Source organism: Caenimonas terrae, from assembly GCF_042655405.1.
In the GTDB taxonomy this organism is placed as follows: Bacteria; Pseudomonadota; Gammaproteobacteria; order Burkholderiales; family Burkholderiaceae_C; genus Ramlibacter; species Ramlibacter terrae_A.
Genome location: NZ_JBHSMF010000003.1, coordinates 55052 through 164501, shown reverse-complemented (window position 1 = coordinate 164501; position 109450 = coordinate 55052). Strand labels below are relative to the sequence as shown.

At 69.7% G+C, this 109450-nt stretch carries 110 protein-coding genes and 1 riboswitch (2 of these 111 cut by a window edge); of the genes, 59 read left to right on the top strand and 51 right to left on the bottom strand.

Annotated elements, in window-relative coordinates:
• Positions 1 to 1769 carry the 3' portion of an alpha/beta hydrolase family protein gene (locus tag ACFPOE_RS05240; protein WP_376848965.1) on the top strand. Its footprint begins 283 nt before the window's first position, so 1769 of the gene's 2052 nt are visible here — the last part of the coding sequence; its start codon lies off the left edge, out of view; the stop codon is at positions 1767 to 1769.
• Positions 1770 to 1827: 58 nt separating this feature from the next.
• On the opposite strand, the gene ACFPOE_RS05235 is transcribed toward ACFPOE_RS05240, so the two are convergent.
• From ACFPOE_RS05235 to ACFPOE_RS05225, 3 genes are all read right to left on the bottom strand, one after another.
• On the bottom strand, positions 1828 to 2856 hold the full coding sequence (locus ACFPOE_RS05235; protein WP_376848964.1) for a dienelactone hydrolase family protein: 1029 nt from the start codon (positions 2854 to 2856) through the stop codon (positions 1828 to 1830).
• A gap of 71 nt (positions 2857 to 2927) precedes the next feature.
• On the bottom strand, positions 2928 to 3554 hold the full coding sequence (locus ACFPOE_RS05230) for a phosphatase PAP2 family protein (protein WP_376848963.1): 627 nt from the start codon (positions 3552 to 3554) through the stop codon (positions 2928 to 2930).
• Positions 3555 to 3634: 80 nt separating this feature from the next.
• Entirely contained in the window at positions 3635 to 4210 is a 576-nt protein-coding gene (locus tag ACFPOE_RS05225; protein ID WP_376848962.1) for a TMEM165/GDT1 family protein, read from the bottom strand.
• A gap of 2 nt (positions 4211 to 4212) precedes the next feature.
• Positions 4213 to 4387: riboswitch (yybP-ykoY riboswitch) on the bottom strand.
• Between the two features lie 102 nt (positions 4388 to 4489).
• Here ACFPOE_RS05225 and amrS point away from each other — a divergent pair.
• Together amrS and ACFPOE_RS05215 are read left to right on the top strand one after the other, a co-directional pair.
• Positions 4490 to 5596: an AmmeMemoRadiSam system radical SAM enzyme gene (gene amrS, locus ACFPOE_RS05220; protein ID WP_376848961.1), complete on the top strand. Its 1107-nt coding sequence runs from the start codon at positions 4490 to 4492 to the stop codon at positions 5594 to 5596.
• A 403-nt stretch (positions 5597 to 5999) separates the two neighbouring features.
• Positions 6000 to 6206 carry a hypothetical protein gene (locus ACFPOE_RS05215; RefSeq protein ID WP_376848960.1) on the top strand — a complete coding sequence of 69 codons (207 nt, stop codon included), beginning with the start codon at positions 6000 to 6002 and terminating at the stop codon, positions 6204 to 6206.
• Positions 6207 to 6274: 68 nt separating this feature from the next.
• Here the strand turns inward: ACFPOE_RS05215 and ACFPOE_RS05210 are convergent, their stop codons facing one another.
• A complete protein-coding gene (locus tag ACFPOE_RS05210) occupies positions 6275 to 6820 on the bottom strand; it encodes an HPF/RaiA family ribosome-associated protein (RefSeq protein WP_376848959.1) in 546 nt (181 codons plus the stop codon).
• Positions 6821 to 7115: 295 nt separating this feature from the next.
• Here ACFPOE_RS05210 and ACFPOE_RS05205 point away from each other — a divergent pair, with 295 nt between their 5' ends.
• Positions 7116 to 7655, top strand: a complete 540-nt coding sequence (locus ACFPOE_RS05205) for a c-type cytochrome (RefSeq protein WP_376848958.1) — start codon at positions 7116 to 7118, stop codon at positions 7653 to 7655.
• Positions 7656 to 7770: 115 nt separating this feature from the next.
• On the opposite strand, the gene cuyB is transcribed toward ACFPOE_RS05205, so the two are convergent.
• The 14 genes from cuyB to ACFPOE_RS05135 form a co-directional block, all read right to left on the bottom strand.
• A complete protein-coding gene (cuyB, locus tag ACFPOE_RS05200; RefSeq protein ID WP_376848957.1) occupies positions 7771 to 8502 on the bottom strand; it encodes a cysteate racemase in 732 nt (243 codons plus the stop codon).
• Complete coding sequence (locus ACFPOE_RS05195) at positions 8499 to 9785, bottom strand: dicarboxylate/amino acid:cation symporter (RefSeq protein WP_376848956.1); 1287 nt, start codon at positions 9783 to 9785, stop codon at positions 8499 to 8501. The genes cuyB and ACFPOE_RS05195 overlap by 4 nt, the downstream gene beginning before the upstream one ends.
• The gene (locus tag ACFPOE_RS05190; RefSeq protein ID WP_376848955.1) at positions 9782 to 10621 is read right to left on the bottom strand and encodes a substrate-binding periplasmic protein; all 840 of its coding nucleotides are present in this window, start codon (positions 10619 to 10621) and stop codon (positions 9782 to 9784) included. Before ACFPOE_RS05190 ends, ACFPOE_RS05195 begins: the two co-directional genes overlap by 4 nt.
• A 230-nt stretch (positions 10622 to 10851) precedes the next feature.
• Positions 10852 to 11232, bottom strand: coding sequence for a hypothetical protein (locus tag ACFPOE_RS05185; protein ID WP_376848954.1), 381 nt, complete (start codon positions 11230 to 11232; stop codon positions 10852 to 10854).
• Between the two features lie 122 nt (positions 11233 to 11354).
• Positions 11355 to 11747: an NHLP leader peptide family RiPP precursor gene (locus ACFPOE_RS05180; protein WP_376848953.1), complete on the bottom strand. Its 393-nt coding sequence runs from the start codon at positions 11745 to 11747 to the stop codon at positions 11355 to 11357.
• 157 nt (positions 11748 to 11904) lie between these two features.
• On the bottom strand, positions 11905 to 12867 hold the full coding sequence (locus tag ACFPOE_RS05175; RefSeq protein ID WP_376848952.1) for a GNAT family N-acetyltransferase: 963 nt from the start codon (positions 12865 to 12867) through the stop codon (positions 11905 to 11907).
• Positions 12857 to 14389 (bottom strand): FAD-binding oxidoreductase, encoded by a 1533-nt coding sequence (locus ACFPOE_RS05170; protein WP_376848951.1) that lies wholly within the window; start codon positions 14387 to 14389, stop codon positions 12857 to 12859. The genes ACFPOE_RS05175 and ACFPOE_RS05170 overlap by 11 nt, the downstream gene beginning before the upstream one ends.
• A gap of 2 nt (positions 14390 to 14391) precedes the next feature.
• On the bottom strand, positions 14392 to 14922 hold the full coding sequence (locus tag ACFPOE_RS05165; RefSeq protein WP_376848950.1) for a hypothetical protein: 531 nt from the start codon (positions 14920 to 14922) through the stop codon (positions 14392 to 14394).
• A gap of 56 nt (positions 14923 to 14978) precedes the next feature.
• Positions 14979 to 15617 carry an RNA polymerase sigma factor gene (locus ACFPOE_RS05160; RefSeq protein WP_376848949.1) on the bottom strand — a complete coding sequence of 213 codons (639 nt, stop codon included), beginning with the start codon at positions 15615 to 15617 and terminating at the stop codon, positions 14979 to 14981.
• Entirely contained in the window at positions 15614 to 16828 is a 1215-nt protein-coding gene (locus tag ACFPOE_RS05155; RefSeq protein ID WP_376848948.1) for an ABC transporter substrate-binding protein, read from the bottom strand. The genes ACFPOE_RS05160 and ACFPOE_RS05155 overlap by 4 nt, the downstream gene beginning before the upstream one ends.
• A gap of 16 nt (positions 16829 to 16844) precedes the next feature.
• Positions 16845 to 19763, bottom strand: coding sequence for an NHLP bacteriocin export ABC transporter permease/ATPase subunit (locus tag ACFPOE_RS05150; RefSeq protein WP_376848947.1), 2919 nt, complete (start codon positions 19761 to 19763; stop codon positions 16845 to 16847).
• A 12-nt stretch (positions 19764 to 19775) separates the two neighbouring features.
• Positions 19776 to 21950, bottom strand: coding sequence for an NHLP family bacteriocin export ABC transporter peptidase/permease/ATPase subunit (locus ACFPOE_RS05145; RefSeq protein WP_376848946.1), 2175 nt, complete (start codon positions 21948 to 21950; stop codon positions 19776 to 19778).
• A gap of 11 nt (positions 21951 to 21961) precedes the next feature.
• Positions 21962 to 23227, bottom strand: coding sequence for an NHLP bacteriocin system secretion protein (locus ACFPOE_RS05140; protein ID WP_376848945.1), 1266 nt, complete (start codon positions 23225 to 23227; stop codon positions 21962 to 21964).
• A gap of 16 nt (positions 23228 to 23243) precedes the next feature.
• The gene (locus ACFPOE_RS05135) at positions 23244 to 24713 is read right to left on the bottom strand and encodes a TolC family protein (protein WP_376848944.1); all 1470 of its coding nucleotides are present in this window, start codon (positions 24711 to 24713) and stop codon (positions 23244 to 23246) included.
• Between the two features lie 390 nt (positions 24714 to 25103).
• On the opposite strand from ACFPOE_RS05135, the gene dusA reads away from it, so the two are divergent.
• On the top strand, positions 25104 to 26063 hold the full coding sequence (gene dusA / locus ACFPOE_RS05130) for a tRNA dihydrouridine(20/20a) synthase DusA (RefSeq protein ID WP_376848943.1): 960 nt from the start codon (positions 25104 to 25106) through the stop codon (positions 26061 to 26063).
• Positions 26064 to 26065: 2 nt separating this feature from the next.
• Here dusA and ACFPOE_RS05125 read toward each other — a convergent pair whose 3' ends face one another.
• Positions 26066 to 26974 (bottom strand): LysR family transcriptional regulator, encoded by a 909-nt coding sequence (locus ACFPOE_RS05125; RefSeq protein WP_376848942.1) that lies wholly within the window; start codon positions 26972 to 26974, stop codon positions 26066 to 26068.
• A gap of 97 nt (positions 26975 to 27071) precedes the next feature.
• On the opposite strand from ACFPOE_RS05125, the gene ACFPOE_RS05120 reads away from it, so the two are divergent.
• The 14 genes from ACFPOE_RS05120 to ACFPOE_RS05055 all read left to right on the top strand — a co-directional run bounded on the left by ACFPOE_RS05120 (position 27072) and on the right by ACFPOE_RS05055 (position 42111).
• Positions 27072 to 27740 (top strand): RraA family protein, encoded by a 669-nt coding sequence (locus tag ACFPOE_RS05120; RefSeq protein ID WP_376848941.1) that lies wholly within the window; start codon positions 27072 to 27074, stop codon positions 27738 to 27740.
• An 84-nt stretch (positions 27741 to 27824) separates the two neighbouring features.
• Complete coding sequence (locus ACFPOE_RS05115; protein WP_376848940.1) at positions 27825 to 28808, top strand: Bug family tripartite tricarboxylate transporter substrate binding protein; 984 nt, start codon at positions 27825 to 27827, stop codon at positions 28806 to 28808.
• A gap of 32 nt (positions 28809 to 28840) precedes the next feature.
• Positions 28841 to 29824: a Bug family tripartite tricarboxylate transporter substrate binding protein gene (locus tag ACFPOE_RS05110; RefSeq protein ID WP_376848939.1), complete on the top strand. Its 984-nt coding sequence runs from the start codon at positions 28841 to 28843 to the stop codon at positions 29822 to 29824.
• Positions 29825 to 29852: 28 nt separating this feature from the next.
• Complete coding sequence (locus ACFPOE_RS05105) at positions 29853 to 30674, top strand: metal-dependent hydrolase (RefSeq protein WP_376848938.1); 822 nt, start codon at positions 29853 to 29855, stop codon at positions 30672 to 30674.
• Positions 30674 to 31648, top strand: coding sequence for a tripartite tricarboxylate transporter substrate binding protein (locus tag ACFPOE_RS05100; RefSeq protein ID WP_376848937.1), 975 nt, complete (start codon positions 30674 to 30676; stop codon positions 31646 to 31648). Before ACFPOE_RS05105 ends, ACFPOE_RS05100 begins: the two co-directional genes overlap by 1 nt.
• Before the next feature lie 37 nt (positions 31649 to 31685).
• Complete coding sequence (locus ACFPOE_RS05095; RefSeq protein ID WP_376848936.1) at positions 31686 to 32759, top strand: porin; 1074 nt, start codon at positions 31686 to 31688, stop codon at positions 32757 to 32759.
• Between the two features lie 15 nt (positions 32760 to 32774).
• Positions 32775 to 33602 (top strand): transporter substrate-binding domain-containing protein, encoded by an 828-nt coding sequence (locus ACFPOE_RS05090; RefSeq protein ID WP_376848935.1) that lies wholly within the window; start codon positions 32775 to 32777, stop codon positions 33600 to 33602.
• A 73-nt stretch (positions 33603 to 33675) separates the two neighbouring features.
• Positions 33676 to 35016 carry an NfeD family protein gene (locus ACFPOE_RS05085; RefSeq protein ID WP_376848934.1) on the top strand — a complete coding sequence of 447 codons (1341 nt, stop codon included), beginning with the start codon at positions 33676 to 33678 and terminating at the stop codon, positions 35014 to 35016.
• Positions 35017 to 35039: 23 nt separating this feature from the next.
• Positions 35040 to 35804, top strand: coding sequence for a slipin family protein (locus ACFPOE_RS05080; protein WP_376848933.1), 765 nt, complete (start codon positions 35040 to 35042; stop codon positions 35802 to 35804).
• A 121-nt stretch (positions 35805 to 35925) separates the two neighbouring features.
• On the top strand, positions 35926 to 38334 hold the full coding sequence (locus ACFPOE_RS05075; protein ID WP_376848932.1) for a bifunctional salicylyl-CoA 5-hydroxylase/oxidoreductase: 2409 nt from the start codon (positions 35926 to 35928) through the stop codon (positions 38332 to 38334).
• Positions 38335 to 38416: 82 nt separating this feature from the next.
• Positions 38417 to 39274 (top strand): enoyl-CoA hydratase family protein, encoded by an 858-nt coding sequence (locus tag ACFPOE_RS05070; protein ID WP_376848931.1) that lies wholly within the window; start codon positions 38417 to 38419, stop codon positions 39272 to 39274.
• 12 nt (positions 39275 to 39286) lie between these two features.
• On the top strand, positions 39287 to 40507 hold the full coding sequence (locus tag ACFPOE_RS05065; protein ID WP_376848930.1) for an acyl-CoA dehydrogenase family protein: 1221 nt from the start codon (positions 39287 to 39289) through the stop codon (positions 40505 to 40507).
• 5 nt (positions 40508 to 40512) lie between these two features.
• Positions 40513 to 40905, top strand: a complete 393-nt coding sequence (locus ACFPOE_RS05060) for a RidA family protein (RefSeq protein WP_376848929.1) — start codon at positions 40513 to 40515, stop codon at positions 40903 to 40905.
• A 27-nt stretch (positions 40906 to 40932) separates the two neighbouring features.
• The gene (locus ACFPOE_RS05055; protein WP_376848928.1) at positions 40933 to 42111 is read left to right on the top strand and encodes an acyl-CoA dehydrogenase; all 1179 of its coding nucleotides are present in this window, start codon (positions 40933 to 40935) and stop codon (positions 42109 to 42111) included.
• Between the two features lie 19 nt (positions 42112 to 42130).
• On the opposite strand, the gene ACFPOE_RS05050 is transcribed toward ACFPOE_RS05055, so the two are convergent.
• From ACFPOE_RS05050 to ACFPOE_RS05025, 6 genes are all read right to left on the bottom strand, one after another.
• Positions 42131 to 42805: a hypothetical protein gene (locus ACFPOE_RS05050; RefSeq protein WP_376848927.1), complete on the bottom strand. Its 675-nt coding sequence runs from the start codon at positions 42803 to 42805 to the stop codon at positions 42131 to 42133.
• Between the two features lie 163 nt (positions 42806 to 42968).
• Positions 42969 to 44408 (bottom strand): hypothetical protein, encoded by a 1440-nt coding sequence (locus ACFPOE_RS05045; protein ID WP_376848926.1) that lies wholly within the window; start codon positions 44406 to 44408, stop codon positions 42969 to 42971.
• Positions 44409 to 44432: 24 nt separating this feature from the next.
• Positions 44433 to 45938 (bottom strand): carboxylesterase/lipase family protein, encoded by a 1506-nt coding sequence (locus ACFPOE_RS05040; RefSeq protein WP_376848925.1) that lies wholly within the window; start codon positions 45936 to 45938, stop codon positions 44433 to 44435.
• 4 nt (positions 45939 to 45942) lie between these two features.
• A complete protein-coding gene (locus tag ACFPOE_RS05035; protein ID WP_376848924.1) occupies positions 45943 to 46803 on the bottom strand; it encodes an IclR family transcriptional regulator in 861 nt (286 codons plus the stop codon).
• Positions 46804 to 47742: a PDR/VanB family oxidoreductase gene (locus ACFPOE_RS05030; RefSeq protein WP_376848923.1), complete on the bottom strand. Its 939-nt coding sequence runs from the start codon at positions 47740 to 47742 to the stop codon at positions 46804 to 46806.
• Between the two features lie 4 nt (positions 47743 to 47746).
• Positions 47747 to 48730, bottom strand: a complete 984-nt coding sequence (locus tag ACFPOE_RS05025) for a DODA-type extradiol aromatic ring-opening family dioxygenase (protein WP_376848922.1) — start codon at positions 48728 to 48730, stop codon at positions 47747 to 47749.
• A 103-nt stretch (positions 48731 to 48833) separates the two neighbouring features.
• On the opposite strand from ACFPOE_RS05025, the gene rfbC reads away from it, so the two are divergent.
• Genes rfbC through ACFPOE_RS04995 form a run of 6 tightly spaced genes read left to right on the top strand, consistent with a single transcriptional unit; the run spans position 48834 to position 54530 of the window.
• Complete coding sequence (gene rfbC / locus ACFPOE_RS05020; protein WP_376848921.1) at positions 48834 to 49385, top strand: dTDP-4-dehydrorhamnose 3,5-epimerase; 552 nt, start codon at positions 48834 to 48836, stop codon at positions 49383 to 49385.
• Between the two features lie 29 nt (positions 49386 to 49414).
• Entirely contained in the window at positions 49415 to 50392 is a 978-nt protein-coding gene (locus tag ACFPOE_RS05015) for a Bug family tripartite tricarboxylate transporter substrate binding protein (RefSeq protein WP_376848920.1), read from the top strand.
• Complete coding sequence (locus tag ACFPOE_RS05010) at positions 50389 to 51363, top strand: Bug family tripartite tricarboxylate transporter substrate binding protein (protein WP_376848919.1); 975 nt, start codon at positions 50389 to 50391, stop codon at positions 51361 to 51363. The genes ACFPOE_RS05015 and ACFPOE_RS05010 overlap by 4 nt, the downstream gene beginning before the upstream one ends.
• On the top strand, positions 51363 to 52175 hold the full coding sequence (locus tag ACFPOE_RS05005; RefSeq protein WP_376848918.1) for a pyridoxamine 5'-phosphate oxidase family protein: 813 nt from the start codon (positions 51363 to 51365) through the stop codon (positions 52173 to 52175). The genes ACFPOE_RS05010 and ACFPOE_RS05005 overlap by 1 nt, the downstream gene beginning before the upstream one ends.
• A gap of 34 nt (positions 52176 to 52209) precedes the next feature.
• Positions 52210 to 53550 carry a Rieske 2Fe-2S domain-containing protein gene (locus ACFPOE_RS05000; RefSeq protein ID WP_376848917.1) on the top strand — a complete coding sequence of 447 codons (1341 nt, stop codon included), beginning with the start codon at positions 52210 to 52212 and terminating at the stop codon, positions 53548 to 53550.
• Positions 53547 to 54530: a Bug family tripartite tricarboxylate transporter substrate binding protein gene (locus tag ACFPOE_RS04995; protein ID WP_376848916.1), complete on the top strand. Its 984-nt coding sequence runs from the start codon at positions 53547 to 53549 to the stop codon at positions 54528 to 54530. The genes ACFPOE_RS05000 and ACFPOE_RS04995 overlap by 4 nt, the downstream gene beginning before the upstream one ends.
• Here ACFPOE_RS04995 and ACFPOE_RS04990 read toward each other — a convergent pair.
• On the bottom strand, positions 54515 to 54796 hold the full coding sequence (locus tag ACFPOE_RS04990; RefSeq protein WP_376848915.1) for a hypothetical protein: 282 nt from the start codon (positions 54794 to 54796) through the stop codon (positions 54515 to 54517). The two genes, ACFPOE_RS04995 and ACFPOE_RS04990, sit on opposite strands and share 16 nt — an antisense overlap.
• 208 nt (positions 54797 to 55004) lie before the next feature.
• On the opposite strand from ACFPOE_RS04990, the gene ku reads away from it, so the two are divergent.
• From ku to ACFPOE_RS04965, 5 genes are all read left to right on the top strand, one after another.
• A complete protein-coding gene (gene ku, locus ACFPOE_RS04985) occupies positions 55005 to 55958 on the top strand; it encodes a non-homologous end joining protein Ku (RefSeq protein ID WP_376848914.1) in 954 nt (317 codons plus the stop codon).
• 80 nt (positions 55959 to 56038) lie between these two features.
• Positions 56039 to 56323 carry a DUF3892 domain-containing protein gene (locus tag ACFPOE_RS04980; RefSeq protein WP_376848913.1) on the top strand — a complete coding sequence of 95 codons (285 nt, stop codon included), beginning with the start codon at positions 56039 to 56041 and terminating at the stop codon, positions 56321 to 56323.
• 170 nt (positions 56324 to 56493) lie between these two features.
• Positions 56494 to 56703: a KGG domain-containing protein gene (locus tag ACFPOE_RS04975; protein ID WP_376848912.1), complete on the top strand. Its 210-nt coding sequence runs from the start codon at positions 56494 to 56496 to the stop codon at positions 56701 to 56703.
• A gap of 134 nt (positions 56704 to 56837) precedes the next feature.
• Positions 56838 to 57086, top strand: a complete 249-nt coding sequence (locus tag ACFPOE_RS04970; RefSeq protein WP_376848911.1) for a hypothetical protein — start codon at positions 56838 to 56840, stop codon at positions 57084 to 57086.
• Positions 57087 to 57238: 152 nt separating this feature from the next.
• Entirely contained in the window at positions 57239 to 57538 is a 300-nt protein-coding gene (locus tag ACFPOE_RS04965; RefSeq protein WP_376848910.1) for a DUF4148 domain-containing protein, read from the top strand.
• 70 nt (positions 57539 to 57608) lie between these two features.
• Here ACFPOE_RS04965 and ACFPOE_RS04960 read toward each other — a convergent pair whose 3' ends face one another.
• From ACFPOE_RS04960 to ACFPOE_RS04950, 3 genes are read right to left on the bottom strand one after another with little or no spacing between them, the layout of a single operon-like run.
• On the bottom strand, positions 57609 to 59315 hold the full coding sequence (locus ACFPOE_RS04960; RefSeq protein ID WP_376848909.1) for an ankyrin repeat domain-containing protein: 1707 nt from the start codon (positions 59313 to 59315) through the stop codon (positions 57609 to 57611).
• 22 nt (positions 59316 to 59337) lie between these two features.
• A complete protein-coding gene (locus ACFPOE_RS04955) occupies positions 59338 to 60141 on the bottom strand; it encodes a LytR/AlgR family response regulator transcription factor (protein WP_376848908.1) in 804 nt (267 codons plus the stop codon).
• A complete protein-coding gene (locus ACFPOE_RS04950) occupies positions 60138 to 61241 on the bottom strand; it encodes a sensor histidine kinase (protein ID WP_376848907.1) in 1104 nt (367 codons plus the stop codon). The genes ACFPOE_RS04955 and ACFPOE_RS04950 overlap by 4 nt, the downstream gene beginning before the upstream one ends.
• 225 nt (positions 61242 to 61466) lie before the next feature.
• On the opposite strand from ACFPOE_RS04950, the gene ACFPOE_RS04945 reads away from it, so the two are divergent.
• The 5 genes from ACFPOE_RS04945 to ACFPOE_RS04925 are packed head-to-tail and all read left to right on the top strand — an operon-like array spanning position 61467 to position 65745.
• Positions 61467 to 62696, top strand: coding sequence for an aromatic ring-hydroxylating oxygenase subunit alpha (locus ACFPOE_RS04945; RefSeq protein ID WP_376848906.1), 1230 nt, complete (start codon positions 61467 to 61469; stop codon positions 62694 to 62696).
• Positions 62693 to 63076 carry a hypothetical protein gene (locus ACFPOE_RS04940; RefSeq protein ID WP_376848905.1) on the top strand — a complete coding sequence of 128 codons (384 nt, stop codon included), beginning with the start codon at positions 62693 to 62695 and terminating at the stop codon, positions 63074 to 63076. The genes ACFPOE_RS04945 and ACFPOE_RS04940 overlap by 4 nt, the downstream gene beginning before the upstream one ends.
• A gap of 25 nt (positions 63077 to 63101) precedes the next feature.
• On the top strand, positions 63102 to 64145 hold the full coding sequence (locus ACFPOE_RS04935) for an ABC transporter substrate-binding protein (protein ID WP_376848904.1): 1044 nt from the start codon (positions 63102 to 63104) through the stop codon (positions 64143 to 64145).
• Positions 64145 to 64948, top strand: a complete 804-nt coding sequence (locus tag ACFPOE_RS04930) for an ABC transporter ATP-binding protein (protein WP_376848903.1) — start codon at positions 64145 to 64147, stop codon at positions 64946 to 64948. Before ACFPOE_RS04935 ends, ACFPOE_RS04930 begins: the two co-directional genes overlap by 1 nt.
• Positions 64945 to 65745, top strand: a complete 801-nt coding sequence (locus ACFPOE_RS04925; protein WP_376848902.1) for an ABC transporter permease — start codon at positions 64945 to 64947, stop codon at positions 65743 to 65745. The genes ACFPOE_RS04930 and ACFPOE_RS04925 overlap by 4 nt, the downstream gene beginning before the upstream one ends.
• 6 nt (positions 65746 to 65751) lie before the next feature.
• Here the strand turns inward: ACFPOE_RS04925 and ACFPOE_RS04920 are convergent, their stop codons facing one another.
• The gene (locus ACFPOE_RS04920; RefSeq protein ID WP_376848901.1) at positions 65752 to 66000 is read right to left on the bottom strand and encodes a hypothetical protein; all 249 of its coding nucleotides are present in this window, start codon (positions 65998 to 66000) and stop codon (positions 65752 to 65754) included.
• Positions 66001 to 66177: 177 nt separating this feature from the next.
• Here ACFPOE_RS04920 and ACFPOE_RS04915 point away from each other — a divergent pair, with 177 nt between their 5' ends.
• From ACFPOE_RS04915 to ACFPOE_RS04905, 3 genes are read left to right on the top strand one after another with little or no spacing between them, the layout of a single operon-like run.
• The gene (locus tag ACFPOE_RS04915) at positions 66178 to 69390 is read left to right on the top strand and encodes an efflux RND transporter permease subunit (protein WP_376848900.1); all 3213 of its coding nucleotides are present in this window, start codon (positions 66178 to 66180) and stop codon (positions 69388 to 69390) included.
• A 6-nt stretch (positions 69391 to 69396) separates the two neighbouring features.
• On the top strand, positions 69397 to 70617 hold the full coding sequence (locus ACFPOE_RS04910; protein WP_376848899.1) for an efflux RND transporter periplasmic adaptor subunit: 1221 nt from the start codon (positions 69397 to 69399) through the stop codon (positions 70615 to 70617).
• Positions 70614 to 72050: an efflux transporter outer membrane subunit gene (locus tag ACFPOE_RS04905; protein ID WP_376848898.1), complete on the top strand. Its 1437-nt coding sequence runs from the start codon at positions 70614 to 70616 to the stop codon at positions 72048 to 72050. Before ACFPOE_RS04910 ends, ACFPOE_RS04905 begins: the two co-directional genes overlap by 4 nt.
• Positions 72051 to 72056: 6 nt before the next feature.
• Here ACFPOE_RS04905 and ACFPOE_RS04900 read toward each other — a convergent pair whose 3' ends face one another.
• From ACFPOE_RS04900 to ACFPOE_RS04885, 4 genes are all read right to left on the bottom strand, one after another.
• The gene (locus ACFPOE_RS04900; RefSeq protein ID WP_376848897.1) at positions 72057 to 72371 is read right to left on the bottom strand and encodes a plasmid stabilization protein; all 315 of its coding nucleotides are present in this window, start codon (positions 72369 to 72371) and stop codon (positions 72057 to 72059) included.
• A 208-nt stretch (positions 72372 to 72579) separates the two neighbouring features.
• Positions 72580 to 73209, bottom strand: coding sequence for an alpha/beta hydrolase family protein (locus tag ACFPOE_RS04895; RefSeq protein WP_376848896.1), 630 nt, complete (start codon positions 73207 to 73209; stop codon positions 72580 to 72582).
• Positions 73206 to 74138 (bottom strand): dihydrodipicolinate synthase family protein, encoded by a 933-nt coding sequence (locus ACFPOE_RS04890; protein WP_376848895.1) that lies wholly within the window; start codon positions 74136 to 74138, stop codon positions 73206 to 73208. The genes ACFPOE_RS04895 and ACFPOE_RS04890 overlap by 4 nt, the downstream gene beginning before the upstream one ends.
• On the bottom strand, positions 74135 to 74986 hold the full coding sequence (locus tag ACFPOE_RS04885; protein ID WP_376848894.1) for a YecA/YgfB family protein: 852 nt from the start codon (positions 74984 to 74986) through the stop codon (positions 74135 to 74137). Before ACFPOE_RS04885 ends, ACFPOE_RS04890 begins: the two co-directional genes overlap by 4 nt.
• Here ACFPOE_RS04885 and ACFPOE_RS04880 point away from each other — a divergent pair.
• Entirely contained in the window at positions 74985 to 75425 is a 441-nt protein-coding gene (locus ACFPOE_RS04880) for a helix-turn-helix domain-containing protein (protein WP_376848893.1), read from the top strand. The genes ACFPOE_RS04885 and ACFPOE_RS04880 overlap by 2 nt on opposite strands.
• 131 nt (positions 75426 to 75556) lie before the next feature.
• Positions 75557 to 76504: a cation diffusion facilitator family transporter gene (locus ACFPOE_RS04875; RefSeq protein WP_376848892.1), complete on the top strand. Its 948-nt coding sequence runs from the start codon at positions 75557 to 75559 to the stop codon at positions 76502 to 76504.
• 26 nt (positions 76505 to 76530) lie between these two features.
• Here ACFPOE_RS04875 and ACFPOE_RS04870 read toward each other — a convergent pair whose 3' ends face one another.
• Positions 76531 to 77436: a Fe-Mn family superoxide dismutase gene (locus tag ACFPOE_RS04870; RefSeq protein WP_376848891.1), complete on the bottom strand. Its 906-nt coding sequence runs from the start codon at positions 77434 to 77436 to the stop codon at positions 76531 to 76533.
• A 225-nt stretch (positions 77437 to 77661) separates the two neighbouring features.
• Here ACFPOE_RS04870 and ACFPOE_RS04865 point away from each other — a divergent pair, with 225 nt between their 5' ends.
• Positions 77662 to 78051 carry a response regulator gene (locus tag ACFPOE_RS04865; RefSeq protein WP_376848890.1) on the top strand — a complete coding sequence of 130 codons (390 nt, stop codon included), beginning with the start codon at positions 77662 to 77664 and terminating at the stop codon, positions 78049 to 78051.
• Here the strand turns inward: ACFPOE_RS04865 and ACFPOE_RS04860 are convergent.
• Complete coding sequence (locus tag ACFPOE_RS04860) at positions 78009 to 79634, bottom strand: ArnT family glycosyltransferase (protein WP_376848889.1); 1626 nt, start codon at positions 79632 to 79634, stop codon at positions 78009 to 78011. The genes ACFPOE_RS04865 and ACFPOE_RS04860 overlap by 43 nt on opposite strands.
• Before the next feature lie 115 nt (positions 79635 to 79749).
• On the opposite strand from ACFPOE_RS04860, the gene ACFPOE_RS04855 reads away from it, so the two are divergent.
• The 4 genes from ACFPOE_RS04855 to ACFPOE_RS04840 are packed head-to-tail and all read left to right on the top strand — an operon-like array spanning position 79750 to position 82838.
• Entirely contained in the window at positions 79750 to 80010 is a 261-nt protein-coding gene (locus tag ACFPOE_RS04855; RefSeq protein WP_376848888.1) for a hypothetical protein, read from the top strand.
• A 58-nt stretch (positions 80011 to 80068) separates the two neighbouring features.
• Positions 80069 to 81268 (top strand): DUF3734 domain-containing protein, encoded by a 1200-nt coding sequence (locus tag ACFPOE_RS04850; RefSeq protein ID WP_376848887.1) that lies wholly within the window; start codon positions 80069 to 80071, stop codon positions 81266 to 81268.
• Complete coding sequence (locus ACFPOE_RS04845) at positions 81265 to 82014, top strand: acetoacetate decarboxylase (protein WP_376848886.1); 750 nt, start codon at positions 81265 to 81267, stop codon at positions 82012 to 82014. Before ACFPOE_RS04850 ends, ACFPOE_RS04845 begins: the two co-directional genes overlap by 4 nt.
• A gap of 41 nt (positions 82015 to 82055) precedes the next feature.
• On the top strand, positions 82056 to 82838 hold the full coding sequence (locus ACFPOE_RS04840) for a 3-hydroxybutyrate dehydrogenase (protein WP_376848885.1): 783 nt from the start codon (positions 82056 to 82058) through the stop codon (positions 82836 to 82838).
• A gap of 19 nt (positions 82839 to 82857) precedes the next feature.
• Here ACFPOE_RS04840 and ACFPOE_RS04835 read toward each other — a convergent pair whose 3' ends face one another.
• Positions 82858 to 84288: a DUF3943 domain-containing protein gene (locus ACFPOE_RS04835; RefSeq protein WP_376848884.1), complete on the bottom strand. Its 1431-nt coding sequence runs from the start codon at positions 84286 to 84288 to the stop codon at positions 82858 to 82860.
• 111 nt (positions 84289 to 84399) lie between these two features.
• Between ACFPOE_RS04835 and ACFPOE_RS04830 the strand changes: the two genes are divergently transcribed.
• Positions 84400 to 86760: a DUF3482 domain-containing protein gene (locus tag ACFPOE_RS04830; RefSeq protein ID WP_376848883.1), complete on the top strand. Its 2361-nt coding sequence runs from the start codon at positions 84400 to 84402 to the stop codon at positions 86758 to 86760.
• Positions 86761 to 86796: 36 nt separating this feature from the next.
• Here ACFPOE_RS04830 and ACFPOE_RS04825 read toward each other — a convergent pair whose 3' ends face one another.
• Positions 86797 to 88182 (bottom strand): MFS transporter, encoded by a 1386-nt coding sequence (locus ACFPOE_RS04825; protein ID WP_376848882.1) that lies wholly within the window; start codon positions 88180 to 88182, stop codon positions 86797 to 86799.
• Positions 88183 to 88253: 71 nt separating this feature from the next.
• Entirely contained in the window at positions 88254 to 89534 is a 1281-nt protein-coding gene (locus tag ACFPOE_RS04820) for an AsmA family protein (RefSeq protein WP_376848881.1), read from the bottom strand.
• A 420-nt stretch (positions 89535 to 89954) separates the two neighbouring features.
• Between ACFPOE_RS04820 and ACFPOE_RS04815 the strand changes: the two genes are divergently transcribed.
• The gene (locus ACFPOE_RS04815) at positions 89955 to 91595 is read left to right on the top strand and encodes a DUF2334 domain-containing protein (RefSeq protein WP_376848971.1); all 1641 of its coding nucleotides are present in this window, start codon (positions 89955 to 89957) and stop codon (positions 91593 to 91595) included.
• Between the two features lie 3 nt (positions 91596 to 91598).
• On the opposite strand, the gene ACFPOE_RS04810 is transcribed toward ACFPOE_RS04815, so the two are convergent.
• The 4 genes from ACFPOE_RS04810 to ACFPOE_RS04795 all read right to left on the bottom strand — a co-directional run bounded on the left by ACFPOE_RS04810 (position 91599) and on the right by ACFPOE_RS04795 (position 95021).
• Positions 91599 to 92357, bottom strand: a complete 759-nt coding sequence (locus ACFPOE_RS04810) for a metal ABC transporter permease (RefSeq protein WP_376848880.1) — start codon at positions 92355 to 92357, stop codon at positions 91599 to 91601.
• Positions 92354 to 93271, bottom strand: coding sequence for a metal ABC transporter substrate-binding protein (locus ACFPOE_RS04805; protein ID WP_376848879.1), 918 nt, complete (start codon positions 93269 to 93271; stop codon positions 92354 to 92356). The genes ACFPOE_RS04810 and ACFPOE_RS04805 overlap by 4 nt, the downstream gene beginning before the upstream one ends.
• Before the next feature lie 12 nt (positions 93272 to 93283).
• Positions 93284 to 94591, bottom strand: a complete 1308-nt coding sequence (locus tag ACFPOE_RS04800) for a hypothetical protein (RefSeq protein WP_376848878.1) — start codon at positions 94589 to 94591, stop codon at positions 93284 to 93286.
• A 73-nt stretch (positions 94592 to 94664) separates the two neighbouring features.
• Entirely contained in the window at positions 94665 to 95021 is a 357-nt protein-coding gene (locus ACFPOE_RS04795; RefSeq protein WP_376848877.1) for a hypothetical protein, read from the bottom strand.
• A gap of 46 nt (positions 95022 to 95067) precedes the next feature.
• Between ACFPOE_RS04795 and ACFPOE_RS04790 the strand changes: the two genes are divergently transcribed.
• A complete protein-coding gene (locus ACFPOE_RS04790; protein ID WP_376848876.1) occupies positions 95068 to 95427 on the top strand; it encodes a hypothetical protein in 360 nt (119 codons plus the stop codon).
• Here the strand turns inward: ACFPOE_RS04790 and ACFPOE_RS04785 are convergent.
• Positions 95424 to 96461, bottom strand: coding sequence for an aldo/keto reductase (locus ACFPOE_RS04785; protein WP_376848875.1), 1038 nt, complete (start codon positions 96459 to 96461; stop codon positions 95424 to 95426). The genes ACFPOE_RS04790 and ACFPOE_RS04785 overlap by 4 nt on opposite strands.
• Before the next feature lie 180 nt (positions 96462 to 96641).
• Here ACFPOE_RS04785 and ACFPOE_RS04780 point away from each other — a divergent pair, with 180 nt between their 5' ends.
• The gene (locus ACFPOE_RS04780) at positions 96642 to 97286 is read left to right on the top strand and encodes an RNA polymerase sigma factor (protein WP_376848874.1); all 645 of its coding nucleotides are present in this window, start codon (positions 96642 to 96644) and stop codon (positions 97284 to 97286) included.
• On the top strand, positions 97283 to 97708 hold the full coding sequence (locus ACFPOE_RS04775) for a cupin domain-containing protein (RefSeq protein WP_376848873.1): 426 nt from the start codon (positions 97283 to 97285) through the stop codon (positions 97706 to 97708). Before ACFPOE_RS04780 ends, ACFPOE_RS04775 begins: the two co-directional genes overlap by 4 nt.
• Before the next feature lie 296 nt (positions 97709 to 98004).
• Here ACFPOE_RS04775 and ACFPOE_RS04770 read toward each other — a convergent pair whose 3' ends face one another.
• Entirely contained in the window at positions 98005 to 98334 is a 330-nt protein-coding gene (locus ACFPOE_RS04770; RefSeq protein WP_376848872.1) for a hypothetical protein, read from the bottom strand.
• A 198-nt stretch (positions 98335 to 98532) separates the two neighbouring features.
• Between ACFPOE_RS04770 and ACFPOE_RS04765 the strand changes: the two genes are divergently transcribed.
• The 3 genes from ACFPOE_RS04765 to ACFPOE_RS04755 are packed head-to-tail and all read left to right on the top strand — an operon-like array spanning position 98533 to position 101176.
• Positions 98533 to 100050 carry a DUF4331 domain-containing protein gene (locus ACFPOE_RS04765; RefSeq protein ID WP_376848871.1) on the top strand — a complete coding sequence of 506 codons (1518 nt, stop codon included), beginning with the start codon at positions 98533 to 98535 and terminating at the stop codon, positions 100048 to 100050.
• A gap of 18 nt (positions 100051 to 100068) precedes the next feature.
• Complete coding sequence (locus ACFPOE_RS04760; protein WP_376848870.1) at positions 100069 to 100323, top strand: hypothetical protein; 255 nt, start codon at positions 100069 to 100071, stop codon at positions 100321 to 100323.
• A gap of 16 nt (positions 100324 to 100339) precedes the next feature.
• Entirely contained in the window at positions 100340 to 101176 is an 837-nt protein-coding gene (locus tag ACFPOE_RS04755) for a DUF4198 domain-containing protein (protein ID WP_376848869.1), read from the top strand.
• Here ACFPOE_RS04755 and ACFPOE_RS04750 read toward each other — a convergent pair.
• Positions 101173 to 101439 (bottom strand): GNAT family N-acetyltransferase, encoded by a 267-nt coding sequence (locus ACFPOE_RS04750; RefSeq protein WP_376848868.1) that lies wholly within the window; start codon positions 101437 to 101439, stop codon positions 101173 to 101175. The two genes, ACFPOE_RS04755 and ACFPOE_RS04750, sit on opposite strands and share 4 nt — an antisense overlap.
• Positions 101440 to 101530: 91 nt before the next feature.
• Here ACFPOE_RS04750 and ACFPOE_RS04745 point away from each other — a divergent pair, with 91 nt between their 5' ends.
• The 5 genes from ACFPOE_RS04745 (at position 101531) to ACFPOE_RS04725 (ending at position 104676) form a co-directional block, all read left to right on the top strand.
• Positions 101531 to 101689, top strand: a complete 159-nt coding sequence (locus tag ACFPOE_RS04745; protein ID WP_376848867.1) for a hypothetical protein — start codon at positions 101531 to 101533, stop codon at positions 101687 to 101689.
• Positions 101690 to 101787: 98 nt separating this feature from the next.
• The gene (locus ACFPOE_RS04740; RefSeq protein WP_376848866.1) at positions 101788 to 102945 is read left to right on the top strand and encodes an aminotransferase class V-fold PLP-dependent enzyme; all 1158 of its coding nucleotides are present in this window, start codon (positions 101788 to 101790) and stop codon (positions 102943 to 102945) included.
• Positions 102946 to 102969: 24 nt separating this feature from the next.
• The gene (locus ACFPOE_RS04735) at positions 102970 to 103308 is read left to right on the top strand and encodes a hypothetical protein (RefSeq protein ID WP_376848865.1); all 339 of its coding nucleotides are present in this window, start codon (positions 102970 to 102972) and stop codon (positions 103306 to 103308) included.
• Between the two features lie 30 nt (positions 103309 to 103338).
• Positions 103339 to 103806 carry a GNAT family N-acetyltransferase gene (locus ACFPOE_RS04730; RefSeq protein WP_376848864.1) on the top strand — a complete coding sequence of 156 codons (468 nt, stop codon included), beginning with the start codon at positions 103339 to 103341 and terminating at the stop codon, positions 103804 to 103806.
• Positions 103807 to 104082: 276 nt separating this feature from the next.
• Positions 104083 to 104676 carry a glutathione S-transferase family protein gene (locus ACFPOE_RS04725; protein WP_376848863.1) on the top strand — a complete coding sequence of 198 codons (594 nt, stop codon included), beginning with the start codon at positions 104083 to 104085 and terminating at the stop codon, positions 104674 to 104676.
• A 164-nt stretch (positions 104677 to 104840) separates the two neighbouring features.
• On the opposite strand, the gene ACFPOE_RS04720 is transcribed toward ACFPOE_RS04725, so the two are convergent.
• The 5 genes from ACFPOE_RS04720 to ACFPOE_RS04700 form a co-directional block, all read right to left on the bottom strand.
• Entirely contained in the window at positions 104841 to 105401 is a 561-nt protein-coding gene (locus ACFPOE_RS04720) for a GAF domain-containing protein (RefSeq protein WP_376848862.1), read from the bottom strand.
• A 39-nt stretch (positions 105402 to 105440) separates the two neighbouring features.
• A complete protein-coding gene (locus ACFPOE_RS04715) occupies positions 105441 to 106595 on the bottom strand; it encodes a serine hydrolase (RefSeq protein WP_376848861.1) in 1155 nt (384 codons plus the stop codon).
• 114 nt (positions 106596 to 106709) lie between these two features.
• The gene (rraA, locus tag ACFPOE_RS04710; RefSeq protein ID WP_376848860.1) at positions 106710 to 107306 is read right to left on the bottom strand and encodes a ribonuclease E activity regulator RraA; all 597 of its coding nucleotides are present in this window, start codon (positions 107304 to 107306) and stop codon (positions 106710 to 106712) included.
• 25 nt (positions 107307 to 107331) lie between these two features.
• Positions 107332 to 107994 carry a DNA oxidative demethylase AlkB gene (gene alkB / locus ACFPOE_RS04705; protein WP_376848859.1) on the bottom strand — a complete coding sequence of 221 codons (663 nt, stop codon included), beginning with the start codon at positions 107992 to 107994 and terminating at the stop codon, positions 107332 to 107334.
• Between the two features lie 8 nt (positions 107995 to 108002).
• Positions 108003 to 108914 (bottom strand): LysR family transcriptional regulator, encoded by a 912-nt coding sequence (locus ACFPOE_RS04700; RefSeq protein WP_376848858.1) that lies wholly within the window; start codon positions 108912 to 108914, stop codon positions 108003 to 108005.
• Between the two features lie 152 nt (positions 108915 to 109066).
• Between ACFPOE_RS04700 and ACFPOE_RS04695 the strand changes: the two genes are divergently transcribed.
• On the top strand, positions 109067 to 109450 hold the beginning of the coding sequence (locus ACFPOE_RS04695; protein WP_376848857.1) for a tripartite tricarboxylate transporter substrate-binding protein. 600 nt of this gene lie beyond the right edge of the window; the window shows 384 of its 984 coding nt (coding positions 1–384); it begins with the start codon at positions 109067 to 109069; the stop codon falls past the right edge of the window.

Here is a 109450-nt window from a genome sequence, read left to right as displayed (position 1 = left end):
ACATTCGCTCGGTTCGCTGGGTCGGCGACGACAGGCTGGTCTTCAATCTCTTGGACGGCGAAAGAGGGGGCGGCGACCAGGCCTTCGGGCCCGGGCTCTATTCGATCCATCGCGATGGCAGCGATCTGCGCCAGCTCATCAAGTCCAAGCGCGAATTCGTCCGTCAGGCGGGCACCATCCGCCGCGAGACGCTCGAATGGAATCACGAGCTTCTGGCCGTGCCCCGCGACGACAGCCCTGAAGTCATCATCGGCGAGTACGACCTGAACTACGCGTACGAGGTCCAGGCGGTCAAGGCGCTGCGCCTGGACATCGACACCGGCCGCACGCACTCGCTGGCCGTCGGCAGCCCGGCGTACAGCCGGGAATGGCTCTTCGATCCGAAAGGCGAACCGCGCGTCGTCGTCGCGGAGCATGAAGGCGTGGCAAGGACGTATTGGCGGGCGCCCGGCCAGGACGCCTGGGCCTTGATCGCCACCGACCCCGCGCAGCAGCGATCGTTCTCGCCGTATTTCGTCGACGGGGCCGGGAACCTCTTCGTGTCTGCGGGCCACGGCAAAGACCGCAGCGGGGCGTTGAAACGCTTCAACTTTGCCACGGGCAAGCCGGACGGCGATCCGCTGGTCGTCACACCGGGGTTCGACGTGAGCGGCCCGATGATCCTGGATGCGAGCGGGACGAATGTGGTGGGCCTTCGCATCGTCACGGATTCGGTCACCTCGGTCTGGTTCGACCCGGCGATGAGCGCGATCCAGAAAGCCGTCGATGCCAGGTTGCCGGGCCACGCCAACGTCATTGCGACGTGCAGCCGCTGTGCGCAGGTCCGGTCGGTGCTCGTCTTCTCGTCGTCGGACCAGGATCCGGGCTCCTACTGGATCTACCGGCCAGCCTCGGACGACTGGCGGTTGATCGGCAAGAAGCGCGCAGACATCGATGCGACGCGCATGGCGACACTGGATTTCTATCGCATCAAGGCGCGCGACGCCATGGACCTGCCGGTCTGGGTGACCACGCCGCCCAAGAGCGCGCCGGGAGGCGCTTCGGGACCGCGAGCGGCGGTCGTGCTGGTGCACGGTGGCCCGTGGATGCGCGGCACCTATTGGCGCTGGGACCCGGAGGCACAGTTTCTTGCTTCCCGCGGCTACGTCGTCATCGAACCGGAATTCCGGGGCAGCAGGGGCTTCGGGTTCGTCCATTTCCGCGCCGGCTGGAAGCAGTGGGAAGGAGCGATGCAGGACGACGTCGCCGACGCCGTGCGCTGGGCGGCGGGCAAGGGATTGATCGACGGCAAGCGCGTCTGTATCGCCGGAGGAAGCTACGGGGGCTATGCGACGCTCATGGGCCTGGCCCGCTACGCAGACCTGTACCGCTGCGGTGTCGCGTGGGTCGCCGTCACCGACCCACGCCTGCTGTTCCAGGATAGCTGGCAGTCCGACTTCGATGCCGAGAATCGCAATTTCGCCATTCCGACCCTGGTCGGCGACCCGGTCAAGGACGCCGAGCTGCTGCGGGCGGCCGCGCCAGTGGAACACGCGGCGCAGATCCGCGCGCCGCTGCTGCTTGCGTTCGGCACGCAGGATCGCCGCGTGCCTCTGGAGCACGGCACCCTCATGCGCGACGCCCTGCATGCGGCGGGCCGGGATCCCGAATGGGTCGTCTACGTCGACGAGGGACACGGCTGGCTGAAGGTGGAGAACCGGCTCGATTTCTGGGGCCGTGTCGAACGCTTCCTGGACCAGAATCTCAACGGGGTTGCGCCCGCGCACTGAGAAAACGCGGCGACTGCCGCGTCGCCGTATGCCTGACATCGGCCATGGTGGCCTGCTCTTATCGGCCGCCGGCCGGCAGGTGGAACACCTCGCGCACGAATGCCTGGGCGTCGCTGCGTGACTGGCGGAAGGCTGCTTCGTTGCGCCCGACATGGACGCCGCGCCGCACGCAACTCCTGAAGAGCTCGTCCAGCCGGGCCGGATCGACCCGGCTGCCGTCGCGTTCGGCCGTGATAACCCAGGGCTCGATGTCCCAGCGCAGCACGCCGCAGGGCGCGCCCGAGGTGGCGTTGGGCAGCAGGAAGACCTGGTACATCGCGTCCCACGAATGGTTGGCGTGCGGGTACTTGATCGTGCGGATCGGTGCGCCCGCTGCGGCGTAGCGGGCGGCCAGCTGCTCGCAGGGCGCGGCCGTGGTGTAGTCGTCGTCCGCGCCCACCAGGTTGAGCATCGGCGCCCTGGTGATCTCGGGCGACCAGTAGACCTGGTTGCATCCCGCATAGACGGGGATGTGCAACGCGAACTTCAGGTCGGACTGCAGGATGGCGCGTCGAAACGGCTCGATCGCGGTGCGAAACGCCACCTCTCCGCCCCGCGAAAATCCCATGACACCGATCCTGGCGCGGTCGATGCCGGGGTGGCCGGCCAGCAACTGCAGCGCCATGAACGCATCGACCAGGTTCGCCGCCGGCGGCACCAGCGTCTGATCTTCCGCAGTGCGGCGCACACCGCGCGGCTCGAAGCTGCTGACCACGAAGGTGGCGACGCCGATGTCGTTGAAGGCGTCCACCCACTGGCCCATGCTCTTCTCGATGCCGCCGCTGCCATGCATCAGGACGATCGCGGGGACCGGACCGCTCGTCCCCTTGGGCAGGCTCAAGTCGCCCCAGACCTGCTGGGCCGGCCATTTCTCGCGGGCGGTGCGCGCCACGTCATACATGGTCCTGGGCGTGTAGCTGGCAAAGCCGATGCGGCCGCCCGCGTCGGCGGCCAGCGCCTGTGCCGAGGCCGCGCAATGGAAGGCGAGCCCGTACAGAACCGCCACCACGACCAGGCGGCACAAGTCGATCGCGCGAGCCGCAATCATCTCCCGGCGGCGACCAGGACATCCGCTGGCGGATGCAGAGCGCGCGCAATTGCGCATCCCGCGACCGGGGCTCAAAAGCGCCTCCTGAAGCCGATGGTGAGGCCATGGGGCAAGACCGTCGCGCTCCAGGCGGATTGACGCGAGTACTCGTAGTAGCCGATGCCGGCACCGAGCGCGGCGCCGGCCAGCACGTCGGTCTGCCAGTGGGCCTGGCTCTTCATGCGGGCGATGCCGACATACATGGGCAGCGCAGCGAGTCCCCAGACCGCCGGATGGTCCGGCGCGTACTCGGCGATGAAGGGCGTGACGATGGCGCTGATGTGCGCCACCTCATTGCTCGGAAAGCTGCGATTGGATGCGGAACCCCACCAGTCGTTCGGGTCGTTGCCCTGCGAGGGCCTGGCGCGCCGTGTCACGGCCTTCAGCCCGGTGGCCGCGATGTCGGCGAGCGCCATCGATTCAGCGGACTTCCAGAAGGTCTTGCCCAGCCTGCTGTCGCTGCCCTCCCAGAGCGCGCCGCCGAGCACGGTCAGCGCGGACAGGTCGTAGACGGCGCGCTGGTTGCGGCGCGCCCAGATTCCGCTCTCGTCCAAGGCCAGCCGATGGTCGATGCCCAGCGGGCCGCCGGCCGCGCAGGCAGCCCCGGACAGCACGCAGGCGACCAGCGCCGCCGCGGTCGCCCGCAGATGTCGGGTCATCGGCATCTCCTTTCGGTCAGGGAAAGACGGCCATATTGTGGTCCACAAGGGCTTTGCGCGGTTGTCCTCCGGCCCGCCGGTCAGAACAGCTTGCCGACGTTGAGCAGGGTCAGCACGCCCAGCAGCGCAAAGATGGCTGCAGCCGTGCCGTGGACCAGCCGCATGGGCATCTTCTTGGCGAAGGTTCCGCCCAGAAAGACGGCGGGAACATCGGCCAGCATCATGCCCAGGGTGGTTCCGGCGACGACAGGGATGAGGTCGTGGTAGCGCGCGGCCAGGGCGACCGTGGCGATCTGCGTCTTGTCGCCCATCTCCGCCAGGAAGAACGTGACCAGCGTGGTGCCGAACACGCCGAACCGGTGGCGGTCGGCGCCGGCCGACTCTTCCTCGAGCTTGTCGGGGATCAGCATCCAGCCGGCCATGGCAATGAAGGACACCCCGATGACCCAGCGCAGGACGTCGGGGCCGAGCTGCGCGGCGATCCAGGCGCCAAGCGAGCCGGCCAGGGTGTGATTGACGAGCGTGGCCGCCAGGATGCCCAGGATGATGGGCAACGGCCGCTTGAACTTGGCGGCCAGCAGAAACGCCAGCAGCTGGGTCTTGTCGCCCATCTCTCCGAGGGCGACGACACCGGTCGAAACCAGGAATGCTTCCATGTGAACTCCAGGGGCCGGCAGCAAACCAGGGACCGCACGGCATCCCCGGCCCATCCGGATGCAGTGCAGTCAAAGGTCTTGCCAGGCTTGAAGCTGCATGCGCCATGGCCGTGGGGGCCAAGTGTGTTGACGCATGCCCCTGTTGGTGCAGGGCGGCTACTCCCCAATGACGGGTGCGGCTGCAGTATAGCCGCCGCCCCGATCCGACCGGCAGCAGGCACCCGGTTGATCGGCGCCGGCATGCCCCCACATCAGGGCGATGACCCTGCGAGACCTGGCGTGAGCGCACGCGACGACCATTCGACCCCGGCGACCGGATCCCCGGCGCGCTGGTGGCACCGGCTGGCCGACGGCCGGATCCAGTGCGACCTGTGTCCGCGCGACTGCAAGCTGCACGAGGGCCAGCGCGGGCTGTGCTTCGTGCGCCAGCGCGTGGGCGAGCAGATGGTGCTGGCGACCTATGGGCGCAGCTCGGGCTTGTGCATCGACCCGATCGAGAAGAAGCCGCTGAACCACTTCCTGCCCGGCTCCAGCGTGCTCTCGTTCGGCACGGCCGGCTGCAACCTGGCCTGCAAGTTCTGCCAGAACTGGGACATCTCCAAGAGCCGCCAGATGGACACCCTGATGGACGCCGCCTCGCCGCAGGGCATCGCCCAGGCGGCCCGGGACAGCGGCGCGGCCAGCGTGGCCTTCACCTACAACGACCCGGTGATCTTCGCCGAATACGCGATGGACACGGCCGATGCCTGCCACGCGCTCGGCATCAGGACGGTGGCGGTGACGGCCGGCTACATCAACCCCGAGCCCCGGCGTGCCTTCTTCGCCAAGATGGACGCCGCCAACGTCGACCTGAAGGCCTTCACCGACGAGTTCTACCGGCAGCAGACCGGATCGCACCTGGCCCCCGTGCTCGACACCCTGCAGCACATCGTGCACGAGACGGACTGCTGGCTGGAGATCACGACGCTGCTGATCCCCGGGCTCAACGACAGCACGGCGGAACTGGAGGCGATGACGCGCTGGATCGCCGGCAACCTCGGCGCCGACGTGCCGCTGCACTTCAGCGCCTTCCATCCCGACTACAAGATGGGCGACGTGCCCGCCACCCCGCAGTCCACCCTGACGCGCGCGCGCCGGATCGCGCTGGACCAGGGCCTGCGCCACGTCTACACGGGCAACGTGCACGACGCCGAAGGCGGCACCACCTTCTGCCCCGGCTGCGCCGCGCCGCTGATCGAACGCGACTGGCACGCGGTGCTGCATTACGCGCTGGACGCCGGCGGCGGGTGCCCGCATTGCGGCACCCGCATTCCCGGCCGCTTCGCGCCGCAGTTCCGGCGCGGCCTCGGCCGGCGCCGCATCCCGGTGCGGATCGCGCCGGCGTAGCCGGGCGGCTGCGCCGGGCGGCCGGCGCTACCATTGCCGTCCGGCGCTGGTCGACCAGTCGGCCGGCCGGGGAACAGTGAGGTTGCGATGGAGAAGGCTCCCCGGCAATGCTGCCGGGCAGGCTCAAGCCCTTTCCCTCCGTGGGCCATGTGCGCGACCTGCAGCGCGTCGACGTGGCGCGGGAACTGCTGCAGGCCCGCATCCCGATCGTCGAATGCGCCACGATCGAGGCGGGCGCGCAGGTCGCCCACTACGCCGCGCTGGACGGCGCGGCGAGGCTCCATCGCTGCGCCGCCGTCGTCGGCGCCGGCTGGGATCCGGGGCTGCTGCCCCTGTTCAACCGCGGCTTGGAGATGCTGATTCCGCGCGGCAATACCAGCTTGCACCGGCAGCCCGCGCCGACGTGGCAGAGGTGCGCGGCGCCATCGAGGCCGATCCGATGTTTGCCGGCGAGACGACGCAGGTGTTCCATGTCGGCAGCCCGGCCGACGTGGAGGCCGAGGCCGGTGACGGCGTGGTGCTCGATCGCCAGCAGACCGCCGCCGCCGGCGTCCATGCCAGCCTGATGCTGGCGGCGCGCTTCGATGTGAACGCTTCGCCGCCCGGGTGATGATCGATGCCGCCCATCGCGTTGGCGGGTTGGGCCATGGAGCCCACCGCTATGGGCCGGCAATGTGATCAGTGCAGGTGAACCGTGGTCGCCTGCGGCCCTTCCTCGCCCATTTCCTCGTCGAACCGGACATTGGCGCCGATGGCCAGCGTGCTGATGTCGCTTTCCACCAGGCTGTTGCGGTGGAAGTAGACCAGCCGGCCGTCGCCGGTTTCGATCCAGCCGAAGTCGCGCTGCGGATGGATCTCCACGACCCGGCCATGGGCCGGTCCGTCGTGCGTCTTGACCTTGCGCTGCTGCAGGCGTGCGTAATCCTCCAGCTGGCGCCGCAGTGAATCGAAGACGTCCCGGATCGCGACATACACGTCTTCGTAGGCATGGTGCTCGTCCGGCTCGCGGCTGGCGACCAGCTCGCGGTCGGGCACCTTGATGTCGGCCCGGATGTGGTAATGATTGCCCTGGTGGTGGTGCTTGTGGCTTTCTTCCACCGTGACACGGCAGCTCATGATGTAGCGGTGGAAGCGATCCAGCTTCTCGGCGCGTTCGCGCACCTTCGCTTCGATGGCGTCCGAATGGTCGATGTTGCGGAACGTGATCTGCAGGGGCAGTTTCATGGCGGGTCTCCGTGCGGCGCGCAAGTCAGACCACAGTCTTGCCAAACCGGCGCCAGTCGTGTTGACCAAGATCAAGGGGGAGGTTTCATCGTGATGCCGATCCAGGACCTGCTCCATCGGATCCAGTGGGATCCGCAGTCCGCTGCATCGGGTGCGCGAGGTGTGGCGCGACGGCGAACTGATCTGGCAACGCACCGGCGCGCCTTAGCCGCCGCACGCCCAGCGACATGTGCCCGGGCGAGAAAGGCGCGCTGGCCCTAAGATCGGCTTCCCCACCTTGAATCGAGAACCCCGAATGCTCAAGTCCGCTCTTGCCGGTGTTGCTTTGACCGTCGCCCTGCTTGCCGCAGCGGCGTTCGCCCTGGTGGAAAGCGGCTACATCCCCGCCAACGCCGACGCTGCACCTGGCCGTCTCGAAACCTGGATCGCCAGCACGTCGCTGGACGCGACCCTGAACCGCGAGGCGCCGAAGGAGCCGAACCCGGTTGCGCTGACCGACGAGAACCTGCTGGCGGGAGTGAATCTGTTCGCGCAGAACTGCGCTGTCTGCCATGGCGACTCGCGGGGCCTTCCCGCGGCGTCGCCGATCGCCAGGGGCCTGTACCAGAAGCCTCCGCAGATGGCGACCGACGGGGTCGAGGACGATCCGGAGGGCACGTCGTTCTGGAAGATCAAGCATGGCCTGCGGCTGACGGGCATGCCGTCGTTCGGATCGACCCTCAGCGACAAGGAGATCTGGACCCTTGCGCTGTTCCTCAAGCACATGGACAAGCTCCCGCCGGCGCCCGCGCAGGCCTGGGAGAAGGTTCGCAACTGGCCGCCGGTTCCGCGCTGACGGTCGCCAGCGGGGCCGACACGGCCGTCGCCATTGCTTCGCAGAACGGCGCGATCTCGGCGGCCAGCAGCAGCGCGGCAATCTGCCGTCGGCCACCGCCGCCAAGTTCAGGCCATCAGTCCGGTGGCGCGATCCAGGGTGCCGTGTTCCAGCGCCGTTCCAGGCCATAAGCCACAGCCGCGCGCGCAAGTTCCAGCGAGCTGTCGATCAGCGTCAGCTGCGGGGCCGGGACGTACTGGCTGGCAAGCGGCAGTTCGGTGCACCCCAGGATCACGGTGTCCGCGCCGGCGCTTTGCGCGCCACGCAAGGCGAGTTCCAGGGACCGGCCACCTTCCTCCAGCCGGCCGGCTTTGACCAGGCGAATGCAGCTGTCGATATGCTCCTGCTCTTGCGTCGGCCCGGGGACCCAGAAACCGATGTCGCGCCGCGCCAGCGCCTGCTGGTAGAAGCCTGAGCTGATGACCCCGCGGGTCGCGAAGATCGCGACCTTCGAGGCCGGCGTGGCGGCAATGGCGCTCACGCTGGCGCTTGCGATGTGGAGCACGGGAGCTTCGCTGCACGCGCTCATCCGGTCGAACCAGTGGTGGGAACTGTTGCAGGGAATGACCAGGACGCCCACCCCGATCCGGTTCATCAGTTCGATGCCCGCTTCCAGCTGCGGCCAGGGATCCTCACCCTGGCCCAGGATCGCGCGGGAGCGGTCGTGGATGTGGGGAAGATTGGCGATCATCACTGGCAGGTGTTCCTGGTCGCAGCTCGCCGGCGTGAGCAGGACCAGCTTGTGCATGAAATCAGCCGTGGCCGCAGGGCCCATGCCGCCCAGCACACCGATGCGTCTGTGGCTCATGGTTGCTCGACCACCGCGCCGCCGCGCTCGGCGACGACGGAAACAACGGCGACGTTGCCGATGACCAGGATCAGGGTCCGGAGCATGTCGCACACCGGATCGACCGCCACGAACAGGACGAAGGCTGCCTCGTAAGGCAGGCCGAGGTAGGCGCAGGTCATGCTCGTCATCGAGATCGTCACCAGGCCAGTCATTCCTGAGCTGGCGAAACCGGCGAGGACTGAAGCGGCCGCAACCACCGCGATTTCCGCGGCACCGAGCTCGCGTCCGTACAAATGGGCGATGAACAGGGTGGCGCAGACGTAATAGACCATCGGCCCGGTGCGCAGCAGGGACACGCTCAGCGGCACCAGCAGCTCCGCCTTCGCTCGCTCGAAACCCAGCCGGTCCACCAGCGATTCGATCATCGAGGGCATGCAGGCGGCGCTGCTGCGAGTCGCCAGGGCCAGCGCGAACGGAGCGCGCAGTGCATGCAGCGTCCGGGTCAAGCCCAGGCCGGATCGCTTGTAGAGCACCAGGACCGCCAGCAGCAGGCAGAGCATCGATGCCAGCAGGAAGGACGTCACGAACTGCGCCATCGCCTGCAAGGGCGCGGTCCCGGTCTTGGCCATCTGGGCCGCGCTCATGCACAACAGCACCAGGGGCACCGGAAAGTTGAACCAGTGCATCAGCGTCTGGCAGGCGCGGTAGATGGTCTCCAGCGTCTGGGCCAGGCCGCCTGCGATGCCTTGCGGCACGTTGCCGACGGCGAGGCCGAACAGCATCGAGAAGACCAGCGCCTTCAGCGCATCGCCGCTGGCCAGGGCGGCAAAGATGTTCGAGGGAACCAGCCCCGCCATCACCGCGCCCAGTGCGCTCTCCTTTGCCGCTGGCGCCTGGTCATGGAGCGTCATGATGGTTTCGCTCGACGTCAGATCGCTGCCGACGATCTGCCCGAAGGCGTGCATCGTGGCCGGTGGCAGGTCCTCGCCCGCCCGCGTCAGCAGGGACACCGCGGCGCCGATGGCGACAACCGCGAAGGCGCTCGCGACGAAGACCGCCGCGACCTTGATCAGCAGGCGGCCGGCGCCGCCGTCACGCAGCAGGCGCTGCAGGCTGAAGATGACAGCGGACACCATGAAGGGCAGGATGATCATCTTCATGAGCCCGATGTAGATGTCGCCGACGAACGCCAGGCTGGAAGAAACGGCGGGAGCGACCGCTCCCAGCACGAGGCCGAGCGCAAGGCTCGCGATCACGACCCATGGGTTGAGCGCCAGCGCGTAGAGCCTGGAGTAGCTCATGGCGCCGACAGCCCCGGACGCGGCTCTTGCAGCCGCACCGCATCGAGTACTTTCTTCACGTCGAGCTTCTCCGCATGCTGGTCGAGGAACTGGTTGACGAATGCAAGCAGGGTCGGGCTTGAAATATTGACGGCGATGCCGAGGCTGTCCTCCATATCGCTGAAGGTCACGGTGCGCAGAAGCAGGGGGGCCGCGGGGTCGGTCTGCAGCAGGCGCTTGATTTCGAATTCGTCCCGATAGGCGCCGACGATCTCGCCCCGGGTGACGGCCTTCAGGAGCCCATCCCAGGTGGGGAACTCGACGATCCTGGCGTTGGGGAAATTGCGCCGCGCATAGTCCGCGAACGAGGAATTGGAGATCACGCCGATGGACCCGCGGAAATCGCGGATCACGACCGGCAGTTCCTGTTTCTTGGCGAGTTCGGCGAACTTCACCCGGTTCAGCAACAACGCGTGTTTGAGCGTCAGGTACGGATTGCTGAAGCTGACCACCTGTGCCCGCGCCAGGGTCCGGGAAAGCTTGCTGATTCCCAGGTCGGCTTCACCGCGCGCGACGATGTCCACGACCTCATTGAAGCTGCGCGCCTGGCGGTCGAAGCGGGCCGTGACCTTCAGCTCGCTGGCAACGGCCTTGGCGAGGTCGACCTCGACGCCCGCCAATTTCCCGTTGACCTCGTAGAAGAAGGGCGGGTTGTCGACGCCCAGCATGGCGACCACCAGCTCGCCCCGGGCGACGATGCGAGCGATCTCGGGCGCCAGCAGCCGCCCGTTGGCCTGCCGTGGCACTACGCCGGTCCCCCGCTCGACGGCGGCTGCCGGTGTCCAGGCGAGCGACAAGGCAACGAAAGACAGGGCGCAGCCCAGGCTCGCGATGCCGGTGCGAAGCCGCAGGCACGGCCGTGGTCGTGCCGCGGGGGTGGCCCGCGTGGGAGTCGGCACAGGACGGACGTCCCTGGTTCGCGCTGGTGACAGCGCCGGCAAGGACGTCCGATGCGCGGGCGACCGCGCATCCAGCGGGCGCAGGGCCCAGGCTAACGCGCGAATCACGGCAGGGTGTCAGCCTCGGCTTACCAGGAAGTCATCCAGGGGCCGACGGTGCCGCCAAGTGGGCCAAGTTCTGGCCAGGGCTTGCCCCCGGAGGCGCCGCCCAGAACCCCAGGACCGCTGCTCAGCACGCCACCCATTGACGGCAGGCCGGGAACTCCGCCCTTTCCACCCGCGACGGCTTCCAGCTGCACGTCCGAGAGTTCGCCGTTCTTGCGCGCCGCGATCTGCGAGTCGATCCATGCGCTGGCTTCGGCGCGCTGGATGGTGATGCCCTGTTCGCCGGCAACCTTCACCGCCTGGTCGATGAACTGATCGGGCGTTTGTGCGCCCGCAGCGATCTTCTGGAGCAGCGCCGGATTCTGGGCCACCGACTTGTAGAACTTTTCGATATCCGCTTGCATAGATGTTCCTTGAAAATGTCTGCTATCGCTCAAGAGTCCCGACCGGGATCTCTCTGTATGAGTCACATTCGCGCGCAATTGGTTGCGCGGTTCGCGGCGGCCGGTCGACCGCCGTCCTGCGCCTACCAGCCCTGGAAGGGGTTGAAGGAGACCGGCTTGAACGTTCCGGGCTGGATGCGGTTGCCGCCGTCGGCGATGAGCCCGGTGTTGAGGGTTGCCACGCCCGCGATGGACTCGAAGAGGCCACCGGTGATCTGCCCGGCACTGCCTTTGCCGCCCGCCACCGCCTCCAGCTCCAGATCCGACAACTCTCCGTTGGGGTTGGGAGGGATCACGAAGTTGAGGACCGTGTTGGTGTTTTCCATCACGTTGATCGTGTAGCCGGCGGGAATCTCGATTCCCTCCGCCTTCAGCGTGGCCGCCGTATCGCTCAGCAGCTTCTGCTTGAAGCTCTTGTCGGACCAGCACTTGGCGAGGAGGGCGCCGATCTTGTTGCTTTGCTCTTCTTGGTTCATGTTCGTTTTCTATTCGGTTGAAGAAGCAGCTCTTTCTCGGGACGCTTCCTTACCCGAGCTGCGACAAGGTAAAGAGCAGTGTGCTCGGCTGAGGAAACCGCACGCGACCGACACCACGGTCGTCAGAGCGGCTTCCGCGGCCTCCGAGCATGGGTAACTATCCGGTCGGGTTGGTTGCAGTGTTTCCCCCGTTGCGGTGCGCATGGTTGTCTGGAGGCTGCGCCAGGCGCAACCGGACGCCGCGTGTCTCTTCGAAGCGGGTTGCGTAGGGCGCCATCCACCGGCGTGCGAAGGCGGCCATGGCCGGATGCCAGACCGGCACCGTCCACATTCCGACTTGCAGCCCCGCCAGGGGCATGCGTGCCACCGACTCGTTGTACAGCAGCAGGATGCGCCCCATCCGCTGCAGTCGCCGGTGCACGAAGCTGCAGGTAAAGCGCAGTACGCCTTCGACCCGGTGGTTGATCACCCAGCCGACGACGCGTCCTTCCAGCTTCAGGGCCAGGCTGGTGACCGGCTCGCAGTTCGCTTCGTGGTCGAAGGGGTAGAGGTCTGCCGGCACCCAGGCCTGTTCGCGCTGCGAATCGCGAATGCCGCTGCGGTCTTGCTCCGTCAGGTCCAGCCAGCGCACGACCTCCATCCGGTCCGGCAACGCAAAGGTCTTCATCCACGGCGCCGCCTTGATCGATTCGAGCGTGGCCTGAATGACCAGCATGCGCCCTTCCGGAGCGCTCCAGCCGGAGCTGGCCAGGAACCGTTCCAGCGTCGCGGTGGAGGACTGCCCCGTCATGTAGGTGGCGCGGATTTCCGGCAGGCCACGCTCCAGGCAGAGCGCGCCGAACGCGGACAGCAGCCCGCTGCCGACGCCGGCACCTCGGGACTCCGGTTGCACGTAAAGCGACAGCAGTTGAGCCCATTGGCCGTCGTCCGCCGCGATGCTGGGGTGGCCGAGCGCAAGTCCGACCGGTCTGTTGCTGCCGTCGACCGCGCCGACGGCCAGGATCCGGGCGTCACCCGCGTTGTCGAGCAGGTGCCGCAGCGCCGGGAAGGTGTGGATGCGGTAGGCCGATTGGTCGCCGGCGCCAAGGCTGTGGCAGCGGAAGGGCGGTTCAGTCGACATAACGGCCTGGCGCGAGGATGCCTTGCGGGTCGAGGTGGGAGCGCAGGCCACGCAGCAGGCGCTCGAACGGTCCGTCGCGCGTTCCAAGCACGCGCATGGAATGGATGCCGAGGCGGTAGGGGGGCAGGCCCTGCTCCATCAGCCATTCCAGCATGGCATCGTGGCAGGCCATCGCGCGCTCGTCCTCTCCGGCCACGGTGCGGTCGTACATGAGGCTGACGTAGGCATGGGTCAGGCGAGGCGACATGGCCGACAGACCGACGTGCGCCTCCAGCTTGTGGGCAAAGCCGATCTCGGCGAGCTTCTGCATGGCTGCGGCGACCACCGCGCCGTCGAAGGGGAAGGCCGGGCAGAGCCACACGATGCCGCAGCGATCGCGCTCGGGGTCGGGTCCGGCGGCCACGTCGCGCATCCGCCAGTACGCGGTCCGCAGATTGACCGGGTTCGGAAAGGCGCAGTCCAGGCTCGGGTCGGCAACCCGCATGGCGGCGTCGATGACCTCGAATTTCAGGTCGTCGCAGTGCGGCGCAAGTGCCAGCTCGAGTGCCTCGCGGCTGGCAGCGCCGATCGCCTCCGAGCCGGCATGCAAGTGGCCGCCGCAGAAGGAGGGCTCCGGCTCGCCGCGCGCCACCAGTCGAAACGGCGTCGCGCCACCGGTGCGCGCCCAGGGATAGCGGCCCTGCAACGCGAGGTATTTGTAGAGATTCCACACGGTGAACCCGCAGTCCGTGAGGACACGCTGGTGGTGCAACTCGCGCAGGGCGTCGAGGCCCTTTGCCAGCGCCGCAGGCGAAGCGAAACGGCACCTGAAGCGGGTCTGGTGGACGGGCTGCTTGCCCAGCCACACGGACATCCGTGTCACGACCCCCAGGTTGCTCTGGGCGAACAAGCCATCCAGCGACGGCCCGACGCCGTTGCGGCTGAGCGCCGCCGTCCTGGCGCCATCGAAGCGCGAGAAGCCCGTCCGGATGATCTCGCCGTCCGCGGTCACGACCTCCAGCCCCGCGACGTGATTGCTGCGTTCGCCCAGCGGCCCGATGCCTTCGCCCCGCTCCAGCGCGTTCCCCATGACGCTGCTGTAGTCGCTGCCGCCGATCGGCGCCAGCCAGAACGGCGAAGATTGCCGCGTCAGGAACTCGTAGACCTGCCGGAATGTCACTCCGGGCTCGAGCGTGAGCGTGCCCAGGGTGGCGTCGTAGTCGAGGATGCCGTCCATGCGCGAGAGGTCGAGGAGGGCGGCGGGCCCCCCGCTTGGCACACGGCCGCCGAGTCCCCAGTTCTTGCCCCGGCTGATCGGGTACAGCGGGACCCCGAAGCGCGCCGCCACCTTCACGCAAGCGGACACGCCGGCCGTGTCCGCGGGAGAAATGATGGCCAGCGGCGGATTGTCGGTGGCGAACGTCGTGGCTGCGGCGGTCTCCAGAAGCTCCGCTTCGTCACGGACATGGGCCGCGCCGATGGCCGTTCGCCATGCAGCCATCGCGCCCCCAAGGCCTGCAGTGCGCAGCGGCTGCTCGAGCATGGTCAAGGCTTCAGCGGCCGGAAGCTGAAGGACCATGAAAGGCTGCCATGAGCGCCGAAGGCGCCCGGGTTGTCGCCCGTCGGGACGTGGACGAACTGGAACGGGACCGGGATCGCCGCGGCGGAGACGCCGTCCAGGTCCTCGTCACTGAGGGCCCCGTCGTTTGCGGCCGTGTAGCGCCCCAGCAGGGCGTAGATCTCGCCCCTTTGCAGCGCAAAGCCATGTTCCGCCGCAAAGCGCTGTATCTGGCCGACGAACTCGGACGGCGTGCCGGTGCCGTTCAGGCTGCTTTGCAGCCGCGGGCTGCCAGCCACGAGCTGGAGGAAATTGCGCATCTGCGGCGTCAGCACGCCGCGGTGCGCCTGCCGCATTGCCTGAACCTGGTGCATGACGATGTCGGTCAGAGCGGGTGAAGGTTCCGCGTTGTCGAAATGTGCCGAAAAACTCTTGAGCGCTGCATCCAGCAGGAGCTCGGGAGCCGAAGCCCCTTCGCTCGGGGCCCCAGGGGTGGGGGGAAGATCGCTTTTGTCCATATCACATGAGTAACATGGCACGCCCGATGGTTGCATTCGGTGCAGCCATGCGTGCTTCAGAGGCGCCCGGCCAGCACGTCGAAGTGGGCCGCGGGCAGGCTCTCCCGCAACTGCTTGCGCGAGCGGCTGACCCGGCTCTTGATGCTGCCGACGGGCTCCCCGAGCACGGCCGCGGCTTCGTCGTAGGAAAGACCCTCGAGGCCGACCAGCATGAGGCTCTCGCGGGCATCGGCCGGGAGTTCGCCGAGACAGCTGGCCAGGGCGGCAAGCGCCGCGCTGAAGGCCGCGGCGAATTCCGGGTTCCCCCCGTGGATGGAGTCGCTCGAGCCCGCGGTATCGCTGCCGACCGGCAGGACGTCCATCCCCAGCTCCATCAGGCGCCACGGCGAGCGGGTGGTGCAGTTGCGCACCAGATTGAGCGCAATGCCGGTGAGCCACGAAAGAAGGCGCGACCTCCCATCGAAACTGCGCAGTCCCAGGTAAGCCTGCAGGAACACATCCTGCGTCAGCTCCTCCGCCTCGGCCGAAGTGATTGCGTGCTTGAGCAGGAACCGGTAGATGCGGCCCCGGTGCCGCTCGACCAGCCGACGGAAGGCGTCGTCGTCACCGTCGCGCGCCTCGGCAAACAGCACCAGATCAGCCTCGTGCGGATCAAGTCCGCCGGCGTTTGCCACGGTGACGCCAATGACGGTCATGGCGCCTTCCCGGCCGGCCGCGCGTCCGGCACCGCCGCTGCGTCCGCGTCGCACCGCATGTCGGGCCCGCAGGACAGGTCGACGAACCGGCCGTGGTCGACCTTCTTCACGCCGATCTTCTTGTCCGGAATGTCGCCGGTGGCGTCAAACGTGAAGCTGCCGGCCGCTCCTTGCCAGCCTTTCGTTGCATGCAGGGCCGCTGCGACCTTGTCCGGGACCGTGCTGTTTGCCGTGCGCATGGAATTGGCCAGCAGGTACAGCGCGTCGTAACCGACGACCGGGTAGGTGCCCGGCAGCTTGTGGTACGCGCCTTCGTACAAGCCGACGAAATGCTTGTAGGGAGCGCCGGCCTTTCCGGCGGCCGAGATCTCCTCCGGAACCACCACGCCTTGCGCGTCCTTGTTGGTGAGAATCGCGGGGCTGTCCAGTCCTTCGCCGCTCACGACCGGCTGGCTCAGCCCCAGCCTGCGGGCCTGGCTGATGAAGCTGCTTCCCTCCTGCAGCCGGGCGGCGAGGAAGATGGCGTCGATGGCGTAGAGGTCCTTCCAGGAACTGATCTGCCCTGTGAAATCCTCCGAGCCCTGCAGGTAGCGGCGGCGGTCCACGATGGTGATGCCCAGATCCCGGGCGTGCTGCTCGAAGTAGTTCGCAAGGCTCTGGGTATTGGTCGTCTTTTCGTAGAGCATGGCGACCCGCCGATAGCCCTTGCCGTACATGTAGTCCGCAAGCTGGATGCCGAGGTTGCGGTTGCTCGCAATGCTGCGGAACACGAGGTCGAAGCCTTGCGAATTGATCTTGTAGGCCGTTGCGCCCGGAGTGATGTACACAAGCCCGCCGGCCTGGTAGATCGCGGACGCCGGCAGCGAGATGAAGGAATAGAGGTGCCCGATGACGGCGACCATGTCGTGGTTGTCCGCGAACTCCTGCGCGACCAGCCGGCCCTTCGCCAGCGATCCCGCGTCATCCGCCTTCACGATGCGCAGTTTGCGCCCCAGCACGCCGCCGGCAGCGTTGATTTCGCGGGTGGCCAGGTCGATCCCTTGCCAGAGATCGGCCTTTGGCCCGTCCGTCGGCCAGACGACGCCAACCACGATGTCGCCGGTAGCGGATTCGGCGCGCTGGGCGCGCGCCTTGCGGGGCTGGCCCTCCCAGTCCGAGCAGGAAGAAAGCAGTACGGAAGTGACCAGCAGCGCGATAGACCAGGTTTTCAAGGCGATTCCCTTTGCGTCAGGTGATTTGTCGACGCGCCAGTTCGGCGAAGATGCCGGGCTGCTCCATGAGTGCCGCGTAGGTGCCCGACTGGACCAGATTGCCGTTGTCCAGCACCAGGATCCGGTCCGCATTGACGATCGTGCTCAGGCGGTGCGCGATCACGATGCGCGTCGCCTGCAGCTTTTCCAGGCTGTCGCTCACCATCGCCTGCGCACGGTTGTCCAGTGCGCTCGTGGCTTCGTCGAAGATCACGATCCGGGGCCGGTTGACGATGGCCCTGGCGATGAGCACACGTTGCCGCTGGCCCCCCGACAGCGTTCCGCCGCCGTCGCTCACGACGGTGTGCATGCCCATGGGCATGTCGCGGATGTCGTCTGCGATGCCGGCCTGGGTCGCCGCATCCCATGCATCGTCGAGCGTGAGCGCCGCGGCCGAGCCGATGATGTTGGTGAAGACGTCGCCCGCCAGCAGCTGGCCGTTCTGCAGGACCACGCCGAGCTGCCGTCGCAACGCCCCGAGGTCGAGGCCGGCCATGTCCTGCCGGTCGTAGAAGATGCTGCCCAGGGTGGGCGTCTCGAACCCCAGGAGCAGCCGCAGCAGGGTCGACTTGCCGGAGCCGGATGCACCCACCAGCGCCACGAATTCGCCGGGTTTGATCTGCAGCGAGACGTCCTTGAGGATCTGGGGCCCGTCCGGCGCATAGCTGAAGGACAGATGGTTGATTTCGATTTCACCGGTCAGCTGGCCCGGGTGCGCCTTGCTCGACGTGATTTCAGGCTCGCCCCGCAGGATCGGCTTGGCGCGTTCGTAGATCGGGATGATGTTCAGGATCGACGTCAGCGCGCCCGTCGCCGCCAGCATGGCGCCCATCAAGCCGCCGAATGCGGCATTGAAGGCGAGGAACTGGCCGGTGGAGAAATCCTTGGCGTCCTGCAGGTAGATCGCGATCATCCCGAACAGCGCGATATTCGCCAGCACCGGGAAGACCGCACCGAAGGTGGCCATCGCGTTCTGGGCCATCTGCGCCCTGAACTGGTAGCGCTGCTGCGCTGCAAACTGCACTGCCCACTGATGGAAGGCCCGGGTCTCGGAGCCGGTGGTGCGCAGCTTGGAAATGCCGCCCAGGAACTGGAAGACCATGCCGGACAGCAGCCCCGAGAGCTCGGCCAGCCGGCGTTGCTGGCGCAGTGCCACCAGGTTGACGCCGACCATGAACAGCACGGCCACGAGCACCAGTGCGAGCGCCACCAGCGCCAGCTTGGCGTTGTAATAGAACAGCAGCAGCAGGTTGAAGACGGAGAAGACCGCGCTGAAGATGGCGCTCAGGGTGGTCCCGGAAAGGGCCTGGCGGATGGCGTTGATGCCGTTGGCGCGCACCGCCAGGTCGCCGGCTGAAAAGTCGCGGAAGAAGGGCGCCGGCAGGCGCAGCAGCCGATCCCACACGCCGGCCTGGATCGAGGCATCCATCCTGCTCTCGGCGCGCAGCATGGCGAAACCCTTGGTCAGCTCGAACATGGCGGCACCGAAGGCGCCGGCCAGCAGGGCCAGCGTGACCTGGCTCAGCTGGCCCCGGTCTGCGCCTGGAATCACGGTGTCGAACAGCAGCCCGGTCAGGATCGGCGTGAGCATGCCCAGCACGCCGACGGTGAGGCCCATCAGGCCGACCAGCAGATAGTCGCGGACGAGCCCGTGGCTGCCGAATTTCATCAGGTCCAGCAGCTTCATCTTTCCGTGGGGAAACGAGCGGTAGAAGCTGAATGCGAACGGGCTCAGCGTGTTGGCCAGTTCGGCGCCGACCGGCGAGCGCTCGCCGGTCGCCGGATCGTGCAGCATGTAGCCGCCACGCGTGGGCAGAAGTGCCACCGGCTGGCCGCCTTCTTCGCGGAACCCCAGCAGCGGCCCTGCGCCGGTTGTCCACCATTGCCCCTTCAGGGCGACGGCGCGGCGCCTGATCAGCGAGGCCTCGGCGATTTCGGCGACTTCATCGCGGCGACCCGTTGCCTGGCTTGCGGCCGGCGCGGGCGGCACCGTCACGGTGAAGCCCGCAGCGCCGCCGACCAGGCGAAGGGCGCTCGCGATCGAGGCAGAGGCGCTCTCCGGCGGACCGGCCGCTGCGCGCCGGTCCAGGACCGCTGCGAGAGCGTGCATCGCCCGGTCCAGGTATTCCCCCTCGTGCCCCATCTTCCTCGCCAGCCGCTCGGCTTCCAGCCGCTCCCGCGCAAGCGTGCGCGCAATCAGGCAGGACTGGACCATGCCGTGGAAAGTGTCCAGGCCGGGCCAGAGCGCCGCCTCCCCGAGCAGTGCCGCCGTGCCGGCGGTCGACATGGTTCCAGCCGTTGCCGCTGCCACCCAGCCTGATGGCGGGACCGGGAACAGCGTCCCGGCGGCGGGTTCGATCGGGGCGGACTCCAGGTTCAGGAACCTCAGGTGGGTCTCGCGCGCGCCCAACCACACGGAGCCGGCAGCCAGCAGCAGCTGGTTGGCTGCGACCGTGTACTGCTGGCCCGCCTCGATGGCGGTGGCGCCCTGCGGCGGACTGTCGATGAGCGGCGTGACGAGCCGCGCCATCCACAGGTCCAGGGCCGCTGCGGCCGCGGCGATGCATTCCGGGTGGGCCTGGACGTCGCCGGCCCAGCCGGCGCGATCCAGACGCAGCAGTTTGTGGCCCGGAGCCCCCACCGCGACCAGCCCCCAGCCCAGCGGACTGGCCGGCGGGAGACCGAACAGCAACTCGCCGGCGTCGACCCGAAACAGAGGATGGAATGCATCGTCCGAGCGGTTGTCCCGCAGCCGCACCAGGAAGACGTCGACGCGGCCTTCCGCCACCAGCCAGACGTTCTCTCGCCCTTGCAGCAGCAATGGGTCACCGGTTCGTCCCTGCGCCTGCGTCCCTTGCGAATGGAACAGGTCGAACCCCGGCGGGATTGAGCTCATGGCGGCGGCCTGTCAGTTCTCGTGCATCAGCGTGGCGTAGAGGCCAGCCTGCTGCATCAGTTGATGGTGGGTCCCGCGCTCCTGCACCTTGCCGCGATCCAGGACGATGATCTCGTCGCAATCCCGGATGGTGCTCAGCCGGTGCGCGACGATCAGGCAGGTGCATCCGCGGCGGCGCAGGTTGTCGTCGACCCGCATCTCGGTCACGGGGTCCAGCGCGCTGGTGGCCTCGTCGAGCACGAGGATGCGCGGGTTGATGGCCAGTGCGCGGGCGATCTCCACCCGCTGCCGCTGGCCGCCACTGAAGTTGCCGCCACCTTCCTGGACCTTGCTGTCGTAGCCGCCCTGGCGCGACGCGATGACGTCGTGGATGCAGGCGTCCTTTGCCGCCTGCACCATCTGCGTTTCCGGCAAGGTTTCGTCCCACATGCTCAGGTTGTCGCGGATGGTCCCGCTGAACAGGGCGATCTCCTGGCTGACCATCGACACCGACGCGATGAGGCTGTGGCGCGAATGCGCGCTGCGGGGCTTTCCGTCGAAGAGGATCTCCCCCTTCCAGGGCTCGTACAGGCCCATCACCAGCTTCGAGATGGTCGACTTGCCGCAGCCGGACATCCCCACCAGCGCGACCCGCATCCCGGGCCGCAGCGTCAGGTTGAAGCCTTCCACCAGCGGCGCCTCGAGCGGGCTGTAGCCGAAGGTCACGTTGCGCAGTTCCACATGGCCCGTCAGGCGCACCACTGTCTCCCCGGGGCCCTGGCTGCCGATGCGTTCGGTCTGCGGCTCGCACTGGTATTTGAGGACGTCGTCGAGCCGGTTCATGTCGCCTTCCATCTCCTGCACCTTGGCGCCCATCGACACGAGGTGGTTGATGGGTTCGATGAAGCTGGCCATCAGGCTCTGGAAGGCCACGAGCATGCCCATGGTCATGTAGCCGTCCATCACACGCAGGCCGCCCAGGGAAAGGATCAGCACCGTATTGATCGCGCTGAGCAGGGGCGGGACGCCCATGAGAACGACGTCCATCGTGCCCATGGCCTGGTGCCCGTTCATCACCTTGGTCTGGTTTCCGGCCCACTTGGTGAAGAAATCCGACTCCATTCCGGATGCCTTCAGGGTCTCCATCATCTGGAGCCCGTTCATCGACGTCGCCATCAGCTTGCCGCCGTCGTTGGCGAGCTTCTGCGTCGCGTCACGGCGCTTGCGGGACACCGACCGCAGGAAGATGACGTTGAGCACCGCGATGCAGATGCCGACCCCGGTCAGCAAGGGGTCGTAGGAAAGCATCAGTGCGGCGTAGAACACCACCATCAATGCGTTCAGCACCGTGGTGGCGAGATCGCCGGTCATGAGTTCCGCCACCCTGTTGTTGATGGCCACGCGCGTGCTGATGTCGCCGGCGGACCGCTGCGCGTAGAAAACCACCGGCAGGCGCAACACGTGCCAGAAGAATTTTCCGGTCATCGCCAGCGCGAGCTTGGCGCGGAAGCGCGTCAGGTAATACTGCTGCAGCCATGTCAGGCTGCCGCGAACGATCGCCGTGAACAGGAGGCCGACCAGCAGCGGCTTGACCCAGCTGTCCATGCGGCTCACGAGGTAGTTGTCGATGAACTCCTTGGTGAAGACGGGAAGGACCAGCCCCGGCACGACCAGTGCCAGGCCCGCGAGGATCAGGTACAGCAGGGCCGGCTCGCGCAGCGGAAGCCGCGACCGCAGCCCGCGCCACAAGCTGGGCTTTTCTCCGCTGGGCTGGAACTCCGCGCCGGGCTCGATCGCCAGCACGACGCCGGTGAACGACTGGTCGAACTCGTCGTCGCTGACGGTTCGCGGACCCGACGCCGGGTCGTTGAGGAACACGGTCTCCTTGCCGAAGCCTTCAACGACCAGGAAGTGGTTGAAGTTCCAGAACACGATCAGCGGAAGCTTCATCTCCCGCAGTTCGGCGGGTTCGCGGCGGAAGCCCTTGGCCTCGAATCCGTAGGTCCGTGCCGCCCGCACGACGTTGCTGGCCTTGCTGCCGTCGCGCGAAACGCCGCACGATTGCCGCAACTCCTCCAGCGGCACCCTCTTGCCGTAGGAGCTCATGAGGATGCAGAGCGCGGCAGCGCCGCACTCCACGGCCTCCATCTGCAGCACCGTCGGGGTCTTGACGCGCGGGTGCCGGCGCGCCGGGTTGGTTGTCGCCATGGCCAGCCCGCTCAGAGGTCCACGAACTTGCGCAGCAAGGGGATGACCAGGGTGATCGGGCGGTCGTTCTTCAGGGTCACCGTGGCATTGCACAGGGTTCCGCTCTCGACCCGCAGCGGCGGTCCTTCGGGGGAGGACCAGCGGTACTTGCTGACGGTGTCGTTGCTGGGGGTGAGGTCGGCCTGCGCGGTGATCGGGGAGGTCTGGGAGGAGAGCTGGTGCACCAGTTGCTCGTTCTTGAGCACGCGCATCATCCCCTGGAAGGTGGACGGGAACTCGGCCACGGCACGGACCTTGCCGAGCATGAAGCCGAATTCCTCCCGCTTGACCGTGGAAGGTGAGACCTGCACGTTCATGTGCGGCTTCACCTTCTTGCCATCCTGGGGCGACAGGTAGATGACGACCTCCAGGTCGTCCACGCTCGCTCCCGTCTGTTCGATGGTCAGGATGGGTGTGCCGGCGGCTGCGATTTCGCCGTCTCCGACCCGGATCTCGATGACTCGGCCGCGGTAGGGGCTGTACACCAGGGTGGCCTGGTCCGAGCTTCGCACCAGTCCTGCCAGCCCGCGTTGGGCTTCATTGATCTGGATCGCCAGGCTGCCGAGCTCGCCCTCGACCTGCTTGCGGCTGTCGGTCTGCCGCATGGCGAGTTGCGTGATGTCGTTTTGCCGCTCCAGGATCTCCTGCTTGGCGCTGGCGGCCTCCATCCGGGTCGCCAGCAGCGTCTGGCGCGTGATCAGGCCCTGTTCAAGCAGCTTTTCCTGGACCTGGGCGCGGTTCTCGATCGCGGCGGCGCGCTCCTGCGTCGACTTGATCCGCGATTGCAGGTTGCTTGCCGACTCACGCAGATACTGCTGCTGTTCCCGTTCACTGCGGCCGGTGATGGCCTTGAGCCTGGCCTCCTGCGCCCGCAGTTCGCTCAACTTCGCCTCGACGCTGCGGATCTGCCCGCTGGCATCGTTGCGGTCCATGCGAGCGATGATTTGGCCCTCCTGGACGACGTCGCCGGCCTCCACCGAAATGTCGATGACGCGGCCGTTGCTCGGGGCGACCACCTCCAGGGTGCCGCCCGGCCGGATCAGGATGCAGGAGCCGCTGACCTTGGTCGGAACGTTGCCGAAGATGCCCCAAAGCACCGAGGTCAGGACCAGCCCGCACAGCGCGGCAAGTGCAATCCAGGCCCTGGCGGACGTGACCTTCATCAGAAGATCGAGCTGCTCGGGCGAGGACAGCCGTTCCAGCGAGACTTTGCGGAAAAGTTGCGTGTGCAGGGACATGGGCGGTTGCTTTCCTCTATTCCTTTGGGACGGTCGGCACGCTCAGGAGCTGATCGAGCCGGATCGTCTGCCCATTGCCGGACGGCTCCAGCAGAGTGGCGGTCTCGAACCTCAGCCTTGCGACGGACGTCAGGTAGTTCGCCTGATAGGCAATGTCGGCCGCCAGCGCGGCGAGCAGCAGGTCGTTGACGCTGAGGACCTCGATGAGGGTGGACTGACCGAGCCGGTTCTTCATCTTCTCGTTCTCGACCGCCCGCCTGTACAACGCGAGCGAATCGACCGACTGCAACAGCTGCCGTGCACTGGAACTCGCTCCCGCCAGGGCCGTTTCCACTCCGGCCCCGACGGCGTTGCGCAGGTCCGCGATCCGCAGGTCGCTCTGTTCCACCAGTGCCAGTTGCTGCACGAGGGCGCCCTGGGCGCTGCGGTTTCCGAACGACCACTGGTAGATCAGCGTCGCTCCGCCGCTGGGCCCTGCGACCTGGCCGCCGAACGGCCAGGCGGCCGCCACCGTGTTGCCTTCGTGCAGGCCTGCGTAGCCGACATGCAGCTTCAGGTCGATCTGCGGCTTCAGGTTCTGTCGTGCCGCATCCGCAAGGGTCTGCGACGCAGCGCGGCGCAGGTCTGCGGCAACCACGTCCGGGCGCCTGCGCAGCGCGTATTCGGTCAGGCGCGAGGTCTCCGACGGCAGCAGCGAGAGGTCGCGCGGGCGGTTGGGAAAGCCGTCCACCGGCTCCAGTGCCGAGTAGCGGGAATAGGGAAGTCCCATCGACCTGCCGAGCGCTTGCTGCGCATCGAGCACCACGCGCTCCGCGGACAGGCGTTGCGCAACCTTGTCGGCCACGTTGGCCGAGAGCAGCGTGAGGTCGGCGGCCGGTCGCTCGTCGGCGGCGACCAGCTTCTGGAGTTCCTGCCGCAACCGCCCCACGCCGGTCTCACCCTGCCTGGCGATTTCCAGGTTCTGCCTGGCGGCGACCAGGCCCCAGTACGCGGTGATTGTCGTCAGGACGTTCTGGGCCAGCGAGTGGGTCAGGTCTGCCCGGGTGGCTTCCAGCTCCTTCGAGCTGGCGGCTTCCACGGCCGATGCCGCCGATCCCGACCCTTTGCCCAGTGGCAGCAGCAAGCTCAGGTCGATGCGTCCCAGGTTCTGCGCCGGCACCCCCGACAGCCTGCTGACGTTGTCGAGGCTGCGCGTGCCGGACACGCTTGCGCCAATGACAGCCCCGTTGCGCAGCTGCTGGCTGAGCTGCATCGAATAGGTCGCGACATCGCTATCCAGCGTGGTAAGCGGGCCCTGAGCCTGCTGGGCTGCGGTGAGGGGCGTCCTGGCTCTGCTGAGGTCGATGCTGGAACCGAGCGCCGGATCGAACTGGCCGCTTGCCCCCTCGAGTGCGCCTTGCGCAAACTGGACCTGCCGCTCCTGGACCTTCACGTTGACGTTGTTTTCCAGGGTGCTGCGTACCGCCTCCAGCAGCGTGGTGCGCAAGGGAGCAAGGTCCTGCGCGATCGAGCCTGCTGGCGCCAGGACGCTCGCGCCAGCGCATGACACGAAAAGGAGGCGGGCAACGGCTTGGCGCATTGGCGGCAGGAGCGGTCATGTCAGCCGCTGGTGGTTTTTGTTGATGAGCCGGTTGCCAGCGCCACCCCCCGTGCTGCCGAGCAGATTTAGTATGTCACAAATCGTATCGAATCTATACATTTGTATCGTGTGGCGCCCCGCCGCAGGGGAGACCCGGCATTCCAGGCCAGGCGCCGACGGGTTGTTTAGACTCGGAGCGCACTCCTCCGCCCGGCTTCCGGCCCTCCGGCTCATCCCTTGAACAATGCCGATTGCGATATGAATCAACACCTTGGCGAAGGCAAAGGGAGATGGCGGATGTCGGTCGCCCCGATGATGGACTGGACCGACCGCCATTGCCGCTACTTCCACCGGCTGCTCAGCCGGCACGCGCTGCTGTACACCGAGATGGTCACGACCGGCGCGCTGGTCCACGGCAACGTGCCGCGCCACCTGGACTTCAACCCCGAGGAGCATCCGGTCGCCCTGCAGCTCGGCGGCAGCGATGCCGCAGAACTTGCCCATTGCGCGAAGCTGGGCGAGCAGTGGGGCTACGACGAGATCAACCTCAACTGCGGCTGCCCGAGCGAGCGGGTGCAGCGCGGCTCCTTCGGCGCCTGCCTGATGGCGGAGCCGCAGCTGGTGGCCGACTGCGTCAAGGCGATGGTGGACGCGGTGGCGGTGCCGGTGACGGTGAAGCACCGCATCGGCATCGACCGCACCGAGAGCTACGAGTTCGTGCGCGATTTCGTCGGCGTCGTGAGCCAGGCCGGCTGCTCGGTGTTCCTGGTCCATGCCCGCAATGCCTGGCTCAAGGGCGTGTCGCCCAAGGAGAACCGGGAGCTGCCGCCGCTGCGCTACGAGATGGTCCACCGGCTCAAGCGCGACTTCCCGCAGCTCACCTTCGCCACCAACGGCGGCATCACCACCAGCGGCCAGGTGGTGCAGGAACTGGCGCAGGTGGACGGCGTGATGGTCGGCCGCGAGGCGTACCACAATCCCTGGTGGCTGGCGCAATGGGACAGCGAGTTCTTCGGCGAGCCGCCGTCTGAAATGACGCGCGAGTGGGTCGAGGAATTGATGACCGAGTACATGGTGCGCGAGGCCGCCGCCCACGGCACGCCCTGGAGTTCCATCGCCCGCCACATGCTGGGCCTGCGCAACGGCCTGCCCGGCGCCCGCCGCTGGCGCCAGGTCTGGAGCGACCACAAGCTCAAGGAGTCGCATCCCCGCGACGTGATGGCGCTGGCGCACGACGCGGTGGCCAGGGTCGCCTAGGATCAGCCGGCGGCGGGGCGCAGCCTCCCGACCAGGTCCGCCCGCAGCTGGTCGACCAGCACGTTCGGCCGGTCCTTGTTCCAGGCCATGGCGGTGGTCACCACCTTGATGTTCTCCTGCAGCGGCCGCACCACGACGTTGTCCGGCGCCAGCTTGCGGAACGCCGCCGGCACCAGCGCGATGCCCTGGCCGCAGCCGACGAAGGCCACCTGCGACATCACCGAGCGCACCTCGTGCAGGATGTGCGGCGCGAAGCCCGCCGTGCGGCAGGCGGCTGTCAGGCCGTCGAAGTAGTCGGGGCTGACGTGGCGGTAGAACATGACGAAGCTCTCCTGCGCGAGCAGCGCCAGCCGCACGCTGCGCTTGGTGGCGAAGCGGTGCTCGCGAGGCAGGGCGACGGCCAGCCGGTCTTCCACCAGCGGCAGCGTCTCGATGCCGTCCTCGCTGGCGGCGGCCAGCCGCGCGAAGGCCAGGTCGATGTCGCCGGAGCGCAGCATCGGAACGGCCTCCACGCTGTCGATCTCCCGGACGGCGACGGTCACCTCCGGGTGGCGCTGGCGCATCCGCTCCAGCATCGGCGGCAGCAGGTCCACCATCGCGGAGTTGATGGCGCCGATGGTCAGCACGCCGGTCTGCCCGGCGGCCGCCTCGTGCACCGCCAGTTCCAGCTGCTGCATCTGCTCCACGAACTTGCGCACCGCCGGCAGAATCGCCGCCCCGGCCGCCGTCAGGTGGGCCCCGCGCCGGGAGCGGTCGAACAGCTTGACCCGCAGCGCGCTCTCCAGCGTCTTGATCTGTTCGGTCAGGGGCGGCTGCGACATGCCCAGGCGCTTGGCGGCGCGGCCGAAATTCTGTTCCTCTGCCACCGCCAGGAACAGCCACAGATGACGCACAAGGCGAAAATTGATCATCGAACGATAGCTTTGGCGTATGGATGGATGCTCTTCTTTGGAATATACAGGCGGCGTCCGGGAGCCGATAGTGGCCGCCTGCGAACTGATAGCACCGATGGCCACTGCCGACTTCCTCACCCGCCTGTTCGCCCTGGACACCAGCACCGTGTCCGACGCGCTCGATTTCCTCGGCCTGCCGGGCGCCACCTGCGGGCTGCGGCCGCTGTGGGACTGTCCCAAGCTGGCCGGCCGCGCCAGCACCATCCAGCTCGGGCCCAAGCGCGACGCGCAGCCGTCCGAACACCTGATCACGCCGGTGCTCGCTGCCATCACCGGCGACGACCGGGTGCTGGTGATCGCCGGCGGCCTGGAGGGCGTGTCCTGCTGGGGCGACATCCTGGCCAATGCGGCCGTCGTCAAGGGCGTGCGCGGCTCGGTGATCGACGGCCTGAGCCGGGACGTCGACGGCAGCCAGGCCGTGGGCTACCCGTTGTACGGCCGCGGCCTGACCATGATCAGCGCCCGCAACCGGGTGGTGCAGGTGGCCTCCGGCACGCCGGTCGCCGTCGCCGGCGTCACCGTGCGCGAGGATGATTACGTGATCGCCGACCGCTGCGGCGTGGTGTTCGTGCCGCAGGAGAGCATCGCGGCGGTGCTGGACCTGGGCGAGCGCATCGCGCTGCGGCAGCAGCAGATGGTGCAGGCCGTGCGGCGTGGCCGCGCGGTGGTGGACGTGATGCACGACACGCAGTTCGATGCGATCGGTGCCGAGGCGGCGCGATGAACGTCCAGGGCAATGCACTGGTTTGCCTGGGCTCGCGGCGCCGGCGCGCGCCTCGTTAAGCTACCGCCAACTCCAGCGCCAACCATGAAGCAACCCATCCGCCTTCGCCTGGCCGCGCCGCTCCTGCTGGCCGGCTTCGCGTTGCTGGCCGCCGGCAGCGGCTGGTGCCAGGACGCCTGGCCATCACGGCCGGTCACGCTGGTCTCCCCGTATCCGCCCGGCGGCACCACCGACGTGCTGGCGCGGCTGCTGGCGCAGCGCCTGTCGCCGCGCCTGGGCCAGCCGGTGATCGTGGAGAACCGCGCCGGCGCCGCCGGCAACCTCGGCACCGACTACGTCGCCAAGGCCAGGCCGGACGGCTACACCTTCCTGGTCGGCTCCAGCGGCCCGGTCGTCATCGCCGGCGCGCTCTACCCCAAGCTGCCCTACAAGCCGGGCACTGATTTCACGCCGGTGTCGCCGCTGGCCCGCGCGCCCTTCGTGCTGGTGGTCAACGCCAGGTCCGGGCTCAACACGGTGGCCGACGTGGTGGCCCGCGGCCGGGAAGGCAAGCTCGATTTCGGCTCGGCGGGCTCCGGCTCGCCCCAGCACATCATCGGCGAGATGTTCAACATGGCGGCCGGCACCAAGATCCAGCACATCCCCTACAAGGGCTCGGCACCGCTGGTCAACGACCTGGTCGGCGGCCAGATCCCGATGGCCTTCGACAACCCGGTTCCGCTGATGCCGCACATCAAGGCCGGGACGGTCAGGGTGCTGGCCGTGACCAGCGCCCGCCGCTCGCCGGCCTTCCCCGACATCCCGACGCTGTCGGAGGCGGGGGTCCGGGGCATCGACGCCGAGCCGTGGTACGGGATGCTGGGCCCGGCCGGCCTGCCGCCGGCCATCGTCGCGCGCATGCATTCCGAAGTGCAGGCGATCCTGCAGTCGCCGGAGGTCAGGGAGCGGCTGTCCATGCTGGCCGCCGAACCGATGGCCATGAGCCCGGCGGAATTCAGGCAGCTGATCGACGCCGAGATCGTCAAGTGGACCGCCGCCGTCAAGGCGTCCGGTGCCACGGTGGACTGAACGCTTTCATCTTTTTTCAACAAGGCAGTCTCATGCTCAATCGCAGAACGGTCCTCGCGGGCCTCGCAACCGGACCGCTGGCGCTCGCCGGCGTGTCCGCCCAGGGCACCTTTCCCTCGCGGCCGCTGCGCATCATCGTCCCCTTCACGCCGGGCGGCTCCAGCGACGTGCTGGCGCGCGCGATCGGGGTCGAACTGGGCAAGGCACTGGGCCAGCCGGTGCTGATCGACAACGTGCCGGGCGCGGGCGGGTCGGTGGGGGCGGAGAAGGCCTCCAAGGCGCCGGCCGACGGCTACACGCTGCTGATGGGACACATCGGCACGCTGGCGATCAACCCGTCGCTCTATCCGAAGCTGGGATACGACCCGGTGCGCAGCTTCACGCCGGTGGCCTGGGTCGCCCGCGTTCCCAACGTGCTGGTGGTGAACACGTCGGTGCCGGCGCATACGCTCAAGGAACTGATTGCGCTGGCCAAGGCAAAGCCCGGCTCGCTGGCCTACGGCTCCGGCGGCAACGGCAGCGCGGCGCACACCACGATGGAATACCTGAAGATGCAGACGGGCACCTCCTTCCTGCACATCCCGTACCGCGGCACGGCGCCGGCGGTGACCGACCTGCTGGGCGGCCAGGTGCAGGTGCTCTTCACCGGTATCCCGGCGCTGCTGCCCCACGTCAAGGCGGGCAAGCTGCGCGCGCTCGCGGTCTCCAGTCCCAGGCGCCTGGCTCTGTTGCCCGACGTGCCGACCGTGGCCGAGAGCGGCATCGCCGGCACCAAGGGCTTCGAAGCGGACCAGTGGTACGGGCTGGTCGCTCCGGCCGGCACGCCGGCCGACGTTGTCGCGCTGCTGAACCAGCAGGTGAACAAGGCGCTGGGCTCCGAGGAGGTCCGCGCCCGGCTGGCAGCCGAGGGCGCCGAGGCCACGCCGGCCACGCCGCAGGTGTTCGGCCGGCTGATCGCCAGCGAGATCCCGCGCTGGGAGCGGGTGGTCAAGAACGCACGCATCAAGCTCGATTGAAGACAAGCGCCCAACAGGAGCCCCCACAATGAAAACCATCGTCCGCCTGCTCGCCGCCGCCGTGGTTGCCCTGGCCTCGGCCGCCTCGTGGGGCCAGACGCCCGCCGGCAAGACCGAGGTGCTCTGGCTTGGCCAGTCGGCCTTCCGCATCACCTCGCCGGGCGGCAAGGTGATCGTCACCGACCCGTGGCTCAAGCTCAATCCGCTCACGCCGCCCGAGTACAAGAACCTGGAGGCGCTGGGCAAGGTGGACGTGCTGCTCGTGAGCCATGGCCACTTCGACCACTTCGCCGATGCGCCGGCGCTGGCGCTGCTCAACCAGGTGCCGATGTACGGGCCGGGCGACATGAACCAGACCGTGGGCCTGCTGGGCATCCTGCCGCCCAACCTGGTGCCGCGCTTCAACAAGGGCGGCACCATCACGCCGGCGCCGGGGATCAAGGTCACCGCGGTCCGCGCCGAGCACTCGTCGGTGATCGTCTGGAAGAACCCGGCGACCGGCAAGGACGAATCGCATTACGGCGGCGAGCCGGTCGGCTTCATCATCGAGCTGGAGAACGGCTTCCGGATCTGGCACATGGGCGACACCGGCCTGTTCGGGGACATGAAGTTCATCGCCGAGTACTACAAGCCGGACCTGGTGCTGATGCCGATCGGCGGCCACTTCACGATGGACCCCGCCGATGCGGCGTTCGCGACCCGCGAGTGGATCAAGCCGCGCTATGTCATTCCGATGCACTACGGCGCCAATCCGCTGGGCAAGGGCACGCCGGCGCAATTCAGCCAGGCGCTGGGCACCAGCAGCACCCGCGTGCTGGCGCTCAAGCCGGGCGAGAAGGCGACCTTCTGATGGCCGCCGCATTCGGACGACGCACCGTCATGGCCGGTGCGGCTGCCGCGCTGTTGCCCGGCTGGGGCCGGGCGCAGGCCTTCCCGTCCAAGCCGATCCGCATCGTGGTGCCCTTCGGTCCCGGCGGCATCGCCGACCTGACGGCCCGCGTCATCGCGCAAAAGCTCGGCGAGAACCTGCACCAGGCGGTGGTGGTGGAGAACAGGCCCGGCGCCGGCGGCGTCGTGGCCGGCGACCTGGTCGCCAAGGCCGACCCGGACGGCCACGTGCTGCTCCTCATGAGCAACGGCACCGCCGTCAGCGCGGGCCTGTTCCAGTCGCTGCCCTTCGATGCGCAGAAGGACTTCGCGCCGGTGGTGACGCTGGGCTTCTTCGACATCGCGGTGCTGACGGCCACGGGCAGCCGCTTCGCCAGCATGAAGGACCTGCTGGCGCAGGCCAGGGCCCATCCCGGCAAGCTCAACGTCGCCACCATCAGCGTCGGCAGCACGCAGCACCTGGCCGCGGAGCTGCTCAAGACCAGCGCCGGCGTCGACTTCCAGATCGTTCCCTTCAACGGCTCGCCGGCCGTGATCAGCGCGCTGCGCGGCGGCCAGGTCGATGCGGCGGTCGAGATCCTCGGGCCGATGCTCGGGCAGGTCGCCGCCAAGGCGGTGCAGCCGCTGGCGGTGATGGGCAAGCGGCGCGCGTCGGCCTTGCCCGAGGTGCCGACCATGGCGCAGAGCGGCGTGCCCGGTTTCGACGTCGCGTCCTGGAATGCCCTGGCCGTGCCGGCGCGCACGCCGGCGCCGGTGGTCGCCACGCTCAACCGGGAAGTGAACAAGGTGCTCGCGGACCCCGGGGTGCGCCGGCAACTCGCCGAGCTGAACGTCAGCCCGGGCGGCGGGACGCCGCAGGAGCTGCATGACCTGCTGGCGTCGGAGATCCGCCGCTGGACCGAGGTCATCGTGCGCGCCAAGGTGCCGCGCCAGTAACAGGTTTCCTGTCATTCCAACAACGAGGAGAAGAGCAATGAAGACGAAGATGAAGACGCTGGCCGTCGCGGCCGGACTGTGTGCGGCCTCGGCGGCGATGGCGCAATCGAGCGTGCAGCTGTACGGCATCGTCGATGTGTCGGTGCGCAGCGGGACCGGGTTCACCAGCGGCTATGCGCGCTCGCCTGCCAACGCCACCAGCGTGGCCAGCGGCGTCGGCCCGACCAGCCGCTGGGGCGTGCGCGGGACGGAGGATCTGGGCGGCGGGCTGCGGGCCCTGTTCAACCTGGAATCCGGCATCAACGTGGACACCGGCATGCCGGCCAATGCCGCCACGTACTTCGACCGCGCCTCGATCGTCGGCCTGGCCGGCGGCTGGGGGACCGTGACGATGGGCCGGCAGAACACGCTGCTGGCGGACTCGGCCGGCGTGGCCGACCCGATCGGCCTGCGCTTCGCCGGCCTGAACCCGAACATCCAGGTGACCAGCCTGACCGGCCACCTGCTCGGCGTCGAGTTCGGCGCCACCGGCTCCAGCGGCTCGTCCAACCGCGTCAACAACTCGGTCAAGTACTCGGTGCCGGTGGGTCCGGTCATGGCGCGCGCCATGTACAGCTTCGGCGAGGTGGCCGGTTCGTCCTCCAAGCTGCGCTCCGCCGGACTGGGCCTGGACTACCTCACCCCCCGCCTGTCGCTCACCAGCGCCGTCACCCAGTTCCGCGACGCCAACGACCGCGAACTCAAGGCCGGCAACATCGGCGCGAGCTGGCAGGCGCTGCCGGCGCTGCGCGTGATGGCCAACGCCGGCTACAACCGGGGCGAGACCTCGGCGACCGCGGTGACGCGCAACCGGCTGCTCGCCGTCGGCGTCAACTATGCGGTGTCGCCGCTGGTGGACGTGCTGGCGGGCTACTACAAGGTCGACCGCAGCCGCACCGGCCAGGCCGACGACGGCTTCGGGCGGCTGCTGGCCTTCGTCGAATACAAGCTGTCCAAGCGCAGCAAGGTGTACGTCGAGCTGGACACCACCAAGTGGAAGGGCGACTACGGTGTCGCCGGCGGCAAGTCCACGTCCAATGGCCTGAGCCTTGGCATGACGCACGTGTTCTGACGCAGGGGCCATCCGATGTCGATGTTCCCTGCCGCGGATCTTCCACGCCGCCGCACGCTGGCGGCGCTGCTGGGCGGCGCAGCGCTGCTTGCCGCCTGCGCCATTGCGCCATCGACCGTTGCGCCGGCAGCGGCGCGGGCGGCGCTCGCGCCCACCGGCACGCTGCGGGTGGCGGTCTATCCCGGCAGCCCGACGTCGCTGGTGGAACCGGCGCCGCCGGCCGCCATGCGCGGCGTCAGCGTCGACCTGGGACGCTCGCTGGCCGCCCGCCTGGGCGTGCCGGCCCAGGTGGTGGTCTATCCCCGGCTGGCGGAAGCGCTGGCGGCCGTGCAACGGGGAGACGCCGATTTCACGATCACCAACGCCACCGAGCAACGGGCGAAGCTGGTCGACTTCGCGCCGACCCTGGTGGACCTGGAACTCGGCGTGCTGGTGCACTCGTCGTCGCGCGTGACCGCGGCCGACAAGATGGACGAGCCCGGCGTGACCATCGGGGTCAGCCAGGGGAGTTCCTCCGAACGCGTGCTGGGCGGGCGGTTCCGGCAGGCCAAGCTGCGCAGCTTCCCGACGCTTGATGCGGCGCGGGCGGCGCTGCGCCTCGGGGAGATCGACGGCTTCGCAACCAACAAGGCGATCCTGTTCGAGCAGGCGCAACGGCTGCCGGGCTCGCGCGTGCTGGACGGTCGCTGGGGCAGCGAGCACCTGGCACCCGCCGTTCCCAAGGGAAGGGATGCGGGCATGCCATTCCTGCGCGCCTTTGCCGACGACGTGCGTCGCAACGGCGAGCTGGTGCGCGCCAGCGAGCGCGCCGGGCTGCGCGGAACCGCGGCGCCCGCCCAGTAGCAAGGTCTTCAAGGCCGGGCAGGGCGGCCGGCGCCCCGTTGCGCTCCGTCGCCGCAGTTCCTAGACTGGGTGCATGGGCCGCGTCCTGCATTGGCTGCTGGGATTGCTCCTGCTGGCGCAGGCGGCCCCCGGCTTGGCCGCTGCGCCGCCGGTGATCGTGCTGCAGGTGGAAGGCGCCATCGGCCCGGCCACCGCCGACTACCTGCACCGCGGCCTGGCGCAGGCGCGCAAGCACGAGGCGCAACTGGTCGTGCTGCAGATCGACACGCCGGGCGGGCTGGACCTGGCGATGCGCAGCATCATCAAGGACATCCTGGCTTCGCCGGTGCCGGTCGCTACATTCGTCGCGCCCGGCGGCGCGCGGGCCGCCAGCGCCGGAACCTACATCCTCTATGCCAGCCACGTCGCGGCGATGGCCCCGGCCAGCAACCTGGGCGCGGCCACGCCGGTGTCGATCGGCTTGCCCGGCACCGAGCCGGCCAATCCGCTGGCGCCCGCCAAGGGCGCGTCGGGCGCCGCTGCGCCGGCCACCGGTGACGCGATGGCGGCCAAGCGCATCGGCGACGCCGCCGCCTACATCCGCAGCCTGGCGCAATTGCGCGGCCGCAATGCCGAGTGGGCCGAGAAGGCGGTGCGGGAGGCGGTGAGCCTGCCCGCTGCCGATGCGCTGGAGCTCAAGGTGGTGGACCTGGTGGCGCGCGACCTGCCCGACCTGCTGCGCCAGCTCGATGGCCGCGAGCTCAAGACGCAGGGCGGCGTCGTCAGGCTGGCCACGCGCGACGCGCCGACCATCGCCTTCGCCGCGGACTGGCGCAGCCGGCTGCTGTCGGTGATCGCCGATCCGAGCCTGGCGCTGGTGCTGCTGATGGTCGGCATCTACGGGCTGGTGTTCGAGTTCGCCAATCCCGGCATGGTGGCGCCGGGCGTGGTCGGCGGCATCAGCCTGCTGCTGGCGCTGTTCGCGCTGCAGATGCTGCCGGTCAACTACGCCGGACTGGCATTGATCCTGCTGGGCCTGGGCTTCCTGGTGGCCGAAGCCTTCGTGCCCAGCTTCGGCGCGCTGGGCCTGGGCGGCGCGGTGGCGTTCGTGTTCGGCGCGCTGCTGCTGATCGACACCGATTCGCCCGGTTACGGCATTCCGCTGCCCTTGATCGGCCTGCTGGCCCTGCTGTCGGTGGCCTTCGTTGCACTGGTAGGGACGATGGCGGCGCGCACCCGGCGCCGCCCGGTGGTCAGCGGCGTGCAGACGGTGCTGGGCTGCCCCGGTGAGCTGCTGGAATATGCGGGCGGCGAGGGCTGGGCGCTGGTGCAGGGCGAGCCCTGGAAGGTGCAGGGCCCGCCGCAGCTGCGCCCGGGCGACCGGGTGCGGGTGACGGGGCTGCGCGGCGCCACCCTGGAGATCGCGCCCGCCTGAGGGCGTCCAACAAGGAGAACGACATGCTGGCAGGCGGATTCGGCTTGGGTTTCGTGCTGATCGTGGCGATCGTCGTCGCGATGTCGGCGCTGCGCATCCTGCGCGAATACGAGCGCGGCGTGGTGTTCCAGCTCGGGCGCTTCTGGAAGGTGAAGGGGCCGGGGCTGGTGGTGCTGATCCCGGGCATCCAGCAGATGGTGCGGGTGGACCTGCGGGTGGTGGTGATGGACATCCCCAGCCAGGACGTGATCACCCGCGACAACGTCTCGGTCAAGGTCAGCGCGGTGCTGTACTTTCGCGTGATCGACCCGGCCAAGGCCATCATCCAGGTGGAGCGCTTCCTGGAGGCGACCAGCCAGCTGGCCCAGACCACCATGCGCGCGGTGCTGGGCAAGCACGAGCTGGACGACCTGCTGGCCGAGCGCGAGCGGCTGAACCTGGACGTGCAGAAGATCCTGGACGCGCAGACCGACACCTGGGGCATCAAGGTGACCAACGTCGAGATCAAGCACGTGGACCTGAACGACACCATGGTGCGCGCCATCGCCCGCCAGGCCGAGGCCGAGCGCGAGCGCCGCGCCAAGGTGATCCACGCCGAGGGCGAGCTGCAGGCCTCCCACAAGCTGGCCGAAGCGGCCGCCGTGCTGGCGCGCGAGCCGCAGGCGCTGCAGCTGCGCTACCTGGAGACGCTGACGGTGATCGCCGCCGACAAGAATTCGACCATCGTCTTTCCGCTGCCGCTGGACATCATCGGGCCGCTGATGCAGCGCTTCGTCGCGTCCAAATAGCTGGATGCCGCGACCTGTCAGGCCGGACCTGACCCGGCACCCGGGCGGGTCCGGCCAGGATGACAACGCCGCCGAGATGCTTTAGACTTAAACTATATAGGTCCCCAGTATTGGAGCGCACATGAACATCGTCTGCATCGGCGGCGGGCCGTCCGGGCTGTACTTCGCGCTCCTGATGAAGAAGCAGGACCCGGCGCACGAGATCACCGTGGTCGAGCGCAACAAGCCCTACGACACCTTCGGCTGGGGCGTCGTGTTCTCCGACCAGACGCTGGGCAACCTGCAGGCGGCCGATCCGCAGACCGCCGCCGAGATCCTGGGCGCCTTCAACCACTGGGACGACATCGAGGTCAACTTCCGCGGCCGCAAGGTTAGCTCCGGCGGCCACGGCTTCTGCGGCATCGGCCGCAAGCGCCTGCTCAACATCCTGCAGCAGCGCTGCGAGGAGCTGGGCGTGAAGCTGGTGTTCGAGACCGATGCGAAGAGCGACGCCGACTATCCGGACGCCGACCTGATCATCGCCAGCGACGGCCTGAACAGCCGCATCCGCGCCCAGCACGCGGACACGTTCCAGCCCGACATCGACGTGCGCAAGTGCCGCTTCGTCTGGCTGGGCACCCACAAGAAGTTCGACGCCTTCACCTTCGCCTTCGAGGAGACGCGCTGGGGCTGGTTGCAGGCCCATGCGTACCAGTTCGACGCCGACACCTCCACCTTCATCGTCGAAGCGCCGGAGCAGGTCTGGCTGGACGCCGGGCTGGACAAGATGGAGAAGGAGGAATCGATCGCCTTCTGCGAGGAGCTGTTTGCCGGCACGCTGGACGGCCACAAGCTGATGTCCAACGCCTCGCACCTGCGCGGCTCGGCGCAGTGGATCAGGTTCCCGCGCGTGGTCTGCAAGACCTGGGTGCACCGGGGCGGCGCCGGGGGCAACACCCCGGTGGTGCTGATGGGCGATGCGGCGCACACGGCCCATTTCTCGATCGGTTCGGGGACCAAGCTGGCGCTGGAAGACGCGATCGAGCTGGCGCGCTGCCTGAATGCCGTTCGCCCTGCGCTTGCCGAAGGGCCCTTCGGCGAAGCTCAGGATAGGCTTCGACAGGCTCAGCCCGAACGGTTGATGGAGGCGCTCCAACAATACGAAGCCGTGCGCAGCATCGAGGTGCTCAAGATCCAGAACGCCGCCCGCAACTCCACCGAGTGGTTCGAGAACGTGGCTCGCTACGCCCACCTGCCGCCCGAACAGTTCGCCTATTCGCTGCTCACCCGCAGCCAGCGCATCAGCCACGAGAACCTGCGGCTGCGCGACAAGGGCTATGTCGAGCATTACGAAGACTGGATCGCGGAGCGCTCGGGCGTGGAGCGTGCCCCGGCGCAGCATTCGATCCCGCCGATGTTCACGCCCTTCACGCTGCGCGCCGTGACGCTGAAGAACCGCGTGGTGGTCTCGCCGATGGCGCAATATTCCTGCGTCGACGGCCTGCCGGCCGACTACCACCTGGTGCACCTGGGCGCGCGCGCCACCGGCGGCGCCGGCATGGTCATGGCGGAGATGACCTGTCCCTCGCCCGACGCCCGCATCACGCCCGGCTGCCCGGGGCTGTGGAACGAGCAGCAGGCGGGCGGCTGGAGGCGCATCGTCGATTTCGTCCATGGCAACAGCGACGCGAAGATCGCGCTGCAGCTCGGGCACGCCGGCGCCAAGGGCTCCACCCGCGTGCCCTGGGACCAGGGCGAGGACCTGCCGCTGGACGAGGGGCAGAACTGGCCCCTGATCTCCGCCTCGCCGCAGCAATACCTCGATGGCGTCAGCCAGTGGTCTCGTGCCATGACGCGCCAGGATATGGACCGCGTCACCGCCGATTTCGTGCGTGCCACCCGCTGGGCCGCCCAGGCCGGCTTCGACTGGCTGGAGCTGCATTGCGCGCACGGCTACCTGCTGTCCAGCTTCATCTCGCCGCTGACCAACCAGCGCACCGACGATTACGGCGGCTCGCTGGCCAATCGCCTGCGCTATCCGCTGGAGGTGTTCGCGGCGATGCGCGCGGCCTGGCCGGAACTGCTGCCGATGTCGGTGCGGATCTCCGCCCACGACTGGGTGGAGGGCGGCATCACGGCCGATGACGCGGTGGAGATCGCGCGGGCCTTCAAGGACGCTGGCGCCGACATGATCGATTGCTCGTCCGGGCAGGTCAGCAAGAAGCAGAAGCCGGTGTATGGCCGCATGTACCAGACGCCTTTCGCCGACCGCATCCGCAACGAGGTGCGGATCCCGACCATCGCGGTGGGCGCGATCTCCGAAGCCGACCACGTGAACAGCATCATCGCGGCCGGCCGCGCCGACCTGTGCGCCATCGCCCGGCCGCACCTGGCGACGCCATCGTGGACGCTGCTGGAGGCGGCGAAGATCGGCTACACCGACGTGCAGTGGCCCAAGCAATACCGTTCCGGCAAGACCCAGCTGGAACGCAACCTGGAGCGCGAGAAGCAGTTGGCGGCGCAGCCAGTCACCAAGGACGAAACCCAATGAACGCAGCGCAGAACCGCTTCAAGCAATTTCACGCCCCCTCGGGGGGCAGTGCAGCCGCCTTGGCGGCAAACGTGGGGGCCATATGAGCAACACCGATCGCGTCGATCCCGCGCTGCTGGCCGGCAACCGCAAGCCGCTGGCCGGCTACCAGGCGCAGCACTTCCAGTGGCAGGTCGAGGGCAAGGTGGCCACCGTCACGCTGAATCGCCCCGAGCGCAAGAACCCGCTCACCTTCGCGTCGTACGCGGAGCTGCGCGACCTGTTCGGCCAGCTGCGCTACGCCACCGACGTCCACGCCGTGGTGGTGACCGGCGCCGGCGGCAACTTCTGCTCCGGCGGCGACGTGCACGAGATCATCGGCCCGCTGGTCAGGCTGGAGGCGCCGGAGCTGCTGATGTTCACCCGCATGACCGGCGACCTGGTCAAGGCGATGCGGGCCTGCCCGCAGCCGATCGTCGCGGCCATCGACGGCATCTGCGCCGGCGCCGGCGCGATCGTCGCGATGGCGTCGGATCTTCGTTTCGGCACCGCGCGCAGCAAGACCGCCTTCCTGTTCAACCGCGTCGGCCTGGCCGGCTGCGACATGGGCGCTTGCGCCATGCTGCCGCGCATTGTCGGCCAGGGCCGCGCCAGCGAGCTGCTGTTCACCGGCCGGTCCTTGGGCGGCGAGGAGGCCGAGCGCTGGGGCTTCTTCAACCGGCTGTGCGCGCCGGAGGATGTGCTGGCGCAGGCGCAGGCGCTGGCGCGCGAGCTGGCCGAGGGCCCGACCTTCGCCAACGGCATCACCAAGACCATGCTGCACCAGGAGTGGGCCATGACCATCGAGCAGGCGATCGAGTCGGAGGCGCAGGCCCAGGCGATCTGCATGCTGACCGAGGACTTCACCCGCGCCTACGAGGCCTTCGTCGCCAGGAGCAAACCGGTCTTCCAGGGCAACTGAAGGGACATGCAGATGGGCGACACCACTTTCCTCGACTGGCCGTTCTTCGAGCAGCGGCACCGCGACCTGGCCCGCGGGCTGGACGCCTGGGCCGCGCAGAACATCCCGCAAAAGCACGGGCCGGATGTGGACGCGGAATGCCGCGCGCTGGTGAAGTCGCTCGGCGCCGCCGGCTGGCTGAACCATGCGGTGGGAACACCAGTCACCGTTCGCCCTGAGCTTGTCGAAGGGCCCGCGCGGGGGCTTCGACAGACTCAGCCCGAACGGAGTGAAATTGACACGCGCTCGATCTGCCTCATCCGCGAAACGCTGGCCCGCCACAGCGGGCTGGCGGATTTCGCCTTCGCGATGCAGGGCCTGGGCTCCGGCGCGATCAGCCTGCAGGGCACGCCGGCGCAGAAGGAGCGCTACCTGGGCAATGTGGCGCGCGGCGAGGCGATCGCCGCCTTCGCGCTGTCGGAGCCGGAAGCCGGCTCCGACGTGGCCGCCATGCAGTGCAGCGCCCGGATCGAGGGCGAGCACGCGGTGCTCGATGGCGAGAAGACCTGGATCTCCAATGGCGGCATCGCGGATTTCTACGTGGTGTTCGCGCGCAGCGGCGAGGCGCCCGGCGCCCGCGGCATCTCCGCCTTCATCGTGGACGCCGGCACGCCGGGCTTCGAGATCGCCGAGCGCATCGAGGTGATCGCGCCGCATCCGCTGGCGAAGCTGCGCTTCACCGGCTGCAGGGTGCCGCTGTCGCAGCGGATCGGCGCCGCCGGCGAGGGCTTCAAGGTGGCGATGCGCACGCTGGACGTGTTCCGCACCTCGGTGGCCGCGGCGGCGCTGGGCTTTGCCCGCCATGCGATGGACGAGGCGCTGCGGCGCGCCACCACCCGCAGGATGTTCAACCAGCGGCTGGGCGACTTCCAGCTGACGCAGGCCAGCCTGGCGCAGATGGCCACCACCATCGACAGCTCCGCGCTGCTGGTCTACCGCGCCGCCTGGCAGCGCGACCAGGGCCGCAACGTGACCAAGGAGGCAGCGATGGCCAAGCTGGCCGCGACCGAGGGCGCGCAGCGCGTGATCGACGCCGCGGTGCAGATCTTCGGTGGCCAGGGCGTGGTCAGCGGCGAGCCGGTGGAAATGCTGTACCGCGAGATCCGGGCGCTGCGCATCTACGAGGGCGCCACCGAGGTGCAGCAGCTGATCATCGGCAGGGAGCTTCTCAAATCCGCCGGGGAGGCGACATGAGCGACATGGAAGTGATCCTGCCCCCCGGCTGGCCGCGCCCCCGGGGCTATGCCAACGGCGTGGCCGCCAGCGGGCGCATGCTGTTCATCGCCGGCATGATCGGCTGGGACGCCCAGGGCGTGTTCCACAGCGACGATTTCGCCGCCCAGGTGCGCCAGGCCCTGCAAAATGTCGCCGAGGTGCTGCGGGAGGCCGGCGGAAAGCCCGAGAATATCGTCAGGATGACCTGGTACGTGACCGACAAGCGCGAGTATCTCGCCGCGGGCAAGGAGATCGGCCGGGCCTTCCGTGAAATCATCGGCAGCTACAACGCGGCGATGACGGCGGTGGAAGTGAAGGCGCTGATCGAGGATCGGGCCAAGGTCGAAATCGAAGCCACCGCGGTCATCCCCGCCTGATCCAACCTACAGACCCCGGAGTTCCCAATGGCCATCAAAGCATCCTTTCACTGGGCCGACCCCCTGCTGCTGGACCTGCAACTCACCGACGTCGAACGCCAGGTGCGCGACGCCGCCGCGTCCTATTGCCAGGAGCGGCTGGCGCCGCGCGTGGTGGAGGCGTTCCGCGGCGAGACCACCGACGTGTCGATCTTCCGCGAGATGGGCGAGCTGGGCCTGCTGGGCGCCACCATCCCCGAGACCTACGGCGGCGCCGGCCTGAACTACGTCTGCTACGGCCTGGTCGCGCGCGAGGTGGAGCGGGTCGATTCCGGCTACCGCTCGATGATGAGCGTGCAGTCGTCGCTGGTGATGGTGCCGATCAACGCCTTCGGCAACGAAGCGACCAAGCGCAAGTACCTGCCCAAGCTGGCCACCGGCGAGTGGATCGGCTGCTTCGGCCTGACCGAGCCGGACCACGGCTCCGACCCCGGCAGCATGGTCACCCGGGCCAAGAAGGTGGACGGCGGCTACAGCCTCACCGGCTCCAAGATGTGGATCACCAACAGCCCGATCGCCGACGTGTTCGTGGTCTGGGCCAAGGACGACGAAGGCGCGATCCGCGGCTTCGTGCTGGACAAGGGCGCCAAGGGCCTGTCGGCGCCGGCCATCAAGGGCAAGGTCGGCCTGCGCGCCTCGGTCACCGGCGAGATCGTGATGGACGGCGTGTTCTGCCCGGAAGAAAACGCCTTCCCCGAGGTGCGCGGGCTCAAGGGCCCGTTCACCTGCCTGGACAGCGCCCGCTACGGCATCAGCTGGGGCGCGCTGGGAGCGGCTGAAGACTGCTGGTTCCGTGCCAGGCAGTACGTGCTCGATCGCAAGCAGTTCGGCAAGCCGCTGGCAGCCAACCAGTTGATCCAGAAGAAGCTCGCCGACATGCAGACCGAGATCACGCTGGGCCTGCAGGGCTGCCTGCGCCTGGGGCGGATGAAGGACGAAGGCACGGCCAGCGTGGAGATCACCTCCATCATGAAGCGCAACTCCTGCGGCAAGAGCCTGGACATCGCGCGGGTGGCCCGCGACATGATGGGCGGCAACGGCATCAGCGACGAATTCGGCGTGGCGCGCCACCTGGTGAACCTCGAGGTGGTCAACACCTACGAGGGCACCCACGACATCCACGCGCTGATCCTGGGACGGGCGCAGACCGGGATTTCAGCCTTCTAGCGCCTCGCGCCGCCGCGCGCTAGCGCCAGAAATGCAGCGCGACGCCCGGCCGCTCGATAGAGATCGTGCCGCCGGAGATGTTGCCCGCACCGTCGATCCTGAAGCAGTCCCTTTCCGTGGACACCCAGTTCGCGGGCCCGGAGACCGAGGTCAGGCAGGCCAGGGCAGTGGTGGCGCCGTCCGCCTCGATCGACCAGGACAGGGTCTCGGTCCCGGTCGGCGCTGTCAGGGCCGTGCCGGCATACACCGTTCCCTGGGCAAGCGGTCCGGACTGGCCGACGGTGCCGGCCGCCGGCAGGCGCGTGGCCTGGGCGAAGACCGTGGTCGTTCCGGCGTCGGTGACGGTGGCAAGGATGCGGGCCGGCTCGGTCTCGTAGAACACCGTGAGGGTGGTGACGGCGGGCGGCTCGCCGGCCCGGCCGACCGTGGTGGTCTGCAGGCTGCGCCTGGCCGGCGCGCCGGCGAAGCTGCCGTCCGGCAGGGCGCTGTAGGTCAGGCTGGCCGTGTAGCGGCCGCCGGCCGGGTCAACGGCGGCAAGGTCGGTCAGCGAGGCGCCGCCCAGGGCGTTGACAAATGCCGCATCGGTGTTGAAACGCAGCCCCTGTGCCGGTTGCTGGCCGTCGCCGCCGCCGCCGCAAGCAAGCAGGGCCGCGCTGGCGCCGGCGATGACCGCGCCGCGTATTCCCAATCCCATCCTTCTTCTTCCTTGACATGCCGATCCAGGCATTTTGCCTGTTCGGTCTCCGCCCGCCCGGCGTAACGCGCTGGTGGACGCCGCGCTGCGCGATGCGAAGCACGCGCCGCAGGCGACAAAGGCCGCAAGGCGAAGCCGCGGGCTGGCGGGCAGCCCGGATCGGCTAGCCCGGGAACGCCTCGAAGCGCCCGACGTAGCTGAAGCCGCCGACGTCCACCGCGCCGCCCGGGCCCAGCGCCAGCGCCAGCAGGCTGTAGGAATCCGGCGACGTGACCTGCGCCACGGTGGTGACGTTTCCATCCGGAGTGACGCGCCGGATCAGGTTGGCATCGGCGACCAGCACGTTGCCGGCCGGATCCATGGCGATCGAGTTGATGGAGCTGAAGCTCGCCGCCGTGCCCGGGCCGTCGCGCGCACCGGCCACCGCGGGATTGCCCGCCACCGTGCTCACCACGCCATCGCGAGACAGCTTGCGCACCCGCTTGCCGTCGGCGATGTACAGGTTGCCCGCGGCGTCGGCGGCGATCCCCGCGATGCGCGAGAACAGGGCCGAGGCCGCGCTGCCGTCCTTGTAGCCCCGCACATCCGGGTTGCCGGCCACGAGCACGACGGCGCCGGGCCCGGCAATCCGGTAGACGGCGGTGGGCGCGCGCGGGTAGAAATTCAGGGCGGGGGCTTCGGTGTCGTAGGCGTTGCCGCCGGCGGTGCAGAAGCCTGCACCGGGTGCGCTCACCAGCCCGGCAAGGGCAGCGGGTCCGGAGAGCGGCAGCGTGGTCGTGACCGTGCCCGAGAGCGTGAGCTCGCGGACGTACGCGGTGGCGGTGGGACAGAACAGCGCAAAGGCCGGGTCGCAGGTGGCGTCGCTGGTGCCGGCGCTCGCGTCCAGCAACACCAGCACGTTGCGGGCGGAATCGAAGAGCAGTCCCGACGGGCCCGCGATGCGGGCTGCCGATCCGCTGCCATCGCGCCGGCCCGGCTGGCCGTACTGGCCCACGAATGCCGTGACGGCGCCGGCCGGCGTCACCTTGCGGATTGCCCCGTAGGTGACGACATAGATGTTTCCTTCGTTGTCCACCGCCATCGGCGAGGTCGAGGTGAAGCGGGCGCTGCTTGCGAAGCCGTCGACGTCGCCCAGCGCGGCGCCGGCCTGGCCGCCGGTGCCGGCAAGCAGGGTGAAGGCGGTGGAGGCGACGCTCAGGCGGGCGCCCTGGCTGGTGGCGCTGCCGGCCGCATTGGCGACCCGCACCGAGAAGGTTGCGCCGGAGTCGAGCAGCGAGACCGGGGCGATGCGCAGGCTTGCCTGGGTCGCGCCGGCGATCTCGACTCCGTTGCGCAGCCACTGGTAGCTGGCGCCGCTGTCATTGCCCAAGGCCACGCTGAACACCACCGGGGCGCCGGCGGTCGCGCTGGTGTCGGCCGGCTGCGTGCTGATCGATGGCGGGGCGGGCGCCGGCGGCGGCGCTGCCGGGGGCGGCGGTGCCGGCGCGGGTGCCGGATCGGACGAGCCGCCGCCACCGCAGCCGCTGAGGATCAACGGCGCCAGCGCGTACGCGATGGCCTTGCGCCGGGTCGCTGCCGGCAGGTCAGCTGCTTCTTCTTCCATCGCACCCCCTGAGTCGCGCCCATTCTAGCCAGCTGCCGCGTCGTAGAACCGGTCCAGGAAGTCCAGCTGCGGCTGGCGCCAGCCGCGGCCCGGCTCGACGGTGTCGCCGAAGGCCATGTAGTTGTCGGCGGCCGGGTCGTAGGGCGCCCAGCGCGGCAGGGTGGGTGCGTTGGGGTTGCCGGTCGCTGCAAACGCGGTCCATGCCTGCATCATGGCGGTGGAGATTTCGCGGTCGGTGGTGTCGTAATCCACGGTCTCGCCTGCCGGCGCATCGGCGATGGTGCCGAACACATAAGCCACTTCCTCGCCGTGGTGCGGGCCGTCGGCCTGGTGCGGCCGGCGCCGCAGGAACAGGTAGCGCCAGGTCTTTCGCTCCAGCGTCGACATGGCCTGGGCCAGCAGCCGGGTGCCGTAGTTGAACTGCGTGTCGGCGAACATCTCGGCTACGCGCGCGCGGACCTGCTTGTCCGACGCCGCCGGATAAAGCCGCATGGCCTTGGCCGCGGCGTCGCCGAAATTGGCCTGCACGACCTCCTTGTAGCCGGCCACGCTGTCCACCGGCCAGGCCTTCGTCAGCAGCGTGCCCTCGTCGGCATTGCTGCCCACCAGCAGCGGCATCGCATGCAGCCGGTGCGACTTGAACACCGGGCGCTCGTCTTGCGGCAGCAGCCAGCCGTCGCGGATCGGGCGCAGCACCCGCGGCGTCGTCAGCCCGCGCACCTTGGGCGAGAGCAGCGCGGTCTTGGCCAACAGTTCGTCGGCCGGCAGCGCGCGCAGGGCATCGATGTCGTCGCCCAGCGCGGTGCCAGCCTGTTGCGCCTCGGCCAGCGTGGACAGCGGGCGCGCCGCGCCCGGGCTGTGCAGGATGGCCTGCTGGAACAGGCCCTTGCCCATCGGCGAGGCCAGCAGCAGCGAGATCGAGGCCGAACCGGCCGAGACGCCGAAGGCAGTGACGCGCGCCGGATCGCCGCCGAAGGCCGCGATGTTGCGCTTGACCCATTGCAGCGCGGCGATCTGGTCCAGCAGGCCGTAGTTGCCCGAGACGCCATGCTCCGACTCGCGGCTGAGCGCGGGATGGGCCAGGAAGCCGAACAGGCCGGCGCGGTAGTTGAAGCTCACCACCACCACGCCCCGGCGCGCCATGGCCTCGCCGTCGCTGCGCAGGTCCGAGCCGCTGCCGCCGGCAAAGCCGCCGCCGTGGATCCACACCATCACCGGCAGCGAAGCGGGAGCGGCGCCGGCCGGTGCCCAGACGTTCAGGAACAGGCAGTCCTCGCTTTGCGACGGCGCGCGCAGCCGCGGGTTCGGCGCCTGCGGCAGGTCGGCGCCGAACGCAAGCGCGGGCCGCACCTCGGTCCAGGGTTTCACCGGCTGCGGCGGCCGCCAGCGCAGCGGCCCCACCGGCGGCGCCGCATAGGGGATGCCCTTGAAGGCGTTGACCACCTTGCCGCGGCGCAGCGGCAGGGCGATGCCTGCCACCGGGCCCTCGACGGTGGGCACCACGACCTGCGGATTGGTTTGGTCGGACATTTGCTTAGCGGCGGCCGAGTGAAGGAGTTGGTGGTGCGGCGGCCATGCGCCTGCGGATCTCGGCGGCCATCTCCACCAGCTTGCGGCCGTTGCGTTCCATCACGGCCTGTGTCTGCGCCTGCGCCGAGCCCTGGGAGTTGAGCGCCATCAGCGTGCGGCCGTCGGCGTGCACGTAGGGCACGGCGACCGAGTTGGTGCTGCGCTGGAAGGTGCCGGCGGCGATGCAGTAGCCCTTGTGCTCCACCTGCGCCACCGCGTCGTCCAGTTCCTGCTGCAACGCCGGCCACTCGCGCCGGTAATAGCCGGACAGCTCGCCGTACAGCCGCTCGCGCTCGTCGGCGCGCATCGCGCCGATGCAGGCGCGGCCCATCGCCGTGCGCACCAGCGGCACCCGGAAGCCCACGCGCTGGCGCCGGTTCGGGTTGGCTTCCCCCAGCGCGTATTCCAGGTACAGGATGCTCATGCCCTCGTGCACGCCCAGGCCGACGTTGGTCTTGCTCCTGGCCGCCAGCTCCTCCATCAGCGGCCGCGCGATCGCCGGCAGCGCCATGTTGGCCAGGTACGGATAGGCCAGGCCCACCACGCCGGCGGCCAGCTCGTACTTGCCGAACTCCTCGCGGTAGTGCAGGTAGCCCAGCTGCGTGAGGGTGTAGGTCAGGCGCGAGATCGTGGACTTGGGCAGGCCGGTGACCTGCGCCAGTTCGATGTTGCCCAGCAGGGTCTGATCGAGCTGGAAGGCGCGCAGGATCGCAAGGCCCCGCGCCAGTGCGTTGTTGAACCGCGGATCCTCGTCTTCGGTCTTGATCTGGATGCCTTCCCCGTAATCGGGCAGCATCGGCTTGTCCTTGCGCGTCGGTCGTCCCACTCAGAGATCCAATATCAAAATGTCTTCCTTGCTGCCGGAGCAGCAGACCATCATCACGTTGTTGGCGGCCTTCTCCTCGTCCGACAGCAGCGAGTCGCGGTGGTCCGGCGTGCCGGCCAGCACCCGGGTCTCGCAGGTGCCGCAGATCCCCTGCTCGCAGGACGCCGGCACGTCGATGCCACCCGCGCGAAGTGTATCGAGGATGCTGTGGCCGGGCGCAACGTAGACGCTGCCGCCGGTCCTGGCCAGCTTCACCGTGAAGCCGCCGGCCACGGCGGCGGGCTGCACCGGGCTGAAGCGCTCCACGTGCACCAGCGCCGGCGGCCGGCCGGCGGCGGCGGCCTCGAAGGCATCGAGCATCGGCCCGGGACCGCAGCAATACAGGTGCGCATCGGCCGGCGCGGCGGCCAAGACGGCGGCGATGTCCAGCGGCACGCCGCCGTGCTCGGCATCGACGTGCAGGTGGCAGCCCGTGCCGGCCAGCACGTCCAGGAAGGCCGCTTCCTCGCGCTGGCGCACGCCGTAATGCAGCTCGAAGGAGCGGCCCAGCACCTGCAGCCGCTGCACCATGCAGGCGATCGGCGTGACGCCGATGCCGCCGGCGATCAGCACCGTGTGCAGCGCGTCTTCGTTCAGCTCGAAGTTGTTGCGCGGGCCGCCGACCTGCAGCACCGAGCCGGCCCGCAGCTCGTCGTGCACGCAGCGCGAGCCGCCGCGGCTGTTGATGTCGCGCTTGACGCCGACCACGAAGCGGTGGTGCTCGTGCGACGGATTGCACAGCGAATACTGGCGCACCAGCCCGTTGGGCAGGTGCAGGTCGATGTGGGCGCCGGCGCCAAAGGCGGGCAGGGCGGCGCCGTCCAGCGGCGTGAATTCGTACAGGTTGATGCCGGCGGCCGCGTAGCGGATCGCGCTCAGCCGCATCGCGAGCAGGTCCATCGGCCTAGCTCCAGTCGGCGAAGCACAGGCCGGTGCCGGTGCCGGCCGGCGTGCGGTACGCCGGGATGTACTGCATGTCGCCGAGCTCGAGGTGCTCGGAGGCGCCGGCCATGCAGATCCAGTTGCGGATCTCGGAGTTGCCGGAATTGAGCTGGGCGCGCGCGATGCCGGTGAGCGAGGCCACGTCTCGCTTGCGCAGCGCCTGCATCACGCGGGTGTCGAGCTCCTCGTCCACCGTGAAGTGGCTCAGGCCGCCCGAGGCCAGCACGCCCACCCGGGCGTCGCCGGGAAAGCTCGCCACCGCCCGCGCGATCGCCTGGCCCAGCTTGTAGCAGCGGGCCGGGCTCGGCTGGTTGGGCGGGTAGTAGGTGTTCAGGAACACCGGCACCACCGGAATGATGCTGCCCTTGAGCAGCCGGTTGTGGACGAAGCCGAAGGCGTGGCCCTCGCCGTAGCCCTCGGCGATGCGGTCGGCGCAGGCCAGGTCGAATTCGTCCTCCATCAGCCGGTCGATCAGGTGCGAGGCCAGCTTGTCGTCCACCGGGTAGTCGCGCGGCTGGTCCGGCTCGAAGTAGCGGGCCGAAGCGGCGCGCGCCCAGTCCGGCCCGGGGTGGTCCGCCAGCGGCACGTTGCGGATGGTGGCGCCGCGGTACAGCAGCATCGCGGGCATGTTGTCGTCGCCGTACAGCTCCTTCTGGTCGTCGCCGACCACGATCAGCGTGTCCAGCCGGGCGCTGCGCACGATGTCGCCCAGCCGCTCCACCTGCGCCAGCGCCGCCTGGTGCCGCGCCGCGAACACCTCGGGGGTGAGCTGCGCGCCCATCTGCGGATCGGCCTGTGCCAGCAGCTGCTCGTAGGTCATCGGCCGACCGGCCTTGTCCAGGTGGGGCCGCAGCCGGTCGCGCTCGATGAAGCGCGACCAGTCGCCCAGCGGCGCGTTGAGCATGGGGGTGTGGGAGGTGCCGATTCCGAGGACGATTCTGGACATGGGTGTGATGGAGGGCTAGGGAAACTACGGAGAAAAATCTGCAGCGAGTTTGCGCTATCTCAAAAATGGAATTATATTCCGATCCAGTTTTTCAGAAAGCCACATGGAGACGACTTCGCTGGGCCTGGCCGGCCTGTTCTTGATCGAGCCGGACCGCAGCGCCGACGCCAACGGGCGCTACAGCTACTACTACAGCGAGCGGGAATTCGAGCGGGCCGGCATGGCCTCGCACTACGTGCAGGAGCACGCGTCGTTCTATCCGCAGCGGCACACCGTCCGCGGGCTGCACTTCCAGCGCCCGCCGCACGCGCAGCACAAGGTGGTGCGGGTGGCGCGCGGCCGCATCCTCGACGTCTGCGTCGACATCCGGCGCGGATCCCTCACCTACGGCCTGCATGCCTCGGTGGAACTGGCCGGCGGCGACTGGCGCCAGCTGCACGTGCCGCCGGGCTTCGCCCACGGCTTCTGCACGCTGGAGGACGACACCGAGGTGACGTTCCGGCTCACCGACTACAACGACAAGGCGCTGGCCGCCGGCCTGCGCTGGAACGATCCGGCGCTGGCCATCCGCTGGCCGTGCGGCGACGCGCCCGCCTTCGTCTTTCCGGCGGACCGCGAGTGGCCGCTGCTGGCGCAGCTGCAGTCGCCGTTCTGACGCCGCACCCGAATCCACAGGAGACAAGCATGACCACCCGACGTTCCACTCTGCAGGGCCTGGCCGCGGGCGCGCTCGCGCTGGCGGCCGGCCGCAGCTTCGCGCAGGACGACAAGCAGCCGATCACCATCCTGGTGGGGGCGGCGTCGTCGATGGATTTCACCGCCCGCCTGATCGCCGACCAGATGCGCGAGGCGCTGGGCCGGCCGACCATCGTGGTGCCCAAGCTGGGCGCCGGCCAGCGGCTGGCGCTGGGCGAATGCAAGCGGGCCGCGCCCGACGGCCGCACGCTGGTGTTCGCCACCAGCGGCCCGTTCGCGATCTATCCGCACATCTACAACAAGCTGGACTACGACCCGGTAGCGGACTTCACGCCGATCGCCGGCGTCTCGGCCTTCGACGTGGCCGTCGCCACCGGCCCGATGGTCGGGGCCAGCACGCTGGCCCAGATGGTGGAGTGGGCGCGCGCGCGCAAGCCCGGCGACGCCGTGTTCGGCTCGGCGCCAGGCAACGGCTCGCTGTCGCATTTCGTCGGGCTGTCGATCGCGCTGGCCACCAGCACGCCGATGACGCACGTCGCCTACAAGGACAGCGGGGTCGGCATCATCGACCTGGCCGGCGGCCGGCTGCCGATCATGATCACCGGCCTGAGCCCGCTGGTGGAGATGCACAAGGCCGGCCGGATCCGCATCCTGGCGGTCTCGGGCGACACCCGCTCGCCGCTGGTGCCCGAGGTGCCGACGCTGCGCGAGGCCGGGGTCAACGTCAGCAGCACCACCTCCACCGGCGTGTTCGGGCCGCGCGGCATGCCGCCGGACATGGTGCGGCGCTACCACGCCGCCATCGTGCCGATGCTGGCCAACCCGGCGATCAAGGACAGGCTGGCCGCGCAGGGCATGACGCCGTGGCCCGCCACCGGCGCGCAGCTGGCCGCTTCGCTGGCCGAGGAGCGCAAGCGCTTCGAGGTGCTGGTCAAGGCCAGCGGCTACGTGAAGGAAGACGCATGAGCACCCGCCGCTCCACCCTGCAGGGCCTGGCGGCCGGCGCGCTGTCGCTGGCAGCCGGCGGCACCTGGTCGCAGGACGACAAGTCGCCCGTCACCATCCTGGTCGGCGCCGCGTCCTCGATGGACTTCACCGCCCGCCTGGTCGCCGAGCAGCTGCGCGAGACGCTGGGCCGGCCGGTGATCGTGGTCAGCAAGCTGGGCGCCGGTGGCCGGGTGGCGCTGGGCGAGCTCAAGCGCTCGGCGCCCGACGGCCGCACGCTGATGTTCTCCACCAGCAGCGCGTTCGCGATCTATCCCAACATCTACAACAAGCTCGATTACGACCCGGTCGCCGACTTCACGCCGATCGCCGGCATCTGCTGGTTCGACGTCGGCGTCGCCACCGGCCCGATGACCGGCGCCACCGACATGAAGCAGCTGATCGCCTGGTCGAAGGCCCAGACGGCCGGCGCGGTGTACGGCGATGCGCCGGGTGCCGGCTCCTCGTCGCACTTCGTCGGCATCGCGATGGCGCTGGCCACCGGCGTGCCGATGGCGCCGGTGCACTACAAGGACAGCGGGGTCGGCATCATCGACCTGGCATCGGGCCGGCTGCCGGTGCTGATCACCGGCACCAGCCCGCTGGTGGAGCAGCACAAGAGCGGCCGCATCCGCTTGCTGGCGGTTTCCGGCCAACAGCGCTCGCCGCTGGTGCCCGACGTGCCGACGCTGCGCGAAGCCGGGGTGAACGTCGCGATCCAGAACTCGGCCGGCCTGTACGGCCCGGCCAAGATGCCGCGCGAGCTGGTGGAGAAGATCTACAACGCCGTGATGCCGATGCTGGCCAAGCCGGACGTGCGCGACCGGATGGCCGGCCAGGGCATGGCGCCGTCGCCGATGACAGGCCCGCAGCTGGCGGCGTCGCTGGCCGACGAACGCAAGCGCTTCGAAGCGCTGGTGAAAGCCAGCGGCTACGTGCGGGAGGACGCGTGATGGCGGCTGCGCGGATCGACGCCGCCCGGGCCTTCCTCGCCGCACTCACCGCGCCGGCGGAGCGGGCGCAGCCCCGCTTGCAGTCGCTGTTGCATCCCCAGGCGAAGTTCATGACGCTGGGCAAGGGCGCGCAGGGCGCCCAGGCAGTCGCCGAGTTGCTGGCCAGCGCGCCCAACGGCGAGCTGGCGCGCAAGCTGCAATGGCAGGAGCCGCTGGCCGTCGACGACAAGGTGCGGCTGACCGGCGAGCGCCGGCCGGGGACGATGGACCGCGGCCTGGTGGTCACGCTGGGCTTCGAGGGCGATGCGATCGCGCTGGTGCAGCAGCAGCGCACGCCGCCGCCCCAGGCCACGCCCATCGTGCTGCCCGAGACGCTGAAGGCGATGGTGGACCACGCGCTGGTGGAGCGCCATCCGATGCTGGTGGCCTATTGCGATCCGCAGGGCCAGCCGGTGCTGAGTTTCCGCGGCTCGGTGCAGGCCTGGAGCGACGACCAGCTGGCGCTGTGGATCCGCAGCGCCGACGGCGCATTCATCCAGGCGATCCGCAAGAACCCGAAGCTGGCGCTGGTCTACCGCAACGAGGAGAGCAAGGCCACCTACAACTTCCAGGGCCGGGCCCGGGTCACGGCGTTGGCCGCGGACCGCCAGCGGGTGTTCGACGCTGCCCCGCAGGCGGAGCGGGAGCACGACTTCGCGATGCTGGGCGTGGCGGTGATCGTGGACCTGGACCGGGTGGAAGGCTACTCGGGCCTGGGGCCCGGCGGCCAGGTCGGCCAGATACGGATGCTGCGCGACGCCGCGGCGCAATGAATTTTCCTTTTCCTTGATCGATGTGGAGCGAACCATGAAGCAGAGCAAAGACAGCGAAGACCTCACCCGCGTCGGACCCGGCAGCGTGATGGGCAATTTCATGCGGCAGTACTGGATCCCGGCTGCGAAGTCCAGCGAACTGGAGGCCGACGGCACGCCGATGCGGCTGCTGCTGCTGGGCGAGAAGCTGGTCGCCTTCCGCGACAGCGACGGCAGGCCCGGCGTGATGGACCACATGTGCCCGCACCGCAATGCCTCGCTGGTGCTGGGCCGCAACGAGGAGGGCGGCATCCGCTGCATCTACCACGGCTGGAAGTTCGACGTGCAGGGCAACTGCGTCGACATGCCCAGCGTGCCGCCCAGCCAGGACTTCAAGGACAAGGTCAAGGCCAAGGCCTACCCGGCGGTGGACCGCAACGGCATGCTGTGGGTCTACATGGGCGAGCGCAAGGTGCCGCCGCCGCTGCCGATGGTGGAAGCCACGCTGCTGGGTGAGGGCGAGGTGGACATCTCCTTCATGATGCGCAGCTGCAACTGGATGCAGTCGCTGGAGGGCGACATCGACACCTCGCACTTCGGCTTCCTGCATGTGGGCCACCTCGACCCGGGCAACGTGCCAGAGGGCCATCCGCTGGAGCACACGGCCACCGAGCGGGCGCCCGAATACCACGTGCGCGACACGCCCTGGGGCACCAACTACGGCGCCTACCGGACCGTCAAGCCAGAGACGACCTACTGGCGCTTCGCCAACTACATGTTCCCGTTCTGGACCCAGACGCCGCAGGGCGAATTCCCGCACAACATCCAGGCCCGCGCCTGGGTGCCGCTGGACGACGAGCACACCATGATGATTTTCTGGCGCCGCCGCAGCAAGAAGCTGGGCAACACCGGCGCGCCGCTCAAGGACGGCAAGCCGCTGGGCGGCGCCCGCCCGCAGCCGGAGTTCGCGCCGCGGGACACCGGCTGGCTGGGCCGCTACAAGGTGGTCGCCGACGAATCCAACGACTGGACCATGGACCGCGAAGCGCAGCGCACCAACCGCATCTATTCCGGCATCGACCACATCGGCCTGCAGGACCAGGCCGTGACCGAGAGCATGGGCGCCATCACCGACCATTCGCACGAACACCTCGGCCCGGGCGACCTGATGATCGCCAGGACCCGTCGGCGTGCGCTGCAGGCGGCGCGGGCCTTCGCCAGCGGCACGCCGGCGCCGGGCATCGACCAGCCGGAAGTGATGATGGGCGCGCGCAGCGGCTACTTCGAGGAGCACCAGTCGGTCGAATGGCAGCAGGCCTACGACGAGCACATGAAGCAGGCGGACCGTGTGCTCAAGCCAGCAGCAGCCGGCGCCGAAGCGGCGATGGCCAAGTGAGGCTGCAGACGACGTCGCGGCGCCGCGCGCTGGGCACGCTGGCGGCCGGCGCGCTGGCGCTGGCCGGCGGCCGGGCCGGCGCCCAGGACGACAAGTCGCCGATCCGCATGCTGTGCGGCATCTCGGCCGGCTCGGGCAACGACTTCACCGCCCGCCTGGTGGCCGAGAAGATGCGCGAGGTGCTGGGCCGGCCGGTGATCGTGGAGAACCGGCCGGGCGCCGGCCAGCGCATTGCGCTCAACGAATTGCGGCGCTCGCCGCCGGACGGCCGCACGCTGATGCTGTGCACCACCGGCCCGTTCACCATCTATCCGCACATCTACGCCAGGCTGGATTACGACCCGGTGCGGGACTTCACGCCGATCGCATCGGTGGCCTCGTTCGACGTCGGCATCGCCACCGGCCCGCAGATGAAGGCGCGGACCATGCAGGAGCTGATCGCGCTGGCCAGGGCCGACAAGTCCTTCGCGGCCTTCGGCTCGCCGGGCAACGGCTCGCTCTCCCACTTCGTCGGCATCTCGATGGGGCTGGCCACCGGCATCGAGCTGACCCACGTGCCGTACAAGGACAGCGGCGTGTCGGCGCTGGACCTGGCCAGCGGCCGGCTGCCGATGCTGGTCACCGGCGTCAGCCAGATGGTGGAACTGCACCGCGCCGGCAAGATCCGCATCCTGGCGGTCTCCGGCGGCAAGCGCTCCTCGCAGCTGCCCGATGTGCCGACGCTGCGCGAATGCGGCATCAACGTGAGCAACACCACCACCTGCGGCGTCTACGGGCCGGCCGGCATGGCGCCCGAGCTGGTGCGCCGGTTCTCGGCGGCGGCCCAGCTGGCGGTGCAGGGGCCGGGGCCGCGCGAGCGGCTGGCGCGCTACCTGTTCGAGCCGGCGCCGGCCGGGGCGCAGGAGCTGGCGGCGCTGATGGCCGACGAGAGCCGGGACTTCGCGCGGCTGGTCAAGGCCAGCGGCTACTCACCGGAATAGCCGCTGCTGGGCAGGCTGCCCGGCTCGATGGCGTGTTCGCGGCGCCAGCGGCCGTCGGACTTCTTTTCCACCGAGATGTTGAGCGTCGACGGCTCGCCGTCGAGCAGCGCCGAGAAAGTGGCATAGATCGTCTCGTGGCCGCGGTCCGGCAGCACGTAGGCGTAGTCGAACCGGAACTCGCTCAAGGCGAGGGCATCGCGGTAGGAAAAGACTTCCTGGGCGCCGTGGTACAGCCACAGCTCGTCTTCGTGCTTGATGAGGTTCATGGTTCACCACCTATCCCTGATGCAACGAATCTAGTCGCCGCACCGGCTTCATTCTGGTGACGAATTCACAGGATTCCAGCGCCTTTTTTGCGCCGTTGCGCCGGCCTTGCGCGGCGGGCGCACGCGGGATTGCTGGCTGTCCTACAGCTGCCGAGCCATGCCTGGCCTAAGCTGGTGGACCAACTCCTCGACCCAAGGCAGGCACATCATGGCGACCGCGAGCACCCGCACCGTCTGGAAAGGCGCAATCAGCTTCGGGCTGGTCCACATCCCCGTGGCCCTGTACAGCGCCACCGCCGAAACCCGGCCCAGGTTCAACCTGATCGACAAGGCGTCGATGAGCCCGGTGGGCAACAAGCAGGTGAGCAAGACCACCGGCGAGGCGGTCCAGCGCGAGGAGCTGGTCAAGGGCATCGAGGTGGAGGACGGGCAGTACGTGGTGCTGTCGAAGGAAGAAATCCGCTCGGCGCTGCCCAAATCGACCCAGACCATCGAGATCGAGGCCTTCGTGCAGGCCGGCGACATCCCACCGGTGTATTTCCAGAAGCCGTATTACGTGGCGCCGGACCGCAAGGGCCAGAAGGCCTACCTGTTGCTGCGCGACACGTTGCGCAGGACGGGCAAGGCCGGCCTGGCGCGGGTGGTGATCTCCACCAAGCAGCACCTGGCCACGCTGGCTCCCTACCAGGACGGCCTGGCGCTCTACCTGCTGCGATGGGCCGACGAGGTGCGCGATTTTCCGGCGTCGGCGATGCCTGACGCGGGCACGGCCGCGCCGACCGAACGCGAGATGAAGATGGCCGAGCAGCTGGTCAACGACATGGCCGACGCCTGGAGCCCGAGCCTGTTCCATGACGAATTCAAGCAAAAGCTCAACGAGCTGGTGCAGGCCAAGGCCAAAGCCGGCGATGTCGCTACGCTGCAGCCGCTGCCCGGCGAGGAAGTGGCCGCCCCCAGCGCCGAGATCATCGACCTGACCGAGCTGCTCAAGCGCAGCCTGAAGTCGCCCGCGACGGCAACGGCGCCGGCCACCAGGGCCAGCCGCGCCCGCGCAGCCGCAGCCAACGACGAGGCGGCGCCGCTCAAGCGCGCCGCCGCCAGCAAGACGGCTGCCAAGTCGCGCGCCAGCGTCAAGCCGGCGCCGCGCCGCAAGTCGGCGTAGTGCCGCAGGGTCGAAAAGGGGGCGGCGGCATCTGTTCAAATGTGGGCCGCCAGCTTCCTGGCGTCGTTGAACAACAAGAAATGCCGTCCCTCAAGATCCTCTGCACCCGCAAGACCTCCAGCCAGCAGCAGCCGCTTCGCATCAGCCACATCGGCGGCACCAACAATTCGAAATTGCCGTGGACGCTCACGGTCGACGAAGCCATCCGCACCATCGAACTGCGGCAGTACACCTTCCTCGTGGTCCGCGACGGCCGCCGCACCGAGGTGCAGGTGGCTCAGACCGGCGAGGGGCAGAAGTACCTGCGCTGCGCGGCCGATGCAGCGGGCACCGATACGCTGGGATCGCTGCCGGATTGCCCCTGACGAGCCCGGTTTAGCGTAGAGCTCTTGCCGCAATTATTGCCGGTCCGGAACGACTTACCGATGAGCTGTAGGACGGCTGCCCGACTGTTTCCTCAGCTATACGAAATGAGGTTATCGCTCTGCAAACTAGCTTCTCCAGCAATCGGCTGGAATGTCTCAAGGAGAGTGAAATGACTGAGAAGTATGAGGGGTCGGTCCCTCGGGCGAAGCGCGGTTTTGCTGCCATGTCACCCGAGCGCCAGCGCCAGATCGCCAGCCTCGGCGGACGTGCCGCTCACCAGAGCGGCCATGCCCACGAGTTCACTTCCGCCGAAGCGCGGATCGCCGGCAAGAAGCGCCACGAGCGCCGCGTCGAGCCGGGCACGGTGGTGGCGCTCTGAGCGGCCGCTCCGGTGCCGACAGGCCCCGCCGCGGCGGGGCTTTTTTTCGCCTGCGTTTCCCACTATCCGAACGTTCAATTGCCGCTGCCTCAGCCGCGGGGCAGGATCGTTGCACAACATTCAGGGGAACGGACATGCAGGATCAGGGACAGATTCAGATCGCGCGCGCCTTCGGCGCCTGGCAGCGCGCCCACCAGAAATGCTGTGAGGCCGAGGAGCGGCTGGCTGCCGCCGTCCTGGCCTGGAAGCAGGGGCTGCAGCCCCGGCCCGACGCCTTGCAGGCGGAGGTGCTGAGCCTGAAGGCGGAGCAGGAGCGGCATTACGACGTCGCGGCGCAGGCCCTGCGCAGCCGCAACAGCGGTCCCGCGCCGTTGGCGGCCTGAGCCGGTCCGGTTGCCGCTGGCTCCGCTGCGCCGACGCGTCGCGGCCATGATCCGGCGGTTCGTCGCAGGCGGCTGGAAAGCCGCTGCGGGTTCGCCCACAGTCCACCGGGTCGAAGGCACGGGCCTTCGGCACAACCCGGAAGGACATCATCATGAAGCACCTTGCACTGCTCTCCCTGGCAATCGTCGCCGCGGCCGCCGCTCATGCGGAAGGTTCCACCGGCGCCGACGACTACAACCTGCAGAACCGCAACCAGCCGACGACCAGCGCGCTGACACGCGCCGAAGTCCAGGCCGAGTACCAGCGCGCCGCTGCCGCCGGAGAAATCCAGTACGGCGAAGGCGGCGAAACCTCCGTGATCAACCAGCAGGCCGGCTCGTCGCGCGACGTCGGCGCCGTCAAGGAAGAAGCCGTCCAGGCTGCCCGCAATCACCCGCAGGACGTCGCCTGACGCGGGCCGCGCAACGCGCGGACCTTGCATCCCGTGCCGGGCAGCCGGCACGGGCATTTTTTTGCCCGCATCAATCGCGCGCGCCGGCGTCGAGCAGGAGCCGCGCGACTTCGGCGTGCCCGCGTTCTCTGGCTGCGCGCAGCGCCGTGTAGCCGCCGACCAGGGGTTGCCGCGACGGCGGATGGCCGCTGAAGTAGTGAGTGATGCCGCGCTCGAGCAGCGGCGGCCAGTCGCGGTCGCTGCGTGCGTTGACCCGGGCGCCGGCCGCCAGCAGCGCGCCGACGGCGGTGGCATTGCCCGCACTGGCGGCGAACATCAGCGGGGTGACGCCGGCGCGGTCGGCGGCATTGACTTCCCGCGTCCACCGCAGCAGCCTCGGCACCGCGTCGCCCTGCCCCAGGGCAGCGGCGAAATACAGCAGGTGGCGGTCGGCGGGCCCCGCCTTCTCGCCGCGCGCCAGCAGGCGCAGTGCCACGTCGGCCCGACCGTGCAGCACCGCCCAGGTGAGCGGCCCGATCCGGATGCCGGTGAGCACGCCCTGGTCGTTCAGCACGGGAATGCTGGTGGCCCCGGCCGGGTTGCCCGGCAACGTAGCGGCATAGGGTTCGCCCGGCGGCGGGATGCCGCGCTCGAACTCGATCCGGCCGCCGTGCTCCAGCAGCAGGTCGACGAAGCCGGCGCGGCCCGCAATGGCGATGGCGAGCATCAGCGGCGTCGCGCCCCGGTCCTGGATGTTCGGATCGGCGCCGCGCCGCAGCAGCGCGCCGGCCCGCGCCACGTTGTCGGGTGGCGCGATGGCGCCGGCCGCCGCCTGTGGGTCGCTGCCGGCGGCGCGCACGGTGAAGGTCTGCTCGGTGATGAGCGACGACAGCGCGGTGTGGCCGGCCGCGTCGACCGTATTGAGATCGAGGCCGCGCGCGACCAGGGTGGCGAGCAGCGGCGGGTTGAAGCTTGCCAGCCTGGCGAGCTGGATGGAGACGCAGCCGAAGCCCGCGCCCCTGGCGCAATCGGGCGCGTCGGCCAGCTTCAGGTTCGCACCGGCCTCGACCAGGGCCTGCGCCAGCGCGTAGCGTTGGCGGAACAGCGCACGCACCAGCAGCGGCTCGCCGTAGTTGCCGCGCGCGTTCGGATCGGCGCCGCGCTGAACCAGCAGCACCGCCGTGTCTTCGTCGCCGCCCTCGAGCAGCTTCCAGATGGCCCGCGAGCGCGTGGCGCGCACGTCGAAGCCGCGCTCGAGCAGCGGACGCACCAGCTGCGGCTGCCTGGCGTCGATCGCGATGGCCAGCAGGTCCGTGTCCTTGAGCGGAGTGTCGAGCCTGGCGCCCACGGCCAGGAGGGCATCGACGGCCGCCAGGTCGCCGCGCTCGACCGCCAGGGCGACTGCGCTGCGCCCGCGCGCGTCGAGCGCGTTGGGATCGGCACCGGCCTGCACCAGCAGGCGCGCCATCGCGGCGGAGCGGGCCTGGTGGATCGGCGCCCGGCCGGCCGCGTCGCGGCGGTTGGGATCGGCGCCGCCACCGAGCAGCAGGCCCGCGATGTCGGGGAAATCGCGGTTCACCGCCATGGTCAGCGGCGATTCGTGCGTCCGCCCGCTGTGGCTGTCGCTGAAGTTGAAATCGAGCGGCCGGCGCGCGCGCACCAGGGCCGCGATGCGCTGGCCGTCGCGCCTGGCGATCGCGAACTGGATGTCGTCGTCGGGCGCGGAAAGCGGTGCCTGCGCCAGTGCGCTCAGCGCCGCCGCCAGCGCCAGGCCCGCAATCAGCAACCGGGGATGCAAGGCGTTGCTCCCGGCGGCCCGCTCACATCGCGCGGAACAGGTGGGCGAACGCGCGGCTCACCTTGACCGGCCGCTGCAGGCCGCGCAGCGCCAGGCTGTAATGGCCGTTCTCGTCGCGCACCGCGCTCAGGATGCAGGCGGTATTGACCAGCGCGCTTCGATGGACCTGGATGAACTCCGTGCCGTCGATGCGCGCCGCCAGCTCGCGCAGGCTCATGCGCACCAGCGATTCGCCGGCGGCGGTGACCACGTTCACGTATTTCTCGGTGGCTTCCAGGCAGATCACGTCGCCCACGGGGATCATGCGCACCGTGTTGCCGACCCCGGCCCGGATCACCTTGATCCGTTCCTGCTCGGCGGGCGGCGCTTCGATGGCCTGCAGCTGCTGCATCAGTTCGGCCCGGCCTTCCGCGCGCGCCGCCTGCGGCCGCTGCGCCAGCCGCTCCTTCAGCCGCTGCACCGTCAGCGCCAGCCGCTGCGCCGTCACCGGCTTGAGCACATAGTCGGCGGCGGCGCGCTCGAAGGCCGCCAGCGCGAATTCGTCGTGTGCCGTGACGAACACGATCAGCGGCGGCGCCTGGCCGTCGGGCCAGTCGTCGGCCACCGCCTGCGCCACGTCCAGCCCGCTGCGGCCTGGCATCCGGATGTCCAGGAACAGGACCTGCGGCAGGTGCTGCAGCGCCAGTTCCACCGCCTGCGGCCCGTCGCTCGCGACCGCGGCGACCCGCAGCTGCGGCCAGGCGTCGCCGAGCAGCCGCACCAGCGTGCGGGCCAGTACCGGCTCGTCTTCGGCCACGACGGCGCAGGGCAGGGCGGGCTGGCTCACGGCGCCGGATCCATCCGGGGAAAGCGCACCACGGCGCGGGTGCCAGTCGGCTGGGCCGGCTGCAGAACGAGCGAGCCGGCGGCCCCGTACAGCGCCTGCAGGCGTTCGCGCACATGCTGCAGGCCGTAGCCGGCGGGGCCGGGGCGGCCGGGCGCCGGGGCCGGGTGCGGCTGCGGGGCCAGGCCCGGGCCGCTGTCGCAGACCGAGATCTCGATGCCGTCCCCGGTCTCGCGTGCGCAGACCTCGATCCGGCCCACGCCCACCTGCGGCTCCACTCCGTGCTTCATCGCGTTTTCCACCAGCGGCTGCAGCAGCATCGGCGCGATCGCCGCGCTTTCCAGGGCGGCAGGCAGGTCCAGGCGCCACTGCAGGCGCGGCCCCATGCGCGTGGCCATGATGTCCAGGTAGGCGCGCAGCTGCGCGAACTCCGCGCCCAGCGTGGTCCAGGGCACCCGCGAGGCCGCCAGCGAAGCGCGCAGGTAGGTGATCAGCTGGTCGATCATCCGCTCGGCCGCGTCGGGATCGTCGCGCACCAGCGAGCGCAGGTTGGCCAGGGTGTTGAACAGCATGTGCGGCTCCAGCTGCGAGTGCAGCAGCCGCAGGTGCGATTCGCTGGCCAGCCGCTGCGCCTCGGAGCGGGCTGCCGCTTCGCTGGACAGCTGCTCGCGGGTGGCGAAGTAGTGCAGGCCGAGGCCGGCGACCAGCGTTGCCACCACGATCGGCACCAGGCCCTCGGGCCCCTGGCCGAACAGGCGCATCGGCTCGCCCAGCAGCAGGATGGCGATCGCGTGGCCGGCGATGTAGCCGCCGGCCAGCGCCACCAGCGCCAGCAGCACGCCGCGCACCACCGGCTCCAGCCGCCAGAACGGCGAGGAGCTTTTCATCAGCAGGATGGCCAGCGTCATGGTCAGGCCCACGCATTCGGTGAAGACCAGCAGCCGCGGGAAGGTTTCGCCCGAGGGCGCCGCCTGGTGCAGCAGCGCCGCGGCCAGCGCCCAGAACGCCGCCGAGCCGGCCAGCAGGCGGACGGCCCCGCCCCAGGTGCTGGGGTTCAGGATCGGGTCGTGGCCGTGGTCGTGATCGGGGGCACCGGTGTGCATGGCGTCATCACTCTAGGAGCCCGCGCGGGCCAGGTCCAGTGGCTGTGGCGCCGCAGCACCGGGTTTTGTCCTCCAGCCGTCGAATCCGGGTGCCGAACGGGAGGCCTGCGGTAATCTCGCAACGATCGAGTCAAGAGTGGAATTCCGCGGTGGCCGCCGAGGCATTGCGGGTTACCATTGGTTACCTACGGGACGAGGCAGCCTCGGGCTGCACAAGGAGTTGAGGTGCAGTCATCGCAGACGGAGACGGTCGCACAGAGGCAGGAACGGCTCGCCGGGGTGGGCTATCCGCCCGACAAACTCAAGACCAAGGTGGACCTCGCCGCCATGCTCAAACCAGAGCATTTCGCGCTGGAGCGCGAGAAGATTTTCCGCCGCTCCTGGCTGATGGTCGGCCACACCGACGACGTGCCCGAGCGCGGCAGCTACATCGTGTTCGAGATTCCGACCTTCAAGGCCTCGCTGCTGGTGGTGCGCGGCCAGGACGACCAGGTGCGGGTGTTCCACAACGCCTGCCGGCACCGCGGCAACAAGCTGGTGCGCGAGGGCGAGGGCTGCCGCAAGAGCTTCATGTGCAACTTCCACGGCTGGATCTTCTCCAGCGAGGGCAAGCTGGACGTGATCACCGACCCCCACATGTTCGAGGCGGTGGACAAGGAGGATTACGGCCTGATCCCGGTGACCTCCCAGGTATGGGAGAACCTGATCTTCGTGAACTTCGACGAGCAGCCGCGCGAGACGCTGGAGGAGTTCCTCGGCCCCGAGTTCTTCGGCCGCTACCAGGGCTACTGGGACCTGCACCGGAAGGTGGCCAGCTACAGCTTCGAGATCAAGGCCAACTGGCACCTGGGGGTGAATTCGTTCACCGAGGGCTACCACACGCTGTACCTGCACAAGAACACGGCGCGCGACTACCAGGGCGGCCGCATCAACCCGCAGCGGCACCGCCCCCACATGGAGCTGATGAAGCGCCACCACCGCTACTCGGCGCCGGGCAACCCGGACCACCGCATCCTGCCGGTGGAGGAACTGGCGATCAGGTACGGCCGCAAGATCCTGCCGGCCTTCGACTTCGACTTCTCGATGCTGCCCGACGGCGTCAACCCGACGCGCTATGAGTATTGGGCCTTCGACGTGCTGGAGTTCTTTCCCAACCTGGTGGTGGTGGCCGGCAACCACTTCCGCGCCGAGATGAGCTTCTGGCCGATCGACCACGAGCGCACGCTGGTGACCAACCGCACCTACAACTACAAGCCGAAGAACCTGGGCGAGCGCCTCAGTCAAGACTACTTCCGCGCCCGCGGCCGCGACGTGGTGCGCGAGGACCTCAACACGCTGGAGGCGCAGCAGCAGATGCTGGCCTCGGGCTCGATGCCGCACGTGCTGCTGTCCAAGCAGGAGATGGCGCTGCAGCACCATTTCGCCGTCACCCGCGACATGCTGGAGGCGCCATGACGTCCGTCGTCACCTTCCACCCGCAGGCAAAGGCGGACCCGGGGCCGGTGCTGCCCGAGGCCTTCGCCGACCTGGCGCCCTGGGTGGCGCACTGGTCGATCCGCACCGAGAAGGGCCGTGCCGAGAAGCGCGTCTCCACGCCGATCGAGCTGCTGCGCGAGTTCCACGCCGCCGTGTCGCCGCGGCTGGAGGCGATGTTCCAGTACTTCAACACGCTGCCCAATGATCCCGACGCGCTGGCGCCGCCGGACGCCCGGCTCTACGGGCTGGCGCAGATGGTGCTCGAGGCATCGGCGCCGATCGACCTGCAGTGGGACACGCCCGACATCGAGGACGTGTTCCCGCTGCAGCGGATGAAATTCCATCCACCCAGCATCTGACAAGAACCCCCTTCCAGGAGACTCCATGCCCGTCAATCCCCTCCGCCGCCTTGTGGTCGCCATCGCTTGCGGCCTGCTGGCCGCCGGCAGCGCACTGGCGCAGGCGCCGGCCGCCGCGCCGACCAAGGTCACGGTCTCGATCCTGTTCATCACCGCCGACGTCGGCGTGTTCTGGGGCATCGAGCAGGGCTACTACAAGGAGCAGGGGCTGGAGCTGGACCTGCAGCGCATGACCAGTGCCGCCGACGCCATCGCGCTGCTGGCCACCGACAAGCTCGACGTCGGCAGCGGCAGCGCCACGCCCGGCCTGTTCAACGCGCTCAAGCGCGGGCTGCCGATCCAGATCGTGGCCGAGAAGTCCGCGGTGCGCCCGATCGGCCCGGACACCAACACCGCCGGCTCGGGCAGCATCCTGGTGCGCGCCGACCTGAAGGACCAGGTCCGGACCGTCGCCGACCTCAAGGGCAAGCGGATCGGCGTCAACAGCCTGCAGTCCACCACGCTGAATTACGTGATGCGCGGCATCTCCAAGGGCGGCCTGGGCAAGGACGACGTGGTGTTCGTCGAGATGCCGTTCAGCCAGTTCGTGCCGGCGCTGCAGAAGAAGGCAGTGGACGCCGTGATGGTCTACCCGCCGCTGGTGCAGACCATCGAGAGCAAGATGAGGCTGGCGTACTCGATGCCGGAATCGGACCTGCACCGCACCTCGGCCAACGACGCCACCAACATCATGATGTTCTCGCCCGGCTTTGCCAGGACCGACGCCGCCCGCCGCTTCATGGTGGCGCACCTGCGGGCCCAGCGCGACTACATGCGGCTGGTGCAGGCCGGCCAGCAGAACGAGGTCTGCAAGGTGATCAACAAGTACACCCCGGCGATGCCGGCCGATTGCACCGGCATGAGCTTCACCGGCGTCGACCCCAACGGCGCCATCAACGTCGAATCGCTGGAGCGCTACCAGAAGGAGTGGATGGACTGGGGCGTGATGAAGGAGCCGGCGGACATCCGCAAGAGCGTCAACACCGAGTTCGTCCGCAACGCGGTGACGGTGCTCGGGCCGGCCCGCTGATGGCGGACGCGCCGCCGGCCCTGAAGATCGCGGTCCGCGGCCTGCGCAAGAGCTTCCGGCTGCGCGGCGGCCAGCCGGTGGAAGCGCTGCGCGACATCGACCTGGAGATCGCCGACGGCGAGTTCGTCTCCATCATCGGCGCCAGCGGCTGCGGCAAGACCACGCTGCTGCGCATCGTCGGCGGCTTCGAGCAGGCCGACGCCGGCCAGGTGGAGATCGCCTCGGCGCCGACCGAAAGCGGGCTGGTCACTTCCACCGTGTTCCAGGAGGAGTCGGTGTTTCCCTGGCTCACCGCGCAGGACAACGTCGGCTACGGCCTGAAGATCCGCGGGCTGCCGGCGGCGCGCCGGCAGCAAGTGGTCGACCATTTCATCGAGAAGGTCGGACTCGCTGCCTTCCGCAACGCCTACCCCTCGCAGCTCTCGGGCGGCATGCGCCAGCGCGTCAGCGTGGCCCGGGCCTTCGCCAACGAGCCCGAGGTGCTGCTGATGGACGAGCCCTTCGGCGCGCTCGACGAGCAGACCCGGCTGGTGCTGCAGGACGAGATCCTGCGGCTGTGGAGCCAGCACCGCTGCACCGTGCTGTTCGTGACGCACAACCTGGACGAAGCGATCACGCTGTCGGACCGCATCGTGGTGCTCAGCGCCCGGCCGGGCCGGGTGCGGGCGGTGATTCCGGTGGAGCTGCCGCGGCCACGCAACGTGATCGCCCTGCGCAGCAACCCGAGATACGGCCAGCTGTACCAGCAGCTGTGGGACCTGCTGCAGGCCGACATCGCTGCCGCGCCGGAGCTGGCCGCATGACCATCGTCCAGCGCGGCCAGCTCAAGCAGCACGGCGAGGCCAGGGCGCGCTGGCAGCGGCTGCTGCGGATCGCCTCGCCCTTTCTCCTCTTGCTGCTGTGGGAGGCGATGTCGCGCCAGGGCATCCTGGACCGGCGTTTCTTTCCCCCGCCCAGCGAGGTGGCGGTGACGGCGCGCCAGATGCTGCAGGACGGCTCACTGGCCCGGGCCGTTGGCGACAGCCTGCGGCGCCTGGCGATCGGCTACGCCGGCGGGGCGGTGCTGGGCATCGTCGCCGGTCTGTGGCTGGGGCTGTCCTCCTGGTCGCGGGCGCTGTTCGAGCCCTGGCTGATCGTCACCTACCCGGTGCCCAAGCTGGCGATCTATCCGCTGCTGGTGCTGGTCGTCGGGCTGGGCGAACCGCCGATCGTGATCATGCTGGCGGTCGCGGTCTTCTATGTGGTGGCGATCAACCTGATCGCCGGCGTGCTGGCGATCCGCCCGGTGATCCTGGACGTGGGGCGGGACTGCGGCGCCAGCTTCCTGCAGCTGGTGCGGACCATCGCGCTGCCGGCGGCGATGCCGCACATCTTCACCGGGCTGGAAATCGCGATGGGCATCGCCTACATCGTGCTGGTGGCCGCCGAGTTCGTCGGCGCCAGGAGCGGCCTGGGCAGCGTGATCTGGTCCAGCTGGCAGCTGTTCGACGTGGCGCCGATGTACGTGGCCATCGTCACCATCAGCGTGCTGGGCTACGCCTCGGTGATGCTGCTGCGGCTGGCGGCGACCCGCGTGATGCCCTGGCGGCGCAAGGCCTAGCCGGACTCAGGAGAGGGTGGTTTCGCCGGCGCGCGCCGGCGGGATCTGGTGCGCCATGCTGGCGGTCTGGGCCGAATGGAACAGCGCGGTGGTGGCGGCCCGCACCGCTTCCACCTTCTCGTACATCGCGGCGATCCGCGCCGGGTCGCGGCCGCTGCGCGATTCGCTGACGAAGTTGCGCTCCAGCATCCGCAGGCGCAGGTAGGAGCGGCGCCAGCGGATGAAGGTGTCTCTGAAGATGTCCTTCTGGTCCATGGGCGGATTCTAGGCACGGCGCCGGCGCGGCGGGACTCTTTCTCTGTAGGCGCCGGCGCCGAGCGTGACAAGTTGCCGGCCGCGGGCCCGCGGGTTTCGTCGCTGTCCAGGCTCAACTTTACGCAGGCGGCATCGTGTGATCTCTTATCATCCCTTGTCTCCCCAAGCGGTGTTCCGATGTCGATGGTCAAGCTGGCGCTGCAGCGCCCCTATACGTTCATCGTGATGGCGATGCTGATCGTGATCTCCACGCCCTTCGTGCTGTGGAACATGGCCACCGACATCTTTCCGGAAATCAACATTCCGGTGATCAGCATCATCTGGAGCTACAACGGCCTGCCGGCGCAGGAGATGGGGCAGCGCATCGCCTCCTCCAGCGAGCGCGGGCTGACCACGGTGGTCAGCGACATCGAGCACATCGAGTCGACCTCGCTGGCCGGCATCACGGTGATCAAGGTCTTCTTCCAGCCGACCGCCAACATCCAGACCGCGATCTCGCAGGTCGTCGCCTCGATGCAGACCCAGGTGCGGCAGCTGCCGCCCGGCATCACGCCGCCGCTGGTGATCAAGTACTCGGCCTCCAGCATCCCGGTGGTGCAGCTCGCGCTGTCCAGCGGCACGCTGCCGGAGCAATCGGTGTTCGACGCCGCGGTGAACGTCCTGCGGCCGCAGCTGGTCACGATCCCGGGCGTGGCGATCCCGTTTCCCTACGGCGGCAAGGTCAAGGTGATCTCGGTGGACCTGGACACGCAGGCGCTGCAGGCGCGCGGCCTGGCGCCGGCCGACGTGGTCAACGCCATCGGCGCGCAGAACCTGATCCTGCCCTCGGGAACCGCCAAGCTCGGCGACTTCGAATACGGCGTGCGCATGAACGGCTCGCCCGAGGCGATCGCCGGCCTGAACGAGCTGCCGGTGCGCAGCGCCAACGGCGCCACCACCTACCTGAGCGACGTCGCCTTCGTGCGCGACGGCTTCCAGCCGCAGACCAACGTGGTGCGCCAGGACGGCGCCCGCGGCGTGCTGCTGTCGGTGCTCAAGAACGGCGGCGCCTCCACCCTGGACATCGTCTCCAACCTGCGGGCCATGCTGCCGCGGGCGACGCAGGCGATGCCGGCCGACATCAAGGTGACGCCGCTGTTCGACCAGTCGGTGTTCGTCAAGGCCGCCATCAAGGGCGTGGTGGCGGAGGCGCTGATCGCCGCCGCGCTCACCGCGCTGATGGTGCTGCTGTTCCTGGGCAACTGGCGCAGCACGCTGATCATCGCCCTGACCATCCCGCTGTCGATCCTGGCCTCGATCCTGCTGCTGTTCGCGCTGGGCGAGACGCTCAACCTGATGACGCTGGGCGGGCTGGCGCTCTCGGTGGGCATCCTGGTGGACCAGGCGATCGTGACCATCGAGAACATCGAGCGCCACATGCACCTGGGCCGGCCGCTGCGCGAGGCGATCGAGGTCGGCGCCGGCGAGATCGGCGTGCCGGCCTTCGTCTCCACCCTGTGCATCTGCATCGTGTTCGTGCCGATGTTCTTCCTGTCGGGCGTGGCCCGCTTCCTGTTCGTTCCGATGGCCGAGGCGGTGGTGTTCGCGATGCTGGCCTCGTACTTCCTGTCGCGCAGCCTGGTGCCGACGCTGGTGATGCTGCTGATGGACAAGAGCCACGGCGGCGGCGCCGGCGCGGGCGCGGGCGCGGGCAACTCCCCGCTGCAGCGGCTGTACAAGGCCTTCGACCGGCGCTTCGAACGGCTGCGGCGCGGCTACGCGCTGTCGCTGTCCACGCTGCTGGTGCACCGGCGCCGCTTCGGCCTGCTGTTCATGGCGTTCTGCCTGCTGTCCTGCCTGCTGTACCCGGTGCTGGGGCGCGACTTCTTCCCGACGGTGGACGCCGGCCAGATCCGCCTGCACATGCGCGCCGCCACCGGCACCCGGATCGAGGAGACGGCGCGGCTGGCCGACGCGGTGGAAGTGGCGATCCGCGAGCTGGTGCCCAAGTCCGAGCTGGAAACCATCCTGGACAACCTGGGCGTTCCCAACAGCGGCATCAACCTGTCGTACAGCAACGCCGGCACCATCGGCACCTTCGACGCCGAGGTGCTGCTGTCGCTGCGCGAAGGCCATCGCCCGACCACGCACTGGATCAGCCTGCTGCGCAGCGAACTGCCCCGGCGCTTTCCGGGCGTGGAGTTCTTCTTCCAGCCGGCCGACATCGTCACCCAGATCCTGAACTTCGGCCTGCCGGCGGCGATCGACGTGCAGTTCACCGGGGCCAACCTGGCGGCCAATGCGGAACTGGCGGCGCAGCTCACCCGCGAGATCCAGAAGGTCCCCGGCGCGGTGGACGCCCACGTGCACCAGCGGCTGGACGGCCCCAGCCTGGCGCTGCAGATGGACCGCACCAAGCTGCAGCAGATGGGGCTGTCGGCCGCCAACGTCGGCCAGAACGTGCTGATCGCGCTATCGGGCAGCTCGCAGACGGCGCCGGCCTTCTGGCTGGACCCACGCAACGGCGTGGTCTACAGCGTGGTGGTGCAGACGCCGCAGTACCAGGTGGACTCGCTCGACGCGCTGCTGAACATCCCGGTGGGCAACGCGGCGGCCGCCGCCGGCTCCGGGCAGCTGCTGGGCAACCTGGTGGAGGCGCGGCAGACGCGGCAGCTGCCGGTCGTCTCGCGCTACAACATCACGCCCGCGATCGACGTGTATGTCAGCGTGCAGGGCACGGACCTGGCCAGCGTCGCCTCGCGGGTGCAGGCGCTGGTGGACCAGGTCAAGCCGAAGCTCGCGCGCGGCAGCCAGGTGGTGGTGCGCGGCCAGGTGCAGACCATGCAGTCGTCCTTCATCGGCCTGGGCCTGGGGCTGGCGATGGCGATCGTGCTGGTCTACCTGCTGATCGTGGTCAATTTCCAGTCGTGGATCGACGCCGCCATCATCATCATGGCGCTGCCGGCGGCGCTGGCCGGCATCGCCTGGATGCTGTTCATCACCGGCACCACGCTGAGCGTGCCGGCGCTGACCGGCGCCATCATGACGATGGGCGTGGCCACGGCCAACTCGATCCTGGTCGTCGCCTTCGCCCGCCAGCAGCGCGAAGCCGGCTCGGCGCCGCTGGCCGCGGCGCTGGAGGCCGGTGCCACCCGCATCCGGCCGGTGCTGATGACGGCGCTGGCGATGGTGATCGGCATGATCCCGATGGCGCTGGGCCTGGGCGAAGGCGGCGAGCAGAACGCGCCGCTGGGACGCGCCGTGATCGGCGGCCTGCTGTTCGCCACCGTTTCGACCCTGTTCTTTGTGCCGGTGCTGTTCGCCGGCGTGCACCAGTGGCTGGCCCGGCGCAACGAGCGCAGCCATCCGCTGCTCGCGCCGGCCGCGCCGGTGCTGCCCCAGGAGGGCTGATCCCCGATGTCCCACGAGAGCCATTCGCAGCTTGCCATCCATTCGCCCGAAGCCGAGGGCGGGACGCTGCTGCAGCGCCAGCAGGTCGGCCGCCGCACCCGCCTGATCACCATCGTCGTCCTGGTGCTGCTGGCGCTGGGCGCGGCGCGCACCGTCGTCAGCCGGATGTCCAACGCCCGGGTGCTGGAAAACGATGCGCGCGACCAGGCCCAGGTCTACGTCAAGACCACGCAGGTCCGGCGCGCCGGCGCGGCGCAGACCCTGTCGCTGCCCGGCACGCTGCAGGGCTTCATGCAGGCGCCGGTGGCGGCGCGCAGCGGCGGCTACCTCAAGCGCTGGACCCGCGACATCGGCGCCCGGGTGGACAAGGGCGAACTGCTGGCCGAGATCGAGACCCCCGAACTGGACCAGCAGCTGACGCAGGCCGTGGCGGCGCGCCAGCAGATGGCCGCCAGCCTGGAGCTGGCGCGGACCACCGCGGAGCGCTGGGAGGCGCTGCGCAAGCGCGATGCCGTCTCCCAGCAGGAACTGGACGAGCGCCGCAGCGGCTTCGTGCAGGCCCGCGCCAACCTGGCGGCGGCCGACGCCAACGTGGAGCGGCTGCGCCAGCTGCAGGGCTTCAAGCGGGTGGTGGCGCCGTTTGCGGGCGTCATCACAAAGCGCAACGTCGACGTCGGCGACCTGATCGACGGCAGCGGCAAGCCGCTGTTCCTGCTGGCGCAGACCGATCCGCTGCGCGTCTACGTCAGCCTGCCGCAGGCCTATTCGCAGCTGGTGCGCACCGGCCAGCCGGCGACGGTCACGCAGGCGGAGCTGCACGGCCGCAGCTTCCAGGGCCAGGTGGCTCGCACGGCGGCCTCGATCGACAGCGCCAACCGCACGATGCAGGTGGAGATCGCGCTTCCCAACAAGGACGGCGCGTTGCTGCCCGGCGCCTTCGTGCAGGTGGCGCTGCCGCTGGCTGCCAGCCAGGCGCTGGCGGTGCCGTCCAACGCCCTGCTGTTTCGCGCCGAGGGCACGCGGGTGGCGGTGGTGGAGCCGGGCGGCGTGATCCGCCTGCAGACGGTGAAGCTGGGCCGCAATTACGGCGAGAGCGTGGAAGTGACCGAAGGCCTGGCCGGCGGCGAGACGCTGGTGCTCAACCCGTCGGACTCGCTGGCCAATGGCGACAAGGTGCAGGTCGGCGCCCAGGCGCCGGCCGCCCAGGCGCCGAAGGCCGCGCCGTGAGGGCGGGGCGCCTCGCCCTGTGCGCCGTGGCGACGGCTGCGGCGCTGGCCGGCTGCGCCACCGCGCCGCCGTACCAGCGGCCCCAGGTCACGCTGCCGGCGCAATGGAAGGTGGAGGCGCCATGGCGCGAGAGCGCCCCCAGCGACAGCATCGCCCGCGGCCCGTGGTGGCAGCGCTTCGGCGACCCGCAGCTGGACGCGCTGCAGCAGCAGGCGATGGCGGCCAGCCCCACCGTGGCGGTGGCCGCGGCACGGCTGGCGCAGGCCCGGGCGCAGGTGAACGCGGCGACGGCCGGCCTGTTCCCGCAGCTGTCGCTCAATTCCCGGGTGGCGCGGCAGCGGATCTCGGCCAATCGCCCGCTGACCAATTACGCATCGGCGAACCAGACCACGGTGCAGAACGACTACCAGCTGTCCTTCGGCGTCGCCTACGAGGCCGACCTGTTCGGCCGGGTGCGGGGCGGGGTGGACGTGGCGCAGGCGACGGCGCAGCAGTCGGCCGCCGATGTCGAGAACGTGCGGCTGGTGCTGGCCTGCGACCTGGCGGCCAACTACTTCAACCTGCGCGAGCTGGACATCGAACTGGACGTGCTGGCGCAGTCGATCGCGCTGCAGCGGCGTGCGCTGGACCTGGTGACGTCGCGCCACGACCTGGGTGCCACCTCCGGCCTGGAAGTGGCGCAGCAGCAGGCGCTGCTGGACACCACGCTGACGCAGGTGGACGTGCTGCGGCGCCAGCGCGACCAGTTCGAGCACGCCATCTCCACGCTGGTCGGCACGCCGGCGCCGCTGTTCGCGCTGGCGGCCGAGACCACGCCGCGCAATCCGCCGGCGCTGCCGCTGGGCGTGCCCTCGGACGTGCTGGAGCGCCGGCCCGACGTCGCCTCGGCCGAGCGCGCCGTCGCCGCCGCCAACGCGCAGATCGGCGTGGCGCGCGCCGCCTATTACCCGAGCATCATCCTCAATCCCGTCCTGGGCGCGGACACCAACACGCTGGCGAAGCTGTTCGACGCGCCCAGCCTGCTGTGGTCCCTGGGCGCCTCGCTGGCGCAGCCCCTGTTCGATGCCGGCCGCACCGATGCCAACGTGGAGGCGGCGCGGGCCGGCTACGACGCGGCCGTCGGCACCTACCGGCGCGTGGTGCTGACGGCCATGCAGGAAGTGGAAGACGGCATCACCGGCAGCGCCGCGCTGGACCGCGCGCTGGCGCAGGCGCGGCAGGCGGTGGCCAGCGCCGAAAAAGTGCTGGCGCTGGCCAACGACCGCTACGAGGGCGGCGTCGCCAGCTACCTGGACGTGATCAGCGCGCAGCAGTCGCTGCTGAACGCCCAGCGCCAGGCCGCGCAGTTGCTGGGCCAGCGGCTGCTGGTCTCGGTGTTCCTGGTCAAGGCGCTGGGCGGCGACTGGGCGGGGCCGGGCGTCGCCGCCCGCTGAGGCCGGTCAGCGCTTGGCGGCAGCGGCGTTGCGCTTGCGGGTGGCCGCGGCCTTCTTCGCCGACGCCGAGCGTTCTTCCGGCGAGCGTGCCGCCGAGGCACGGCCGCCGAGCTTGCCGCCCTTGCGCGAGGAACTGGTGTCCATCGCCTTGCCGCGGCCCGAGCCGCTCTTCTTGCCGCCGCCGGTTTCCTTGTTCACCGTGGCCCAGGCGCGGCTTTCGGCTTCTTCCTTGCCGACGCCACGGTCCTCGTAGCCTTCCTCGATGTGTTCGGCCATGCGCTTTTGCTTGTCGGTGTAAGCGGACTTGTCTCCACGGGGCATGAGAGTCTCCTTGCGATGCCATTGACGATGCACCGGAGCGTAGGGCGGGTGCGGCAGGGCGCTTGTAGGAAAAGCAAAAGACGTGGGTGCGGATTCGACTGACGTCCAGCAACGGCGGTCATCCCGGGCTTGACCCGGGGTCCATCCTTCTGCGCGCCGCGCGGGCGTGGCCGGAAGCCGGTTGGCGCGGACAGGTCTGGATCCCGGGTCAAGCCCGGGATGACATCCACGCCGCCATGGTGTCGGCGAGTTCGTCGATCACCTGGGCGTCGGTGCGGCCCGAACGGGCGAGGACGTGGAAGGCGTGGTCGGCGCCGTCGACGATGTGCAGGGTGGCGCGCTCGCCGAGTTGCTGCGCCACGCCGCGCACCAGCTCCAGCTCCGCCAGCGCGTCGCGCGTGCCCTGCAGGAACAGCATCGGCAGCTGCACGTCGGCCAGGTGCTTCGCGCGCTCCACCGACGGCTTGCCGGCCGGATGCAGCGGAAAGCCGACGAACACCAGCCCGCGCACGCCGGGCAACGGCTGCAGCGCCTGGGCCTGCGAAGTCATGCGGCCGCCGAAGGATTTGCCGCCGGCGAACAGCGGCAGGCCCAGCAGCCGGCTGGCCGCCTCTGCGACCGCGGCGCGGACGGCGGCATGCGCCACAGCCGGTGGATCGGGGCGCTTGGAGCCCTGCTCCATGAACGGAAAGTCGAAGCGCAGGCTGGCGATGCCGCGCCCGGCCAGCGCTGTGGCCAGGGCCTGCATGAAGGAGTGCTTCATGCCCGCGCCGGCGCCGTGGGCAAATACGTAGCCGGCCCGGGCACCGGGCGGCGCCTCGAGCAGGCCGGCACTCACAGCTGCGCGCGCTTGTCGTGGCGGGCCAGCCGCCGCAGCAGCTGGTCCACTTCCTGCTGCGTCGTCGTCGACATCGGCGCCGCCGGCTTGCGCTGCGCGGCGGACGCCAGCAGGCCGCGCTTCATCATCACGTACTTGCGTACCGCCAGGCCGACGCCGGGCTGCTGCTCGTAGCGGATCAAGGGCAGGTGGGCGTCGAACAGGTCCTTGGCCTCGTCCTTGCGGCCGGACGAATGGAGGCGGACGACGTCGCACAGCATGTCCGGAAAGCAATAGCCGGTGTTGGCGCCGTCGGCGCCGCGCTCCATCTCGTAATCCAGGAACAGCCCGCCGTTGCCGCACAGGATGGAGATGTGGCGCATCGAGCCGTCCCGCTCGTAGCCGCGCAGCGTGCTGATCTTTTCCAGCCCCGGCCAGTCCTCGTGCTTGAGCATCGCGCAGGACGGCACTTCCATCACGATGCGCCGCACCACCGAAGGCGCCATCTGCACGCTGAAGGTCAGCGGATAGTCCTGCAGCACGAAGGGCACGTCGGCGCCGATGGCCTCGGCCGCCTGCTTGTAGTAGCCGACGATCTGGTCGTCGGTGCGCAAGGTGTTGGGCGGCGCGATCATCACGCCGGCCGCGCCCGCATCCATCACCTCGCGCGTCAGTGCGCGCATGGCGGCAAAGCCGGGCGCCGACACGCCGACGACCACCGGAATGCCGGCCGCGCGCGCGATGAACTGTTTCGCAATCGCCACCGATTCGGTGTGCTCCAGCTTGGGCGCTTCGCCCAGCTGGCCCAGCACCGTGACGCCGGTGGAGCCGCAGGCCAGGTAGAAATCGATCAGCTTGTCGATCGACGCGGTGTCGATGCGGCCGTCGTCGTGGAAGGGCGTGGGGGCGATCGGGAACACGCCCTTCGCATCGCTGGTCAGCCTGGTCATGCGGGTGGCTCCGGCAACGGGGCGGCGCCGCCGGCGCCATGGCATTTCTTGTATTTCTTGCCGCTGCCGCAGGGGCAGGGGTCGTTGCGCCCAGGCTCCGGCTCCTTGCGCACGGTGGCCACCTTCGGCCCCAGGCTCTTCCAGAGCTGGCGCAGGTCGTAGGCCGCCCAGATGGCGGCGCCGAAGTCGTCCAGCCGCTGTTCGCTGACGCTGGGCGGGCCGTCCTCGGCGTACATCGAGATCGACGGCTCGCCCTTGTCGTCCTCGCTGAGCGCGACGATGGCGTTCAGCGCGTTGTCCAGCATCTCGGCGGCGTCCGCGTCGCGCGGCGGCTGCCAGTCCTCGGGCCAGGCCTCCACCGCGTACATGAAGCCCAGGGCCCAGACCTGGGCGAAGGAGGGCACCTCCTCCATCGCCACCTCGGCCCGCTCTTCGTCGGGCATGGCCAGCAGGGCGCCGCGGGTGTCCACCACTTCGGGCTGGAAGGTGCGGTCATCGTCCAGCGTCTCCACCGGCGCATCCAGCGCCGCGGCGATCTCGTCCCAGCGCTGGCGCCAGCGGGCCACGAATTCCATGTGGGCCATCGGCTTGAAGTCGTCGCCCAGCAGCACCGGCCAGTACTCCTCGGGCGGCACCGGGCGCCGCATGCAGACCAGCGCGGCCAGGAAGCCCTCGCAGAACTCCCACTGGGGGATTTCCTCGCTGCTCTCGCGCAGGAGATCCAGCTCGGCGTCCAGGGCATCGAAATCGTCGGCGTCCAGCGGCTTGGGCGCGGGTAGGGTGGTCAAGACAGCAGCTCCAGGGGTGGCTGGCCATTTTATGGCTCTGTAGCAAAATCGCGGGACCATGCCGAACATTGCAAACCTGCTCAAGGAAGAGATCGCCCGGGTCGCGCGCAAGGAAGTTCGCGCGGAAACCAAAGGCCTCAAGAACGCCATCGCCCCCTACCGGGCCCAGATCGCGGATCTGAAGCGCCGCACCCGCGAGCTCGAGCTCCAGATCAAGCGCCTGGGGCGCGTGACGGCGAAGGTGGCGGCGGCGGCGCCGGGGGAAGAGCCGGACCAGCGCCACCTGCGCTTCAGCGCCAAGGGACTGGCCACCCAGCGCCGGCGGCTGGGCCTGTCGGCGCAGGCCTTCGGGGCGCTGATCGGCGCGTCCGGCCAGTCGGTCTACAAGTGGGAAGAGGGCAAGACCCGCCCGCGCGCCAAGCACCTGCCGGCGATCGCCGCGCTGCGCAGCATCGGCAAGAAGGAAGCCGCGGCGCGGCTGGCGGCGTTGGGCAAGTAGCGGCTGCGCCACGGGGCCGGCAGCGCTGGCTAAACTGCAGGCTCCTTTCCTTTCATTCCGGAGTCCCTGCATGCTTTTCCCGGCAACCCTGCGCTCGACCGGCGTCATGCCTGGCGCGCCGGGCTGAGCGCGTGGCCGATTCCTCCTCCAAGACCGTCGTCTACGCGGCGCTGGCCGGCAACCTGCTGGTGGCGCTGACCAAGGGCGTCGCCGCGGCGCTCAGCGGCAGTTCCTCGATGCTCAGCGAGGCGGTCCATTCGCTGGTGGACACGGGCAACGAGCTGCTGCTGCTGTACGGCATGCACCGCGCCGCCAAGGCGGCCACGCCCGAGCACCCGATCGGCTACGGCCGCGAGCTGTACTTCTGGAGCTTCATCGTCGCGGTGCTGATCTTCGCGCTGGGCGCCGGCGTGTCGATCTTCGAAGGCGTCTCCCACATCCGCAACCCGGAGCCGGTGGAGCGGGCGTGGGTCAACTACGCCGTGCTGGGGCTGGCCTTCGTGTTCGAGGGGGTGTCCTGGGTCATCTCGCTGCGCCAGTACCGCGCCGCGATGGGCGACCTGGGCTTCTTCGAGGCCTTCCGCAAGAGCAAGGACCCGCCGTCGTTCATGGTGTTCTTCGAGGACAGCGCCGCGCTGGTGGGGATCGTGCTGGCGGCGGCAGGCACCTATGCGTCGGACAGCCTGGACCTGCCGGTGCTCGACGGCGCAGCCTCGATCGCCATCGGCCTGGTGCTGGCGGTGGTGGCGGTGCTGCTGGCGCGCGAGAGCAAGAGCCTGCTGATCGGCGAGCGGGCCGACCGCGCGCTGTCCGATTCCATCCTGCGGGTGGCCGGGGAGGTGCCCTCGGTGGCGCGCGCCAACGGGCTGATCACGGTGCAGATGGCGCCGGACCAGGTGGTGGCGATGCTGAGCCTGGAATTCGCCGACGAACTGCGCACGCCCGAGATCGAGAAGGCCGTGACCGAGATCGAGCAGCGGGTCCGGCAGGCCCATCCCGAAGTGGTCTCGCTGTTCGTCAAGCCGCAGACCCACAGGACCTACCTGGACAAGCTGCAGGAACTCGAAGCAGGGCGCTGACGGCGCCCCGGCCCCGCCGCGGCGCCTCAGCCCTTGTCCGCCAGCGGCATGCCTTCGGCCTTCCAGCCATCGATGCCGCCGCGCAGGAACCACGCCTGCAGGCCCTGCGCGCGCAGCCGCAGCGCGGTGCTGCGCCCGACCTCGTGGCCGTAGACGCAATAGACGACGACGTCGCGGTCTGCCGGCAGCGCGGCGCCCCACTGGCCGACCGCCGCAGGATCGGCCCACGCGGCGCCGGGAATCAGCTGGCTGTCCTGGTCGAAGACTTCGGCCCGGCGCACGTCCAGCAGGGTGGCCGGCGGCAGCTGGTCGCGGCTCACGCCGAACGGCTCGGTGGCCGCTGCGACGGCGAGCCGGTAGCGCTCGTACACGCCTTCCCAGTCGATGTTGCGCATGAAGGCGTCCACCCACGCGTCGGCCTTGGCGCCGAAGTCCAGGTGGTAGGCGTGCTCGTACATGTCCAGCGCCAGCAACGGCACCGCGCCGGCCAGCGCCTGCGTATGGTCGGCTGCCCACTGGTTGACCAGCGTGCCGTCGCGCGGCGAGAACGCCAGCAGCACCCAGCCGGAGCCGCCGGCCAGCGCCTTGCCCATCGCGACGAACTCCTCGCGCCAGCGCTGTTCGCTGCCGAAGTTCGCCGCCAGCGCCAGCGCCATCGCCGGCGCCATGCCCTGGCCGTCGCCGCCCAGGCAGGCGAAGTGCAGTTCGTGCAGCAGCATCGAATTGGCGGCGACCAGCTCCTCGCGCTTGAGCCCATTGAGCTGGAAGCCGGGGGCGGCGCCGAAGTCCAGGGCCGCCAGCTGCGCGCGGATCGCGTTGAGCCGCCGGACGGCGCCGCCGTAGTTGTTCTGGTGATGGCTCAGCACCAGCCGTTCGGACAGGCCGTGCAGCCGGGTGGGGTCGATGTGCAGGGGTTGGATCCGCTGTTCCATGCGAGGTCTCCTTGCCGGGCCGGGGCCCGGGATCAGGAGCAGCGCTTGGACGCCGGTGGCGTCTGGGAGATGGGGAGACTGCCCGTGTCCCCGCCCCCGATTCTAGGGGGCTTGCGCCGCCGTGCAAGGTCGCGTCCTACACGCAGCCGGCAAATTAACATTTAATGTGCGTGGTTCTCTGAAAACGGCCGCTTGCAGGAGCGGCCCGCCCGTGGAGGGGCCGATGTGACGGTAAAGATGCTGCTGGTCGAGGATCGTCCGCAAGTGTGGGGGCTGGTGCTCGACCTGCTGTCGACCGTCGGCGACTTCACGCTGGCCAAGGCGGTATCCACCGAGGCCGAGGCGAATCTCTGGCTGGAGGAGAACCCTGGGCAGTGGGACCTGGCGGTGGTCGACCTGGTGCTCGAACAGGGCACCGGCCTGGGCGTGCTGGCACGGGCCCGTCAGCACGCGCGCGGCGCCAAGATCGTCGTGTTCAGCGAGTACATCACGCAGGGAATGCGCAAGCACTGCCTGGAACTGGGCGCCGACGAGGCCTTCCAGAAATCGACGGACACCAAGGCCTTCGTCGATTACTGCGCCGGCGTCGCGGCCTCGCGCCGGCGCGACCGGTAGCACTCCAGCGCATTGGCCACCGCGGGCGAGGTGGAGTCCACCCGCCAGAGCGTCGCGTCGCTGGCGGCGTAGCCGACGCGTGCCGCGGCCAGGAAGGGGAACTGCTCCGCGGCCTTCACCGGGCCGATCACCCAGCTGGTGCGGGCGGCGCACAGGGCGGCCGGCAGTGCCGCCTCGTTCACCAGCAGCCGAGCCGCCAGTTCGGGAGCGAACTGGCCGGCGTCGGCCAGCTCCTTGCGCCCGTTGTCCTGCACCGTGGCATCCGCCGACTTCCAGTCCTCCACCACGTGCACCGGCTCGGACAGCCCGGCGTAGACCGGCACGTCGTAATACATCTTGCCCAGCATGAAGATGGGGTCCTGCGGGGCGCGCTGCGCCACCAGCGAAGCGGACAGGCCGCGCATCGAGTTCTGCGGCAACAGCGTCACGGCCACCACGATGCCCACGCTGACGAGCGCGCCGGTGGCGACGGCCGCGTGCCACCAGCGCAGCTCGCGCCGCGAGGGATCGCCGCGCTTGAGCAGTCCCACGGCCACCAGCGCCGCCAGCGGCGGAATGGCGGGCAGCACATAGCCCGCGAGCTTGGACTGCGGCAGCGAAAAGAAGCCCACCACCAGCGCGGCCCACAGCACCAGCAACAGCCGCAGCGCGCCGTCGTCGTCCGGCCCCGCCGCCTGGCGCGCCAGCGAGCGCGCCAGCCAGGGCAGCCACGGCAGCCCGAACAGCAGCAGCAGCACCGGATAGAACCAGAACGGCTGGACGTTGTTGAAGCCGCCGGCGGCGAAGCGCTGGAAGTGCTGCACCACGAAGAAGTAGTTCAGGAAGCCGTCGAAGCGCGCCTGCATCGCCACGAACCAGGGCCCGCAGATCAGCAGGAACAGTGCCAGCCCCGGCAGCGACAGCAGCGACCCCATCGTGCGCCAGCGGCGCCGCGCCAGCAGCCACGCCAGCAGCACCAGGGCCGGCAGCACGGCACCGATCAGGCCCTTGGCCAGCACCCCCGCGGCCGCCATCGCATAGGCGCCGGCCAGCGCGCCGCCGCGCGGCAGCCCCTGCTCGAAGCTCAGGCAGGAATGGGCGGCCAGGGCGATGGTGGCGGTGATGCAGCCCGCCACCAGCATGTCGAGGTTGGCGAACTGGCCGCCGACATAGAACAGCGGCTGCGCCAGCAGCGCCAGCAGCGCGACCCGGGCGGCCCGCTCGCTGCTCCAGCGGCGCAGGAACAGGTACATCGACATGGCGGCGAGCGTCGAGCCGATCAGCGGCGCCGCCCGGGCCGCCCACTCGGACGGGCCGAACACCGCCATCGATGCAGCCGTGATCCAGTAGAACAGCGGCGGCTTGTGGAAGAAGGGCAGGCCGTTGAGTGTCGGCGTGAGCCAATCGCCCGAGCGCAGCATGCTCCAGGCGACGCTGACATAGCGGCCCTCGTCGGGCAGCATCAGCGGCCGCAGCCAGGCCGTGGCGGCCAGCCAGAGCACCACCAGGCCGGCGATCGCCGCGACCGGCAGCGTGCCCGCCACCCGGGCCCGGGCGGGGGCGGGCGCGTCGTCGGGCGCCGGCACGGCGATTCTTGTGTCCATACCCCAAGTGTCGCTCATCAGCGGCCGGAGCGGCCCGAGGCCGGGGCGCCGCCCGGGGCCATCCGCCGCGCCGCTGCGCTAAACTTTGGCGGCCACTATCGGCAGGAGGCGCGACATGAATCAGGCAGCTGGATCGGCGGCGGCGAAACTCGCAGCCTGGCAACGGGCGCAGAGCGAACTGGTCGCCCTGGAACAGGACCTGAGCGACGCGATGGTCCTGTATTCCGAATCGCGCGGGGAGCCGCCGCGGCAGCTGATCATCCAGGCCGAGCGCAAGCGCGAGGAGACGGTGCGGCTGTTCGAGGTGGCGATGGAAGCGCTCGATGCGCAAAGCCTAGCGCGCACCGGCCTGACCAATTTCGGCAGCCTGGGCTGAACGCCCGCGCCTGCCCATCGTTAGGGCTGCGGTCAGCCACGCCGTGGCGTAATGGCCCATGACAAGATCCAAGAAGACAGCGACCGCCTGGCCCGGCTCCGGGCCGGCGGCCGGTGGCGGTGTGAAGGCGCTGGTGCTGCAGGGCGGCGGCGCCCTCGGCTCCTACCAGGCGGGGGCCTACGCGGGGCTGGTGGACAGCGATGCCGACCTCGACTGGGTGGCCGGCGTGTCGATCGGCGCCATCAACGCGGCCCTGATCGCCGGCAACGCGCCGAAGGACCGGGTGCACCGGCTGTCCGAGTTCTGGCACCTGATTTCGTCCGGCCCGGGGCAGAGCCTGCCGGCCAGGTGGGGCGACCGCTCGATGCTGAACCAGTGGAGCGCCTTTTCCACCAGCATGTTCGGCGTGCCGGGCTTCTTCCGGCCGGTGGTGAACCCGGCGCTGCTGCTGGGCGGCGCGGCGCCCATGCTGTCCTATTACGACACCTCGCCGCTGAAGCAGACGCTGGAGCGGCTGGTCGATTTCGACCGCATCAACAGCGGCGGCATGCGCCTGAGCGTCGGCGCCGTCAACGTGCGCACCGGCAATTCGACCTATTTCGACAACAGCACGCACCAGATCGGGGTCGAGCACATCATGGCCAGCGGCGCCTTGCCGCCTGGCTTTCCGCCGGTGGACATCGAGGGCGAGGACTACTGGGACGGCGGCATCGTCTCGAACACGCCGCTGCAGTACGTGCTGGACACCCATGCCCGCGGCAAGCGGCTGGTGGTGATGCAGGTGGACCTGTTCAGCGCCCGCGGCGAGATGCCCACCACGCTGTCGGAAGTGGCGGAGCGGCAAAAGGACATCACCTATTCGAGCCGCACCCGCATGAACACCGACGCGCTGGCCGCCAACGTGAACCTGCAGCAGGCGCTGGCCGACCTGCTGGCGCGGCTGCCGCCGCGGCTGCGCGACGACCCCAGCGTGAAGTCGCTGCGCGGCAACCTGCGCACCGAGCCGATCGACATCGTCCACCTGATCTACCGCGACCGGCCCTACGAGCGCGACTCCAAGGACTACGAGTTCTCGCGCACCACGATGCTGGAGCACTGGGCCGCCGGCGTGCGCGACATGCGCAACACGCTGGCGCACCCGGACTGGCTGCAGGGCGCGAGCGCCGGCGGCGTCACCACCTACGACCTGGTCGAGCCGTCGGTCCTGAAGGTGCGCCGTCCGGGGATCACCGGCGACGGCACGCAGGCGGTGCAATGAACATCCAGGACGTGCGCCGCACGGCATTCGCGATGCCGCTGACCAGTCCGGCCTTTCCGCCGGGGCCGTACCGCTTCGTGCGGCGCGAGTTCCTGATCGTCACCTACCGCACCGACATGGATGCCCTGCGCGCGGTGGTGCCGGAACCGCTGGAGGTGGCGGAGCCGCTGGTGAAGTACGAATTCATCCGGATGCCCGATTCCACCGGCTTCGGCGACTACACCGAGTCGGGCCAGGTGATCCCGGTGCGCATCCGCAGCGCCGCCGGCATCGAGGACGGCAGCTACGTGCACGCGATGTACCTGAACGACCATCCGCCGATCGCCGGCGGCCGCGAGCTGTGGGGCTTCCCGAAGAAGCTGGCCACCCCGATGCTGGACTACGAGACCGACACGGTGGTCGGCACGCTGGACTACGGCAAGGTGCGGATCGCCACGGCGACCATGGGCTTCAAGCACCGGCCGGTGGCGCCCGGCCCGCTGCTGGAGGCGATCGCCCAGCCGAACTTCCTGCTCAAGATCATTCCCCACGTCGACGGCACGGCGCGCATCTGCGAGCTGGTGCGCTACTACATGACCGACGTGACGCTGCACGGCGCCTGGACCGGGCCGGCTGCGCTGGAGCTGCATCCGCACGCGCTGGCGCCGGTGGCCGACCTGCCGGTGCTGAAGGTGGAATCGGCCGTCCATTACATCGCCGACATGACGCTCGCCCTGGGCACCGTGGAACACGACTACCTCGCCTGACCGGCTCGGCCGGTCCAATTTTTCAATACGGAGAGACATTCATGCAACTCAAGGACAAGGTCGCCTTCATCACCGGCGCCGCCAGCGGCATCGGCAAGGAGATCGCCATCGTCTACGCCAGGGAAGGCGCCAAGATCGTCATCGCCGACCTCAATCAGGAGGCGGCGCAGGCCACCGCTGCCGAACTGAAGGCGGCCGGCGGCCAGGCGATCGGCGTCGGCGCCGACGTGACCGACGAAGCGCAGGTGGAGGCTGCGGTGCAAGCGGCGGTGGCGGCCTTCGGCGGCATCGACATCCTGGTGAGCAACGCCGGCATCCAGATCGTCCACCCGGTGGAGGAATTCAGCTTCGCCGACTGGAAGAAGATGCTGGCCATCCACCTGGACGGCGCCTTCCTCACGACCCGGGCGTGCCTGAAGCACATGTACGCGCAGGGCCGCGGCGGCAGCGTCATCTACATGGGCTCGGTCCACTCGAAGGAGGCGTCCGTGCTCAAGGCGCCTTACGTCACCGCCAAGCACGGCCTGATCGGACTGTGCAAGACGGTGGCCAAGGAGGGCGCCAAGCACAACGTGCGGGCCAACGTGATCTGCCCCGGCTTCGTGCGCACGCCGCTGGTGGAAAAGCAGATTCCCGAGCAGGCCAAGACGCTGGGCATCTCCGAGCAGGACGTCATCAAGAACGTGATGCTCAAGGAAACGGTGGACGGCGAGTTCACCACCACCGACGACGTCGCCGCGGTGGCGCTGCTGTTCGCGGCCTTCCCCACCAATGCACTCACCGGCCAGTCGCTGGTGGTGAGCCACGGCTGGTTCATGCAGTAGCGCCGGGGCCGCGCCGCGGCTAGCGCCAGTCCACCGTCCCGAAGCGGTCCTGCCCGAGCAGGGTGTAGAAGATGCCGACCGTGCCGCGCGTCTGGCGGCTGTCCTCGATGCCGGGGAAGCTGGCGATGCGCCGGTTCCACAGGTACTTGATGGTGATCGCGTGCAGCTTGTGCAGGCGGTGCGTCAGGCTGATCTCGGCGCGGGTGATGTTGTCGTTGCCGCCCGGTGCATTGTTGGTGGCGTGGGTGACGAAGTACTCGCGCGCCGTCAGGTCCAGCGAGGTGCGGTCGCCGTCGATCAGCCGCAGCGCCACCAGCGCCTGCGGCGTGGTGCCGTAGTGGTAGTCGCGCTCGGTGCCGCCGTGCACGGTGCCGACCGCGGAATAGCCGATGCCCGCCATCACCGAGCCCTGCACCACGAAGCGGTCGCTGGCCCGCCACTGGCCGGTGGTCCCCAGCGACAGCGCGGTGCTGGAGACGCGGAAGGTCTGGGGCGAGATGTAGTCGTAGCTGCCGTACAGGCCCCAGATGCCGCGGTAGCGGTCCTTGGCTGCGGAATACTCGCCGCCCGCCAGCAGGCCGCGCGTCATCACGGTCTCGAACACGTTGGCCGATGAGCCGGTGGCCTCAAAGGCGAAGTAGTCGAACGGCCGGCTGTAGTGGTAGCCGTCCTTGCCCGGCAGGCCGTATTCCATCGAGAAGTTGGCCTGCGCCTCGTTGCGCTTGAGCAGCGTGGAGATGCCCTGTTCGTTCTGCGCCGTGCCCATCAGGCCCAGCTGCAGCCGGCTGTAGTAGGCCGGGTTGCGGCTGGCGAAGATGGTGTCGAAGCGCTTGCCGTAGACCAGCCGGTTGAAGCCGGTGGACGGCGAGATCGCCGCCGCCGCCACTTCGCGCATCGGCCGCGGCACCCCTTCCCCGTGTTCCAGCAGCAGGCTGGCCATGCGGAACAGCGATTCGCCCAGGAAGGTGCCGCCGATGCCGGAGGCGATCTGGTCGTTGACCGAGGGCCTGGTGTTCTCGCCGAACAGCTCCCAGCCGATGCTGCCGGCAAAGGTGTAGCCGGCCGATTCCCAGAAGCCCAGGCCGGCCGAGCGGGCGAAGCCGTAGTACATCGACCCCTGGTAGGGGTGGCCGAGCTGGTTGATGTGGAAGTCGTCGGAGTCCACCGCCCAGCTGCTGCACAGGTTGCGCCGGATCGATTCCAGCGTGACGGTGTAGTCCGGGCTGCCGCTGAACGCATGGTTGTAGCGATTGAGCAGGAAGTCGAAGCCGACGATCTCCATGGCCGGGATCGAGTAGCTCTTTTCCATCACCGGCTCGACCTCGGGCACCGGCAGCTGCGAGGGCCGGGGCTTCAGGCCGTCGGCCTGGGCTGCGCACAGGGCGGGCGCCACCAGCGCCAGGGAGAGTGCGCACCGCAACACGGCCCGCGCCCGCAAGGATGTCTTCATGGCGTCTCCTGTTTTGCTTGCGGTCGATGATCGCAGAAGGCGGCGCCGCGCGGGGGTGATCGGCGCCGCGCCGGCGCCGGTCGCGTGCACTCGGCCCCGCATAATGCCGCGATGCAAGGGACTGCCAGCACGATCGCGATGGACGAAGCATCCGCGCGCCAGCTGGTGCTGGTGCAGGCCATCGAGGGCGCGGATGCGCAGGGGCGGCTGCTCGCGCCGGCCGAGCGCGAGCGGATCGAACGCGAGGCGGTGGCGGCGGCGCGTGCCTCTGCAGCAGGGGACAGCGCACCCGGCCGCGCCGCCATCGGGCGCTTCCTGCAGCGGCGCGCCGCCATGCTGCTGCAGGCCGTCGGCAGCAGCGACCGCGCGATCGCTGCGCTGCAGCAGGCCGGCCCCGGCGAGCGCTGGACCGCGACGCTCGTTCCGGTGGCGGCCTTGCTGCTGGGGATCAGCACCGACCAGGTCGCCAATCCGCACCAGGTCAACCTGCTGTCCAAGCCGCTGCTGTTGCTGCTGCTGTGGAACCTGGTCGTCTACGCGCTGCTGCTGGCCCATCTGCTGTGGCCGCACAAGGGCGGAGCGCGGCCGCCGCGCTTCGCCGCGCTGCGCCAGTGGCTGGCCGGCCTGGGCGAGTGGGGCCGGCGCCCGCGCCAGCTGCGCGCCGAGGTGACGGCCGCCTTCCTGGCGCGCTGGCAGGCGGTGAGCGGCGCACTGTACGGCCAGCGGCTGGCGCGCGTGATGCACCTGGCGGCGGCGGCGTGGGCGCTGGGGGTGGCGCTGTCGCTGTTCTTCGGCGGGGTCTGGGCCAGCTACGGCGTGCAGTGGGAGAGCACGTTCCTGTCGGCCAGCGACGTCCACCGGTTCCTCAGCGTGCTGTTCCAGCCGGTGACGGCGCTGTTCCCCTGGGCCTCGTTCTCGCTGGAGGAGGTGCGCAGCCTGCGCGTCACCGGCCCGCTGCCGCCGCTGCCCGAGGCGGGCGACAACCTGACCGGCCGGCGCTGGGTGTTCCTGTACATGGCGCTGCTGGCGCTGGTGATCGTGCTGCCGCGGCTGGCGCTGGCGGCGCTGGCCTGGTGGCGCGAACGCCGGCTGGCGCGCGCCGTGCCGATCGACACGGCCGATCCCTACTACCGCCGGCTGGTCGGCCTGCTGAGCCCGGTGCAGGTGACGCTGGTGCTGCTGGCGCATCGCGACGAGGACCGCCAGGCCTTGCGCCGCGCCCTGCGCGCTGGGCCGGACGGCACGCTGCTGCGCACCGAGAGCGGCGAGCGGCTGCGGCTGGTCGACCTGCCGGCGGATGCGACGCCGCTGTCGCTGCCCGGCGCGTCAGGGCAGGGCCGCGCGCTGCGCAAGCTGCTCGGTCCGTGGCGGCGCCGGCCCGGGCCCCCGGCGCCTGCGCTGCTGGCGGCGCGCGAGGACAGCGACGTGGTGCTGCATGTGGTCAGCGCTGCCGGCGACCTGGCCGCCGGCGCGCAGCTGCTGCAGTGGCTGGGCAAGCCGGTGCTGGTGCTGGTCCGCGGCGAGCGCGAGCTGGCCGCTGCCGGCGCCGGCGCGGCGGCGGTGCTGCCCTTCGACAGCTTCGCGCGCAGCTGGCTGCAGGAGCCCGCGCTGCTGGCTGCCATCGGCCGCTGCCTGCCGCCGCACCAGGCCGCGGGCTTCGGGGCGCTGGCGCGGGCCTGGGACCAGCGCAACCGGCTGCTGCTGCGCGATGCGATGGCGGTCATCGCCCGCCACCTGCTGGAGGCCGCGCGCCAGACCGAAGACGTCGGCAAGGCGCCGCGCTCGCTGATCAGCCTGCTGAGCCCGGGCGAGCGCGAGGCGCACGAGCGCCGCTCGCACGAGGCGATGGCGGCGGTGGTCGAACGGCTGCAGCGCTCCGATGCGCAGGCCACCGCCAGCCTGCTGGCGCTGCACGGCATCGAGCCGTCGGCGGCCGGACTGCTCAACACGCGGCTGGAGCGCAAGTTCGTGGTGCAGCAGGCGATCAGCGCCGGCCAGGCCGGCGTGGCCGGCGCCGCCACCGGCGCGGCCATGGGCGTGTCGCTGGACCTGCTCACAGCCGGCCTGACGCTGGGCCTGGCCGCGGTGGCCGGCGCCGTGGTCGGCGGCGGCGCGGCCTGGGTGGCAGCGGTCTGGAAGAACCAGGCGACGCCGGCCGGCAATTCGGTCGTGCAGCTGAGCGACGACATGCTGCAGGCGATGACCGAAGCGGGCCTGCTGCGCTATCTGGCCGTCATCCATTTCGGCCGCGGCCCGGATCTCGGCCCGGACGCCGGCGGCGCGGGCGAGATCCGGCCGCAGTGGCGCAGCGAGGTGGTGGCCGCGGTGGAGCGCCGCAGCGCCGACCTGCAGCAGCAATGGGCCGCTGCCCGCGCCGGGCGCGCCGCGCTCGATCCCGGCGCCGCGCTGACGGCGATGCTCGAGTCGATTGCGCTGTCGGTGCTGCGGCGGCTGTACCCGGACGCGCCCTGATGCCGGGGGGGTGAGGCGGGATTTTCCAGGGACAACTTACCGCATGTCCTCACCATGCTCCGGCGCCAGCCGGGCGAAGAAGAACAGCGACAGCAGCGTGGTGAGCCCGACCACGAAGAAGGCCGGCGGGAAGTCCTGGGCCGTGAGGTGCGCGGAACTGCCGCCATGCATGACGGCGGTGGCGTTGACCAGCGCGGCGCCCAGCACCACGCCGAAGGTGAGCGTCACCTGCTGGGTCATGGTGGACAGCGTGGTCGCATGACTGAGCAGCGGCTTGGGGATTTCGGAGAAGCCCAGGGTCTGCAGCGAGACCATCGCCATCGAGGTCACCAGCCCGCCCAGCAGCATCGTGCAGAACATCAGCGCATGCGGCGTCGCCGGCGTGAACAGGCCGTAGCTCATGTAGACGGTGCCCGACACCGCAGTGGCGGCAATCAGCAGCGGCCGGAAGCCGAAGCGGCGGATCGCATGGCCCATCACGCCGCGGGTGGCCAGCGAGCCGAGCGCGGTCGCCACGGTCAGCAGGCCCGAGTCGAGCGGCGACAGCCCGAACCCGAGCTGGAACATCAGCGGCAGCAGGAAGGGCGTGGCGCCGATCGCGATCCGCACCGGGCTGCCGCCGACGATGGAGGTGAAGTAGGTGCGAAAGCGCAGCACGCCCAGGTTCACCATCGGCGCCGCCATCCGGGCGCTGCGCCGCACGTACAGCAGCATCGCCACCGTGCCGACGGCGGCCGCCGCGCCGATCGCCGGCGCGCCGACCAGTCCCTTGCCGGTCATCTCCAGCGCGCCCAGCAGCCCGGTCAGGCCCAGCGCCAGCAGCAGGAAGCCCGGCGCGTCGAACGGCTCGCGCAGCTCCTCGTCCACCTCGGGACTGATCAGGCGCCAGGCCAGCAGGATGCCGACCAGGCCGAACGGGATGTTCAGCAGGAAGATCCAGCGCCACGAGGTCCAGGTGACGATCGCGCCGCCCACCAGCGGGCCGATCATGCGGCCGACCGTCGGCGGCACGGTGAACCACACCATCGCCGCGACCATGCCGGCGGCCGGCACGCTGCGCAGCAGGATCAGCCGCCCCACCGGCACCATCATCGCGCCGCCGAAGCCCTGCAGCACGCGGAACGCCACCAGCCAGGGCAGCGAGGTGGCCAGCCCGCACAGCGCCGAGCCGAGCGCGAAGAAGGCGATGGCGGCGCAGAACACCCGCCGAGCGCCGAAGCGGCTGGCGCACCAGCCGCTCAATGGCAGGAACACCGCCAGGCTCAGCAGGTAGGAAGTGATCGCCAGGTTCAGGTGCAGCGGTTGCACCTGCAGCGATTGCGCGATCGCCGGCAGCGCGGTCGCGATCGCGGAGGTGTCCACGTTCTGCAGGAACAGCGGGCAGGCGACCACCAGCGGCAGCAGCCTGTCACGCGCAGCCAATGGAATCCTCGGGCCGGACAGGGAACAGCATTGCCCCGATTGTGCCGCGCAGCCGCCTTGTCAGCGGCCGGTCAGCGCGCCGGCGCCGGCTTGCCCGGTCCGCCGCCGAACAGCTTGCCCACGGCGGCGCCGACGCCGGCGCCGATCGCGGTGCCGATGCCGGGCAGCACCACGGTGCCGATGGCGGCGCCGGCGGCGGCACCGGCAACTGCGCGGGCCGGCACGTTCACCTGCGGTTTCGACAGCGGGCCGGAGACCCGCAGCGGAATGCCCACCAGTCCGCCGGCGAGGTCCACCGTCAGCTCGCCCTCGATCCGGCGGTTGGCGATGGTGCCGTGGCCGCTGGCGCTGAAGGTCTGGCCCCGGGCCTGCAGCCCGGAGTACTGGACCACCATGCCGTCGGCGCCGTTCTGCGTGTCCATCTGGCCGGCCAGCGCCAGCAGCGCGGTCTGGCCGCTGCGGTCCTGGCCGAAGCTGCGGATCGCCTTGTCGACGTCGATGTGCAGCAGCGTCGGCGACGCCACCGTGAACAGGGTGCGCGTGTGCAGCGAGCGCGCCAGCTCGCCGACGCTGCTGCCGCTGGCCGACAGCGTGGTCTGGCCGGAAGCCTTGCCCTGCAGCGCCGAGTGGCGCTTGAAGCCGGCCAGCGCCGGCGCGACGTCGATGTCGCGCGGCACCAGCCGGCCGCTGAGCGCCATCGCGCCATCGGGGCCGGTCCTGAGGGCCACCTCGCCGTTGGCGCTGCCGCCGCCGACCTGCAGCTCCACTTTCCAGCGGTGCTCGCCCTGTGGCGTCAGCAGCAGCCGCGCCGCCGGCTGCACGCCGGGCCGCAGCACCTCGGCGTCGCGCAGCTGCCAGTCCGGGCCGAAGCGCGCATTGCCGCTGAACTCCAGCGGCAGGCCGTGCCGCGTGATCCAGACCACGTCGCGGAAATCGAGCCGCTCCACCTGCAGCGCGCCGGGCGCGCTGGCGGCCGGCGCCGGGGCGGCGTGCAGCGCGCGCAGCGACAGCTGGGGCAGCACCGCGCCGTCGACCAGCACGTCATCGAGCTGCAGCCGGCCGTGCAGCAGCGGCATGAGCCGCGCCTGCGCCACCAGCCGCTTGATGGTGATCGGCTGCGGCTGCGAGGTGCTGGCGTCCTCGATCACGAGCGTCGGTTGCGGCCACAGGCGCAGGTGGGCCGAACCGATCCGCACCGTGGTGCCCAGGCGCTGCCCGGCTTGCGCCGCCACCTGGCGCGCTACCTCTGCGTCGTCGGGCACGAACTTCATCCACGCCAGCAGCAGGGCGGCGGCGGCCAGGGCCAGCAGGAGGGCGATCGACAGCAGGCTCAGGCGCAGGACACGTTGCATCGGCCCACGCTAACCGCTTGCGGCGCCGCGGGCTGTAGTCCGGCTGCCTCATCCAATGGCGTTCGCGCCTCGTCAGCGGTCTCCTACCCGCGGTCGGGTGTTCACGCCACGGAGCGCAAACGTTACCAAATCTAAATTAGCGCAGGTTTTCGAAACAACCGAAGCCAAACAAGGCAATCGCGTTACATCCATCAGAAAGGGAGCCCGCCCGTGAAGTTTCTAGTCCATGCATTGACCCTGGCCCTGAGCCTGGCCATCGCCGCGCCAGCCAGCGCCGGGCCCGGCAACGGGAAGAACGACAAGGAAAAGAAGGCGCAGAAGGACGACCACCGGGTGCCCGAAGTGCCGGCGGCACCGTCTGCGCCCCCCGCCGCGGTGGCCGCCCTTGCCGCCAAGGCGCAGGCCGCGCTGCAGGCCGCGCTGGCCGCCGTGGCCAGGGCCCAGGGCAGCCGCGCCGCGGCGCCGGCAGCCGCCGCGCCCGCCGCGAAGCTGCCCGCCGGCGCGGTGCCCAAGACACTGGTGCTGTACGACGCGCCGGCCGGCACCGAGTTCGAGAAACTGGACTTCGGCTACGCCATCATGCTGCGCAACCTGCTGGGCCACTTCGACGCGCAGGTGGACATGGTTCCGGTGCAGACCTACACCGCCGGCAAGATGGCCTCGTACGACGCCACCTTCTACCTGGGCGGCTATTACGACAATCCGCTGCCCAAGGCCTTCCTGGCCGACGCCGCGGCCACGACCAAGACGCTGGTCTGGTTCAAGTACAACATCTGGCAGCTGGCCTGGGACGCGAGCTACAACTTCGCGGTCAACAAGGGCTTCACCAGCGGCGGCGTGGTCGGCCTGAACGCGGCGCCCTCGGCCGCCAACCCGGCGCCGGGCTTCTACGACACGGTGACGTACAAGAACATGCCGTTCGTCAAGTACTACGCCTACGACGCGGCCGCCAACGCCGTCAAGGCCGACCCCGACCTGGGCAGCGTCACCATCACGACGCCGGCGCAGGCCCAGTCGCTGGTCACCATCACCAACTCCAAGACCGGCCAGCAGCTGCCCTACGTCACCCGCTCGGGCAACTTCTGGTACGTCGCCGACATGCCGTTCAGCTACATCGGGCCGCGCGACCGCTACCTGGTGCTGGCCGACCTGCTGCACGACATGCTGGGCGTGAACCATCCGGAAAGCCACCAGGCGCTGGTGCGGCTGGAAGACGTGGGCGCGATGGTGAGCGTCGACGCGATGAAGAAGCTGTCGGACTACCTGTCCAGCCGCAAGATCCCGTTCTCGATCGCCGTGATCCCCCATTACGTCGATGCGTTCGGCAAGTACAACGACGGCGTGCCGCAGTCGATCCCGCTCTCGCAGGCCACCGACCTGAAGACCTCGCTGAACTACGCCAGGGCGCGCGGCGGCGAGATCGTCATGCACGGCTACACCCACCAGTACGGCAAGATGAACAACCCGCATACCGACGTCAGCGGCGACGACTACGAGTTCTGGAACATCGTGGCCAACACCCCGGTGGCAGAAGATTCGACTGCCTGGGCGCTGGGCCGCCTGATCGCCGGCGCCGGCGAACTGGCGATGGCCGGCTACCAGCCGGTGGCGTGGGAGACGCCGCACTACCAGGGCTCCGCGCTCAGCTCCAAGGCGGTGCCGATGGTGTTCAAGACCACCTACCAGCGGGTCGTCTACTACACCGCCGACAAGCCGAACTTCAACGCCGCCACCAGCAAGGACTTCGCGATGGGCCAGATCTTCCCGTACGTGATCAAGAAGGACTACTACGGCCAGCGCGTGATCCCGGAAAGCCTGGGCAACATCGAATACGACATCCACACGATCGATCCCACCTCCAACTACAACTACACGCCGGCCGACATCTACGGCAACGCGCAATATGCGCTGACGGTGCGCGACGGCTTCGCCTCCTTCTTCTTCCACCCGTTCTGGCTGGAGCCGGCGCTGAACCTGCCGGGCTTCGCCGATTTCCAGAAGGTGATCGACGGCATCACCCAGCTCGGATTCACCTGGGTGGCCCCGAGCAAGGTGCAGTAAGCCTCAGCGACGGCGACGCAGCAGCGGCGGCACCAGCCCGCAGGCTGCCAGCGTCCAGACGATGACGGCGCCCGAAGGCAGGTCCAGCAGCGCCGACAGCACCAGCCCCAGGGCATAACCGGCAGCGCCCACCGCGTACCCCGCGGCGAGGCGCTGTTTGCCTTCCATGTCGCGGGTGGCCAGCGCCGGGATGATCAGGCTGGAGAACACCAGGTAGACGCCCACCAGCTGCACCGAGGCGGTGACGGCCAGCGCGAACACGGCGTAGAAGCCGTAGCGGCCCAGCCGCTCCACCCAGCCGAGCCACAGCGCCAGCGCCAGCAGCGCCGTCAGGCCCGCCAGCCACAGCAGCTGCGCGCTGTTGACCCACAGGATCTGGCCGACCAGCAGGTCCTTGAGGTGCTCGCCGCCGTGCGGGTTGCCGGCCAGCACCAGGATGCCGGCGCAGGCCGCCAGGATGAACAGCACGCCGATCAGCGCTTCCTGCTCGCGCGGCATGCGCCGTTCCATCCACGTCAGCAGCATGGCGCCCAGCAGCGCGGCGCCGACCGCCGCCAGCTGCACCGCGACCCCGCCCTGCGGCAGGCCGACCGCGTCGGCGCAGATCACGCCCAGGCCGGCGATCTGCGCGATCGCCAGGTCGATGAACACGATGCCGCGCTGCAGCACCTGGCTGCCCAGCGGCACGTGGGTGACGAGCACCAGCAGGCCGGCCAGGAAGGCCGGCAGCAGGATCCCGATGTCGATCGCGCCCCCGTTCATTTGGCGGCCGCGGCGGCGGTCAGCCGGGCCACGGTGTCGTCGAACAGGCCGAACAGGTCCTTGGCGCCGGCGCTGCCGCCGACGGTGAAGGGGATGTTCACCACCGGGATGCCGGCGTTCTTGCTGAGCCACTCGGAGGCGCGCGGGTCCTGGTAGGCCGCGTGGATCACCATCCGGGCCGGCTGCGCCTTCAGCGTGGCCAGCACCTCCTGCAGGTGGGACACGGTCGGCTCGACGCCGGGCTTGGGCTCCAGCACCGCCACCTCCTTCAGGCCCAGCCAGTCGTACAGGTAGGCGAAGCCCTTGTGCTGCGAGGCCACCGCGGCGCCCTTGAGCGGCGCGGCCTGCGCGTTCCAGCGGGCCATCGCCTGGGTCCAGCGTTGGCTGAAATCGGCCTGGCGCTTGGCATATTGCGCGGCGTTGGCCGGATCGAGCTGCTGCAGCCGCGCGCCCAGGCCGGTGGCGACGGCGGCGATGTTGCGCGGGTCGGTCTGGATGTGCGGATTGCCCGCCGCATGGACGTCGCCCTGCGAGCGGTCTACCTGGCCCGGCACTTCGAGCTTGCGCACCAGGTCCGATGCCACGAAGTTGCCCGGCTGGCCGGCCTGCACCTTGGCATTGCCGCTTTGCTGCAGCAGCGGCGGCAGCCAGCCGACCTCCAGTTCGGCGCCGGTGCACACCACCAGGTCGGCGTTGCGCACCCGCGCGATCAGGCTGGGCTTGGCCTGGATCTGGTGCGGGTCCTGCAGCGCGCTGGTCGCCGAGGTGGCGTCCACCAGGTTGCCTCCCAGTTCCTGGGCCAGCGCCGCCCATTCGGGCTCGCAGGCGAACACCTTGAGGGCCGCGTCGGCCGGCAGCGAGAGCATGGCCAGCGGCAGGGCCGCCAGCGCCGCGAGGGTCTTGAGTCTTGTCATGGGTGGGTTCTCCTAGAAGCCGTGCGCGCCATGGGCGCCCAGGCTCATCTGGTATTGAAGCAACAACTGGTTGTCCGGCAGGCCGGCGCGCGAGCGGTCCCGCGCCAGCTGCAGGCGCAGGCGCGAGAACTCGCTGGGATTGAATTCCAGCATCAGCGAATCCTTGCGCGGCAGGTAGACCGCAGCGGCCAGCAGGTCGGGGTCGGGCACGCTGGCGGAATCGAGCCGCTCGGTGCGCACGCCGGCGCGCCAGCGCGGCATGAACTGGTAGGCGGCCTGCAGGTACCAGCCGGACTGCGCCGCCCGGTCGTCGCGCGTGCTGCGCAGGTACTCGCCCTGCAGCTTGAGGTTGGTGCGCGTCGCGTTGCCGTTGGGCGCCCATTTCCACACGCCGTCGGCCACCAGCACGCGGGCGCGGCCGCTGTACACGCCGGTGGCGGTGCCGCCGAAGGCGCCGGTGGTCAGCAGCGTCTGGTTCGCCGGCCGGGCCTGCAGCAGCGACAGTCCGGCGCGCCAGCTGTGGCTGTCGCCGACGTCGCCGCCCGCGTGCGCGAACAGCGCGCCCGCGCCGGCCCCGTTGCGGCTGCTGTCGCTGCCGGGAAAGCCCCGGCCGCGGCCGACCTCGGCGCCCGCTTCCAGGAACAGGTCGGTCGGCGCCAGCCAGCGCAGTTGCAGGCCGTCATCGGCGAACTGCGTGCCCAGGAACACCTGGTAGGCCAGCGGCGCGTCGGCGAAGTCCCAGGTGTGGGAGTGCTGCTCGTTGAGATAGCCGATCCCGGACAGGAAGCGGCCGGCCTTCAGGCTCAGGCCCTGGCCCAGCGAGGTGGTCTGCACGAATGCCTCCTCCACCGACACGGTGTTGTCCGGATGGAAGGACAGCGAGGCCTGGCCGCGCAGCCAGGGGTCGATGCTGGCGCTCAGGCCCAGTTCGCTTTCCGCCAGGCTGAAGCCGCGCGAGGGCGCGATGTCGGCGCCGGCCGGCAGCGGGAAGCCGGTCACCGAATAGCTGGCGGGGTCGCGCGTGGTGCGGCCGTAGGTGCCGGACAGGATCAGCGACAGCGCCGGATTGAAGGCGTTGGCGCCGCCGCCGGGCGCCGGTGCCGCAGGCGGCGCCACGGCGGCCACATTGGCAGCAGGCGCCGCCTGCTGCGCCTGCGCGGCCTGGAGCTTGCGCTCCAGCGCCTGCAGCCGCTGTTCGTAGCTGCTGCGGATGGCGTCGATCTCCTGGCGCAGTGCCGCGATGTCGGCGGCGGTGTCGGCCTGGGCGGCCAGTGGAACGGCCAGCGCGAGCAACAGGCTCGCGGAAAGAATCCTGGGCATCGTTGTCTCCAAGGACATGCCAATGAAACCAGCGGCCGCCACGGGCAGTGGCAGGACGCAACGAAAGACGGCTTCAGCTGGCGATGGCGGGAGGAGCGCGGATGGCGTAGGGCCGCTGCTGCGGCGCGACCGGATGGTCGGCGAAGGCCAGCGGCTGGGGCGTGTGCTGTTCCAGCGCGGCGAACAGCAGGGCGGCGGGCGGCGGCGCGGCGCCGCCCAGCGCCACCGCGGCGACGCAACCCTCGCAATGGGCCACGCCGCCGCGGTGCTTGCCGCCGGACTGCGTGGTGTTGTCGCCGATGCTGTGGGTGTAGACGTGGCGGACCGCCACCAGCTGCGCCAGCGCGATCGCCAGCGCCAGCCACAGCAGCGCCGCCCGGGCCAGCCGGGTGCTGCGATGGGAGGCGAGGGCGGAGGGCGCGAATGCCATCGGCCAATGGTAGCAGCGCCCGCTGCGCCGGCCGTAAGATGCGTGCATGCCCGTCGCACTGAGTTTCCGCTCCGCGCCGCAGTACCTCGTTGCGACCTGCACCGGCGCTGCCACGCTGCAGGATTTCTTCGGCGCGATCGACGCGCTGGCGGCCGAGACCAGGCGGGTCGGAGCGACCCGGCTGCTGGTGGACCTGCGCGGCGTCACCGAGCAGTTCCGCTTCACGGACCAATTCTCGATCGGCGAGCGGGCCCGGGCCAGCCTCTCGCACCTCGAACGCATGGCCTCGCTGGTGCCGGAGCACAGGCGCACCGGCACCAGCGAACAGGTGGCCAACCAGCAGGGCATCCTGCTGCGCGTGTTCACCTTGCCGGCGGCGGCCGACGCCTGGCTGTCGCAGCCTTAATCGGGCGCGAGCTGCTTGCGCCGGTATTCGCCCTGGCGCTCGAACATCCAGCCCGGGTATTCGGGCGGCAGCCGGCTGGCCTGGTCGATCTGCGCAAGCTCGTCGGCGCCCAGCCGCACGCCGGCAGCCGCGATGTTGTCCGCCAGCTGCTGCGGCCGCTTGGCGCCGACGATCACGCTGGTGACCTGCGGCTGGTGCAGCAGCCAGGCCAGCGCCACCTGCGCCACCGAGACGCCGCGCGCCGCCGCGATCGGCCGCATCGCGTCGATCACGTCCCAGGCGCGCTCCTTGTCCACCGGCGGGAAGTCGAAGGCCAGGCGGCGGCTGCCGGCCTCGGCCTGCTGCTCGCGGCCGTACTTGCCGCTGAGCAAACCGCCGGCCAGCGGGCTCCACACCATCAGGCCGACGCCTTCGCTGCGCAGCATCGGGACCAGCTCGCGCTCCAGGTCGCGGCCGGCCACCGTGTAGTAGGCCTGCAGCGATTCGAAGCGCGCCAGCCCGAGCCGCTCGGAAATCCCCAGCGCCTTGGCGATCTGCCAGGCCGCCCAGTTGGACACGCCGATGTAGCGCACGTGGCCGTGCCGCACCAGCTGGTCGAGCGCGCGCAGCGTCTCTTCCATCGGCGTGGCCGGGTCGAAGCCGTGCACCTGGTACAGGTCGATGTGATCGAGCTGCAGCCGCTTCAGGCTGGCCTTCACGCCGTCCAGGATGTGGCTGCGGGTGAGGCCGCGCGCGTTCGGGCCGCTGCCGGTTTCGCCGAACACCTTGCTGGCGACCACCACGCTCTCGCGCGCGATCTTCAGGTTGCGCAGCGCCTGGCCGGTGATCTGCTCGGAGGCGCCGCCGGCGTAGACGTCGGCGGTGTCGATGAAATTGATGCCGGCGTCGACCGCCTGGCCGACCAGGCGCTCGGCCTCGGACTGCTGCAGCTCGCCGATCTTGGCCCACATGCCCTCGCTGCCGCCGAAGGTCATGGTGCCGAGGCAGAGCTCGGAAACGAACAGGCCGGTACGGCCCAGGGGACGGTGTCGCATGCTGAACTCCAGTGGATCGACGCGCAGGATAGCGCGATTGCGCCCGCCGGATGTGACCGCGCGCCATGCGTGGCCCACGGTGCATGTCGGCGCGCTCTCCTACAGGCCGCAGGTCCCAAGGGCAACCACACTCCAGCAGGGCCCGTGCGGACCCGCCAGCAGCATGCAGATCGGGTGACCATGGATTTCGACGACGCCGACAAGCCGACGCCTCTTCCCGGCCAGGAGCCGCCGCTGCGTTCCCTGCGCGGCGATGCCGCGCTGGAGGAGCGCAACCGGGCCCTGCGCGTGATGATCGCAGCGGCGGCGCGCGGCGACGTCGCCGCCTTCGAGGCGCTGTACGACAGCACGGCCGGCTGGCTGCTGGCGCGGGTGCGCCGGATCGCCGGCGACGCCCACGCCGAAGACGTGCTCTCGGAGGTCTACCTGCAGGTGTGGCGCAGCATCGCGGGTTACGACGACAGCCGCGGCCAGCCGCTCGCGTGGCTGGCCACCATCGCCCGCAGCCGGGCCCTGGACAAGCTGCGCTGCGAACGGCGCAGCCACGGCGGCCTGGCCGACGCGCCGGAGGGCGCGGCGGAAGAAGAATCCCACGAGGTCGGGCCCGAACAGCTGCTGGCCGCCGCCGAGCGCGCCCTGCTGCTGCAGACCTCGCTGGGCGCGCTATCGGCCAAGGAGCAGCTGGTGCTGGGCATGGCGTACTTCCGCGACTGCAGCCAGGCGGAGATCGCGTCGCTGACCGGCCTGCCGCTGGGCAGCGTCAAGACCCTGATGACGCGCTCGCAGCACAAGCTGCGCGCTGTTCTGGGCGGAGCCAGGCCATGAGCGCGCCGGCATTCGACGTCGCCGGCACGATCGCGCGCGTGCGCGCCCGGGTGATGGAGGAGGTCGCGCGGCAGCCGGCGCAGCCGCATGCGACGGTGCGCGCCGACGCCGGCCAGTGGCAGCTGCTGGCGCCGGGCGTCGAGCGCAAGCTGCTGTGGGAGCGTGGCGGCGCCACCTCCTGCATGGTGCGGCTGGCGCCGGGCGCGTCCTTTCCCGCGCACGGCCACCCGATCGACGAGGAGACCGTGATCCTGGAAGGCTCGCTGTGGATCGGACCGACGCTGCTGCTGCGCGCCGGGGATTTCCACGTGGGCCGCAGCGGCATGCAGCACGAGGAGGTGCGCACGGACGAAGGCTGCGTGTGCTTCCTGCGCACGGCCAGCAGCTTCTTCGAGCCGGCCGCCGGCGCGCCGGCCGGCTGAACGCGCCGAGGGGGTGTTGCTGGTTTGGGTCGCGGGCGCCCTGTACATCCTGGGCATCTTCGCGAGCTCCAGCCGGTTCAAGCACCTCGTCTGGGCAGGTCTGGGCCTGTGCTGGGCTTGCGCCGTCGGCGCCTACTTCGTCTGGTTCCATTGAGCGACTGAATCCCGGCAGCCAAGCCGAAGCAAGCCCCTCGTTGCGGCTGCAAGAGGGGCTTGAGTCAGGCGAGCTGGTGTCTTGGCGACACCTTGACGCCACGGCTAGCGGGCGCAGCCGCAGTTCTGCCTGGCGCCAGGCCTCAGAGCTTGGCGGCGTCCTTCTTCATCTGTTCGTCGGTCGAGTTCTTCTTCTTGGCGACCTTCTTGGCCTTCTTCATTTCGGCGTTGGCTTGCGCCTTGGCGTCGCCGGCCTTCATGGCTTCGGGCTGCATCGCGGTCTTGTCGCCGATCTTCATCCTGGCATCGACCTTGGCCTGGGCGGCGGCTTCGGCCTTGGCGTCGCCGGCCTTCATGGCTTCGGTCGGGTTCGGGTTGGCGGCGCTGGTCATCGGCGCTGCGCCCATGTGGGATGCGGCGAACGATGCGGTGGCGAACAGGCTGGCGAGCAGCAGGGCGAGGAGTTTGTTCATGGCGGGTCCTGGGTTGGATGGATGGGATCGAATGCGCAACGCGCGCCTGGGAATACGCAGCCGCCGGCCGGACGGATTCAGGGCGCCGGCAAGGCGCAGTGATTTCGTGGGGCATTGCAGCGCGCACATCCGGCGCCGCGAAACGCCCGTACTGGTTGGGCGTGTCCTTTCCCGCACCACACCACCAAGGAGACCTCCATGCGCGCATCCCGACTGAACCTCGCCGTCCTGGCCATCGCCGCCGCCTGCGGCACGACGGCCAGCCTGGCATCCAGCCACCGCGAGGGCCCGTACATCGCCAGCCAGCCCAAGGTGGACGGCACCGACCTGTACATGTTCCGCAGCTACGAGCCCGGCCGCCAGGACTTCGTCACCATCCTGGCCAACTACATCCCGTTCCAGGATCCGCAGGGCGGCCCGAACTTCAACCAGTTCGACCCCAACGCGCTGTACGAGATCCACATCGACAACAACGGCGACGGGGTGGAAGACATCACCTTCCAGTTCCAGTTCAAGAACAGCTCCAAGTCCACCGCGCTTAACGTCGGCGGCAAGCCGGTGAAGATTCCGCTGATCGCCAGCGGCCCGATCAGCGGCATCAACCCGGCGTCGCTGAACGTGCGCGAGACCTATACCGTCAACGTGGTGCGCGGCAGCCGCCGCGGCGGCGCCCGCAGCGCCGGCACCAATGCCGCCGGCGGCTCGGCCGTCTTCGACAAGCCGGTCGACAACATCGGCGAGAAGTCCTTCCCCGGCGGCTACGCGGCCTACGCCAACCAGCACATCTACAGCCTGGCCATCCCGGGCTGCAGCACGCCCGGCAAGGTGTTCGTCGGCCAGCGCAAGGAGCCGTTCTACATCGCCGTCGGCAAGATCTTCGACCTGTTCAACCTCAATCCGCTGGGCCCGGAGAGCGGCGGCAACAACAACGACCTGGAAGGCAAGAACGTCAGCACGCTGGCGCTGGAACTTCCGATCGGCTGCATCACCGCCGCCGGCGAGCCGGTGATCGGCGCCTTCACCACCGCCAGCGTGCGGCAGGCGCGCGTCGTCAACGGCGCGCCGGCCACCGGCCTGGGCAACGCCAGCCGCGAAGGCGGCGCGTGGGCGCAGGTCTCGCGCCTGGGCATGCCCCTGGTCAACGAGGTGGTCATCGGCCTGGAGGACAAGGACAAGTTCAACGCCTCGCGTCCGAAGGACGATGCCGCCAAGTTCGCCGACTACGTGACCAACCCGGTGTTGCCGGCGCTGGTGGAGTCGCTGTTCCCCAGCGCCAAGGCGCCGACCAACTTCCCGCGCACCGACCTGCTGACGGTGTTCCTCAAGGGCATCGCCGGCGTGAACCAGCCCAAGTCGGTGGTGCCGGCCGAGATGCTGCGTCTCAACACCACCACGGCGGCCACCGCGGCTGCTGCGCAGAATCCGCTGGGCGTCGCCGGCGGCGACCTGGCGGGCTTCCCGAACGGCCGGCGGCCGGCCGACGACGTGGTCGACCTGTCGCTGCGGGTGGCGATGGGCGCGCTGTGCGTGCTGACCGGGCCGACCGATTCGCTGCAGGTGGGCTGCAAGCCGTCCGACGCGCCGGCCGGCGGGCTGCCGTTGACCGACGGTGTGCGCAAGACGGCGGCCAACTTCGGCCAATCCTTCCCGTACCTGACGGCGCCGCTGCCGGGCAATTCCAATCCCGCTGCCGCCGGCGGCACCGCCTTTCCCTGATCGCAGAAGGAGTCCCCCATGAAGAAACTGCATGCAATCGCATTGCTGGGCGCCGCGGCGCTGGTGCTCACGGCCTGCGGCGGCGGCGGCGACGCGCCGGCGCCGGCAGCGCCGGTGGCCAGCACCGACATCCCGGGCACCGCCACCGCCGACCCGGCCGGCCTGCTGGTTTTCGTCAACGCGCAGGTGAACGCGCCCAGCGACACGGCGGAGCCGCTGCTGGTCGGCGACGCCGTGCTGCCGGCCGACGACAGCACCGAAACCAGCCTGTGATGGAGCGGCAAGGCCTGTGAGCTGCGGCCTGCTGCGACGCGCCGCCCTGGTGCTGGTCGCCTGGGCGGCGTGCCTGTCTGCGAACGCGCACGAGTTCTGGATCGAGGCCAGCCCGCCGGCGCCGGCGGTCGGTGCCCCGGTGCTGATGACGGCGCGGGTCGGCGAGTTCTACACCGGCGAGCTGGTGGGCATCACGACGGCGCACGTCGTCTCGCTGCATGCGCTGTCGGCCGGCCGCGACGAGGACCTGGACGCCAGGGTGCCCACCGGTTCAATGGTGCCGGCGCTGCGGCTGTCGTTCGCGCAGCCGGGCAGCCACGTGCTGGCCTACGAGAGCCATCCCAGCCAGGTGGTGCTGGCGGCCGACAAGTTCCATGCGTACCTGCACGACGAGGGCATGGACTGGGTCATCCGGCAGCGCGAGGCGGCGGGCACCGCGGCCACGCCCGGCCGCGAGCGCTTCCGGCGCAGTGCCAAGGCGCTGCTCCAGGTGGGCGGGCAGGGCGACGGCGCCGCCACCGCGGTCACCGGCCAGCGCATGGAGATCTTGCCGCTGGACGATCCGCTGGCCGCCCACGCCGGCGACACGCTGCACTTCCAGCTGCGCTTCGAGGGCCGGCCGCGACCGGGGGTGCTGGTCAAGGCCTGGCACAAACAGGGCGGCCAGACCACCACCATCCGCGCGACCACCGACGGCAGCGGCCGCTTTGCATTCACGCTGCCCTTCACCGGCCGCTGGATGCTCAATGCGGTCCACATGGTGGCGGCCACCGATTCGACCGAGGTGGACTGGGACAGCTTCTGGGGCAGCCTGACGTTCCAGCTGCAGCCGCGCCCGCCGGCGGGCGGTTAGGCGGCCGGGTGCTTGGCGATGTAGCCGGCCATGAACTCGCACTGCGGCACGATCTTCACGCCGCGCTGGCGCAGGTCCTGCAGCACCAGCCTGGCGAGCCTGGAACCGACGCCCTTGCCCTCGTTGCCGGGGAGCACGTTGGTGTGGGTGAGGACGACGGCGCCGTCCTCCAGCTGGTAGTCGGCGTGGGCGGCCAGCGCGCCGTCCTGCATCAGCTCGTAGCGCTGGCCTGCCTTGTTGTCGGAAAAGGTGTAGTCGTCCATGCGGCATCCTAGCGGAGCCGCGGTGGCGCCGTCCTACGGCAACGCTTGCCGGTCCTGCCTATCGTTGATTCATCCGAAACGGGAGGCCGCCATGTCCAACAGCACCTGTCACCCCTGCAACCAGCGCTGCCGCCAGGGCCGCGATTGCCCCGCAACCAGCGCGCTGCGGCAGAAACCGGCGTCGCTGCCGGCCGAACTGCGCAAGCTGGTGGACCGGCTGATCGCGCCCGCTCCCCGCCCGTTTGCCTGAGCTTCCCGTGCCCCTCTGGGGGCACGCGCGCCCGCTCGGGCGCCCGTCAGGCAGCCGTGCTAAGGTGACGGCCCCTTCCCGTTACCGAGCGAACAACCATGCCTGGACTGCTGCCCAACGTCGATCCCGACGGCCTGCTTGAATTTTCGGTGGTCTACACCGACCGTGCCCTCAACCACATGTCGCGCAGCTTCCAGGGCGTGATGAAGGACATCTCCGCGATCCTGAAGGACGCGTACAAGGCGCATTCCGTGGCCCTGGTGCCCGGTAGCGGCACCTTCGGGATGGAGGCGGTGGCCCGCCAGTTCGCCGGCGGCAAGGACGTGCTGGTGATCCGCAACGGCTGGTTCAGCTACCGCTGGACCCAGATCTTCGACATGGGCCAGATCCCGAAGTCGTCCACCGTGCTGAAGGCGCGCAAGGTTGGCAGCGGGCCGCAGGCGCCCTGGATCCCGGCGCCGATCGCCGAGGTGCAGGCTGCCATCCGCGAGCACAAGCCCGCGGTCGTGTTCGCCCCGCACGTGGAAACGGCGGCCGGCATGATCCTGCCGGACAGCTACCTGAAGGCCGTGGCCGACGCCGTGCATGAGGTGGGCGGCCTGTTCGTGCTCGATTGCATCGCATCGGGCGCGATGTGGGTGGACATGAAGGCCACCGGCGTCGACGTGCTGATCTCCGCGCCGCAGAAGGGCTGGAGCAGCTCGCCGTGCTGCGCGATGGTGATGCTCGGCGAGAACGCCCGCAAGGCGATCGACGGCACCACCAGCTCCAGCTTCGCCTGCGACCTGAAGAAGTGGCTGCAGATCATGGAAACCTACGAAGGCGGCGGCCATGCGTACCACGCCACGTTGCCCACCGACGCACTGACGCGGCTGGCCGGCGTGATGAAGGAAACGCAGGCCTACGGCTTCGCCAAGGTGAAGGCCGAACAGGAAGACCTGGGCCGCAAGGTGCGTGCGCTGTTCGAATCGCGCGGCCTGGCCAGCGTGGCGGCCGAGGGCTTCAAGGCACCCGGCGTCGTCGTCAGCTACACCACCGATCCCGAGATCCAGTCCAGCCGCAAGTTCCTGGCCGAGGGCCTGCAAACGGCCGCCGGCGTGCCGCTGCAGTGCGACGAAGGGGCCGACTTCATGACCTTCCGGGTCGGCCTGTTCGGGCTGGAGAAGTGGCACCACGTGGACCGCACCGTGGCGCAACTGGCGCAGGCGCTGGACCGCATGGGCCTGCCGGCAGCCAAGCAACTCGCCACCGCCTGAGGCCGGGCGGGCGATGGCGCGGCGATGATCCCCGCGGCACTGCTTGCCTTTCTGGTTGGCTGCATGGTCGTGTGCGCGTTCCTGCGCACGCGGCGTGCGGCGCTGCTGTTCTCGCTGGCCGTCTTCCTGATGCTGGCCCTGGGCGTGCCCCTTGGCGAGATCGCCTGGAAATGCCGGCAGCCCATCTCCGAAGGCTGCGTCTGGGGCAAGTCGCTGCTGCCGGTCTCGCTGGCTGCCGGTGCCGCCGTCGGCGCCGTGGCCGCCGGCCTGTGCTGGCTGGCCGCGCTGGGCTTCCAGCGCCGCCGGCGCAACGCCAGCGGCGCGACCAACAGCTCGCACGCGCTCGACGATGCCCGCGAGTGAGCCGCCCTGGACTTTCCCAGGCGCGAGGCCATGAACCCCACCGCACCCGCCATCATCCGTCCCGTCGAGCAGTCCGACCGTGCGGCCTGGCTGCCGCTCTGGGACGGCTACAACGCCTTCTACGGGCGCGATGGAGCGACCGCCCTCGATCCGGCCATCACGAGCGCGACGTGGCGCCGGTTCTTCGACCCCGCCGAGCCGGTGTTCGCGCTGGTGGCGCAGGCGCAGGGCAGGGTGGTCGGGCTGGCCCACTACCTGCACCATCGCAGCACCACGCGCATCGAACCGACTTGCTACCTGCAGGACCTGTTCACCGCGCCCGAGGCCAGGGGCCAGGGCGTGGGCCGCGCGCTGATCGAGGCGGTCTACCGCGAGGCTGCGGCGGCGGGCATCCGGCGGGTGTACTGGCAGACCCAGCAATCGAACGCCGCCGCCCGGCTGCTCTACGACCAGTTGGCGCGGCACCAAGGCTTCATCGTCTACGCGCACGAGCTGTAGCCGCCCGCGATGCCGGTCGACCCGCAAGCCCTGTCCGTCCTCGCAGCCGCTACGCGCAGGGCATGGCCAGCATTCGCGGCCGGCGGGTGCAAAGGCTGCTGAGGCGCGGGAGCAAGCAAACCAAATGATGCAGGCGCGCCGCGATGCCTGACAGGGCAGTCAACAGGGCATCCTGGCGGCGAGCTCCACCCGCCCATGGACCGCGGGTACGTTCCACGCGAGACTCTCCCCACGCCGACTTCCCCGCGTCCAACCACCGCACCACTGACGGACACCATGATCACTCTCTACCACTCCCCAGGTTCAAGGTCGTCGACATTTGTCTGGCTGCTTGAAGAGCTCGGCGTTGACTACAGCATCGTCTATTGCGACATCAAGAGGCGGAGCGGAAACGGTTCGCCCGATCCGAAGAACGTTCATCCCGAGAAGCGCGTGCCTGCCCTGGTGCACGACGGCCAGCTTGTCACCGAGCAGATGGCGATCGCCCTGTATCTGACCGATGCCTTCCCGGCAGCCGGGCTGGGGCGGTCGATCGGCGCGGCCGAACGAGCCTCCTATCTGACATGGCTTGCATTCTTCGCTGGTGAAGCAGACCCGATCTACAACACCCGCCTGCTTTACGCAGCAAGTCTGGACCCGATGACACTGCGGGATCACAGCCGCGTTGTCGGTCGGGTCGACGCAGCGCTGTCAGCGGGCTCCTTCCTGATGGGAGACGCCATCACCGCCGCCGATGTCCTCATGTCCGGCCCCTTCGGGTGGGATCCACAGATGGCTCCAGGCAACGATCGAATCGACGCCTGGCTCAAGCGGCTGGCAGATCGCCCTGCGGCGAAACGCGCTGCCAGGATGGATGGGCGGGCCGGCTGACGCTCTCTCGCTGGGCCGCCCGGGACGCCGCGGCCCTTGCAACGCCGGGCTGCAGCTGGACTGCGGTTTTCGCCTTCCGGACGAGGTGCATGCGCTCGATGACCTGGGACGCTGCCTGCAGGCGCCACGACAGGGGATAGGCCAGGGAGGCGACTCCCGCCGGCTCAGGTCTGCGCGGTAGACGCGGCGACGATCGCGCTCGAGGCAATGCCGGCCAGGAAGCCGACCGCGGTCCGCTCATCGTCGGTGGGCAGGCGGTGCTCCCGAAAATAGGTGCCGAAGGTCCCCAGCACGCGGCCGTCGGCGGCCTTGATCGGCATGCTCCACGCGCCGAAGAAGCCCAGCACCAGCGGCCAGTGGCGCAGTTCGGACCAGCGGTCGTCGTTGTAGAAGTTGGGCGTCATCACCGGCTCGCCGGTGGCGGCTGCCGCGGCGCAGGTGCCGACCGCCGGATCGGGCTTGAGGCGGTCGATGGCATGCAGGTAGTCGGCCGGCAGGTTGGGCGAGGCGCCGTTGCGCAGCAGGCCCTCCTGGTCCAGCAGCAGCACGGAGCAGACCGTGCGCCCCTCGGAGAAGGCCTCGCCGGCGGACGCCAGCACCGACAGGATCTCGCTCAGCGGCGCTCGCTGCTCCATCATCCGCTGGGTGCTGTGGTGCGCCGCCAGCAGCAGCGAGCGCCCCGCCTCGGAAGCGATGGGCAGCGATGGAATGGGGCTGGTGTCCATCAGCAAGTATAGGAACAGCGCGCGACGCGCGCAAAGGGGCTAGCTCCGATGGCCCTTGAAATGCTTCTCGATCCTGGGGCCCTTGGGCTGGGCCGGCGGCGCCACGTTGCGGGCCGGAACCCCGAACTGTGCCGCGGCCCAGTGCCTGATCCGTTCGGCATCGCCGATCCGGCTGGCGGCGCCGCCGGCATCGAGCAGCACCACGAACAGCTTGTGGCCGCCGATCTGCGTGTCCAGCAACATGCACCAGCCGGCCTCGACGATGTAGCCGGTCTTTTGCAGCAGGATGTCCCAGTTGGGGCTCTTCACCAGCCGGTTCGAATTGTTGTAGACCAGCGTACGTCCCCTGGCCAGCGGCAGCATGTGTTGCGCCGTGGTGGTGTAGTCGGCCAGCAGCTGGTGCTTGGCCGCCGCCGCCGCCAGCAGCGCCAGGTCGTGCGCGCTGGACTGGTTGCCGGTGGCCAGCCCGGTCGGGTCGACGTAGGTCGTGCTCTTCATGCCCAGCGCCTGGGCCTTGCGGTTCATCGCCTGCACGAAGGCCTGCAGCCCGGCCGGATAGGTGCGTCCCAGCGCATGGGCGGCGCGGTTCTCGCTGGACATCAGCGCCAGCTGCAGCGCTTCGGTGCGGGTGAGCGTGGTGCCCACGCGCAGGCGCGAGCGGCTGTGCCGTTCGCTGTCCACGTCGTCGTCGGTGATCGTGATCGGCTGGTCCATCGGCAGGTTGGCTTCGGCGATCACCAGCCCGGTCATCAGCTTGGTCAGCGAGGCGATCGGCAGCACCGACTGCACGTTCTTGTCCAGCAGCACCTTGCCCGATTCCTGGTCGATCACCAGGGCGGCGCTGGCGCTGAGGTTGACGTCGGACTTGGTCTTGTGCAGCCCGGCGCGGTGGCCGAAGGATTCGCGCTCAAGGAACGGCAGCAGCGGACCTTCCTCGGCCGGGGGCGCCACCTCGACGCCGGGACCGGCGACGGTCTCGGTGCCCGCAGGAACCGAGGCGGAGGCGACCTGGTCGTCGGGCGAGCGTGCCGCCGACGCACCGGAGGCAGCAGGCGCAGGCGCGGCGGCCTGGGGCGCGCTGCCGATGGTCGTGTCCTGGTCGTTCAGGGGCGCGTCGTAATAGCTCAGGATGGCGAAGCCCAGTCCGGCTGCGAGCAGCGCGACGAGCAGGAGGCGTTTGACCGGCGAAGCCATTGATTCAGGATTCCATGGTGGTGCTGGGGGCCCACTGTAGGCCCCCGGGGCGCGCGGGCCCCTCAGCGAAGGGAAGGGGGGAATGTAGGCGAAGGCCGACGATCGGCGCGCCGTTCATCCCGGCCGGCCGGCGCCGGCCGCGTAGGAGGCGGTGGCCGCGACGGCCTCGTCGACCGCGATGTCGGCTTCGGTCAGCCCGTGCGGCAGCACGACGACGCCGTCCTCGTCCGCCACCAGCCGCCGCCCCGGCGTGAAGGTGATGCCGCCGAACTGCACCGGCACGTCCACCTCGCCGGCGCCGCTGCGCTCGCCGCGCCGGGGCACCGTGCCCAGCGCCTTGACGCCCAGCGGCATGGCATCGATCTCCACGCAGTCGCGGATCGCGCCGTTGACCACCAGCCCGGCCCAGCCGTTGCGCACGGCCAGCGCCGCCATCACGTCGCCGAACAGCGCCCGCGCCAGCGAGCCGCCGCCGTCGATCACCAGCACCTGGCCGTGGCCCGGCTGGCCGACCAGGTCGCGCATCAGCGCGATGTCCTCGTGGCAGCGGATGGTGCGGATCGCGCCGGCGAACGCCCGGTGCGCTCCGTAGCCGCGCAGCGGCAGCGCGCAGGCCTGCGCGTCGGCGCAGGCGTCGCACAGGTCGGAGGTCTTGGGAATGGGCATTGGAGAGGCGGCGGCGTGGCAGCTGGAGCCCGGATTCTGCGTCATGCGCCCGGTTCCCGGTCCGGCCCCGTCAGCCGGCCTTGCGCCAGGTAATGTTGATGCGCTGCCGGCCCAGCAGCGGATGGCTCGCTTCCTTCAGCGGTGCAATGCCGTGGTAACGCAGGCGGTCGACCCCGCCCCAGACCACCACGTCGCCATGGAACAGCGCAATGCGCAGCGGCTTGTCGGTGCGTTTCATGCCGCCCCACAGGAACAGCGCCGGGATGCCGAGCGAGAGCGAGACCACCGGATGGTCCAGGCTGCGTTCGTCCTTGTCCTGGTGCAGGCTCAGGCGGGCGCCGGGCAGATAGCGGTTGACCAGGCTGGCATCGGGCTCGAAGCCGGCAAAGCCCGCGGCCTGCGCGGCGCTGCGGGCCAGCTGCCGGAAACTGGCGGGCATGGCGGGCCAGGGTTGGCCGCTGACCGGATCGCGCGCGGCATACCGGTAGCCGCTGCGGTCCGTGGTCCAGCCCAGCGCGCCGGCGTTGGTGAGCGCCACCGACATGGTGAAGCCGCCGGGCGTCTCCATGTGCCGGAACGGCGCGGCGGCTTCGATGTCCTGCAGCGCCGCCAGCAGCTCGCCGACCCAGGGCAGGGCCAGCCCGCGCAGCACGCAGGCCTGCCGGCCGAGCGGTTCGCGCGCACCGGCGTTCGGCGCGTGCTCGCTGTCGAACAGCGGGGCGGTCTGGTCCATGGCGGATGTCATGCGGCTGCTGCGCCGCCATTCTTGCCGATCCCGGCCCAGACCTGGTCGAACTCCTCGACGAAGGCCTTCTCCACCACCGACATCGGCCGGTAGCGGTTGCGGATGATGCGCACCGGCAGCTTCTCGGCCGACTGGAACGGCCGCACTTCCAGGCCGGCCAGCAGGCCGCCGGCGATCGCCGCTTCGTCCACCACGGCGACGCCGACGCCGGCCTGCGCGAACCAGCAGGCGGTGGTGGAACTGATGCACTCGAAGTCGCGGTGCATGGCTGCGCCGGCGGCACCGAAGGCGCGCTCGAGGGTCTGGCCGAAGGGCACGCTTTCCGGCGCGGAGATCACCCGTTCGCCGGCCAGGTCGGCCGGCCGCACCAGCTTCTTCCTGGCCAGCCGGTGGTCGCTGCGCATCACGCAGGCCAGGCCGCACTGGTAGCTGCGCACGGTCGCGAGGTTGGGGTTGTCGTGCGGCGCCAGCGCGATGCCCAGGTGGGTCGAGCGGTCCAGCAGCGTCTGGTTGATGATGTCCGGCGACACCACCTGCACCCGGCACTGCAGGCGCGGGAACCTGGCATACAGCCGGGCCACGGCGCGCGAGACCAGGTAGGGCGCCAGGCTGGCCGAGCAGACCAGCCGCAGCGTGGCCTGCGCGCCCGAGGACAGCTCGCGCGTCACGTCGCGCACCTTCTCGACGCCGCGCCAGAGCTGGTCGATCTCGGCATGCAGCTGGTGCGCTTCCGGGGTCGGAATCAGCCGGCCCTTGAGCCGCTCGAACAGCACCAGCCCGCTGGCCTTGCCGGCCTGGGCCAGCACCTTGCTGACCGCGGGCGGCGACACATGCAGCAGTTCGGCCGCGCTGTTGACGCCGCCGGTGAGCATCACGGCGCGGAACACTTCCATCTGGCGCAGGTTCATCGGGCTCCCAAGGTGTTAACCGCAGTTTAACAATGAGAGCGTTCTTTTCAATTGACGGCCGGGCGCCGCCAGCGAATCATCGGCTCCAGTTGCCATTAACCGAACCGCGCCGAAGCGGTCGCCACCAGCGGCAGGCCCGCAGGAGACAAAGCATGAACCACAACCCCGGCAGAAGGCGCCTGGTCGCCGCCCTGGCCGCTGCGCCGGCCCTGGTCGGCGCGCCCGCGCTGGTGCGGGCGCAGTCCCGGATGCTCACCATCTTCCTGACGGTGCCGCCCGGCACCTCGTCGGACACGCTGGCCCGCATGCTGGGCGACCGCCTGCACAGCCGGCTCAATCGCACCGTGATCGTGGAATCCAAGTCCGGCGCCGGCGGCCTGGTCGCGATCCAGGCGCTGAAGAACCAGGAAGCCGACGGCTCCTACCTGATGATGGCGCCCAATTCCGCGGTGTCGCTGCTGCCGCTGTTCTCCAGCAAGCCGACCTTCGACCTGGACAAGGACCTGCAGCCGGTGGTGGAGTGCGCCAGCGCCCCG

Excerpts from the sequence above, each read along its gene's own strand:
- ACFPOE_RS04735 (WP_376848865.1), top strand. The coding sequence starts at position 102,970 with ATGATCCCCGCGGCACTGCTTGCCTTTCTGGTTGGCTGCATGGTCGTG.
- ACFPOE_RS04795 (WP_376848877.1), bottom strand. The coding sequence starts at position 95,021 with ATGGCATTCGCGCCCTCCGCCCTCGCCTCCCATCGCAGCACCCGGCTG.
- ACFPOE_RS04835 (WP_376848884.1), bottom strand. The coding sequence starts at position 84,288 with ATGAAGACATCCTTGCGGGCGCGGGCCGTGTTGCGGTGCGCACTCTCC.
- ACFPOE_RS04920 (WP_376848901.1), bottom strand. The coding sequence starts at position 66,000 with ATGGACCAGAAGGACATCTTCAGAGACACCTTCATCCGCTGGCGCCGC.
- ACFPOE_RS05045 (WP_376848926.1), bottom strand. The coding sequence starts at position 44,408 with ATGGAAGAAGAAGCAGCTGACCTGCCGGCAGCGACCCGGCGCAAGGCC.
- ACFPOE_RS04990 (WP_376848915.1), bottom strand. The coding sequence starts at position 54,796 with ATGAACCTCATCAAGCACGAAGACGAGCTGTGGCTGTACCACGGCGCC.
- rfbC (WP_376848921.1), top strand. The coding sequence starts at position 48,834 with ATGGAGACGACTTCGCTGGGCCTGGCCGGCCTGTTCTTGATCGAGCCG.
- ACFPOE_RS04715 (WP_376848861.1), bottom strand. The coding sequence starts at position 106,595 with ATGGCTTCGCCGGTCAAACGCCTCCTGCTCGTCGCGCTGCTCGCAGCC.
- ACFPOE_RS04730 (WP_376848864.1), top strand. The coding sequence starts at position 103,339 with ATGAACCCCACCGCACCCGCCATCATCCGTCCCGTCGAGCAGTCCGAC.
- ACFPOE_RS05210 (WP_376848959.1), bottom strand. The coding sequence starts at position 6,820 with ATGAAACTGCCCCTGCAGATCACGTTCCGCAACATCGACCATTCGGAC.
- ACFPOE_RS04970 (WP_376848911.1), top strand. The coding sequence starts at position 56,838 with ATGCAGGATCAGGGACAGATTCAGATCGCGCGCGCCTTCGGCGCCTGG.
- ACFPOE_RS05080 (WP_376848933.1), top strand. The coding sequence starts at position 35,040 with ATGCTGGCAGGCGGATTCGGCTTGGGTTTCGTGCTGATCGTGGCGATC.
- ACFPOE_RS04775 (WP_376848873.1), top strand. The coding sequence starts at position 97,283 with ATGAGCGCGCCGGCATTCGACGTCGCCGGCACGATCGCGCGCGTGCGC.
- ku (WP_376848914.1), top strand. The coding sequence starts at position 55,005 with ATGGCGACCGCGAGCACCCGCACCGTCTGGAAAGGCGCAATCAGCTTC.
- ACFPOE_RS04785 (WP_376848875.1), bottom strand. The coding sequence starts at position 96,461 with ATGCGACACCGTCCCCTGGGCCGTACCGGCCTGTTCGTTTCCGAGCTC.
- ACFPOE_RS05120 (WP_376848941.1), top strand. The coding sequence starts at position 27,072 with ATGGCCACTGCCGACTTCCTCACCCGCCTGTTCGCCCTGGACACCAGC.
- ACFPOE_RS05235 (WP_376848964.1), bottom strand. The coding sequence starts at position 2,856 with ATGATTGCGGCTCGCGCGATCGACTTGTGCCGCCTGGTCGTGGTGGCG.
- ACFPOE_RS04890 (WP_376848895.1), bottom strand. The coding sequence starts at position 74,138 with ATGACCAGGCTGACCAGCGATGCGAAGGGCGTGTTCCCGATCGCCCCC.
- ACFPOE_RS04750 (WP_376848868.1), bottom strand. The coding sequence starts at position 101,439 with ATGGACGACTACACCTTTTCCGACAACAAGGCAGGCCAGCGCTACGAG.
- ACFPOE_RS05070 (WP_376848931.1), top strand. The coding sequence starts at position 38,417 with ATGAGCAACACCGATCGCGTCGATCCCGCGCTGCTGGCCGGCAACCGC.
- ACFPOE_RS04880 (WP_376848893.1), top strand. The coding sequence starts at position 74,985 with ATGCCGAACATTGCAAACCTGCTCAAGGAAGAGATCGCCCGGGTCGCG.
- ACFPOE_RS05140 (WP_376848945.1), bottom strand. The coding sequence starts at position 23,227 with ATGTCCCTGCACACGCAACTTTTCCGCAAAGTCTCGCTGGAACGGCTG.
- ACFPOE_RS05040 (WP_376848925.1), bottom strand. The coding sequence starts at position 45,938 with ATGTCCGACCAAACCAATCCGCAGGTCGTGGTGCCCACCGTCGAGGGC.
- ACFPOE_RS05170 (WP_376848951.1), bottom strand. The coding sequence starts at position 14,389 with ATGCTCGAGCAGCCGCTGCGCACTGCAGGCCTTGGGGGCGCGATGGCT.
- ACFPOE_RS04915 (WP_376848900.1), top strand. The coding sequence starts at position 66,178 with ATGTCGATGGTCAAGCTGGCGCTGCAGCGCCCCTATACGTTCATCGTG.
- ACFPOE_RS05075 (WP_376848932.1), top strand. The coding sequence starts at position 35,926 with ATGAACATCGTCTGCATCGGCGGCGGGCCGTCCGGGCTGTACTTCGCG.
- ACFPOE_RS04980 (WP_376848913.1), top strand. The coding sequence starts at position 56,039 with ATGCCGTCCCTCAAGATCCTCTGCACCCGCAAGACCTCCAGCCAGCAG.
- ACFPOE_RS05125 (WP_376848942.1), bottom strand. The coding sequence starts at position 26,974 with ATGATCAATTTTCGCCTTGTGCGTCATCTGTGGCTGTTCCTGGCGGTG.
- ACFPOE_RS05110 (WP_376848939.1), top strand. The coding sequence starts at position 28,841 with ATGCTCAATCGCAGAACGGTCCTCGCGGGCCTCGCAACCGGACCGCTG.
- ACFPOE_RS04830 (WP_376848883.1), top strand. The coding sequence starts at position 84,400 with ATGCAAGGGACTGCCAGCACGATCGCGATGGACGAAGCATCCGCGCGC.
- ACFPOE_RS04965 (WP_376848910.1), top strand. The coding sequence starts at position 57,239 with ATGAAGCACCTTGCACTGCTCTCCCTGGCAATCGTCGCCGCGGCCGCC.
- ACFPOE_RS04810 (WP_376848880.1), bottom strand. The coding sequence starts at position 92,357 with ATGAACGGGGGCGCGATCGACATCGGGATCCTGCTGCCGGCCTTCCTG.
- ACFPOE_RS05205 (WP_376848958.1), top strand. The coding sequence starts at position 7,116 with ATGCTCAAGTCCGCTCTTGCCGGTGTTGCTTTGACCGTCGCCCTGCTT.
- alkB (WP_376848859.1), bottom strand. The coding sequence starts at position 107,994 with ATGGACCAGACCGCCCCGCTGTTCGACAGCGAGCACGCGCCGAACGCC.
- ACFPOE_RS05015 (WP_376848920.1), top strand. The coding sequence starts at position 49,415 with ATGACCACCCGACGTTCCACTCTGCAGGGCCTGGCCGCGGGCGCGCTC.
- ACFPOE_RS05050 (WP_376848927.1), bottom strand. The coding sequence starts at position 42,805 with ATGGGATTGGGAATACGCGGCGCGGTCATCGCCGGCGCCAGCGCGGCC.
- ACFPOE_RS04935 (WP_376848904.1), top strand. The coding sequence starts at position 63,102 with ATGCCCGTCAATCCCCTCCGCCGCCTTGTGGTCGCCATCGCTTGCGGC.
- dusA (WP_376848943.1), top strand. The coding sequence starts at position 25,104 with ATGTCGGTCGCCCCGATGATGGACTGGACCGACCGCCATTGCCGCTAC.
- ACFPOE_RS04720 (WP_376848862.1), bottom strand. The coding sequence starts at position 105,401 with ATGGACACCAGCCCCATTCCATCGCTGCCCATCGCTTCCGAGGCGGGG.
- ACFPOE_RS04800 (WP_376848878.1), bottom strand. The coding sequence starts at position 94,591 with ATGCCCAGGATTCTTTCCGCGAGCCTGTTGCTCGCGCTGGCCGTTCCA.
- ACFPOE_RS05000 (WP_376848917.1), top strand. The coding sequence starts at position 52,210 with ATGAAGCAGAGCAAAGACAGCGAAGACCTCACCCGCGTCGGACCCGGC.
- ACFPOE_RS04885 (WP_376848894.1), bottom strand. The coding sequence starts at position 74,986 with ATGGTCCCGCGATTTTGCTACAGAGCCATAAAATGGCCAGCCACCCCT.
- ACFPOE_RS05225 (WP_376848962.1), bottom strand. The coding sequence starts at position 4,210 with ATGGAAGCATTCCTGGTTTCGACCGGTGTCGTCGCCCTCGGAGAGATG.
- ACFPOE_RS05115 (WP_376848940.1), top strand. The coding sequence starts at position 27,825 with ATGAAGCAACCCATCCGCCTTCGCCTGGCCGCGCCGCTCCTGCTGGCC.
- ACFPOE_RS05005 (WP_376848918.1), top strand. The coding sequence starts at position 51,363 with ATGGCGGCTGCGCGGATCGACGCCGCCCGGGCCTTCCTCGCCGCACTC.
- ACFPOE_RS04930 (WP_376848903.1), top strand. The coding sequence starts at position 64,145 with ATGGCGGACGCGCCGCCGGCCCTGAAGATCGCGGTCCGCGGCCTGCGC.
- ACFPOE_RS04845 (WP_376848886.1), top strand. The coding sequence starts at position 81,265 with ATGAACATCCAGGACGTGCGCCGCACGGCATTCGCGATGCCGCTGACC.
- ACFPOE_RS05105 (WP_376848938.1), top strand. The coding sequence starts at position 29,853 with ATGAAAACCATCGTCCGCCTGCTCGCCGCCGCCGTGGTTGCCCTGGCC.
- ACFPOE_RS05145 (WP_376848946.1), bottom strand. The coding sequence starts at position 21,950 with ATGGCGACAACCAACCCGGCGCGCCGGCACCCGCGCGTCAAGACCCCG.
- ACFPOE_RS05010 (WP_376848919.1), top strand. The coding sequence starts at position 50,389 with ATGAGCACCCGCCGCTCCACCCTGCAGGGCCTGGCGGCCGGCGCGCTG.
- ACFPOE_RS04765 (WP_376848871.1), top strand. The coding sequence starts at position 98,533 with ATGCGCGCATCCCGACTGAACCTCGCCGTCCTGGCCATCGCCGCCGCC.
- ACFPOE_RS05090 (WP_376848935.1), top strand. The coding sequence starts at position 32,775 with ATGTCGATGTTCCCTGCCGCGGATCTTCCACGCCGCCGCACGCTGGCG.
- ACFPOE_RS04925 (WP_376848902.1), top strand. The coding sequence starts at position 64,945 with ATGACCATCGTCCAGCGCGGCCAGCTCAAGCAGCACGGCGAGGCCAGG.
- ACFPOE_RS05165 (WP_376848950.1), bottom strand. The coding sequence starts at position 14,922 with ATGGACAAAAGCGATCTTCCCCCCACCCCTGGGGCCCCGAGCGAAGGG.
- ACFPOE_RS04910 (WP_376848899.1), top strand. The coding sequence starts at position 69,397 with ATGTCCCACGAGAGCCATTCGCAGCTTGCCATCCATTCGCCCGAAGCC.
- ACFPOE_RS04840 (WP_376848885.1), top strand. The coding sequence starts at position 82,056 with ATGCAACTCAAGGACAAGGTCGCCTTCATCACCGGCGCCGCCAGCGGC.
- ACFPOE_RS04860 (WP_376848889.1), bottom strand. The coding sequence starts at position 79,634 with ATGGACACAAGAATCGCCGTGCCGGCGCCCGACGACGCGCCCGCCCCC.
- cuyB (WP_376848957.1), bottom strand. The coding sequence starts at position 8,502 with ATGAGCCACAGACGCATCGGTGTGCTGGGCGGCATGGGCCCTGCGGCC.
- ACFPOE_RS04700 (WP_376848858.1), bottom strand. The coding sequence starts at position 108,914 with ATGAACCTGCGCCAGATGGAAGTGTTCCGCGCCGTGATGCTCACCGGC.
- ACFPOE_RS05180 (WP_376848953.1), bottom strand. The coding sequence starts at position 11,747 with ATGAACCAAGAAGAGCAAAGCAACAAGATCGGCGCCCTCCTCGCCAAG.
- ACFPOE_RS05175 (WP_376848952.1), bottom strand. The coding sequence starts at position 12,867 with ATGTCGACTGAACCGCCCTTCCGCTGCCACAGCCTTGGCGCCGGCGAC.
- ACFPOE_RS04950 (WP_376848907.1), bottom strand. The coding sequence starts at position 61,241 with ATGCACACCGGTGCCCCCGATCACGACCACGGCCACGACCCGATCCTG.
- ACFPOE_RS04820 (WP_376848881.1), bottom strand. The coding sequence starts at position 89,534 with ATGCAACGTGTCCTGCGCCTGAGCCTGCTGTCGATCGCCCTCCTGCTG.
- ACFPOE_RS04760 (WP_376848870.1), top strand. The coding sequence starts at position 100,069 with ATGAAGAAACTGCATGCAATCGCATTGCTGGGCGCCGCGGCGCTGGTG.
- ACFPOE_RS05055 (WP_376848928.1), top strand. The coding sequence starts at position 40,933 with ATGGCCATCAAAGCATCCTTTCACTGGGCCGACCCCCTGCTGCTGGAC.
- ACFPOE_RS04725 (WP_376848863.1), top strand. The coding sequence starts at position 104,083 with ATGATCACTCTCTACCACTCCCCAGGTTCAAGGTCGTCGACATTTGTC.
- ACFPOE_RS04770 (WP_376848872.1), bottom strand. The coding sequence starts at position 98,334 with ATGAACAAACTCCTCGCCCTGCTGCTCGCCAGCCTGTTCGCCACCGCA.
- ACFPOE_RS04855 (WP_376848888.1), top strand. The coding sequence starts at position 79,750 with ATGAATCAGGCAGCTGGATCGGCGGCGGCGAAACTCGCAGCCTGGCAA.
- ACFPOE_RS04900 (WP_376848897.1), bottom strand. The coding sequence starts at position 72,371 with ATGCCCCGTGGAGACAAGTCCGCTTACACCGACAAGCAAAAGCGCATG.
- ACFPOE_RS05030 (WP_376848923.1), bottom strand. The coding sequence starts at position 47,742 with ATGGACCTGCTCGCGATGCGGCTGAGCGCGATCCGCTACGCGGCCGCC.
- ACFPOE_RS04740 (WP_376848866.1), top strand. The coding sequence starts at position 101,788 with ATGCCTGGACTGCTGCCCAACGTCGATCCCGACGGCCTGCTTGAATTT.
- ACFPOE_RS04975 (WP_376848912.1), top strand. The coding sequence starts at position 56,494 with ATGACTGAGAAGTATGAGGGGTCGGTCCCTCGGGCGAAGCGCGGTTTT.
- ACFPOE_RS05085 (WP_376848934.1), top strand. The coding sequence starts at position 33,676 with ATGGGCCGCGTCCTGCATTGGCTGCTGGGATTGCTCCTGCTGGCGCAG.
- ACFPOE_RS05060 (WP_376848929.1), top strand. The coding sequence starts at position 40,513 with ATGGAAGTGATCCTGCCCCCCGGCTGGCCGCGCCCCCGGGGCTATGCC.
- ACFPOE_RS05025 (WP_376848922.1), bottom strand. The coding sequence starts at position 48,730 with ATGTCCAGAATCGTCCTCGGAATCGGCACCTCCCACACCCCCATGCTC.
- ACFPOE_RS05065 (WP_376848930.1), top strand. The coding sequence starts at position 39,287 with ATGGGCGACACCACTTTCCTCGACTGGCCGTTCTTCGAGCAGCGGCAC.
- ACFPOE_RS04870 (WP_376848891.1), bottom strand. The coding sequence starts at position 77,436 with ATGGAACAGCGGATCCAACCCCTGCACATCGACCCCACCCGGCTGCAC.
- ACFPOE_RS05195 (WP_376848956.1), bottom strand. The coding sequence starts at position 9,785 with ATGAGCTACTCCAGGCTCTACGCGCTGGCGCTCAACCCATGGGTCGTG.
- ACFPOE_RS05160 (WP_376848949.1), bottom strand. The coding sequence starts at position 15,617 with ATGACCGTCATTGGCGTCACCGTGGCAAACGCCGGCGGACTTGATCCG.
- rraA (WP_376848860.1), bottom strand. The coding sequence starts at position 107,306 with ATGACGCAGAATCCGGGCTCCAGCTGCCACGCCGCCGCCTCTCCAATG.
- ACFPOE_RS04780 (WP_376848874.1), top strand. The coding sequence starts at position 96,642 with ATGGATTTCGACGACGCCGACAAGCCGACGCCTCTTCCCGGCCAGGAG.
- ACFPOE_RS05095 (WP_376848936.1), top strand. The coding sequence starts at position 31,686 with ATGAAGACGAAGATGAAGACGCTGGCCGTCGCGGCCGGACTGTGTGCG.
- ACFPOE_RS05230 (WP_376848963.1), bottom strand. The coding sequence starts at position 3,554 with ATGACCCGACATCTGCGGGCGACCGCGGCGGCGCTGGTCGCCTGCGTG.
- ACFPOE_RS04940 (WP_376848905.1), top strand. The coding sequence starts at position 62,693 with ATGACGTCCGTCGTCACCTTCCACCCGCAGGCAAAGGCGGACCCGGGG.
- ACFPOE_RS04790 (WP_376848876.1), top strand. The coding sequence starts at position 95,068 with ATGCCCGTCGCACTGAGTTTCCGCTCCGCGCCGCAGTACCTCGTTGCG.
- ACFPOE_RS05185 (WP_376848954.1), bottom strand. The coding sequence starts at position 11,232 with ATGCAAGCGGATATCGAAAAGTTCTACAAGTCGGTGGCCCAGAATCCG.
- ACFPOE_RS04745 (WP_376848867.1), top strand. The coding sequence starts at position 101,531 with ATGTCCAACAGCACCTGTCACCCCTGCAACCAGCGCTGCCGCCAGGGC.
- ACFPOE_RS04850 (WP_376848887.1), top strand. The coding sequence starts at position 80,069 with ATGACAAGATCCAAGAAGACAGCGACCGCCTGGCCCGGCTCCGGGCCG.
- ACFPOE_RS05100 (WP_376848937.1), top strand. The coding sequence starts at position 30,674 with ATGGCCGCCGCATTCGGACGACGCACCGTCATGGCCGGTGCGGCTGCC.
- ACFPOE_RS04805 (WP_376848879.1), bottom strand. The coding sequence starts at position 93,271 with ATGACAAGACTCAAGACCCTCGCGGCGCTGGCGGCCCTGCCGCTGGCC.
- ACFPOE_RS05150 (WP_376848947.1), bottom strand. The coding sequence starts at position 19,763 with ATGAGCTCAATCCCGCCGGGGTTCGACCTGTTCCATTCGCAAGGGACG.